General features: G+C 70.3%; 105 protein-coding genes, 2 tRNA genes and 3 pseudogenes (2 of these 110 only partly in view). 60 read left to right on the top strand and 50 right to left on the bottom strand.

Annotated features, from left to right (window positions below; all coding sequences use genetic code 11):
- The 3 genes in view from IPM43_07140 to IPM43_07130 are tightly spaced (at most 13 nt apart) and all read left to right on the top strand, a layout consistent with a single transcriptional unit that may run on beyond the window.
- On the top strand, nt 1–244 hold the 3' portion of the coding sequence (locus IPM43_07140; protein QQS26115.1) for a cytochrome c oxidase subunit 3. The gene continues 392 nt to the left of window position 1, outside the view; only the last 244 of its 636 coding nucleotides appear in the window; the start codon falls outside the window, past its left edge; the stop codon is at nt 242–244.
- 11 nt (nt 245–255) lie between these two features.
- The gene (locus tag IPM43_07135) at nt 256–600 is read left to right on the top strand and encodes a cytochrome C oxidase subunit IV family protein (GenBank protein QQS26114.1); all 345 of its coding nucleotides are present in this window, start codon (nt 256–258) and stop codon (nt 598–600) included.
- A 13-nt stretch (nt 601–613) separates the two neighbouring features.
- Nucleotides 614–1,468, top strand: coding sequence for a cytochrome c oxidase assembly protein (locus IPM43_07130; protein ID QQS26113.1), 855 nt, complete (start codon nt 614–616; stop codon nt 1,466–1,468).
- A 37-nt stretch (nt 1,469–1,505) separates the two neighbouring features.
- Here IPM43_07130 and IPM43_07125 read toward each other — a convergent pair whose 3' ends face one another.
- Entirely contained in the window at nt 1,506–2,231 is a 726-nt protein-coding gene (locus tag IPM43_07125; protein QQS26112.1) for an ABC transporter permease, read from the bottom strand.
- The gene (locus tag IPM43_07120; GenBank protein QQS26111.1) at nt 2,228–3,145 is read right to left on the bottom strand and encodes an ABC transporter ATP-binding protein; all 918 of its coding nucleotides are present in this window, start codon (nt 3,143–3,145) and stop codon (nt 2,228–2,230) included. Before IPM43_07120 ends, IPM43_07125 begins: the two co-directional genes overlap by 4 nt.
- Nucleotides 3,146–3,204: 59 nt before the next feature.
- Here IPM43_07120 and serS point away from each other — a divergent pair, with 59 nt between their 5' ends.
- The 4 genes from serS (at nt 3,205) to IPM43_07100 (ending at nt 9,452) form a co-directional block, all read left to right on the top strand.
- Nucleotides 3,205–4,515 (top strand): serine--tRNA ligase, encoded by a 1,311-nt coding sequence (gene serS, locus IPM43_07115; GenBank protein ID QQS26110.1) that lies wholly within the window; start codon nt 3,205–3,207, stop codon nt 4,513–4,515.
- Nucleotides 4,512–5,156 (top strand): pyridoxamine 5'-phosphate oxidase, encoded by a 645-nt coding sequence (gene pdxH / locus IPM43_07110; GenBank protein ID QQS26109.1) that lies wholly within the window; start codon nt 4,512–4,514, stop codon nt 5,154–5,156. The genes serS and pdxH overlap by 4 nt, the downstream gene beginning before the upstream one ends.
- A 67-nt stretch (nt 5,157–5,223) precedes the next feature.
- Nucleotides 5,224–6,204 carry a hypothetical protein gene (locus IPM43_07105; protein QQS26108.1) on the top strand — a complete coding sequence of 327 codons (981 nt, stop codon included), beginning with the start codon at nt 5,224–5,226 and terminating at the stop codon, nt 6,202–6,204.
- An 8-nt stretch (nt 6,205–6,212) separates the two neighbouring features.
- Nucleotides 6,213–9,452, top strand: a complete 3,240-nt coding sequence (locus tag IPM43_07100; protein QQS26107.1) for a hypothetical protein — start codon at nt 6,213–6,215, stop codon at nt 9,450–9,452.
- Between the two features lie 10 nt (nt 9,453–9,462).
- Here the strand turns inward: IPM43_07100 and IPM43_07095 are convergent, their stop codons facing one another.
- The 4 genes from IPM43_07095 to IPM43_07080 all read right to left on the bottom strand — a co-directional run bounded on the left by IPM43_07095 (nt 9,463) and on the right by IPM43_07080 (nt 11,708).
- Nucleotides 9,463–10,317: a cytochrome c biogenesis protein CcdA gene (locus IPM43_07095; GenBank protein QQS26106.1), complete on the bottom strand. Its 855-nt coding sequence runs from the start codon at nt 10,315–10,317 to the stop codon at nt 9,463–9,465.
- Complete coding sequence (locus tag IPM43_07090) at nt 10,314–10,880, bottom strand: TlpA family protein disulfide reductase (protein ID QQS26105.1); 567 nt, start codon at nt 10,878–10,880, stop codon at nt 10,314–10,316. The genes IPM43_07095 and IPM43_07090 overlap by 4 nt, the downstream gene beginning before the upstream one ends.
- Before the next feature lie 128 nt (nt 10,881–11,008).
- Entirely contained in the window at nt 11,009–11,425 is a 417-nt protein-coding gene (locus tag IPM43_07085; GenBank protein ID QQS26104.1) for a WhiB family transcriptional regulator, read from the bottom strand.
- A 106-nt stretch (nt 11,426–11,531) separates the two neighbouring features.
- Nucleotides 11,532–11,708, bottom strand: coding sequence for a hypothetical protein (locus IPM43_07080; protein ID QQS26103.1), 177 nt, complete (start codon nt 11,706–11,708; stop codon nt 11,532–11,534).
- 294 nt (nt 11,709–12,002) lie between these two features.
- Here IPM43_07080 and IPM43_07075 point away from each other — a divergent pair, with 294 nt between their 5' ends.
- Entirely contained in the window at nt 12,003–12,593 is a 591-nt protein-coding gene (locus tag IPM43_07075) for a hypothetical protein (GenBank protein QQS26102.1), read from the top strand.
- Here IPM43_07075 and IPM43_07070 read toward each other — a convergent pair.
- Nucleotides 12,583–13,668, bottom strand: coding sequence for an MBL fold metallo-hydrolase (locus IPM43_07070; GenBank protein QQS26101.1), 1,086 nt, complete (start codon nt 13,666–13,668; stop codon nt 12,583–12,585). The genes IPM43_07075 and IPM43_07070 overlap by 11 nt on opposite strands.
- Nucleotides 13,669–13,811: 143 nt before the next feature.
- On the opposite strand from IPM43_07070, the gene dut reads away from it, so the two are divergent.
- Nucleotides 13,812–14,798, top strand: coding sequence for a dUTP diphosphatase (gene dut, locus IPM43_07065; protein ID QQS26100.1), 987 nt, complete (start codon nt 13,812–13,814; stop codon nt 14,796–14,798).
- On the opposite strand, the gene IPM43_07060 is transcribed toward dut, so the two are convergent.
- The 7 genes from IPM43_07060 to IPM43_07030 are packed head-to-tail and all read right to left on the bottom strand — an operon-like array spanning nt 14,780 to nt 18,616.
- Complete coding sequence (locus IPM43_07060) at nt 14,780–15,148, bottom strand: STAS domain-containing protein (GenBank protein QQS26099.1); 369 nt, start codon at nt 15,146–15,148, stop codon at nt 14,780–14,782. The two genes, dut and IPM43_07060, sit on opposite strands and share 19 nt — an antisense overlap.
- A gap of 10 nt (nt 15,149–15,158) precedes the next feature.
- Nucleotides 15,159–15,557 carry a pilus assembly protein gene (locus tag IPM43_07055; GenBank protein ID QQS26098.1) on the bottom strand — a complete coding sequence of 133 codons (399 nt, stop codon included), beginning with the start codon at nt 15,555–15,557 and terminating at the stop codon, nt 15,159–15,161.
- A complete protein-coding gene (locus tag IPM43_07050; protein ID QQS26097.1) occupies nt 15,554–15,808 on the bottom strand; it encodes a DUF4244 domain-containing protein in 255 nt (84 codons plus the stop codon). Before IPM43_07050 ends, IPM43_07055 begins: the two co-directional genes overlap by 4 nt.
- 48 nt (nt 15,809–15,856) lie before the next feature.
- Complete coding sequence (locus tag IPM43_07045) at nt 15,857–16,339, bottom strand: type II secretion system F family protein (protein ID QQS26096.1); 483 nt, start codon at nt 16,337–16,339, stop codon at nt 15,857–15,859.
- The gene (locus tag IPM43_07040; protein ID QQS26095.1) at nt 16,336–16,962 is read right to left on the bottom strand and encodes a type II secretion system F family protein; all 627 of its coding nucleotides are present in this window, start codon (nt 16,960–16,962) and stop codon (nt 16,336–16,338) included. Before IPM43_07040 ends, IPM43_07045 begins: the two co-directional genes overlap by 4 nt.
- Nucleotides 16,959–17,948: a CpaF family protein gene (locus IPM43_07035; protein ID QQS26094.1), complete on the bottom strand. Its 990-nt coding sequence runs from the start codon at nt 17,946–17,948 to the stop codon at nt 16,959–16,961. Before IPM43_07035 ends, IPM43_07040 begins: the two co-directional genes overlap by 4 nt.
- On the bottom strand, nt 17,945–18,616 hold the full coding sequence (locus IPM43_07030; protein QQS26093.1) for a hypothetical protein: 672 nt from the start codon (nt 18,614–18,616) through the stop codon (nt 17,945–17,947). Before IPM43_07030 ends, IPM43_07035 begins: the two co-directional genes overlap by 4 nt.
- 654 nt (nt 18,617–19,270) lie before the next feature.
- Here IPM43_07030 and IPM43_07025 point away from each other — a divergent pair.
- Complete coding sequence (locus IPM43_07025) at nt 19,271–20,152, top strand: hypothetical protein (protein ID QQS26092.1); 882 nt, start codon at nt 19,271–19,273, stop codon at nt 20,150–20,152.
- A gap of 29 nt (nt 20,153–20,181) precedes the next feature.
- On the opposite strand, the gene IPM43_07020 is transcribed toward IPM43_07025, so the two are convergent.
- Complete coding sequence (locus IPM43_07020) at nt 20,182–21,135, bottom strand: D-2-hydroxyacid dehydrogenase (GenBank protein ID QQS26091.1); 954 nt, start codon at nt 21,133–21,135, stop codon at nt 20,182–20,184.
- 45 nt (nt 21,136–21,180) lie between these two features.
- On the opposite strand from IPM43_07020, the gene IPM43_07015 reads away from it, so the two are divergent.
- A tRNA-Sec gene (locus IPM43_07015) sits at nt 21,181–21,275 on the top strand.
- A 273-nt stretch (nt 21,276–21,548) separates the two neighbouring features.
- Here the strand turns inward: IPM43_07015 and IPM43_07010 are convergent.
- The 7 genes and pseudogenes from IPM43_07010 to IPM43_06980 form a co-directional block, all read right to left on the bottom strand.
- Entirely contained in the window at nt 21,549–21,827 is a 279-nt protein-coding gene (locus IPM43_07010) for a hypothetical protein (protein QQS26090.1), read from the bottom strand.
- A pseudogene (locus tag IPM43_07005) lies at nt 21,827–22,049 on the bottom strand (hypothetical protein). Before IPM43_07005 ends, IPM43_07010 begins: the two are co-directional and overlap by 1 nt.
- A 537-nt stretch (nt 22,050–22,586) precedes the next feature.
- Complete coding sequence (locus IPM43_07000; protein ID QQS26365.1) at nt 22,587–24,125, bottom strand: M20/M25/M40 family metallo-hydrolase; 1,539 nt, start codon at nt 24,123–24,125, stop codon at nt 22,587–22,589.
- Between the two features lie 465 nt (nt 24,126–24,590).
- The gene (locus IPM43_06995) at nt 24,591–25,379 is read right to left on the bottom strand and encodes a phosphotransferase (GenBank protein QQS26089.1); all 789 of its coding nucleotides are present in this window, start codon (nt 25,377–25,379) and stop codon (nt 24,591–24,593) included.
- 62 nt (nt 25,380–25,441) lie between these two features.
- Nucleotides 25,442–26,674, bottom strand: coding sequence for a GNAT family N-acetyltransferase (locus IPM43_06990; protein QQS26088.1), 1,233 nt, complete (start codon nt 26,672–26,674; stop codon nt 25,442–25,444).
- Nucleotides 26,675–26,686: 12 nt separating this feature from the next.
- Nucleotides 26,687–27,244: a GNAT family N-acetyltransferase gene (locus IPM43_06985; GenBank protein ID QQS26087.1), complete on the bottom strand. Its 558-nt coding sequence runs from the start codon at nt 27,242–27,244 to the stop codon at nt 26,687–26,689.
- An 11-nt stretch (nt 27,245–27,255) separates the two neighbouring features.
- Nucleotides 27,256–28,194, bottom strand: a complete 939-nt coding sequence (locus IPM43_06980; GenBank protein ID QQS26086.1) for a sigma-70 family RNA polymerase sigma factor — start codon at nt 28,192–28,194, stop codon at nt 27,256–27,258.
- A 243-nt stretch (nt 28,195–28,437) separates the two neighbouring features.
- On the opposite strand from IPM43_06980, the gene IPM43_06975 reads away from it, so the two are divergent.
- The 3 genes from IPM43_06975 to IPM43_06965 are packed head-to-tail and all read left to right on the top strand — an operon-like array spanning nt 28,438 to nt 30,712.
- Complete coding sequence (locus IPM43_06975; protein ID QQS26085.1) at nt 28,438–29,262, top strand: Bax inhibitor-1/YccA family protein; 825 nt, start codon at nt 28,438–28,440, stop codon at nt 29,260–29,262.
- 9 nt (nt 29,263–29,271) lie between these two features.
- Nucleotides 29,272–29,958 (top strand): CPBP family intramembrane metalloprotease, encoded by a 687-nt coding sequence (locus IPM43_06970; protein ID QQS26084.1) that lies wholly within the window; start codon nt 29,272–29,274, stop codon nt 29,956–29,958.
- 31 nt (nt 29,959–29,989) lie between these two features.
- Nucleotides 29,990–30,712, top strand: coding sequence for a hypothetical protein (locus IPM43_06965; GenBank protein ID QQS26083.1), 723 nt, complete (start codon nt 29,990–29,992; stop codon nt 30,710–30,712).
- Here the strand turns inward: IPM43_06965 and IPM43_06960 are convergent.
- The 4 genes from IPM43_06960 to IPM43_06945 are packed head-to-tail and all read right to left on the bottom strand — an operon-like array spanning nt 30,675 to nt 33,991.
- The gene (locus IPM43_06960; GenBank protein QQS26364.1) at nt 30,675–31,631 is read right to left on the bottom strand and encodes an alpha/beta hydrolase; all 957 of its coding nucleotides are present in this window, start codon (nt 31,629–31,631) and stop codon (nt 30,675–30,677) included. The genes IPM43_06965 and IPM43_06960 overlap by 38 nt on opposite strands.
- A 20-nt stretch (nt 31,632–31,651) precedes the next feature.
- Nucleotides 31,652–33,067, bottom strand: a complete 1,416-nt coding sequence (locus IPM43_06955; GenBank protein QQS26082.1) for an AarF/ABC1/UbiB kinase family protein — start codon at nt 33,065–33,067, stop codon at nt 31,652–31,654.
- A gap of 7 nt (nt 33,068–33,074) precedes the next feature.
- Entirely contained in the window at nt 33,075–33,341 is a 267-nt protein-coding gene (locus tag IPM43_06950) for a hypothetical protein (GenBank protein ID QQS26081.1), read from the bottom strand.
- 23 nt (nt 33,342–33,364) lie between these two features.
- Nucleotides 33,365–33,991: an alpha/beta hydrolase gene (locus IPM43_06945; GenBank protein ID QQS26080.1), complete on the bottom strand. Its 627-nt coding sequence runs from the start codon at nt 33,989–33,991 to the stop codon at nt 33,365–33,367.
- 394 nt (nt 33,992–34,385) lie between these two features.
- Between IPM43_06945 and IPM43_06940 the strand changes: the two genes are divergently transcribed.
- The 6 genes from IPM43_06940 (at nt 34,386) to IPM43_06915 (ending at nt 40,479) form a co-directional block, all read left to right on the top strand.
- Nucleotides 34,386–35,402 carry an ABC transporter ATP-binding protein gene (locus IPM43_06940; protein ID QQS26079.1) on the top strand — a complete coding sequence of 339 codons (1,017 nt, stop codon included), beginning with the start codon at nt 34,386–34,388 and terminating at the stop codon, nt 35,400–35,402.
- Nucleotides 35,399–36,328 carry a sugar ABC transporter permease gene (locus IPM43_06935; protein QQS26078.1) on the top strand — a complete coding sequence of 310 codons (930 nt, stop codon included), beginning with the start codon at nt 35,399–35,401 and terminating at the stop codon, nt 36,326–36,328. The genes IPM43_06940 and IPM43_06935 overlap by 4 nt, the downstream gene beginning before the upstream one ends.
- Complete coding sequence (locus IPM43_06930) at nt 36,318–37,154, top strand: carbohydrate ABC transporter permease (protein ID QQS26077.1); 837 nt, start codon at nt 36,318–36,320, stop codon at nt 37,152–37,154. The genes IPM43_06935 and IPM43_06930 overlap by 11 nt, the downstream gene beginning before the upstream one ends.
- Complete coding sequence (locus IPM43_06925) at nt 37,154–38,677, top strand: ABC transporter substrate-binding protein (protein ID QQS26076.1); 1,524 nt, start codon at nt 37,154–37,156, stop codon at nt 38,675–38,677. The genes IPM43_06930 and IPM43_06925 overlap by 1 nt, the downstream gene beginning before the upstream one ends.
- 94 nt (nt 38,678–38,771) lie before the next feature.
- The gene (locus tag IPM43_06920) at nt 38,772–39,260 is read left to right on the top strand and encodes a peptidylprolyl isomerase (GenBank protein QQS26363.1); all 489 of its coding nucleotides are present in this window, start codon (nt 38,772–38,774) and stop codon (nt 39,258–39,260) included.
- Entirely contained in the window at nt 39,250–40,479 is a 1,230-nt protein-coding gene (locus tag IPM43_06915) for a YcaQ family DNA glycosylase (GenBank protein ID QQS26075.1), read from the top strand. Before IPM43_06920 ends, IPM43_06915 begins: the two co-directional genes overlap by 11 nt.
- A gap of 13 nt (nt 40,480–40,492) precedes the next feature.
- Here IPM43_06915 and IPM43_06910 read toward each other — a convergent pair whose 3' ends face one another.
- The 3 genes from IPM43_06910 to IPM43_06900 are packed head-to-tail and all read right to left on the bottom strand — an operon-like array spanning nt 40,493 to nt 44,383.
- Complete coding sequence (locus IPM43_06910) at nt 40,493–41,272, bottom strand: META domain-containing protein (protein ID QQS26074.1); 780 nt, start codon at nt 41,270–41,272, stop codon at nt 40,493–40,495.
- Between the two features lie 25 nt (nt 41,273–41,297).
- Complete coding sequence (locus IPM43_06905; protein QQS26073.1) at nt 41,298–43,709, bottom strand: flippase-like domain-containing protein; 2,412 nt, start codon at nt 43,707–43,709, stop codon at nt 41,298–41,300.
- Nucleotides 43,706–44,383 carry a DUF4203 domain-containing protein gene (locus IPM43_06900; GenBank protein ID QQS26072.1) on the bottom strand — a complete coding sequence of 226 codons (678 nt, stop codon included), beginning with the start codon at nt 44,381–44,383 and terminating at the stop codon, nt 43,706–43,708. The genes IPM43_06905 and IPM43_06900 overlap by 4 nt, the downstream gene beginning before the upstream one ends.
- 81 nt (nt 44,384–44,464) lie before the next feature.
- Between IPM43_06900 and IPM43_06895 the strand changes: the two genes are divergently transcribed.
- Genes IPM43_06895 through IPM43_06875 form a run of 5 tightly spaced genes read left to right on the top strand, consistent with a single transcriptional unit; the run spans nt 44,465 to nt 49,105 of the window.
- The gene (locus IPM43_06895; protein QQS26071.1) at nt 44,465–45,316 is read left to right on the top strand and encodes a gamma-glutamyl-gamma-aminobutyrate hydrolase family protein; all 852 of its coding nucleotides are present in this window, start codon (nt 44,465–44,467) and stop codon (nt 45,314–45,316) included.
- Nucleotides 45,317–45,334: 18 nt separating this feature from the next.
- On the top strand, nt 45,335–46,498 hold the full coding sequence (locus IPM43_06890) for an AI-2E family transporter (protein QQS26070.1): 1,164 nt from the start codon (nt 45,335–45,337) through the stop codon (nt 46,496–46,498).
- Nucleotides 46,495–47,454: an asparaginase gene (locus IPM43_06885; GenBank protein QQS26069.1), complete on the top strand. Its 960-nt coding sequence runs from the start codon at nt 46,495–46,497 to the stop codon at nt 47,452–47,454. Before IPM43_06890 ends, IPM43_06885 begins: the two co-directional genes overlap by 4 nt.
- Before the next feature lie 11 nt (nt 47,455–47,465).
- Nucleotides 47,466–48,431, top strand: coding sequence for an MBL fold metallo-hydrolase (locus IPM43_06880; GenBank protein QQS26362.1), 966 nt, complete (start codon nt 47,466–47,468; stop codon nt 48,429–48,431).
- A 32-nt stretch (nt 48,432–48,463) separates the two neighbouring features.
- On the top strand, nt 48,464–49,105 hold the full coding sequence (locus IPM43_06875; GenBank protein QQS26068.1) for a hypothetical protein: 642 nt from the start codon (nt 48,464–48,466) through the stop codon (nt 49,103–49,105).
- 4 nt (nt 49,106–49,109) lie between these two features.
- Here the strand turns inward: IPM43_06875 and IPM43_06870 are convergent, their stop codons facing one another.
- A complete protein-coding gene (locus IPM43_06870) occupies nt 49,110–50,516 on the bottom strand; it encodes a wax ester/triacylglycerol synthase family O-acyltransferase (GenBank protein ID QQS26067.1) in 1,407 nt (468 codons plus the stop codon).
- Between the two features lie 78 nt (nt 50,517–50,594).
- Between IPM43_06870 and IPM43_06865 the strand changes: the two genes are divergently transcribed.
- The 7 genes and pseudogenes from IPM43_06865 (at nt 50,595) to IPM43_06835 (ending at nt 57,120) form a co-directional block, all read left to right on the top strand.
- Nucleotides 50,595–51,803, top strand: coding sequence for an alpha/beta hydrolase (locus IPM43_06865; GenBank protein ID QQS26066.1), 1,209 nt, complete (start codon nt 50,595–50,597; stop codon nt 51,801–51,803).
- A 281-nt stretch (nt 51,804–52,084) separates the two neighbouring features.
- Entirely contained in the window at nt 52,085–53,248 is a 1,164-nt protein-coding gene (locus IPM43_06860) for a 4Fe-4S dicluster domain-containing protein (protein ID QQS26065.1), read from the top strand.
- Nucleotides 53,245–53,703, top strand: coding sequence for a cyclic nucleotide-binding domain-containing protein (locus tag IPM43_06855; GenBank protein ID QQS26064.1), 459 nt, complete (start codon nt 53,245–53,247; stop codon nt 53,701–53,703). The genes IPM43_06860 and IPM43_06855 overlap by 4 nt, the downstream gene beginning before the upstream one ends.
- Nucleotides 53,696–54,510, top strand: a pseudogene (locus tag IPM43_06850) (FAD/NAD(P)-binding protein). The gene IPM43_06855 and the pseudogene IPM43_06850 overlap by 8 nt, the downstream one beginning before the upstream one ends.
- The gene (locus tag IPM43_06845) at nt 54,507–55,280 is read left to right on the top strand and encodes an oxidoreductase (protein QQS26063.1); all 774 of its coding nucleotides are present in this window, start codon (nt 54,507–54,509) and stop codon (nt 55,278–55,280) included. Before IPM43_06850 ends, IPM43_06845 begins: the two are co-directional and overlap by 4 nt.
- Nucleotides 55,277–56,617, top strand: coding sequence for a Ni/Fe hydrogenase subunit alpha (locus IPM43_06840; GenBank protein ID QQS26062.1), 1,341 nt, complete (start codon nt 55,277–55,279; stop codon nt 56,615–56,617). The genes IPM43_06845 and IPM43_06840 overlap by 4 nt, the downstream gene beginning before the upstream one ends.
- Nucleotides 56,614–57,120: a hydrogenase maturation protease gene (locus IPM43_06835; protein QQS26061.1), complete on the top strand. Its 507-nt coding sequence runs from the start codon at nt 56,614–56,616 to the stop codon at nt 57,118–57,120. The genes IPM43_06840 and IPM43_06835 overlap by 4 nt, the downstream gene beginning before the upstream one ends.
- Nucleotides 57,121–57,154: 34 nt before the next feature.
- Here IPM43_06835 and IPM43_06830 read toward each other — a convergent pair whose 3' ends face one another.
- Entirely contained in the window at nt 57,155–60,046 is a 2,892-nt protein-coding gene (locus IPM43_06830; GenBank protein ID QQS26060.1) for an ATP-dependent DNA helicase UvrD2, read from the bottom strand.
- Nucleotides 60,047–60,137: 91 nt separating this feature from the next.
- On the opposite strand from IPM43_06830, the gene IPM43_06825 reads away from it, so the two are divergent.
- Nucleotides 60,138–60,947 carry an META domain-containing protein gene (locus tag IPM43_06825; GenBank protein QQS26059.1) on the top strand — a complete coding sequence of 270 codons (810 nt, stop codon included), beginning with the start codon at nt 60,138–60,140 and terminating at the stop codon, nt 60,945–60,947.
- A gap of 21 nt (nt 60,948–60,968) precedes the next feature.
- On the opposite strand, the gene IPM43_06820 is transcribed toward IPM43_06825, so the two are convergent.
- Nucleotides 60,969–62,450, bottom strand: coding sequence for a sugar transferase (locus IPM43_06820; protein ID QQS26361.1), 1,482 nt, complete (start codon nt 62,448–62,450; stop codon nt 60,969–60,971).
- Nucleotides 62,451–62,656: 206 nt separating this feature from the next.
- Between IPM43_06820 and IPM43_06815 the strand changes: the two genes are divergently transcribed.
- The gene (locus IPM43_06815) at nt 62,657–63,559 is read left to right on the top strand and encodes a mechanosensitive ion channel (GenBank protein QQS26058.1); all 903 of its coding nucleotides are present in this window, start codon (nt 62,657–62,659) and stop codon (nt 63,557–63,559) included.
- 27 nt (nt 63,560–63,586) lie between these two features.
- On the opposite strand, the gene IPM43_06810 is transcribed toward IPM43_06815, so the two are convergent.
- From IPM43_06810 to IPM43_06800, 3 genes are read right to left on the bottom strand one after another with little or no spacing between them, the layout of a single operon-like run.
- Complete coding sequence (locus tag IPM43_06810) at nt 63,587–64,066, bottom strand: VOC family protein (protein ID QQS26057.1); 480 nt, start codon at nt 64,064–64,066, stop codon at nt 63,587–63,589.
- 24 nt (nt 64,067–64,090) lie between these two features.
- On the bottom strand, nt 64,091–64,795 hold the full coding sequence (locus tag IPM43_06805; GenBank protein ID QQS26056.1) for a crotonase/enoyl-CoA hydratase family protein: 705 nt from the start codon (nt 64,793–64,795) through the stop codon (nt 64,091–64,093).
- Nucleotides 64,796–64,824: 29 nt separating this feature from the next.
- The gene (locus IPM43_06800) at nt 64,825–65,859 is read right to left on the bottom strand and encodes a LacI family DNA-binding transcriptional regulator (protein QQS26055.1); all 1,035 of its coding nucleotides are present in this window, start codon (nt 65,857–65,859) and stop codon (nt 64,825–64,827) included.
- A gap of 152 nt (nt 65,860–66,011) precedes the next feature.
- Here IPM43_06800 and IPM43_06795 point away from each other — a divergent pair, with 152 nt between their 5' ends.
- The 5 genes from IPM43_06795 (at nt 66,012) to ugpC (ending at nt 73,182) form a co-directional block, all read left to right on the top strand.
- Nucleotides 66,012–67,355 (top strand): extracellular solute-binding protein, encoded by a 1,344-nt coding sequence (locus IPM43_06795; GenBank protein ID QQS26054.1) that lies wholly within the window; start codon nt 66,012–66,014, stop codon nt 67,353–67,355.
- Nucleotides 67,356–67,502: 147 nt separating this feature from the next.
- Nucleotides 67,503–68,987: an ABC transporter permease subunit gene (locus IPM43_06790; GenBank protein QQS26053.1), complete on the top strand. Its 1,485-nt coding sequence runs from the start codon at nt 67,503–67,505 to the stop codon at nt 68,985–68,987.
- A complete protein-coding gene (locus tag IPM43_06785; GenBank protein QQS26052.1) occupies nt 68,987–69,946 on the top strand; it encodes a sugar ABC transporter permease in 960 nt (319 codons plus the stop codon). Before IPM43_06790 ends, IPM43_06785 begins: the two co-directional genes overlap by 1 nt.
- 33 nt (nt 69,947–69,979) lie before the next feature.
- Nucleotides 69,980–72,001 (top strand): glycoside hydrolase family 13 protein, encoded by a 2,022-nt coding sequence (locus tag IPM43_06780; GenBank protein QQS26051.1) that lies wholly within the window; start codon nt 69,980–69,982, stop codon nt 71,999–72,001.
- Entirely contained in the window at nt 71,989–73,182 is a 1,194-nt protein-coding gene (ugpC, locus tag IPM43_06775) for a sn-glycerol-3-phosphate ABC transporter ATP-binding protein UgpC (GenBank protein ID QQS26050.1), read from the top strand. The genes IPM43_06780 and ugpC overlap by 13 nt, the downstream gene beginning before the upstream one ends.
- A 2-nt stretch (nt 73,183–73,184) precedes the next feature.
- On the opposite strand, the gene IPM43_06770 is transcribed toward ugpC, so the two are convergent.
- The 6 genes from IPM43_06770 to IPM43_06745 all read right to left on the bottom strand — a co-directional run bounded on the left by IPM43_06770 (nt 73,185) and on the right by IPM43_06745 (nt 81,287).
- Nucleotides 73,185–75,392 carry a serine protease gene (locus IPM43_06770; GenBank protein QQS26049.1) on the bottom strand — a complete coding sequence of 736 codons (2,208 nt, stop codon included), beginning with the start codon at nt 75,390–75,392 and terminating at the stop codon, nt 73,185–73,187.
- Nucleotides 75,393–75,511: 119 nt separating this feature from the next.
- Nucleotides 75,512–75,775, bottom strand: coding sequence for a GlsB/YeaQ/YmgE family stress response membrane protein (locus IPM43_06765; protein QQS26048.1), 264 nt, complete (start codon nt 75,773–75,775; stop codon nt 75,512–75,514).
- 28 nt (nt 75,776–75,803) lie between these two features.
- Nucleotides 75,804–77,564, bottom strand: a complete 1,761-nt coding sequence (locus tag IPM43_06760; protein QQS26047.1) for a serine protease — start codon at nt 77,562–77,564, stop codon at nt 75,804–75,806.
- Nucleotides 77,486–78,010 (bottom strand): trypsin-like peptidase domain-containing protein, encoded by a 525-nt coding sequence (locus IPM43_06755; protein QQS26046.1) that lies wholly within the window; start codon nt 78,008–78,010, stop codon nt 77,486–77,488. The genes IPM43_06760 and IPM43_06755 overlap by 79 nt, the downstream gene beginning before the upstream one ends.
- 81 nt (nt 78,011–78,091) lie before the next feature.
- A complete protein-coding gene (locus IPM43_06750) occupies nt 78,092–79,141 on the bottom strand; it encodes a helix-turn-helix transcriptional regulator (GenBank protein QQS26045.1) in 1,050 nt (349 codons plus the stop codon).
- 73 nt (nt 79,142–79,214) lie between these two features.
- On the bottom strand, nt 79,215–81,287 hold the full coding sequence (locus IPM43_06745) for a serine protease (GenBank protein ID QQS26044.1): 2,073 nt from the start codon (nt 81,285–81,287) through the stop codon (nt 79,215–79,217).
- Between the two features lie 229 nt (nt 81,288–81,516).
- Here IPM43_06745 and IPM43_06740 point away from each other — a divergent pair, with 229 nt between their 5' ends.
- Entirely contained in the window at nt 81,517–82,776 is a 1,260-nt protein-coding gene (locus IPM43_06740; protein ID QQS26043.1) for an acyl-CoA dehydrogenase family protein, read from the top strand.
- Between the two features lie 5 nt (nt 82,777–82,781).
- On the opposite strand, the gene IPM43_06735 is transcribed toward IPM43_06740, so the two are convergent.
- On the bottom strand, nt 82,782–84,056 hold the full coding sequence (locus tag IPM43_06735) for a thioredoxin (GenBank protein ID QQS26042.1): 1,275 nt from the start codon (nt 84,054–84,056) through the stop codon (nt 82,782–82,784).
- A 97-nt stretch (nt 84,057–84,153) separates the two neighbouring features.
- Here IPM43_06735 and IPM43_06730 point away from each other — a divergent pair, with 97 nt between their 5' ends.
- Nucleotides 84,154–84,525: a carboxymuconolactone decarboxylase family protein gene (locus IPM43_06730; protein QQS26041.1), complete on the top strand. Its 372-nt coding sequence runs from the start codon at nt 84,154–84,156 to the stop codon at nt 84,523–84,525.
- Here IPM43_06730 and IPM43_06725 read toward each other — a convergent pair.
- Nucleotides 84,486–85,139 (bottom strand): TetR family transcriptional regulator, encoded by a 654-nt coding sequence (locus IPM43_06725; GenBank protein QQS26040.1) that lies wholly within the window; start codon nt 85,137–85,139, stop codon nt 84,486–84,488. The genes IPM43_06730 and IPM43_06725 overlap by 40 nt on opposite strands.
- 55 nt (nt 85,140–85,194) lie before the next feature.
- Between IPM43_06725 and IPM43_06720 the strand changes: the two genes are divergently transcribed.
- From IPM43_06720 to IPM43_06690, 7 genes are all read left to right on the top strand, one after another.
- The gene (locus tag IPM43_06720; protein ID QQS26039.1) at nt 85,195–86,463 is read left to right on the top strand and encodes an acyl-CoA dehydrogenase family protein; all 1,269 of its coding nucleotides are present in this window, start codon (nt 85,195–85,197) and stop codon (nt 86,461–86,463) included.
- A gap of 30 nt (nt 86,464–86,493) precedes the next feature.
- Nucleotides 86,494–88,344: a cell wall-binding repeat-containing protein gene (locus IPM43_06715; protein ID QQS26038.1), complete on the top strand. Its 1,851-nt coding sequence runs from the start codon at nt 86,494–86,496 to the stop codon at nt 88,342–88,344.
- A 309-nt stretch (nt 88,345–88,653) separates the two neighbouring features.
- The gene (locus IPM43_06710) at nt 88,654–91,560 is read left to right on the top strand and encodes a cell wall-binding repeat-containing protein (protein QQS26037.1); all 2,907 of its coding nucleotides are present in this window, start codon (nt 88,654–88,656) and stop codon (nt 91,558–91,560) included.
- Nucleotides 91,561–91,884: 324 nt separating this feature from the next.
- Entirely contained in the window at nt 91,885–93,618 is a 1,734-nt protein-coding gene (locus IPM43_06705; GenBank protein ID QQS26036.1) for an ABC transporter ATP-binding protein, read from the top strand.
- Nucleotides 93,615–94,688: a glycosyltransferase family 2 protein gene (locus IPM43_06700; GenBank protein ID QQS26035.1), complete on the top strand. Its 1,074-nt coding sequence runs from the start codon at nt 93,615–93,617 to the stop codon at nt 94,686–94,688. The genes IPM43_06705 and IPM43_06700 overlap by 4 nt, the downstream gene beginning before the upstream one ends.
- The gene (locus tag IPM43_06695) at nt 94,688–95,626 is read left to right on the top strand and encodes a sulfotransferase (protein QQS26034.1); all 939 of its coding nucleotides are present in this window, start codon (nt 94,688–94,690) and stop codon (nt 95,624–95,626) included. The genes IPM43_06700 and IPM43_06695 overlap by 1 nt, the downstream gene beginning before the upstream one ends.
- Entirely contained in the window at nt 95,611–96,801 is a 1,191-nt protein-coding gene (locus tag IPM43_06690) for a glycosyltransferase family 4 protein (protein QQS26033.1), read from the top strand. Before IPM43_06695 ends, IPM43_06690 begins: the two co-directional genes overlap by 16 nt.
- 124 nt (nt 96,802–96,925) lie before the next feature.
- On the opposite strand, the gene IPM43_06685 is transcribed toward IPM43_06690, so the two are convergent.
- On the bottom strand, nt 96,926–97,576 hold the full coding sequence (locus tag IPM43_06685) for a sulfotransferase family 2 domain-containing protein (GenBank protein ID QQS26032.1): 651 nt from the start codon (nt 97,574–97,576) through the stop codon (nt 96,926–96,928).
- Here IPM43_06685 and IPM43_06680 point away from each other — a divergent pair.
- From IPM43_06680 to IPM43_06670, 3 genes are read left to right on the top strand one after another with little or no spacing between them, the layout of a single operon-like run.
- The gene (locus tag IPM43_06680) at nt 97,575–98,885 is read left to right on the top strand and encodes a hypothetical protein (GenBank protein QQS26031.1); all 1,311 of its coding nucleotides are present in this window, start codon (nt 97,575–97,577) and stop codon (nt 98,883–98,885) included. The two genes, IPM43_06685 and IPM43_06680, sit on opposite strands and share 2 nt — an antisense overlap.
- Before the next feature lie 44 nt (nt 98,886–98,929).
- Entirely contained in the window at nt 98,930–99,547 is a 618-nt protein-coding gene (locus IPM43_06675) for a LytR C-terminal domain-containing protein (GenBank protein QQS26030.1), read from the top strand.
- 36 nt (nt 99,548–99,583) lie between these two features.
- The gene (locus IPM43_06670; GenBank protein ID QQS26029.1) at nt 99,584–101,143 is read left to right on the top strand and encodes a polysaccharide biosynthesis tyrosine autokinase; all 1,560 of its coding nucleotides are present in this window, start codon (nt 99,584–99,586) and stop codon (nt 101,141–101,143) included.
- A 26-nt stretch (nt 101,144–101,169) separates the two neighbouring features.
- Here IPM43_06670 and IPM43_06665 read toward each other — a convergent pair whose 3' ends face one another.
- Complete coding sequence (locus IPM43_06665; GenBank protein QQS26028.1) at nt 101,170–101,865, bottom strand: sugar transferase; 696 nt, start codon at nt 101,863–101,865, stop codon at nt 101,170–101,172.
- Nucleotides 101,866–102,021: 156 nt separating this feature from the next.
- Here IPM43_06665 and IPM43_06660 point away from each other — a divergent pair, with 156 nt between their 5' ends.
- From IPM43_06660 to IPM43_06645, 4 genes are all read left to right on the top strand, one after another.
- Nucleotides 102,022–102,480 carry a hypothetical protein gene (locus tag IPM43_06660; protein QQS26027.1) on the top strand — a complete coding sequence of 153 codons (459 nt, stop codon included), beginning with the start codon at nt 102,022–102,024 and terminating at the stop codon, nt 102,478–102,480.
- 237 nt (nt 102,481–102,717) lie between these two features.
- Nucleotides 102,718–103,176: a hypothetical protein gene (locus tag IPM43_06655; GenBank protein QQS26026.1), complete on the top strand. Its 459-nt coding sequence runs from the start codon at nt 102,718–102,720 to the stop codon at nt 103,174–103,176.
- 277 nt (nt 103,177–103,453) lie between these two features.
- A complete protein-coding gene (locus tag IPM43_06650) occupies nt 103,454–103,909 on the top strand; it encodes a hypothetical protein (GenBank protein QQS26025.1) in 456 nt (151 codons plus the stop codon).
- Nucleotides 103,910–104,018: 109 nt separating this feature from the next.
- Nucleotides 104,019–104,474, top strand: coding sequence for a hypothetical protein (locus IPM43_06645; protein ID QQS26024.1), 456 nt, complete (start codon nt 104,019–104,021; stop codon nt 104,472–104,474).
- Nucleotides 104,475–104,544: 70 nt separating this feature from the next.
- Here the strand turns inward: IPM43_06645 and IPM43_06640 are convergent, their stop codons facing one another.
- A complete protein-coding gene (locus IPM43_06640) occupies nt 104,545–104,991 on the bottom strand; it encodes a hypothetical protein (GenBank protein ID QQS26023.1) in 447 nt (148 codons plus the stop codon).
- A gap of 184 nt (nt 104,992–105,175) precedes the next feature.
- Here IPM43_06640 and IPM43_06635 point away from each other — a divergent pair, with 184 nt between their 5' ends.
- A complete protein-coding gene (locus tag IPM43_06635) occupies nt 105,176–105,709 on the top strand; it encodes a hypothetical protein (GenBank protein QQS26022.1) in 534 nt (177 codons plus the stop codon).
- Between the two features lie 127 nt (nt 105,710–105,836).
- Nucleotides 105,837–105,909, top strand: a tRNA-Lys gene (locus IPM43_06630).
- 21 nt (nt 105,910–105,930) lie between these two features.
- Here IPM43_06630 and IPM43_06625 read toward each other — a convergent pair.
- The gene (locus IPM43_06625) at nt 105,931–106,752 is read right to left on the bottom strand and encodes a 5'/3'-nucleotidase SurE (GenBank protein QQS26021.1); all 822 of its coding nucleotides are present in this window, start codon (nt 106,750–106,752) and stop codon (nt 105,931–105,933) included.
- Between the two features lie 76 nt (nt 106,753–106,828).
- Between IPM43_06625 and IPM43_06620 the strand changes: the two genes are divergently transcribed.
- Both IPM43_06620 and IPM43_06615 read left to right on the top strand, forming a co-directional pair.
- The gene (locus IPM43_06620; protein ID QQS26020.1) at nt 106,829–107,998 is read left to right on the top strand and encodes a cytochrome P450; all 1,170 of its coding nucleotides are present in this window, start codon (nt 106,829–106,831) and stop codon (nt 107,996–107,998) included.
- A gap of 101 nt (nt 107,999–108,099) precedes the next feature.
- Entirely contained in the window at nt 108,100–110,676 is a 2,577-nt protein-coding gene (locus tag IPM43_06615) for a serine protease (protein ID QQS26019.1), read from the top strand.
- Here IPM43_06615 and IPM43_06610 read toward each other — a convergent pair.
- From IPM43_06610 to IPM43_06600, 3 genes are read right to left on the bottom strand one after another with little or no spacing between them, the layout of a single operon-like run.
- Nucleotides 110,651–111,916 (bottom strand): class I SAM-dependent methyltransferase, encoded by a 1,266-nt coding sequence (locus tag IPM43_06610; protein QQS26018.1) that lies wholly within the window; start codon nt 111,914–111,916, stop codon nt 110,651–110,653. The genes IPM43_06615 and IPM43_06610 overlap by 26 nt on opposite strands.
- Nucleotide 111,917: 1 nt before the next feature.
- Nucleotides 111,918–112,325 (bottom strand): MmcQ/YjbR family DNA-binding protein, encoded by a 408-nt coding sequence (locus IPM43_06605; GenBank protein QQS26360.1) that lies wholly within the window; start codon nt 112,323–112,325, stop codon nt 111,918–111,920.
- Nucleotides 112,326–112,345: 20 nt separating this feature from the next.
- The gene (locus IPM43_06600; protein ID QQS26017.1) at nt 112,346–113,623 is read right to left on the bottom strand and encodes an amidohydrolase; all 1,278 of its coding nucleotides are present in this window, start codon (nt 113,621–113,623) and stop codon (nt 112,346–112,348) included.
- Between the two features lie 238 nt (nt 113,624–113,861).
- Between IPM43_06600 and IPM43_06595 the strand changes: the two are divergent.
- Nucleotides 113,862–114,126 (top strand): annotated as a pseudogene (locus IPM43_06595) (IS30 family transposase) (it continues 694 nt past the right edge of the window).

Below are 114,126 nucleotides of genomic sequence, written 5' to 3'. Positions count from 1 at the left end.
CTACCGCGAGGGCCTCGGCTTCACGACCAGCCTCTTCGGCTCCAGCTTCTTCACGCTCACCGGCTTCCACGGGGCCCACGTGACGGTGGGCATCATCATGTTGATGTCGCTCGTCGGGATGATCCGGCGCAACCGGATCCACGGCGACAAGGCCGAGACGGTCGAACTGATCGGGCTCTACTGGCACTTCGTCGACATCGTGTGGATCGTCATCTTCACCCTCGTCTACCTGATCCCGGCCTAGAGGTGACCGCCATGAGCACTACGACCGACACCGTTGCGCCCTCCATCGGCTACGCCACAGTCGATGACGAAGGCCACACGCACGGCGCGACCGACAAGCAGTACCTGGTGATCGCGATCATCCTCGCCGTGCTCACCGCGATCGAGGTCTCCACGTACTACCTCGACTTCGGCGCCGCGTTCTTGCCGGTGCTGCTGGTGCTGATGGCCGCGAAGTTCGTGATCGTCGTCTCCTTCTTCATGCACCTGAGGTTCGACAACAAGATCTTCAGCTTCATGTTCTACGGCGGGCTGTTCCTCGCCCTCGGCGTGTACGTGGGCACGCTCGCCACATTCGAGTTCTTCCTCGGCACCTGATCACGGAGGACCCATGCTGGCCGCCGTGCCGTATCCCGATCCGTGGCGCTTCCAGGCCCACGTCGAGGTGTGGCTGCTCACGATCTTCTTGGTGCTCGCCTACGTGTACGTCGTGAAGGTGCTCGGCCCGCGAGTCGTCGGCCCGGGCGCCACGGTCGTCACCGGGCGTCAGAAGCTCGCGTTCGCGGCCGGCATCTTGACGCTCTGGTTGGCCTCGGACTGGCCGGTGCACGACGTCGCCGAGGAGTACCTGTACTCGGTGCACATGGTGCAGCACATGGCGCTCACGTACTTCATGCCACCTCTCGTCCTGCTCGCCACACCCGAGTGGTTCGCCCGGCTCCTGATCGGCGAGGGCCGCGTGTATCGAGCGGTGATGACGCTCTCCCGCCCGATCGTCGCCGCGGTGCTGTTCAACGTGGGCGTGATGGTCAGCCACGTCCCCGGGGTGGTGAACACATCGGTGTCCAACGGCCCGCTCCACTACATGGTGCACGTCCTGCTGGTGATGACCGCGTTGGCGATGTGGATGCCGGTGTGCGGGCCGCTTCCCGAGGCGCACATCGGGCCGATGGCGAAGATGGTCTATCTGTTCGCGAACAGCGTGGTGGCGATCATCCCGGCGGCGTGGCTCACGTTCGCAGAGGGTGCGGTCTACAGCGAGTACGACCAGCCGGTGAGGGTGTGGGGGCTGAGCATCACCGACGACCAGCAGCTCGCCGGGGCGATCATGAAAGCAGGCGGCTCGATCTTCCTCTGGACGATCATCGTGGTGTTGTTCGTGCGTCGCTTCGGGCGCCCGTTCCGCGAGGAGAACGCCCACTCCCTGCGCCGCGAACCCACCCGCGAGCTCGAACACTCCGCCTGACCCCGACTGCGTACGCGCGCAGCCGGTAGAGCCCGGGTCACGACCAGCGGAACCAGCGTGCAGCTGCAAGCGGGGTGGCGACGGACCAGGCCGCGAGCACTGCTGCCGAAAGGCTGGGCTTGTCGCCGGCCGCGGCGAGCGCCTCGCGGAGCAGGTCGGCGAGGGCACCCGAAGGCAGCACCCGGGCGACGGCAGCGATCGGGCCGGGCAGCTCGTCGAACGGGATCACCATCCCGCCGAGCAGCAACAGCACGACGAACAACGCGTTCTGCACGGCGAGGTTGACCTCGGCGCGCAGCCTCCCGGCCAGCAGCAGCCCGAGGCCGGCGAACGCCGTCGTGCCGGCGACCACCGACGCGATCGCGAGCAGCCAGCGCGGCGCGCTCGGGTCCCAGCCGAGCGCGAACGCAACCGGCACCAGCACCGCGAGCTGCACCAGCTCCACCACCACGATGGCACCGATCTTCGCGGCGAGCCACCTGCCACGACCGAGCGGGGTGGCACCGAGACGCTTCAGCACCGCGTAGCCACGCTCGAAGCCGGTGCCGATGCCGAGGCTCACCATCGCCGTACTCATCACCGCGAGCGCGACGATCCCCGGCGCGAGGAAGTCGACCGCAGGGCCGGAGCCTGTCGGCAGCACGGCGACCAGGCTGAAGAACACGAGCAACAGCACGGGGATGCCGAGGGTCAGGAGCAACTGCTCGGGGTTGCGCGCGACGAGCCTCAGCTCGGCCCGGAGCTGGGCGAGAAACGGCGTCACGGGTTGTCCGACCCGCCACCGACGAGACCGCGGAACACGTCCTCTAGCCGCGCCGACCCCGCGCGGAGCTCGATCACCTCGGCGCCGTTGGCGTCGAGCCAGGCGGTGACACCGGCGACGAGTGTCGCCGCGCCTTCGCTTCCGCCGCCTTCGATCGCGTACTCGTTCGGCGCGACCTGGTGGACTGCGGCACCGACCGAGGCGCTGAGGGCGGCCGCGTCGATCGGCTGGGCGGTGCGCACCCGCACCTCACGGCGAGTGCCGCGCAGCTCGTCGAGCGTGCCGTCGGCCACGATGCGGCCGGCCTCGAACACGAGCACGCGGTCCGACACCCGCTCGGCTTCGTCCAGCTCGTGGGTGGCGAGCACGACGGCGCAACCTTCGCCGGCGAGTCCGCGCAGGATCTCGCGGATCGCTGCTCGGCCTTCGACGTCGACCCCGCTCGTCGGCTCGTCGAGAAAGGCCACCTGCGGTCGGCAGGCGAGCGCGAGGGCGAGCGACAGCCGCTGGCGCTCGCCGCCCGACAGCCTGCGCCACGAGGAGCTCCTGCGTGACGACAGCCCGACCAGCTCGACGAGAGCGTCGGGGTCGGCGCCACGCTGGTAGAGCTGGCAGTAGAGCGCCACGGTGTCGGCCACACGAGCACTCGGGTACACGCCGCCTTCTTGGAGCATCACCCCCATGCGCTCGCTGAGCTTGCGCTGTTCGCGGCCGGGGTCAAGCCCGAGCACCCGCACCGTTCCAGTTGCCGCGCGGCGAAAGCCCTCGCACACCTCGATCGTGCTCGTCTTGCCGGCGCCGTTGCGCCCGAGCACGGTCGTCACCTGGCCGGGCTCGGCCGCGAAGCTGACGGCATCGACGGCCAGCAGCTCTCCGTAGCGCACGGTGAGGTTCTCCACGACCACTGCGCTCACGGCGCCCGACACTAACGGCCGGGTCCGCGAACAGCCCGGGCCGGTAACCTCGCCCACCTGTGATCGACGTTCGCCTGCTCCGCTCCGATCCAGATGCCGTACGAGCCGCTCTCGCCCGGCGCGCCGATCCGGAGATGCTCGACCAGCTGGAGAAGGCGATCGCGCTCGACGCCGAGATCCGCGAGATCACCGGGCGCCGCGACGACGTACGGTCGCAGATCAACGAGCTCTCCCGCGAGGTCGCTCAGCTCCGCCGGCAGGGCGACACCGCGGGCGCGGAGCAATCCCAGGCCCGCAGCCGGGTTCTCGGCGAGGACGAACGGGTGATGGCAGCCGAGTTCGATCTCGTGCAGGCGAAGCTGCGCGAGCTGCTGCTGCGCATTCCCAACCTGCCGCACCCGAGCGCGCCCGACGGCCTCACCGACGCCGACAACCCGGTGGTGAAGGGCCCGGTCGGGCTGCCCGACGAGTTCGCCGCGCACCAGCGGGTGCCGCACTGGGAGATCGGCACCCGGCTGGGCATCCTCGACAACGAGCGGGCGGTGAAGATCGCCGGGTCGATGTTCGCGATGCAACGGGGCGCGGGGGCCGCGATGGTGAGGGCGCTCTGCCAACTCGCGCTCGACCGCAACGCCGACGCGTTCGAGGAGATCCGTCCGCCGACCCTCGTCACCAGCGCCACGCTCACCGCGACCGGCCACCTGCCGAAGTTCGCCGACGACGCCTTCGCCGTGGAGCGTGACGATCTGTGGCTGATCCCCACCGCCGAGGTGCCGCTCACGTCGCTGTACGCGGGCGAGGTGCTCGATGCCGACGCGCTGCCGGTGAGGGTGATGGCCTACACCCCGTGCTACCGCCGCGAGGCGGGCTCGGCCGGACGTGACACGCGCGGCATGCTGCGCACCCACGAGTTCGACAAGGTGGAGATCCTGTCGGTCGCGAGCGCGGAGCAGGCGCCACAGCTGCTCGACGAGCTCGTCGCGCGTGCAGAGGGCACGATCGGCGCGCTCGGGTTGCCGTACCGGGTGGTCGAGATCTGCACCGGAGACATGGGCCAGAGCCACCACCGCAGCTTCGACATCGAGGTGTACGCACCGGGTTGCGACCAGTGGCTAGAGGTCAGCTCGATCAGCTGGTTCGGCGACTACCAGGCGCGCCGTGCCGACATCCGCCTGCGCCGCCCCGGGCAGAAGGGCACCGAGGTGGCCCACACTCTGAACGGGTCTGCGCTCGCGGTGCCGCGGGTCTGGGCGGCCATCCTCGAGAACTACCACCAGCCCGACGGCACGGTCCTCGTACCCGAGGCGCTGCGGCCCTACATGCGCGGCGTGGAGCGCATCGGTGCAGCCGGCCGAGAGGAGAGGCGATGAACCTTCGCGACAGGCGGGTGCAATACGAGACCCCGGGCATCGATCGCGACGATCTCGCCGACGACCCGGTGGTGCAGTGGCACCGCTGGTACGACGAGGCGGTGGAGGCCGGGGCGATCGAGCCCAACGCGATGACGCTGGCCACGGTCGGCCTCGACGGCGTGCCCGACGCGAGGATGCTGCTCGTGCGTGACGTCGACGCGCGCGGGATCACGTTCTTCTCCAACTACACGAGCACGAAGGCCACCCAGCTCGCGGCCGCGCCGTCGGCGGCGGCGGTGTTCGCCTGGCTGGAATTGCACCGCCAGGTGCGGGTGCGCGGCGCGGTGTCGGCGGTGGACGCCACCGAGAGCGACGTCTACTTCGCCAGTCGGCCGAGAGGAAGCCAGATCGGCGCGTGGGCATCTCCGCAGAGCAGCCCGATCGCCGATCGGGCCGAGCTCGAGCGCCTCGTCGTCGAGGCCGAGCAACGCTTCATCGGAGACGTGCCGCGCCCTGCGCATTGGGGTGGGTGGCGACTGGAGCCGCTGTCGTACGAGTTCTGGCAGGGACGCCCGAGCCGGCTGCACGACCGGTTCCGTTACACGCGCACGCTCGACGGCGAGCGGGTCGTGTGGCAAATCGAGCGCCTCGCGCCCTGAGCACTTCTTGACGGACTACTGACTTCGGTCCCTTGCGTTCGCGTGAGGGTGGGGTTACGCACGACAGATGGCGCAGCGGGGAATGCGCGGCCGGGGGTCGGCGACGGTCGCGTTCGCCGTGGCCATCGGCCTCTCGATCACCCCGCTCGCGCGCGCGGTGGTCTCGCCGTCGGCCGCGGCGGTGGGTGATGCGGTCTCTGCGGCATGGATCGATCTGCCTCTCGACCACGCGGCCGTTGCGCCCGGTCCGGTCGCCGTCCTCGCCCATGGCACCGATGCGGCGGGGGTGGCGACGATCGCGATCCTGGTCGACGGCGAGCGCCTCGGCGAGGTGGACGGGCTGTCCGGGACGCTCGCGCAGGCGCGGTTCAGCATCGACATCGTGGAGCCCGGTGAGCACCGGTTGGTCGCGCTCAGCCATGGTGGGTCAGGTGAGGTCGAGTCGCGTCCGGTGGTGATCGTCGTCGATCCCGCCGCACCGGTCACACCGACCACGTCGATGGCGATCACGTCGACCTCGTCGACCACGTCGACGTCCGTACCTCCGGTGACGACAGTGCCGAGAACGACCTCGCCGCGAACGACCGCGCCCCCGGCGACCACCGTCGCCCCGACACCGCCCCCTACGACTCCACCGACTTCGCCGCCTCCGACGCCGCCTCCGACTCCTCCGCCGACGCCGCCTCCGACTCCTCCGCCGACACCGCCTCCGACTCCTCCGCCGACGACGTGCGACCGCCTCGTCGCCCCGACCGCGATCACCCCCGCCGGGTCGGAGGTGGTGAACAGCACCTCGATCGCCTTCGTCTGGCGCTATGCCGGCCCGTGCAACCCGGCGACGTTCGTCGTCCAGGTGTCCTCCGACCGCTCCTTCGACGTCGTCGACGTCCAGGCCAGGCTCGACGGCAGTTCGCGCTCGGTGACGCTCCAGGTGCCGTGCGTCGTCGGCACCTGGAGCTGGCGTGTCGGCCCGTCAAGCGCGCCGAACGGCGCAGATCCGGGTCCGTGGTCCGGGGTGGGCGTGTTCAACCGGACGGACTGCGGGTAGGCGGCGGCGTGGAGCGGGCACGGCAGCGTTGGGTGATCGGCGGCGTCGGCTTCGCTGCCGTCGCCTCGTTGGCGATCGGCGCGGTGCTCGTCCTGCGCGACGACGGCGACGCGAACGAGCCGCCCGGGCGCACCACGCCGCCCGCCGGGGTCACGTCGGACACCGCCGGCGGCGAAGCCGGCGACCGGTCCGCCGATGCGCGGCCGCCGTCGGGGGTCACGGTGGCGCTGACCCGCCTCGTGCCCGGTTCGCCGGGGGTCAACGTCGCCCACGAGACCGAGCTCGTCGTGCAGGCGAGCGCCGTAGCTCCGCTCGATGCGATCGAGCTGTGGGCGAACGGTGAGCTGGTGGCGCGGGAGGCAGGCGTCGGCGGCGACCCGACCTGGCAAGGGGTGCTCCCTTGGCGGCCGGCGGAGCCCGGCGTGACGACCCTCGTCGCCAGGGTGGTCGACGAAGACGGCCGCTCGGCCACGTCGAACGCGGTCCGCCTGGTCGCCGTGGAGCCAGAGGCGCCGCTGCCGCTGCACCCTCACGTCGTGGCCGAAGGCGAGACCCCGGCGGCGATCATCGAGCGCTACGGGCTGGACGACGCCGGTGCCGATCTGTTCGCCGGCCGGCTCCTCGACGAGCCGCTACCCGCGGGCACCGAGCTGGCCGTCCCGGTCGTCGCCGGTATCGGCCGGGTGCCGCCCACCCCCGAAGCGGGCGAGCCTGATACGCCGAGTGGCTCGGCCCCCGGTCCGCATCGCGTGGCTTCTTTCGCCGACGACTCCCCGCCGGCGATGACCCTCGACGAGGACGGCTGCCGGGCGACCATCAGCGCCAGCGGTGCCTCCGCCGGCACCGCCGTGGACGAGTACGCGCTCGTCGAGCTGTTGCCCGACGGCAGGTGGTTCGAGCAGGTCGCGACCTCCGCCGACGGGGTGTTCGCCGACGTGGCGGTGGCCCCCGGCGCAGCCATGTTCGCCGTCGAGTCGGTGGACGGCGCGATCCGTTCCACCTCGCCGCCGGTGGGTGTCACCGGGGCCGACGACTGCGGCGGCGACTGGACGGGCCCGCTGCGCCTGGTGCACGGCGTGCTGCTCGGGGTGCCCGACGACATCGACTCGGTCTACCTGTACGTCGGCACCGCAGGCGCGTGGCAGCGGGTGCCCGCGCAGGACCAGGCGACCATCCCCCGCCGGGGAGGAGCGTTCGGCTTCGGTGCGGAGATGGTCGACCTGAGTGGCTCCGAGCAGGTGGAGATCGAGGGGTGGGGTTGGCGGGGTGGGGAGCTGATCGGCCTCGGCCGTTCGAGGTTCGAGGCCGATCCGGGCTACGACGTGTCCGCCGTGATCGGCGTCGGCGGCGGTGCCCGCCTGTCGATCGTGATGCCCTCCGACGAGCCAGGGTCGCTCGACCGGTTGAGCGCGGAGGAATGGATCGAGCAGCCGGGTGTGCAACGGTTCCGGTGGACCAGCTCGATCGCGGGGACCACTCACGGCATCTGGCAGGTCCTCGCGTTCGACCCGCAGGCCGGTGCGTCGCCGTTCGTCGCCGGCGTGCTCGCCGAGGGGATCGTCGTCGGCTCCGGCGGCGACTTCACGATCCCCCTCGGGGCGATCCCAGGCGTGCAGGCCGAGGCCGAGGTACCCCTCGTGAGCTCGTACGCGGACCTCGCCGGGCCGGCAGCGGCGGAGCTGGTGGCCGCCCTACCGAGCACGCCGCCACCGCCGGGAGGTGTCAGCCTCGCGGGCACGTTGGCGTCGCTGTCACCCGTCGAGGGCGAAGGGCTGGTCATCCCGCCGGTCGACGACCTGTACGTGCGGGTGGTGCCGATGGTCGGCGACCACTGGCCGGGCAAGGCGACGAACGACGTGGTGGTGCACACCGGCCAGCCGGAGATGAACCTCGATCCGGGGGTGATCGACGCCCTCGGCGAGCTGGCCGCAGACCCCGATGCCCTGCCGTTCGAGCTCGACGCCACGCTGAGCACGCCGAAGCCGCCGAACCCGGCGTTCGAGAACTGCTGGACCTTCGTGAAGTGGCGCCCGGATCTGATGGACCCCGCCAAGCACAGCGCCGACTACGCGTTCTGGTACGCGTTCCTGGCCGACATCGGTGCCGGCACACCGATCTGCCCCGGCCAGTGCTACTGGTACTCCGGCGCCGGCGGTCCGATGCCGGGGTGGGTCAGCTTCGGCGGTGCCTCGTGCGGTTCGGGTGGTGGTTTCAACCCGCTCGGGGACCTGTGGGAGGCCACGACATCGGTGTGGGACAACCTGGTCGGGCTGTTCAACCAGTTGAAGGGGGTGATCGTCGACGCGATCGTCCAGCTCTCCGGCTGCGAGGAGATCGGCGGTGAGATCGTCGACGACGACGACGCTGATGCGTTCTGCAAGAAGGTCGCGACCCTCGCCGTCGACGTGGCGCTGATCTACTTCGGCATTCCGCCGAACCTTCCGGAGTCGGCTCAACTGAAGGCGTTGGCCAAGGGTGAGCTGAAAGAGGTGCTGCTCGAGGCGGCCAAGGCCCTCGGCATACCCTGCGACGAGATCGCCGCCGCGGCCGGCACCGCGGACCAGGACGACCTCACCTGCGAGGCGCTCGCCGACGAGCTGCTCGCCGAGGTCGAGGCGCAGCTCGCCAAGATCTACATCCAGGCGGCGGCAGCATCGGGGATCAGCTTCCCGCCAGGAGCCGTGATCGAGCCGTCACCGCAAGGCCAGACCACGCCACCGGTGGTGTCGGTGACGGTACGCCCGACCCCAGGGGCTCCGATCGCGGGCGGCAAGGAGTGCAGTGTGATCCTCTCGGTGGGCGCCGAGTGGTGGCCTGGCCTCAGCCCGGTCCAGCCCGCCCATGCCGCAGTGACCGCCGCCCATGGCCTCTCCGGCGCATACCTGCCGAGCTACTTCGGGGTGGTGTTGCACGGGTTGGCGTGGTTCGCCAAGTACACGGGGCCGGTCACCGCGCTCGCCGTGCGCGAGCTGCCCACGGAGGGGCTCGTCCACCAACCGAGCGGGCCGCAACCGAGCGCGGCGCGTACGTACGTGCTCAACCCGCTGCCCCGCGACCCGGTGTTCGCGAAGAGCTTCTTGTTCCAGACGAACCCGACCGGGGTGATGGTGCCGTACCACGCGCTGCAGCTCCACTCGGGCTCGACGGTGCGGGCCGAGATCTACTCCCCGTGCACCGGCCTCTACCGGGCCACGACGACGCTCGGCCCGTTCGTCGACTCGGTGCCCTTCACCGCGGTCGGTGGCTGAGCCGGCAGGATCACGACGACGGAGTGGGCCGGTCGCTGCGGTCGCGGCGTACGACCACGAAGACGACGGCAGCGACGACGATCGCGGCGAACACCGCCGCCAGCACGCCGCGGTGGGCCTGGATCCAGCGTTCGAGCTCGCCCTGCCAACCGAGCAACTCGCCGGTGACGTCGTCGGACTGCTGGCGAATGTCGTTGTACCAGTACCAAGTCAGGTACAGCCCGGACAGGATCATGATCGCCGCCGAGGCGAGCTCGACGTAGCGCATCCCCGACCGCAGAACGTGCACCAGCCAGCTCTGCGCGAGGGCCAGCGACACGGTCAGCGCCGTCACCAGCAGGGCCATCGCCAGGCCGTAGAGAGCGATGGCGACGAGTCCCTTGGCGAAGCCTTCGGCCGAGATCGTGCCGAGCACCACGGCGCTGAACGGGCCGATGGTGCAGCCGATGGAGGCCACCGCGTACGCCACGCCGAACAGGTACATCGACACCACGGTGCGGTCGCGGCCTCCTGCTTCGAGCTTCGGGGTGGACAGCGGCAGCCGGTAGCCGAACAGCATCGCCACGCCGAGGCAGACCAGGCCGATGCCCACCAGAAGGGCGACGTACTTCGCGTTCTGGTTGATCCAGTCGGTGAACAACCGGCTGATCGTGCCGACGACGAGGAAGACACTGAAGAAGCCGAGCGACAGCGCGGCGCTCACGACGAGCGCCCGCTGCACCGAGGCCCGCTGGGTGCCGGGCCGGCCGCTCAAGCCGAGGAAGAACATCAAGTAGGTGGGCAAGAGCACGAAACCGCACGGGTTGACCGCAGCCAGCAACCCGGCCGCGAACGCCGTCGACAGGCGGCTGTCGAGTGCGATCACGAGAGCAGCTCCTCGATGAACTCGGTCAGCTCGGCCTCGCTCAGCTCACCTGCACGCTGGCGGGTGATCGTGCCGTCGGGGGCGACGAACAGCGTCGTCGGGAACGCGGCGACACGATTGGCGGAGATGAACTCGCCGTTCGGGTCGCGAACCAGCTCGTACTCCACCCCGTAGTCGGCGGCGAACGACCTGGTGGTCTCCGCGTCGTCGAAGGTGTTCACGCCGACGAAGCGCACCCGGTCGCCGTAGGTGCTGTGCGCAGCGGCGAACGCCGGCAGCTCGCGTTTGCACGGCGGGCACGTGGAGTACCAGACGTTGATCACCATCGGCTGTCCGACGAGGGAGGAGATCTGCAGCTCGGCGCCGTCGAGGTCGACGACGGTCGCGTCGGTGAGCGTGGTGCCGGTGAGCGGTGCGTTCGTGCCGATGCCGGGCTGCTGGTACTCGCCGGGTTCGTCGAGTACGAGCGTGTCGCCGTCGTCGCCGCTCGTGATGGCGACCACACCGACAGCGATGCCGACGATCCCGAGCGCGACGAGCGGAGCGATCAGGCGACGGTCCACGCCTCGGAGGCTAACGGCGTGGCCGGTCGGCCCGGCCGCGAGCGGGGGGCTCTCGCGGCCGGGCGCCGGTGGGCAGTCGGAGGCTCGCCGAGGGCGTCACCTCCGACCGGCGACGTATGGAACGGCGCTCAGGCGACGCGGACGGCGACCTCGGTGTCGACGTCGATCTCGTCGATCGAGGCCACCTCGCGCACGTGGCGGTCCTCGTCGACGACGATCACCGGCCGGGGGTGCTTGGGCGGTCGGCCGCGGGGTCGCTTGGTGGCGACGATGCGGCCGGTGTCGACCAGCTCGCCACCCCACACCCCCCACGGCTCGACCCGCGCGAGGGCGCCCTCGAGGCACGGCTCACGCAGCGGGCAGCGGGCACAGATCGCCTTAGCCCTCGCGATGTCCACCAGGTCGTCGCTGAAGAACAGGTGGGTGAGCGTGCCGTTTCCGTCTGCGCAGCGGGCGGCGGGGCGCGGCGCGGTGTCGAGCAGCGCCGCCGCGGCGAGCTCGATCTCGAGCTCCAGTTCCAGTTCGGTGATCTCGATGGTGATCATGTGCTTGGTCTTTCGGTGTCTGCGGGGAGGGAACTTGTCCGGGAAACGAAGAAGGCCGCCGGTGTGATCCGGCGGCCTCGGTGCGTATCCCTGACGTTGGGTACTTCTACGTCAGTTGTGCTCCGAGCCGTCGGGGGCGCTTGGTGTTCGGCATCGCGGCCCCGATCGGGGCGGTGGTGGTGACCACGTCGACGAGCCACTGGAACCCATGACCGGACAGGCCGCGCGGGCGCGCTGCACCGGGCACGGGGGCCAGGTAGCAAGCGAACGTCGTGCAATCCATCGAAGGTCCTGTTCGGTCGTGCGGCGCGGCAGGGGCGCCGCGTCGTGGGTGCAACAAAACCACGACCAGGCGGGTGCCGTCAACCGGTTTAATCGGAATCGGGTCAAGTAACGTCGCCGTCCGTGTCGTTCGCCGCGGGCCGGGAGCTGGTCGAACCCTTGCCCGGCGCCAGGATCGTCGAGACCGCGCGGCGGGTGCGCCTCGGCGACGTCAGCCCCTCCGGTCGGCTGCGCCTCGACGCCGCGGTGCGTTACCTGCAAGACGTCTCCGACGACGACACGAGGGATGCCTACGTTGACGACGCGGGGGTGGGTGGTGCGGCGCACGGTGCTCGACGTGCACTCCTTCCCCGCCTACGGGCAGATGCTCGAGCTGCGCACGTGGTGCGCCGGGCTAGGTGGCCGATGGGCCGAGCGGAGGGTGTCGATCACGGGCGCCGACTCGAGGATCGAGGCCTCGACCCTTTGGGTGCACGTCGACCCCGAGACCGGCCGCGCGGTTCCGTTGACCAAGTCGTTCCTCGATCTCTACGCGCCGTCCGCGGGCGGTCGGACGATCTCGGCACGGCTGCACATCGGCGAACCACCCGCTGATGCCCGAGTACAGCCGTGGCCGGTGCGGTTCACCGACTTCGACGCCCTCGGCCACGTCAACAACGCCGCGGCGTGGGCCGCGGTCGAAGAGCACCTATCCCCCCGGCGTGATCTGCGCGGGGCGATCGCGGCGACGCTGGAGCACCGCCATCCCCTCGAGCGCTCTGACCTCGACGGCAGTGGTGCCGTGCAGTGCACCGTCGACGAATCCGACGCGCGCCTCGCCGTGTGGCTGCGCGGCGTCGGCGGCAAGGTGGCGGTGGCCGCCGAGGTGCGCCGGCTCAGCCCGTGAGCACGTAGTGGTATGCGCCATCGCTGTCGTGGCGCTCCATGTCGCCCGCCAGGCGGAGGTGCTCCAGATGCGCGAACGTCTCGCTGTCGGCCATCGCGCCCTGCGCCCGGGGGGAGAACAGGTGCGTCGACATCTCCATCACCGTGGCCGGTCGGCCGATCTCCGTCGCCGCGTCGCGCAACCGCTGCAGCCGGGAGTCGTGGTGCTCCTTGATGGCGAGTGCCCTGCCGGCGAGGTCTTCGAAGGGGTGCCCGTGGGCGGGCAGTGCCAGGCGCACCTGCGGTCCGAACGCAGCGACCTTGTCGAGTGAGGCGAAGAACTGCTGCAGCGGGTCGGCCACGCCGATCAGGCCGCTGATGTGGGGGGTGATCGTCGGCAGCACGTGATCGCCGCACAGCATCAGGGCACCCTCGGGGTCGTAGAGGCACAGGTGGTCCTCGGTGTGACCGGGCGTGTGCACGGCTACCCATTCCCGCCCGGCGAGGCGGATGGTGGCCGCGTCGTCTAGCCGGACCGTCGGCGTGGGCAGCCTCATCATCTGCGGGAAGGCCCTCGCCACGGTGATGCCCAGCCTGCGCTTCCACGACAACGAGATGCCCTGGCCGCCCCATGGGGTGGGGTCCCACGGCTTGCGGTGACGGGGGGCGTCTTCCGGCCGGTCCGGCGAGGCGAGATCCGCCGCGTCCTCGACGTCGTGGTCGGCGGGCTCGCTCGGATCCCACAACACCCGGAAGCGGCGGTGCGTCACGATCTCGGCGCCCGTCTCGGCACGCAGCCGGGCCGCGCCGCCGAAGTGGTCGGGATGGCTGTGGGTGACGATCACCGTGTGCACCCGTGACAGCGGAATCGACGCGTCGCGGAGCCGATCGTTGATGGCGGACCAGCTCCGCTTGCCCGGCAGCCCGGGGTCGACGACGGCCACACCCCGCTCGTCCTCCAGCACGTACATGTTGACGTGGCCGAGCCCGGGCATGTTGATCGGAAGCTGGGCGCGAAGCACGCCGGGGGCGATCTCGGTGACTACCTCGCTCGCCGGCTGCTGTTCCTCGCGCTGAGGCTTGGGGCCGTCCACCATCGGGCGATCGTACTTGCCGTCTGCAATCACCCGACAGGCGGAGGCGGGGTAGGCGCCTGCTCGGCCTGCGCTGCGGGGACGAACACCTGCTCGCGGTAGAAGCGCAGCTCACGGATGCTCTCGCGGATGTCGTCGAGGGCGCGATGCGCGTTCTGCTTCGTCGGGCGGGAGCCGTTGAGCGCCGGGTACCAGCGCCGGACGAGCTCCTTCACGCTCGACACGTCGACGCTGCGGTAGTGCAGCCAGGCCTCGATCTCGGGGAGGTACGCGGCGAGGAAGCGGCGGTCCGTGCCGATCGAGTTGCCACAGAGCGGCACCTTGCCCGGCTCGGGCACGTGCTGCTTCAAGAAGTCGAGGGTCAAGAGACCCGCGGCCTCGAGCGAGACCGTCGACGCCTTGATCGCGTCGAGCAGACCCGAGCGGGTGTGCATGTCGACGACGAAGGGGTCCATCACCGCCAGCACGTCGTCGGGCTGGTGAACGACCAGGTCAGGGCCCTCGGCGATGATCTCCAGCTCGTCGTCGGTGACCAGGGTCGCGATCTCGACGATGACATCCTTGCCGGGATCGAGGCCGGTCATCTCCAGATCCATCCACACGAGCACGCTGGCGAGACTAACTGCGGCTCCGCTCGGGTCGAGGCGGGGGCGGGTTCGGGCCGCGCCGAGGCCGCGTTGGCTAGCGTGCCCGCCGTGCTGGAAGTGCCCATCGTGCAGCTGGACGACGGCCTGGCGCTGCCCGCGTACGCGCATCCCGGCGACGCAGGGCTCGACCTGCGTGCACGCCACGGCGCGGTGCTGGGCGCCGGTGGTGGGCGAGCGCTCGTGCCGACGGGCATCGCGGTGGCGATCCCTCCGGGTCACGCCGGCCTGGTGCTGCCGCGCAGCGGGCTCGCGCTGGAGCATGGCGTCACGGTCGTGAACGCTCCCGGGCTGATCGACTCGGCGTACCGGGGTGAGATCAAGGTGGTGCTGTTGAACACCGATCCCGACCATCCCTACGAGGTGCATCGCGGCGACCGCGTCGCCCAGCTCGTGGTGCTCGCCGTCGACGAGGTCGGGTGGTGCGTGGTGGACGACCTCGCCGGTGAGAACCGCGGCGGCGGGTTCGGTCACACCGGTCGATCGTGACCCTGCGGGGCGCTACCGGAGGCAACCTCGTGCAGGTTCGCGCCGACGCGCACCGCACGATCGGCGCCGGTCAGCATGAGCCGCTCACGTAGCGGCCCCTCTGAGCAAACGGCCACGAGGTCGCCTCCCCTGCGGCGCGCGTGGCCGGCGGCGCCGAGCACTATGCCGAGGCCGGTGTCGTCGAGCACGGTCACGCCGTCGAGGTCGACCGCCACCGTGGTCCCCGGCGCGTCGTCGACGAGCCTCGCCAGCGAGTCGCGCAGGCGTGGCAAGGTGGCGAGGTCGATCTCGCCGGAGAGCGCCAGCACCTCGACGACGCCGACGGTGTGTCGGCGCAGGCTCAGCTCCACGCAGCGGACGCTACCCGCCCCCCGGTGGAGGGTCGCGGGCCATCGTGACCGCGGCGCGCAGCGTCACCGTCGGCAGCAAGGGCCCGATGAGCGGTACGTCGGTCGGGGCGTCGTAGGTGACGGTGACGGTGACCAAGCCGTCGTGCACCGCCGTCGACACCGCGAGCGGTGCGATCTCGGTGGCGCGTGTGGCCGCGGCTCTCGCCGCGCCTGGCGCGTCGGCGTCGACTGCTGCTGCCCGCGCGGCCTCGCGGGCAGCATGCAAGATGCCGAGTTGCTGGGCGGCGACGACCGCGACCTGCACGACGCCGAGGGTCACCATGACGAGCAGCGGCAGCACCAGCGCCACCTCGACGGTCGCCTGCCCGCCGTCGGGGCGTCGCCCGGCCGGCGCGGCGGAGGTGCTCATGGCACGCGCGACAAGATGCCGTCGATGACGCCGTCGAACAGCTGGCCGATCTTGCCCGATCCGCCGCCGCTCGTCGCCCACGCAACCACGAGCAGGGCGACGAGCGCCGCGGCGAGCATCACCAGCGCGTACTCGGTGGTGGCCTGACCTCGGTCTCGTGTGGACGCGACGAGGGCGGAGTCGGGTGCGTCGCGAACGCAGCCGGATTCGGGGGGCGCGGCCGGGTCCGGCCGCAGTTCGGTCTCGTGCATTTGGATGTGGGGTCCTTCCGGGAGTTGTCAGCAGGTGGTCGCGCGGGGTCAAGGTGACGTGGCCGACAACGACGAGAGGGCCCCGGCCAGGACCGGGACGATGGCGAGCAGCACGAACGAGGGCAGGGTGCAGACGACGAGTGGCAGCCCTAGCCGCACGGGCAGCTCTCGCGCGCGCTGGTCGGCATCGCGGCGCCGTGCCGCCCTGGCATCGGCAGCGAGCTGGTCGAGCAGCGGTGCAAGAGGCAGGCCATAGCGCTCGGCGGTGGCGAGAGCCTCGGCCATCGGCGTGGCGGCCGGGCCGAGATGGTGAGGGAGGGCGTCGAGCGCGTCTGCCAGGCGGTCGCCGGTGTCGAGCCGGTCGACGACCGCGGCGAAGGCCACACCCGCATGACCGGGGGCGTGGCGGGCGGCGCAACGCACGGCGAGCACCGGGGTGAGACCGGCGCGGATGAGGGCCACGAGCAGCTCCATCGCATCGGGCACCTCGGCGGACCGCCGGCGCTCGAGACGTTGCCGGCGTCTTGTCATCGCGCCTGCTCCACGATGCGACGCGTCCAGCGCCGTCCGGCGAGGTTGAGCAAGGTCCCGACGACCAGGCACGTCCAGCCGAACGGTGTACGCAACAGCACTTGGCGGACGTCGGCACTGGTGAGGACCGACCAGGTCGCGACCAGCACGGGCAGCCAGGTGAGCATCCGGGCCGACAGCACCGCCGCCGCGGCCTGCACCTTGCGCTCCTCCCGAAGCGCGGCACGCTCGCGCAACGTGGATGCCACACGGTCGAGTGGCTCGGCCGCGGGCCCGCCGTTCTCGGCGAGCGTGGCGAGCACGGCTCGGGCCAGTGCCCAATCGGGGTCTGTGTCGTCGGTGGCGGCGATCGCGCGTGTCAAGGAGCTGCCGGTGCGCACCTCACGCGCGACGGCGCCGAGTTGGTCGGCGAGCACGATGGTCTGATCGAGTCGGCGCCCACGACGTCGCCACCCGGCAGCGGCACCGCGCGCAGGCTCGGCTTCGTCGTGGCCGGGCGCGACGTCGGTGCGTAGGCGGCGGCGGGTGCTGCGTGAGTTGAGGGCGCGTGCGGTGGAGTGGATGGCGGCGAGCGCCAGAACGCCCGTGCCGGCACCACCGACGGGCATCGCCGCGGGGTTCATCGCCGAGACCGCCGCGGTGTGTCGACGATGTCGTCCGCACGGGCCAGCAGGCGCAGGCGCTCGCCACCAGCGGCAGTGAGCGTCGCGTCGTCGGCGACGACCTCGGCCACCTCGACCACCTGGCGGCGCCCGTCGGCACCGCGCCCGACGAGCACGACGTGGTCGACCGCGGCGTGCACCTGTTCACGAATCGCGGACAGCGGCCACGCGGGCGCGGCGAGCAGTGACAACACCTCGACCCGGCGCAGCGCATCGACGGTGCTCGACGCGTGAAGGGTGGCCATCGAGCCGTCGTGACCGGTGCTCATCGCCTGCACGAGGGTGAACGCCTCGTCGCCGCGAATCTCGCCGAGCACGAGCCGATCCGGGCGTAGACGCAACGCGGCGCGCAGCAGCGCACCGACGTCGATGGCCGCGAGACCGTCGGCGGTGGCGTCGCGGCTCTCGAGGCGCAGCACATGGCTGGTGTGCAGCGCCAGCTCGGCGGTGTCTTCGAGCGTGATGATCCGCTCGTGGTCGGGCAGGTGGCCGGCGAGCGCGTTGAGCAGGGTGGTCTTGCCCGACGAGGTGGCGCCGGCGACGAGCACGTTGCAACGTGACTCGACGAGGCGCACCAGCAGCTCACACACCTGTGGCGGCGCGAACGCCTCGAGCCCGAGGGTGGCGGTGGTGAACCGGCGGATGGCCAGACAGCGCCCGTCGACGGCGACCGGAGGGATCGCCGCGCAGACCCGTGAGCCGTCGGCGAGCCTGGCGTCGACCACCGGGCAGAGGCGGTCGAGCCGCCTGCCGGTGGGGGCCAGGATGCGTTCGAGCAGAACGTCGAGACGGCCGTCGGGCAGCGTGGCCGCGCGCTCGAGGCGCCCGTTGCGCTCGACCCACACCTCGTGCTCGCCGTTGACGAGCACCTCGGTGACATCGGGATCGTGCAACCACACGTCGAGCGGGGCGAGCTCGTGCTCGGGGACGAGTGATCGGCCGCTCATCGAAACCACCACGGCCGCGGTGACGAGAAGCTGAGCCGGGCGAACAGGTGGTCCATCGCGAGCACCGACGGCATGCGGGTGTTGAACAGCCCGGAGTCGACGGCGCGGCCGACGGCCCCAACGACGGGCACCTCGGCCACGACTGGGGCGCCGACGATGTGCTCGGCGTCGATGCGCCCAAGCGCGCGGCCCTGTTCGGAGACGAGGACGATCCCACTCGGTCGCACGGGAAGCGAGGCGGCGCGGCGCAGCGCGAGGTAGCAGGTCCGCACGACTAGCAAGGATGCGTCGCAACCCCCGAGCAGCTCGGGGCTGACCGGCCAGGTGCCTGCATCTACGACGACGTTGCGACCGTCGTCGTCGAGAGCGTCGACCAGCTCACCCCAGCGGTCGGCACGGGGCTGGCCCCTTCCACAGGGGATGAGCCCGAGCGTGGATGAGGCGGCGGCCTCGATGCGATGGAGTGCATCGGCGCCGACATCGCTCGAAGCGGCGAGCCAGTCGAGCACCCCCGCGCCGGCGGGCTCGGGGATGCCGAGCACGGTGGGCAGGTCGCCGCCCAGGTCGACGGCCAGGGCGTCTTCCTGGGCCGAAGCGGCGATGGCGAGGGCGGCGGCGATGACAGTGACACCGCTGCCGCCCTTCAGCGACCAACAGCAGATGAGCACGATTCCCCCGGATCGACAGGCCCGCGGGGCGGGCCGGGATTCACGTGGGGGAAGCGATGACGAAGCTAGCGCGGGGGTGTGGCACGGACAACGTGGCCGGCGAGAGTGGGCGCCGACGCGTCGGCTCGGAGCGACTCGAATTCGTCGCTGCCTTGAACGAGGTTGGCGGAGCGCCTCGATCAACATCGCGGCGGGGAACACTCCTGCCGTTGGCGACACTTACTAGTGAAGGTCCACACAGACCGACACCAAAGGAGGACTCGTGACGAAGATGAAGACGATGAATCGGGTACTCGCAGTCGCGCTCGTTACGACGAGCCTTGGTATTGGGGTGACGTCGTCGTCCGCTTCTGCTGCAGGGCAGAACAGCTGCCTTTCCGGCGATGCCTGCGTGTCGGACTGGCACAGCGGGTCCACCACCTACGGCTGGACCGGGAGTGTGAACAACCACAACTCGTACTCGTTCAGTAACGGGCACACAGTGGGCAACGACGTTGGATACGGTCGCAACCGCGATTCTGTTTACACCCTGATCTGCTTCTTCGAGAACACAGGTCGAACTGGCCCAAGTGCGGGGTCGGTGCCATACGCCGGCGCCACCTGGGTCTTGATCGAGAAGACGGCCGAGTCTCACACCACGACGACTGCTTCGACGTGCTAGTTCGCGTGCTGGCGGTTGTTGCCTGCCTGTGTCTCGTCGGTTGCTCCGACAAGGACCAGGCATCCTCCGCGTCGAATCGCGACCTGGTGGGCGCATCATTTGATTCAGCCGTCGCGTCGGTGGTCGATACGCCTTCGGCGTTTCCTGTTGGACGAGAATGGCGCGAGCAGCTCGGCGCTTCAGCGGTCTACGAGCTGGACGCCCTTCGTTACAACGAGTACCAGCGTCGAGTCGCGAGCTGCATGGAGCAGCGCGGCTTCGACTATCTGCCCGCGACCTTTCGCGAGGCCTCGGTGATATTCAATCGCCTCATCAATCCACTCAATGCGCAAGCCGCAGCGCGATATGGCTACCACCGTCCAGATGCTGCAAGTGCTGAGGTCCGCCAGCAAGATTCGTCGGCTGCTTTCGACCTCGCGCTGAACGGCCCTGAGGATGATGACGCCAAAGGGTGCGCCGCGCCGGCGTTTGGGCTTGTGCAATCGAAGGTGAGCGCGGCGTTCACTGCTGTGCAGGCGATGTTCGATTCGCTGGACGAGGCGACGGACGGATACTTCGAGTCTGCAGGTGGGATGGACAGGCTGGCGCTGTGGTCGACGTGCATGAACGATCGCGGGTTCGGGTTCCGCACTCAACACGACGGAATCGACCGATACACAGACACGCCGGCGATTACGGACGACGAGCTCCGGGCGAGGTCGTCCGATCTCGACTGTGATCGTCAGACGCAGCTCACTGCCTCGAGGTCGAGATGGGAGCGAGCCGCCTTCGGGGTCTGGATTGCGCAGAACGGGCCGGGATGGGACGAGGTCCTGATCGAAGTCGATGGGGCGGCGCGTGCCGTGCGAGCTCTCGTTGATGAGCAGCTGGGCTGATCGGTCCTCGGAAGAAGTGTCGGCTCGGCTCAGGCGAAGATCTCGTTGCGCAGTTCGTCGCCCCGGTGCCAGCGCTCGAGGTTGTCGACGAAGATGTCCGTGGCGCGCTCGAGCGACAGATCGCTGGCACCGGAGCTGTGCGGGGTGACTATGACGTTCGCCATGTCCCACAGCGCGCTGTCGGCGGGCAATGGCTCGGTGGCAAACACGTCGAGGCCGGCCCCGCCTAACTGGCCCGACACCAGCGCCGAAACGAGCGCCTCCTCGTCGACCAGTTCGCCCCGCCCGACGTTCACCAGCCGTGCGCCGGGGCGCATGAGGGCGAACTGCTCGGCGCCGATCAGGCCGCGCGTGCCGTCGGCAAGCGGCAGCGCGAGCACGATCCAGTCGGCCTCCGCGAGCAGATCGTCGAGACGGTGGAGGGGCCAGGTCTCGCAAACCTCGTCGCCCGACGGGGTGCGCCGGCACCCGATCACCCGCATGCGCAGGGCGATGCCGAGCCGTGCGATCTCGCACCCGATCGGCCCCATGCCGACGACGGCGAGGGTGGTGCCTTCCAGCTCGGCGAAGCGGTGCGGCGCCCAACGGTGCTCGCGCTGGGCGACGCCCCACGCGGGCAGGTCGCGGCTGAGGGCGAGCATCATCATCACCGCCGTCTGCGCGATGGGTGGCGCCGCCGAGCCCGACGAGTTGGTGAGCCGTACCCCCGCCTCGAGGAAGCGGGCGAACACCGGGCTGTCGACTCCTGCGGAGAAGGTGTGCAGCCAGCGCAGGTTCGGGGCGCGCAGGCAGGCACCGATGAACCGTCCGGCGCGCGCTGGCCATGCGTCGCCGGAGAAGTAGGCCACCTCGATCCGGCTGAGGTCGGCGTCGGCTACGTCTTCGTCCCCGGCGAGCAGCACCGGGCGCAGGCCCGGGGCGGCAGCGAGCAGGCGGTCGCCGTGGCGCGTCCACATGGTGTCGGTGCAGAAGAAGACGGTCATCGGTTGCCCTCCCGCACCGTAGCCCGGCCCGTTAGGGTGGCCGGCGGAGGTGTCCGGGCACCTGGTGGGCTCCACCGCCTTCAAAGCGGCTGGGACGAGCGACCCTCGTCCGGCGGGTTCGATTCCCGTCCACCTCCGCGTCAATCGGACCCTGGTCAGCACCTGCCGTGACCTGCTGCGATGCCGGCCAGGGTTCGATGCATCTCACCTGGTGAAGGATCTCCTCGATCTGGATCTGCTGAACGAAGCCGCAGTACACGCGTGTCGGAGGCGTCGGCTATCCCGCCGATCTCGGAGCTCATAGCTCTCAACTTCGCTCTCAAGGCGTGACGTGGCCCAGTTCGCTCTAGCCGGCGACCGGCTCGTCCTCGTTCGGGTTGGTGCGGGTCGGTCGCGGGGCGGCCAGCGCCGGTTCACGCGGTCTCGGTGAGCGTGGCGTAGCGTTGCTGCGCTGCTTGCGCCGAGGTGCCGAGGATGGCGCCGATCGCTGCCCAGCTGAGCCCAGCGCCACGGGCGGCGGTGACGGCATCGATGACGTCGCGCTCGCTACGGGCCCGGGCGAGCACAGCGCGGCGTAGCAGGACAGTCTCCACGGTAAGTTCGTCGCTGTCGGCGGGTTCGTAGTCCTCGAAGCGCTTCGCGAGCTCGTCGGCGTGGTCGAGGATCTCTTGGATCGATCGAGGCATCAGCATCACCTGACGTACTTGGATCGTGCGGGCATGGCATGGACGATGAAGTCGATTCCATCGGCGTTGGCAACGCCGATCTCGAGCGGTCGTCCCGCCGCGGTCGGGGCCGACGAGCATCACGAGGTCATCGACGGCGAAGGCTCGGATCGGGTTGCGGTAGGCGTGAAGCATGTCGTCGTCGGTGACCCCGTGCTTGCGGGCGCTCCGCAGGACGACGGGATCCATCCCGTCAAGTTACCTTGGGTGGGCGCGGTGCGTCGATGGTCCCCGCCGGCTGGTGCCGCCGGCGTACGAGCCTGTTCGCTCGCACGAGGTGCGACTCCCTCCCTGGGCCAGGAAGTTCCCCCGAGGTCCGCACTGCCGCGAACGCTGGGGAACACCGATCCACCGGTCCGATTGCGGCCCGTGTGCCTCAGTGATTGTCTCAGGGCGATCCGCTCGTACTCGGTTGTCTCGGCGACGCGTGCGCCAGTTCCTCGCATGGCAAGACCGCGACATCGCGTGGCCCTGGGCCGGCATGCAGGCTGAGGCGTCTCGGCACCGAGCGTCACCTACCGGCACTTCGGTGACGATGCATCACGTCGTTCTGGCTGCGCGTTCGGGGATGCCCCGGGCTCGCCTTTGCGCGCCCAAGCCGTAGATAGGTACGCCGGTGCCGGTCAGCGCGCCGGCGAGCGACAGCAGACGGCGATGAGGGCCTGACGAGCGATGAGCGCGATGCCGGCGCTCATCGCTCACGGCTTGCGGTGTTGCGTCAGCCTCCTACAGTTTGCAGGGAACCGTCGGGCCGGAGGGGCAAGTCCCTGCGGGGCCGGCCGGCGTCGGCAGCGGCCCGCTGCTGGGCACCTTCTTGCCGACGACGCCGTTCACCGTCTCGGTCGAGTAGGCGAAGGTCAGCACGGCGAAGGCAACGGCGTCGCTGTTGACGTCGAGGGCGTGGCCAGAGGTGTTGGCGAAGGTGTCGCACGCCAGGTGGTAGCACGGATCGAACTGAGCGCCGGCCGTGCCACCCCAGATCCCTGCCTGCTCGGCGGTCTTCGGCACCTCGGCGCCGGTGAATAGGCCGCTCGACGGGATACCGGCAAGGATGAACGCCTGGTAGTCGCTGCGACCACTGAACTCGGTGTCGTCGTAGGGCTCACCGACCATCGTGTAATACGACTCGAAGACGTCCTCGATCTGCACCGATCCGGCAGGAATCGGCACCCCGACCGGTGCGTTGTACGACGACTGATCAGCGTCGTAGACGCCGATGAAGTAGTTCGGCGAGCCGATCATGTCGAAGTTGAGATACAGGGCGATGCGGTCACGCTCCGACGGCGAAAGCCCAGCGACATAATTCGTCGACCCGATCAGTCCGCCTTCCTCGGAGGCCCACCAGGCGAAGCGCAGCGTGTTGACCGGCTTGTGGTTGCCGAGATTCTGGGCGATCTCGAGCAAGGCCGCCGAGCCGCTGCCGTTGTCGTTGATGCCAGGCCCGGCCCCGACCGAGTCGAGGTGGGCGCCGGCCATGACCACATTGTCGTCCCGCGCACCTCGCTTCTCGGCGATCACGTTGAGGTCGGTCCGTGTCTCGGCCGGGATGACACGTACGCGGGCCGTCGACCCTGCCTGTGCGAGGGCAGACCCGTCCGCGAACGAGGCGCCGACGACCGGGATCGTGACGGCTGCGCCGTCAGGCAGCAAAGTTCCGACGATCAGGCCCTCACGCGTCGGGTCGTTGCCCTGGTTGAAGAGGATCACCGCTTCGGCCCCGGCGTTCTGTGCGTTCAGTGCCTTGATCCCGAAGCTGCAGGTACCGCGCTGGACCAGAGCGATGTCGCTGGCGCCGCCGAAGTTCAGGCCGGCGAAGTCTCCCGGCTCGCATGCGCTCGTGCTCGCACGCGGGGGCACCAAGTTGATGTCGACCGGGATCACGTTCCCGGTGAAGTCGCCGTCGCCGCTGCCGGTGAACGTCCCGGTCGCGTACGTGGCGCTGACGGGCGTCAGCTGCTGCAACAGCGCCGGGAACACGAACTGAAACTCGACCTCATCGAAGGTCACCTCCCAGCCGGCGTTCTCCAGCACGCTGGCGACGTACTCGACGCTCTCGGAGTATCCCTCGGTGCCGGCGCGTCGCGACCCCGGATAGAACTCGTCGACATTGGCGTCAGCGATCGCCTGGAACGCCGCTTGATGCTCCCGAACGCCAGCCAGCGTCACGCACTCGAGCAGCTTGTCGTACTGGTTGTTGTTGCGTCGCTCGCAGCCGGTCGCCGAGACCCTCGCTTCGGCTGTCGTGGTGACGAATAGTCCGGCCAGCGTGGCGACGGCGACGAAGCCAGCGCGCCCGCGGCGACAAGTACCTGAATCTCTATTGAACACGATTGTCGTTCCCCCCTGCCCTACGGCGTTGCCCTGATGTCCGCTCCGAGCGCGGCACCGTAGCGCACCGTTTGGGCGGTTCGTTCCAACTCGGCTTCGAGCAGTAGTACCTCGATCAGCGGGCGAACCCAAACAGACCGCGCGACCGAGAGTCCCGGGTCAGATCCCCGAGAACGACGCCGACAACGTCGCGTCTACTGCGTTCCCGGGCGAGCACCGTACGGCGCAGCAGAACTGCCTCGACGGACGTACGCGGTCGTAGATTCCGGCGACCTCATTGAACGAGAGCCGGATGTCCTCTGGCCATTTCACGCCTCCACGTGCAGCGTGGTGGTCCGCGACACCCCGGCGCTGCAGCGTGAATTCGAGATCGGGTTGGTCGAGCGTGGCTTCAGTTGGGGTTCAGCTCATGGAGTGCTGGAACTCGGTCCGCTCTTGCGCCCACCAGCGTCGGCGCCGGTCGAACCGCTCGTTGCCGCCGACTTCCCGCCAGAGCTCCGCGAACCCGAGATGACCGGCCTCGACCTGACGACGCAAGAACTCCCCGCCGCGTTGGATCGTGCGGTCCAAGATCTCCAGCAGCTCGGCTCGCTCCGGGCCGGTGAGGTCATACGTATCGGCCACAAGGCGAAGTCGGGCGGGCAGGTCGGCCGGCGCCCAGCCGAGCCGAGCGGCATTCACGTCGTCGTCGATCGGCACGCACATCCGTGCGAACGAGGCCAGGTCGAACACCCGACGGCCCGGAGCCGCGAACTCGAAGTCGATCAGTCCGACCGCTCGCCCGTCGCGGAACACGACGTTCTCGAGACACACGTCGTTGTGGCACAGCACCGGACCGCCATGCCCGTCGGCCATCTCGTCGCTCCAGTGCCCCGTCGACAAGTCGATCCCCGTCGACGCGTCGTGCATGGTCTTCATCAGCAGTGCGATCGAGACCAGCGCCACCTGCGACTGCGCCCAGTCGGGATACGGCGGCGTCGGGACGAGACCCTCGATGAACACGAGGCGCTCACGCCCGTCCTCGTCGATCCCGACGGGTTCGGGTGCCCCGCTGAAGCCGGCGGCGCGCAGTGCATGCAACGCACGATGGATGGTCTGTGTATTCGGCTTCGCCGGCCGCAACACGTGATCCCCAACCCGCACCACAGCCCCCACATTGGCGAAGCCGCCGTGCAAGACCTGCTCGTCCACCGAGCCGACGGTAACCCCGGATCGTCAGGTTCGTGAGCTCCCGGCCCGAGGAGCGCTCGCGCTCAGAAGAAGCTGCCGCAGAACGGGGAAGGGTGGGTGGCGAACGACGCTTCGGCCCTGCCGAGTGCGCCCGACGTGCGCTCCTCCACCGCGCCGGCCGCAGCGAGCTCGTGCCAACTCGGCCCGCCGAGGTAGAGCGCGCTGAGGGTCGCGATGTCGACGCTCAAGTCGGCGGCATCGGCCGCGCAGGACGTGCGCGTTGCTCCGTCGGCTGACACCTGCCAGGTGCCGTTGTTGTCGGCGAAAAGCGGATCTGTCACTGCGATGGTCACCGCCTGGCCGGCGCCGTAGGTGCGCGCGCGGAGCGCCGCGTCGACGTCGAGCAGCCGTAGCCACTGCTCGTCCCAACGCAGTCCCACGTGAACGCCCCGGTAGTCACGGACGGCGAAGCGGATGGGGTCGTCGATGGGCCGTTCGGTGGCACGGACGCGCCGGATGAGATCGATCGACAGCACATGGCGCCAAAGGGCGAGCTCCACCGAGGGGGTCGACCCCCACAGGTCGTGCACCTCGAGCGCGCCGCGGGCCATCTTGCCGAAGTCGTCCAACCACGACGTCTCGTAGTCGACGACGCCGTCCACCTCGCCCGCGGGTGACTCGTGCACCACCACGGATCGGCTGCCCTTCGAGTTGATCGGCTCCTCGAGATAGCGCCGCCACATCCACTCCGGGCGTCGGATGGCACCGGCGTGCAGCGCGGCGACGCGCTCGTAGCACTCGATGAACGTGGGCAGCACCTCGTCGGCGCGGAGCAGTCGCATCTTGCCCGGAGCGGCACCGCGCACGACCACCGCACGCAGCGGGTCGAGCTCCAGCTCGGCTGCTTCACCTGCCAGACCGAATCCGAATCGGCCATAGATCACCGCCTCGCTCGCGCGCAGGCTGGCCAGGACCCGGCCCCGGTCGCGGCTTTCGACGAGCAGTCGCCGCATCATCTGGGTGAGCAGGCCGCGACGGGTGTGCGTGGGCATCACGCCGACACGCGTGACGCCCGCGGTCGCGAGCCAGTTCCCGCCCGGGACCACCGTGTCGAACCTGAACGCGCCGACGTGCGCAACGCAGAGGTCGCCGTCCCAGGCGGCGAGGCTGTCGCATTGCTCCCACGACGGCAGCGACTTCTCGAAGTCCTCGTCGTTGACCGGTCCGTGAAGCAGCGCCATCCGGAACGCGTCGGCTGCGGCGCGGTACTCGTCGGGCCGCGGCACGCGTACGTCGATGTCGCGGTCGGTGTGCATCGCTCCAGCCTGTCAGGGCGCGCCTGGCGGCGTCGTGGGATTTCCGCTCCCCTCGAGCACCCGGGAGTACTCGACCAAGGCGATGAGATGCCCGGCGACCTGCTCGAACCACGACGTCGCGCCGGTCCACCGCCAGCCGATGCGTTCGTAGAACGCTCGGCCCCGAGGGTTCTCGGCGAGCACCCACAGCACGCCCACCGCGTAGCCGCGAGTGAGCAGGCGACGCTCCGCCTCTTGCATCAACACCGTCGCGGCCGGCGATCCCCAGTGCAGCGGGTGCACGTAGAAGGCGTGCACCTCGCCTCTCGGTGGGCCGATCACGTCGTCGGGCTCGCGTTCGGGCCCGATCGACGCGAAGCCGATCGGTTGGCCGTCGCCTTCGGTGACGACGAGCACTTCCGTGTCGGGCGGGAGCCGCCAGGCCCTCCACCGCGCGCGCCGTTCCTCGTCGAACGAATCGGCGTCGAGCATCTCGTCGGGGAAGATGCCGCGGTACCCGGCACGCCAACCGGCCACCTGAACGTCGCAGATCGCGTCAGCGTCGCCGGCGACGGCGGTGCGGGCGCGCAAGACCGGGTTTGCTACACCGCGAGGAGGTCGCGGGCGCCGGTGTCACTCGACGGGTGACGCAGCTTCGACATCGCCCGCGCCTCGATCTGACGGATGCGCTCACGGGTGAGGTTGAAGTGCTCGCCGACCTCTTCCAGCGTGCGCGGCTCGCCGCGGTCGAGCCCGAAGCGCAGCTTCAGGATCTCGCGCTCGCGGTCGTCGAGCGGGGCGAGCAGGCGGCTGATCTCTTCGGGCAGCAGCGACGTGGCCGCGGCCTCGAAGGGGCTTTCGGCGGAGCGGTCCTCGACCACGTCGCCGAGCTCGGCGTCGCCGTCTTCGCGCAACGGTTCGCTGAGCGACAGCGGCTCGGCGGCGAAGCGCAACGCCTCGGTCACCTTGTCCTCGGGCATCTCGACCTCACGGGACAGCTCGGCCAACGTCGCCGGGCGCCCGAGCTTCAGCTCCAGCCGGGCACGGGCCTTCTGCAGCCGCGCGAGGGTGTCGCCGGCGTGGACGGGCAGGCGGATGGTGCGCCCGGTGTTGGCGATGCCGCGCGTGATCGCCTGGCGGATCCACCACGTGGCGTACGTGGAGAACTTGAACCCCTTGCGCCAGTCGAACTTCTCGACGGCGTGCATCAGGCCGAGGTTGCCCTCTTGGATCAGGTCGAGCAGGGGCAGCCCCGAGGCCTGGTACTTCTTCGCGATCGACACCACGAGGCGCAGGTTCGACTGCACGAATGCGCGTTCGGCCTCTTCGCCCTCACGGGCCACGCGGCGCAGCTCGCGCTTTCGCGCCGCGGTCAGCTCCTTGCCTCCGGCGTCGAGCTCTTCGATGGCTGCCTTGCCGCCTTCGATCGCCTTCGCCAGGCGGACCTCGTCGTCCTTGGTCAGCAGCGTGTACTGGCCGATGTCGGTGAGATAAAGCCGGACCAGATCCTCTTCGTCTCTCTCGACACGGTCTTTCGCCACGAAGTACTCCTTGGGGGTCGAGTTCGGAGACGTCAACTGCTTGGGTCCACCCATCCGGCATGGACGCGTGCTTACGATACCGACGCGGTCAAGCCCCGCCTACTGAGCGCGCCCTTCCGACCTGGGCAATATCTGAGATCGCGATGACTCCTGGTCTTTGCATCTACACGCACCCAACCTGCAACCTGTTCTACAACTTCAGTCGGCAACTTCACCCGGCCCTGACCAGGTAGGTTGACGCCCATGGCGAATCCGTTCCTCAACGACAAGCGCCTCCAGCAGGCTGCCACCGCTACGGCGGGTGCCGAGGGAGGCGGGTGGGCCGCGCCCGACCCCGGCGCGATCGTCAACCCGCCGATCAACGACGGCCCGATCAGCTCGTGGACGGCGCGCACGATGACCGTCGCCGGCACGGCGAGCGCGACCGCGATTCTCTTGCTGATCCTGCTCGCCGCGGCCGCCGTCGGCTGGCTCGCGGTCGACGAAGCCCCGTCCGGCGAGGTCCAGTTCCCGGCGCTCGCCATCGTCGGTCTGCTCGTCGGGCTCGGGGTAGCGATCGTGCTCGCGTTCAAGCCGTTGTGGGCCAGGTTCTTGGCCCCGGTGTACGCCATCGCGCAGGGCTTCTTGGTGGGCGCCATCTCCCGGGCTTTCAACGAGGCCTATGACGGCATCGTGGTGCAGGCCGCAGGCGCCACCATCGCCGTGTTCGCAGTGATGCTGTTCTTGTACCGCACCCGCATCATCAAGGTCACCGACCGGATGCGGCGCATCGTCATCGGCGCCACTCTCGGCATCGCCGTGTTCTACGGGATCTCGCTGCTGCTCAACCTGTTCGGTGTCAACGTCACCTTCCTCTCCAGCGCGAGTCCGCTCAGCATCGCGTTCAGCTTCCTCGTCGCCGGCCTGGCGGCGTTCAACCTGGCCCTCGACTTCGACTTCATCGAGCGCGGGGCGAACCAGGGGATGCCGAAGCAGATCGAGTGGTACGCCGCGTTCGGCGTGCTGGTGACACTCGTGTGGCTGTACCTCGAGGTGCTGCGGCTGCTCGCCAAGCTGCGCGAGAACTGACCGTCGCGGGTGCTCTCGCGCGTCCTGCCCGACGAGGCAGACCGGCGTGGCGCGGTGGTGCTGCTGACCGGCGCGGTCTGCTTGTGGGGGGCATGGTTCGGCCAGGAGCTCGCTCCCGAGTCGTGGAGCCGTCTCGCCGAGCTCTGCTGGTGGGCGGCCACCCAGATCGTGTTCTTCCTCGTGGTGCCGCTCACGGTGGCCTGGTTCGCCCTACGTGTCTCGCCGCGCGACCTCGGCTGGCGACTACGCGGCACTTCTGGCCACGCCCGCGCGTACGTCGGGCTCTTCGCGATCGCGGTGCCGTTCGTGCTGCTCGCGTCTTCGACCACGGTGTTCCAGGACAAGTACCCCCTCTACGAGGTGTACCGCGGCCAGACGGGCATCTACGACGAACTCGTCGTGTGGTGGGCGTTCTACGCGGCGCAGTTCGTGGCCGTCGAGACCTTCTTCCGTGGCTTCTTGCTGCACGGGCTGGTGCCGCGCCTCGGCCCGCTCGCCGTCGTCGTGCCGGTGGTGCCGTACACGATGCTCCACTTCGTGAAGCCGCCGGCCGAGGCCCTCGTCGCCATCGTCGGTGGGCTCGTGATGGGCACGCTGTCGTATCGCACCCGCACCATCTGGTGGGGTGTCGGGCTGCACGTCGCCGTGGCTGCTTTGATGGACGTGTCCTCCCTCGCCCAGAAGGGTCTGCTCTGAAGCGGGCGGAAGAACGAGGAGCTGACTGACCATGGTGATGCCCGGGCCCGCAGGAGGCGAGTCGATGCTGGCCACGCTCGCCGGGGGAGCGCTTGGCGGGCTGGCGCTGACCCCGTTCGGCCTGGCGCCGGTCGGTGTCGTCATCGGCGGGCTGAACGGAGCGGTCACCGGCTGGCGCCAGGTGTACGAGTGGCGCCACCGCCGCGGGGTGGCCGCGTTCGTGCTGGACAGCACCTGGTCGCTCCCCAACACGGCGGCCGGCCTCGTCGTGCTGGCGGTCGGCGCGTTCGGTTCGCCCGGGTACGAGCCGTCGCTGTCACGGCGCCAGAACCGCCAGGTGCACCGCGGCGGGTTCGTGGTCCGGCGCGGGTTCGCGATGACCTGGGGTCACGTCGTCAACGGCGCGGCCGGGCGCGACGGCGTGCTCAGCGCGCGCCGCGTGCGCCTCGTCACCGACCACGAGGATGTCCACGTCTGGCAGGCCCGCTGGCTCGGCCCGCTGTACCCGGTCGGCTACGTGGCGTGGGCTTTGGTGGGTGGGTCGGCGGCGATCGTGCGCTGGCTGGCGCACCGCGACGTTCCGCTGCGCAAGGCGCTCGACGCCTGGGCCTACTACGCCAACCCCTTCGAGTGGTGGGCCTACAGCCGCGACGGCAACTGGCCGCCGTCCCACGTCGAGGCCCGCATCGTGTGGAAGCGACCTCTCGTCCGCTCGCTCAGCGCGAAGCGAGAAACGCGAGCAGAGCCTCGTTGAACTCCTCCGGCGCCTCCTGCTGGGTCCAGTGGCCGGCACCGGGGATGATGACCTTGCCCCTGTAGTCCGCCAGGACCGCGTTGGAGATGTCGACCTGCTCGGGCCGCCCGGCGATGACGGCGTCACGCTCACCGCCGATGAAGAAGGCCGGCATCGACACGCGCGACGGGGGCAGGTCCTTCAGCACCTCGTAGTTGGCGTCGAGGTTGCGGTACCAACTCACCGGGCCGAAGAAGCCGCTCGCCGTGAAGCGCTCCACGAACTCGTCCAGATCGTCGCCGGAGAGCCAGCTCGGCAGGCCCGCGGGGACGTCGGTGAACATGTCGAGGAACCCGGTGCCCTCCATCGGCGGCGGGTCGGAGGGAACGCCCCGATACATCGCGCCCGAGCCACCCCACAAGATGGTGCGCATGCTGTGGGCTACGTCGGCTTCGAGCTCGCGCTCGGCCGGGCCGACCTCTTGGAAGTACAGCATGTAGAAGAAGCGATCCCCGAACATCGCCTTGAACAGCTCGGTCGGCTTCATCGGCCAGCTCGTGAACGGCACGCTCACCCCCACCACGGCGTTGACGCGCTCGGGATGCAGGCGGGCGGTCTCCCACGCGACGATCGAGCCCCAGTCGTGGCCGACGACGATCGCGGTCTGGTGGCCGGTCTCGTCGATCAGGCCGACGAGGTCACCGGCGAGATGCGCGATGCCGTAGTCCTCCACCTGTGCCGGCCGCGACGAGTGGCCGTAGCCGCGCTGGTCGGGGGCGATCACGTGGTAGCCGGCGGCCGCGAGCGCGGGGAGCTGGTGGCGCCACGACCAAGCGCACTCCGGAAAGCCGTGAGCGAGGATCACCGGCGGCGCGGTCGGATCGCCGCATTCGAGGAGCTGCAGCTCGACCCCGTTCACGTGGGTGGTGCGGCGGCGGATCTGGGCGTGGGCGTCGACGGTCACGGAGCCGAGTCTCTCGGACGGTCGTGTCCGGCGGCGAGGCGGGAGCGCCACCACCGCTGCTCGGCTTCGCCGAGGTCGCTCGCCGGTGGGCTGTCGGGCACGCGGTACTCGAGCAGCATCGCCCTCCACGGGCCGCTCGCATCGAGCCGGCCGAGCAGCGCGGTGACCCCCCAGACGACGCGGTTCAGGATCACGAAGCTCGCCGGCAGGTTCAGCCGTTCGATGACCGGCGCGTACGGGCCCTTCACGTCGGCGATCCGCGCCAACGTGTCGCGCATGAAGTCGCGGGTGAACGTGAACGTGTCGACCAGGTACGGGCGGTATGGCGCGCTGACGTACTCGAAGACGTCCGGTGCCTGCAGGCCGTGGCCAGGGGTGAGGAATCCCGCGGCCTCCATCGTCTCCACGGTCAGATCGGGGTCGCGGTGCACGATGATCGCGTCGAGGCAGGGGGAAAGGCGCGCCCACTCGTCGGCGTCCCAGCGCTTGACCATCCCGAAGTCGAGGAACGTCACCGAGCCGTCGCCGTGGAAGCGGTAGTTGCCCGGGTGTGGGTCACCGTTGAACGCACCGATCCGGTGCACCGAGTGCTGGACGAAGCGCCAGATCACCTCACCGCAGCGGCGCCGGGTGGCGTCGTCGGCCTGCGCGACCAGCTCGTTCCACGTCCAACCCGCGGCCCACTCCGTGGTGAGGACGCGACCCGTCGACAGCTCTTGCACCACCGACGGCACGATGATCGCCGGGTGACCGGCGAACGCTCGCGCGAACTCGCTCTGCCGTGACGCCTCACGGCGGTAGTCGAGCTCTTCGGTCATGCGGTCACGGAGCTCGGCCACGAGCGCCTTCGCGTCGAGGCTCTTCAACGCGAAGGCGGTGACCACCCGGTACAGCGCGTCGGCGTTGTCGAGGTCGGCTCCCATCGCCTCGGCGAGGCCGGGGTACTGCACCTTCACGGCCACTTCCCGGCCGTCGTGCAGCACCGCACGGTGCACTTGGCCGATCGAAGCGGCAGCGACGGGGTCCTGCGACCAGTCGAGGAACACCCGCTGCGGATCGCGGCCGAGCTCTTCGCGCACGACACCCGCGGCGAGCGATGGCGCCATCGGCGGAGCGTCGGCCTGCAGCGTGGCGAGAGCCGCCTGCGCCTCGTCGGGCAGCGTCTCCGCGATCACGCTCGCGAGCTGGGCGGCCTTCATCACCACGCCCTTCATGTGGCCGAGCTCGGCGGCGACGTCTTGTGCCGTGCGGATCACGTACTGCTCGTCACGCGCGGCTCGGGCCGCGGCGTCGTCGCGCGAACGCAGGCCGCGCAGCTTGTGGAGCAAGTAGCGAGCGCCGTTGCGCAGCGTCAGGCGCCAGACGCGGGCGCTGCGCTGCAGCCGCACCCGCCGGGGTGACGGGCCGGCCACCGGAGCCTCACCGCCCTGGCAGGCGGCGTGCCGTCGGGTCGGCGGCGAGGAGGTCGTCGGGCAGGTCGCTGCCGGTGACCTCGCACTTCCAGTACTCGCCGGAATCGAGGCGGGCGAGCGCTACCTCGACATCGGCCAGGCGCTGCTCGACGGCACCGAGGTCGAGCCCGGCCTCGGCGCCCGGCTGCGCCGCGGGCTCGGACGAGGCGGGCGAGACGGGCGAGGTTGGCGAGGCGGGCGAGACCGACGTTGGCTGATCGGCGGACGGCGTCATGAGAGGCCGAGCGTACCGTCGGGTCATGACGACAGGAATGCCCTCACCGCGGCTTGTGAAGCCGGCTCACGCCTGAGCATCAGGTGACCCCCGCTGTCGAAGCTCACGAGCTCGGCCTGCGGGATGCGCGACGCCGCTGCCTCGGCCGGCTGGAACCTGGCCAGCGTGTCGTCGCGGGAGTGGACGACGAGCGTGGGCACGGTGACGTCTTCGAGCGGGTAGGTGTCGACGTCGGGGTTCCCGACGAAGGCGTCGAAGATGACACCGGGGGAGCGCTCGCGGACGGGGAACACGCTGTCGACCAGAGCGCGGACCTTGGCCTCGTCCTCGCCGGCGAGGGGGAAGTCCTTCGGAAGACCGGCGGCGAGGCGGAAGAACGCGGAACCGGCCAGCCGCGTGACCAGCCACATGAGCAGGTCGCTCTTGTACGCCAGCTTCTCGACCGGCAGCGGAGCCTTGGAGAACGCGCCGGGCCAGGCCCCACTCATCACGACGAGGTGGCGGACCCGGGCGGGATGCCGCAAGGCGAGCTGGAGGGCCGAGGGCGTGCCCGCGGAGAACGCGACGACGTCGAGCTGATCGATGCCGAGCGCGTCGAGCAGCTTGGCGAAGGCGTCGGCCTGCATCGCCGGCGTCGCGTGGTCGGGCAACGCCGAGCCGAGGTAGCCAAAGCGCGACGGTGCCAGGACCCGCCGGTCGGGGACGAGTTTGCCGAACGACCACAGCCCGCGTCGCGCCCGCCGAAGATGCCGTGCACGGCGAGGAGCGGCTCGCCGTCCCCGACGTCCGCGTACTCGAGGTCGCCGAAGTCGGTGGTCGCGACGCTGCGCGGGACTGCGCCGAGGCGAGCACGGGCCTCGGCATCGTCGCGGGCGAAGCGGCGGGCGGTGACCACCGCCAGCGCCGCGGCGCCGCCGAGGAGCAAGGGCGCGGTCCTTCTCATGCACGACGAGCGTAGGGCGGCCTGGTGATCGTCGGTGCCGGTCGTCTGCCCCCGCTCGGTGGGTCGCCGTTCCGCACGAACCGCTCGCGTAACGTGCGGCCGTGGCGCTGGTGCGGCTCGACAACGTGACGAAGCGCTTCGGCAAGGGTGACGACGAGGTGGTGGCCGTCGACCGGGTCTCGCTCGAGGTGGTCGACCGCGACTTCATGATCCTGCTCGGTCCCTCCGGCTGCGGTAAGTCGACGTTGCTGCGGACGATCTCGGGCCTGGAGGACCCCGACGACGGCCTGGTGTGGATCGGCGACCGCATCGTCAACGCGATCGAGCCGAAGGATCGCGACGTGGCGATGGTCTTCCAGAGCTACGCGCTGTACCCCCACAAGACCGTGCAGGCCAACATCGAGTTCCCGCTGAAGGTGCGCAAGATCGGCAAGGACGAACGCGCGGCCGCGGCCCGCGATGCGGCGGCTGTGCTCGGCCTCGGTGACTACCTTGGGCGCAAGCCCGGCCAGCTCTCCGGCGGCCAGCGCCAGCGCGTCGCCCTCGCGAGGGCGATCGTGCGCCATCCGGCGGTGTTCTGCATGGACGAACCGCTCTCCAACCTCGACGCGAAGCTGCGCGCCGAGACCCGGGCCGAGCTGGTCTCGCTCCACGACCGCCTGGCGACCACGTTCATCTACGTCACCCACGATCAGGTCGAGGCGATGACGATGGGGACGAGGGTGGCCGTGATGAACGCCGGTGTGCTTCAGCAGGTGGACGAGCCCCAAGCGGTGTACGACCGCCCGGCGACGGTGTTCGTCGCCCAGTTCATCGGTACCCCTCCGATGAACATCTTCCCCGCCGGTTCGCTGGAGCCCGGCGCGGAGCTGGTCGGTGTGCGCCCCGAGCACCTGCGCATCGAGCGTGAGGGGTGGGTCGGGGCGACGGTCACGCTGGTCGAACACCTCGGTCACGAGGTGCTCGTCGCGTGCGAGCTTGCCGACGCGCGGCGCGTGACGGTGCGCCTGGGGTCCGACGAGCCGGCACCGTCGGTCGGCGAGCAGGTGCGCCTCGACGCCGATCCCGTCCACCGGCACCGCTTCGACCCTGTCACCGAGCGCAGGATCGACGCGTGAGCACGACCAGCCCACATCCGCGACGACGGACCCGTCGTCGCGACACCCCACTCGCGGCGCTGATGCTCGCACCCTCGGCGATCATCCTCGGTCTCTTCGTGATCTACCCGCTCGGGCGGGCGGTGTGGCTCGGCCGCCAGCGCTGCGACGCCCAGGCGAACTGCTATCAGACGAACGGCTTTCGCCAGTACGTCGACGTGGCCCGAAGCGACGAGTTCCGCCATTCGCTCTGGGTTTCGGTCAAGTTCGCGCTCTTGACGGTGCCCGCGGGCGTCGCCTTCGGCATCGGGCTCGCCGTGCTCGCCGACCGCCACTTGCGCGGCATCGGCTTCTTCCGCACCGTGTTCTCCAGCACGGTCGCCACGTCGGTAGCCGTGGCCTCGCTGATGTGGCTCTTCTTGCTCCAGCCGTCGCGCGGCGTGATCGCCAACATCGACTGGGTGCGCGACCTGTTCCCGGTGGTGAAGAACCCCGGCCTGCTGAACGACCCCGGTACGGCGCTCACCTCGGTCGCGGTGTCTAGCGTGTGGGCCAACCTCGGCTTCACGTTCATCGTCGTCACGGCCGGCCTGCAGGGCATCCCGCGCGAGCTGTACGAGAGCGCCTACGTGGACGGGGCCGGCGCCTGGCGCAGGTTCACGAACGTCACGCTGCCGATGCTCTCGCCGACGCTCGTGTTCGTGAGCGTGGTGCTCGTCAGCCGCGCCTTCCAGGCGTACGGCGAGATCGACCTGCTGACCAACGGCGGGCCACGGCCCCAGGCCAGCACGACCACGTTGACGTATCTGATCTACGGCAGCTCCTCGATCACCCGCAGCGACGCCGGTCTGCAGTCGACGGTGGCCGTGCTGCTGTTCCTGGTGCTGCTCGTCGTGTCCGTGGTCCAGCTGCGCGGCCTCGAGCGCAGGGTGCACTATGGCAATTGACCGCACGAGGGGAGGCTGGCGGCTCGGCGGGCGGTACTTGATGCTCGCCGTGGTCGCGTTCTTGGTGCTCTTCCCCGTCTACACCACGCTCGTCGCCGCCCTGAAGCCGGGGCCGAAGGTGCTCGACCGCCCGCTCGTGCCCGGTCCCTTCACCTTCGAGGTGTTCCGCGACGCGTGGACCGAAGGCCGCATGGGCCGATACCTCGTCAACTCCGCGATCGTGGCCACCGTCGTCACCTCCGCGCAGATGGTGACGTCGCTCATCTCCGCGTATGCGTTCGCGTTCTTGCGCTTCCCGTTCAAGACGTTCTTCTTCGGGCTGTTCCTCGCGACCCTGCTGGTGCCGTTCGAGACCACGCTCGTCGTGAACCGCCGCACGATCGACTCGCTCGGCTGGCTCAACACGTATCAGGGCCTCGCCGTGCCCTTCCTCGCCACCGCGTTCGGCACGTTCCTCATGCGCCAGGCCTTCTTGCAGATCCCCGGCGAGATGCACGAGGCGGCCCAGATGGACGGCCTCGGCCACTGGGGGTTCCTGCGCGAGGTCGCCGCTCCCCTCGTACGCCCGACGCTCGGTGCCCTCGGGCTGTTCGCGTTCCTGGCCAATTGGAACCAGTACCTGTGGCCTAACCTCATCACGACCGAGGAGGACATGAACACAGTGCAGACCGGCCTCCGCTTGCTCAACTCGAGCGTGCCCGACATCGAGCGGTTCAACGTGCCCATCGCCGGCACGATCATCGCTGCGCTGCCGATCGCGATCGTGCTCGCCATCTTCCAGCGCCAGCTCGTGCGCGGGCTCACCGCCGGGGCGGTGAAGGGCTGATGCGCCGCGCTGCGTGGCCGGTGCTCGCCGCGCTGGTGCTTGCCGCGGGCTGCAGCGGCGACGGCGGGTCCATCCAGGAGGCGGGCAACACCACCACCACCGCCGCCGTTCCCGACACCTCGGCCCCCGACGACACCGGCGATCCCGGAGCCACCGACGCGCCCGACACCACGGTGGCGCCGGCAACCACCACGACCACCCCACTCGCCGACCTCCCCGAATGCCCCGTCGGCGCTCTCGAATCGGTCACCGCGCCGGTGGAGATCACGTTCTGGCACGGGATGACGTCGAACCTCGAGCAGGCCCTGACGGCGCTCACCGACGAGTACAACGCGAGCCAGGACAAGGTGCGCGTCACGCTGCAGAACCAGGGCAGCTACGAGGCCAACCTCGACAAGTACCTGCAGTCCGGCCAGGGCAGCCGCCCGGAGATGATCCAGGCGCCGGAGTACTCGCTGAAGGTGCTGCGCGACACCGAGTCGTTCATCCCCGTACAGGCATGCATGGAGGCGGAGGGCTTCGACACCTCGGTCATGTTGCCGACGGCGCTCCGCGCGTACTCGACAGAGGGCGTGCAGTGGTCGATGCCGTTCAACGTGTCCAACCCCGTCCTGTACTACAACAGGGCGGCGTTTGCCGCGGCAGGTCTCGATCCGGACAGCCCGCCGCAGTCCCTGGAAGAGCTCCGCTCCGCATCTCAGGCTCTGGTGGATTCCGGCGCGGTCACCTACGGCCTCGCGGTCGACACCAACTTCGACTCCGGCGGCGGTTGGTTCATCGAGCAGTGGTTCGCGAAGGCAGGCGAGTTCTACGCCGACAACGAGAACGGCCGTGCCGCGCCGGCGACGAAGGTGCTCTTCGACAACCCCACCGGCGTCGAGCTGTACACGTTCGTCCAGGAGCTCGTGCAGGACGGGTTGGCGTACAACGTCGGCGAGAACGCGAGCGGCCAGGACGCCTTCTTGAAGATCGCCGACGAGGCCGAGCCGGCGGGGATGACGATCGGCACTTCGGCCGCGCTCGGCACCGTGTTGGCAGCCGTCGAGGGCGGGCTGGCACCTGGCATCGGCGTGGAGGACATCGGCATCGGCCAGATGCCCGGCCCGGGTGGCTCACCGGCGGTGCTCGTCGGTGGTGCCTCGCTGTGGATCGTCGCCGACAAGGGCGACGCGCAAGCGGCCGCGGTGTGGGACTTCGTCAAGTTCCTCGTCCAAGCCGAGTCGCAGTCGCAGTGGGCCGCCGACACCGGCTACGTGCCGGTCAACTCCGATGCGCCCGAGGCCGAGCCGCTCGCGACCACGTACGCGGACGACCCCCGGTTCCGGGTCGCGTACGACAGCCTCGTCAACACGCCCGACGAGCCCACCTCCGTCGGCCCGCTGCTCGGGCCCCAGCGCGAGATCCGTGTGCTCACCTCGAATGCTCTTGCCGCTGTGCTGCAAGGCGCCGACGTGGCCGCCGAGCTCACCAACGCCGCGACGCAGGCCAACTCGCTGATCGCGCAGTACGCCGCCCGGGGCTGAGCCGCCCCGGGTAGCGTGCCGCCCCATGGCAACCCCCTTTCCGCCCTTCGACGGCACCGCGCAGAAGCAGCAGCAGTTCTCCGGACCGCCCGAGATGGGCATCGACCCCGACAAGCGCTACACGGCGACGATGGAGACGTCGATGGGGACCATCGTCGTCGCGCTCGACGCGGTGAAGGCACCGAAGACCGTGAACAACTTCGTGTTCCTCGCCCTCAACCACTACTACGACGGCGTCGTCTTCCACCGCATCATCAACGGGTTCATGTGCCAAGGCGGAGACCCGACGGGCACCGGGCGCGGCGGCCCCGGCTACCGCTTCGACGACGAGCTGCCCAAGCAGGGCCAGTACCAGATCGGCTCGATCGCCATGGCCAATGCCGGGCCGAACACGAACGGCTCCCAGTTCTTCTTGATCAGCGGCTCCGACGGCGTGCGGCTGCCGCCCGCCTACTCGCTGTTCGGGCAGGTGGTGAAGGGGCTCGAGGTGGTCGACGAGATGCAGCGGGTGGCGACCGGCCACGGCGACCGCCCGAAGACCGACGTCGTCATCGAGTCGGTGACGATCACGGTTGCCGACTGAGCGGCTCTCGGCGGCCGCGGCCCGACGCATCGCGATCGCCGCGCAGGGTCTGGCCGAACCCCGCCCCGGCGGGCGCGTCGACCGCCGGCACCTGCGCCGCGTCCTCGACCGGGTCGGGTTGGTCCAGATCGACTCCGTCAACGTCGTCGCGCGCAGCCAGGAGCTGGTGCTCTTCGCCCGGCTCGGCCCCCACCCCCGGTCGCTGATCCCCGACGCGACGGCAGCCGGAGAGCTGTTCGAGTACTGGGGCCACGAGGCCTCGCACATTCCGAGCCGCGATCACCGGCTGTACCGGTGGAAGATGCAGGCCGCGCGCGACGGGGCGGCGTGGCCGGGGGTGTTGACGATGCAGCGCGAGCGCCCCCACTACGTCGAAGACGTCTACCGGCGGGTGGCCGACGGCGGCCCGGTGATGGCCGGCGAGCTGTCCGAGCGCGTCGGCCCGAAGGGGCCGTGGTGGGACTGGGACCACGCCAAGCTCGCGCTCGAGTACCTGTTCTGGGTCGGCCGGCTGACCGCCACCCGCCGCAGCGGCGATTTCGCCCGGGTGTACGACCTGCCCGAAAGGGTGGTCCCGGCCCAGCACCTCGATGCCCCGACCCCCGACGAGCACGCTGCCCGCAAGGAGCTGCTGGTGAGGGCGGCCGCCTCGCTGGGGGTGGGCACCGATGCCGACCTCGCCGACTACCACCGCCAGAAGGTGACGAGGTGCCGGGCGCTGCTGGGCGAACTCGTCGCGGAGGGCCGCCTGCTGCCGGTGAGCGTCGAGGGCTGGAGCTCGCCGGCGTACGCCCACCCCGACGCCCGCGTACCCCGGCGCGTCGACGGCGCGAGAGCGCTGCTGTCGCCGTTCGACCCACTCGTCTGGTACCGCGCGCGGGCCGAGCGGCTGTTCGACTTCCACTACCGCATCGAGCTGTACACGCCGCGACCCAAGCGCCGCTTCGGCTATTACGTGATGCCGTTCCTGTTGGGAGAGTCGATCGTCGCCCGGGTCGACGTGAAGGCCGACCGGGCGGGCGGCGCGCTGGTGGTACCGGGGGCGTTCACCGAGGCTCACGCCGATCCAGCCGCAGTCGCCGGCCCCCTGGCCGAAGAGCTGTCGCAGATGGCCGCGTGGCTGGGTCTCGGCCGCGTCGCCGTCGGCGATGCCGGCGACAACGGGGACAACGGCGACCTGTGCGCCCCGCTGCGCGCTGCGCTGCGCGGCGCGCGGTAGGGCGGCTTCCGGCTCAGTCCGCGGGAATGGCCTCGAGCGTCAGGGTGGTCGCGTCGTTGGTGAGCGTCAGCTCGTCGTCGTCGACCTCGTAAGAAAGCTCGCCCTGGAGCAGCCCGAACACAGCCGCCTCCCATGCCTGCAGCTCGCCTTCGCACGCCATCATCGTCGACGCGATCGCACCGATGGTGACCACGCCGTCGCCGACTTCGAGCGTGCCGCTGCCCCTGTTGCAGCCGGTCGAGACGAAGATGCTGTCCGAGGTGATCGTGACGTATGCGCCCTCCGGGGCGCTGAGGGGGCCGCCCTGGCCGTCGAGGGACTCCATCGCCCAGGTACCGCCGTCGAGCGAATGCGCGGTGGCGATCCTCTCGCGGCTACCGAAGGTGATCGTCGTGGTCTCGCCCGTCACCACCACGTCGTCGCCGACCGCCGCGATCGTCGGCCGAGAGGTGAAGAGCTCCTGCAGCCACGCGTCCTGGGCGCTCAGCGCTTCGTCGCACAACATCTGGGTCGACGCGAGCTGCTCGGCGACGAGCAGCTCGCCGTCGATCTCGTACCCGCCGACCATCGTGTTGCATCCGGCGACGACCGCCAGGTTGTCGTCCTCGAACGAGAGGCTCACGTTGGTGCCTTCGACGAGCGTCTGGCCCTCGACGGCAGTGGACAGCAGCGTCGTGTCGTCGAGGTCGAGCCCGTCTCCCGAAGCGGAGTCGTCGTCGCCACCGCAGCCGGCAGCTAGGAGGAGAGCAATGGTCGCGGTTGCCGCGCCGAGGCGGCGGGTGCTGACGATCATGGCCGACATTCTGCCAGATCGGGGCTCAGAGGTACCTTCGCTTCTCGAGCCAGCGCATGGCGAAGAAGCCCCAGATCGGCGGCAGGTAGAACGAGGACATGCGGTAGAGCATCACTGCGGCGAAGGCCACCTCTTCGGGCATGCCGGCGCGCACCAGCCCGAACGTCAGCCCACCTTCGGCCACACCGATCCCTCCCGGGATGGGCAGCAGCCCCGAGAGCAGCGCCACGCTGATGTTGATGAGCAGCAGCTCGTCGAAGCCGACCTGGTAGCCGAGGGCCCGGGTGAAGATGCCGAGCGCGTTGGCGAACAGCAGCTCGGTGGCCAGGTTGCCTCCGAAGAGCATCGACAGCCTGCGCCAGGACCGCAGCCCGCGAACTGTGTGGAGCGCCTCGGTCGCGAGGCGCTTGACCCAGCCGACCACGAACCGCCGGAGCTTCGGGACGACGAGCACCACCCCGACGGCGACCACCGCGAGCACCGCGATCAGCACGACGATCCCGCTCACGCCGCCCGAGCTCGCTCCTACCTGCAGGTCGAGGCTGGCCGGGGTGAGAATGAGCAGGCCGAGCAGCAGGCCGGCCTGGACGATCAAGCCGCTGAACCCGTCGAGTGCTCCTGCAGCCACGGCCGCGCCGGGAGCGACGCCTTGGCGCTGGAAGAAGCGGATGTTCAAGGCCACCCGCGCGGCCGTGGAGGGGATCGCGAGGTTGATGTAGGACGTCGCGAGCTGCAGCGCGTAGACCGGCCCGAGAGCGAGGGGCACCGGAGACGCTCCGAGCGTGGACATCGCCTGAGCGAGCCGGGGGATCTGCGTCGCGACGAAACCGGCGGCGATGAGCCAGTACTTCGCGTCGCGCAACATGTCCCAGAAGCCGTCGAGATCGAGTCCGGCGATGCCGCTGATGAGGGCGATCAGCGCGACGGCGGGCAGCAGCACGCGCAGCAGGGAGCCGAGCGTGATCCTGTGCAGGCGCTGGATCTGCGGCGCTTCGTGTCCGGTCAGCTGCGATGCCTGGGAGCGGAGCTCGTCCAAGTCGATGCCGGCCGTGCGCAGCTCCCGCCGTTGCTCACGCGTGAGAGCCGGTGATTGCACGTACGGCAGGACTTCGGCGAGCGCTTCTCGGCCCAGCTCGTCGACCGCGACGTTCAGCGCAGCGTCGGTGCCGAGCGCCAAGACCGTCGTGGTGAGCGTCTGGGCGCGATCCGTCAGCACCTGCGCGGTGGTCGGCCCGACGCCGGCCGCGGACAGGCCGACGATGCGGATCTCGCCGTCGGCCCTCGCCAGGCTCCTCGCGTCGATCTGGCCGTGCGTGATGTTCGCCCGGTGCAGCTTGGCGATCGCCCGCCAGAGCGAGCGCGCCTCGTCGACGTCCATCACCTTGGCGTCGGCGAGCAGCGGCCCTCGACGGTGCAACACCAGCAGCGCGTCGTCGGTCGACGTGACACCGGCGGTCACCACGGAGTCGGTGGCGATGCCGTGGTGCGCGGCGAGAAGCGTCATGAACGCCTCGTGCTCGACCTGTTGGCGGCGACCCAACCGGATCGGTGCCCGCGCGTCGCGGTACCAGACGGTCCGCCACAGCGTGGACAGCAGCGCCGCGTCGTGGGCGTCGCGCCCGTACCACCGCACCGTCAGCGGTTCGCCGTCGGCTCCGCTGGCGTCGACGTCGAATGCTCCTGCCGACTGGCGATCTGCGGCGCCGAGTCCGGTCGTCGGGACGCCGAGCTCGTCGAGCGCGCGCCGCACTTCGATCAGGCCCGGCCGCCCGCCGCTCGAACCGAACACCAGGTGCACCACGGCGGCGGCGACGAACGCGACGAGCAGCCCGGAAGCGGCACCGATCGGGGTGGCCGCGCCGAGCATGGCTACCGAAAGCGCGCCGAACCCGACGAGCCAGCGCCCGACGCGTCGCAACGGGAGCACCAGGTGGGGCGAGGCGGTGATGACGATCGCCGAAGGGACGGCGGCCCGCAGCGAGGGATACCACGGCGGCGGGCCCGCGCTGCGCAAGGCGTCCCACAGGTCGACCCACCCGCCCGTGACGATCCGCGCGAGGACGGCGCCGATTCCGAGGGCGAGCAGGCCCGCGAGGACGAGGTCACGCATGATCGTCATCCGGCGGCGGACGCCGGACAGCACGACGAGCACCACTGCGAGCACGGCCAGCACGTCGAGAGTGACCTGCCAGACACCGTCGAAGAAGCTCGGGATCTCCTCGAGCAGGGCTGCCAGCGCTCGGACGATGCCCGGCAGCGGGATGGCGGCCAGGCTCAGCGAGATGAGACCGACCACACCGACGATCAACAGGCTGACGTCTGACGCGCGACGAGCGCGGGGCTCGTCGGCAGGGGTCGCGAAGAGCCGCGGCCTGCGCCCGAGCTCGATCAGTCCCTCCCCGAGCGAGAGGCTGGGATCGTTGGCGGGAATGGTCATGCAGGCCGCGGCGACGCCGAGTCGGAACGCAGCGAGTGGCCACCGGCTTCGGCCCATGAGTCACGCAACGATTGACGCAGCGTCTGCAGGGAGCGCATCTGGGTGACGACACCGGCGAGGGCGAGCGCGCCGTAGATCAGGTACCACCACCAGTCGTCGTTGATCGCCTTGGTCGCGATCACGGACTCGAAGTCGGCAGTCTCGACGACCCCGGTCAAGAGCATCACCCCGAAGACAATCGCGCTGGCTCCGGCGAGCGCGGTGAGCACCGTCAGCAGCACCATCGGCATGTCGGCGACGATTGCGAACAGCGCGAGGAGCGTGCCCGCGGCGAGGCCGGCGAGCACGATCAGCCAAGTCCAGCTCACGCCGATGGCGACCATCACGGTCGTACCGAGGGCGAAGCCGATCGCCGCCATGGCGATGAGCACCGACACCTCGTAGTAGGTGTAGGCGAGCAGAGCGAAGACGACGGCGACCACCACCCCGACGATCCACCCGAGCACGCTGCGCAGGAACCCGTCGCTACCGAACGAGGACACCAGGCCGGCGCCGAACATGAAGCCGGCGAGGGCTCCCCAGATCGGCACCACCACGCGCATGGTGAGGTAGCCGCGGAAGCAGAACACCACGCCGGCCACGATCGCCAGTAAACCGACGACTACGTCTTCCACAGGCCCTCCCCCGTTGGCCGCGCTGTGCGGCTCTGACCATCCATCATGGCCGATTCCGCGCTCAGGAGTCAGAATGGTGCGGTGCCCGATCGTCGTCGCCGTGACGTCGCGGACGCCGAGGTTCCCCTCGTCGCCGTAGCAGGTCGCATCGCCGCGCCCGGCCGCGTCTCCCGCAGCGCGATCTCGTTCGCCGGGCGGGTCTACCTCGACGCGGTGATGCGTTCCGGCGGTGAACCGCTCACGCTCAGTCCTCGCGAGGTGCGCCACGACGAGGCCGTCCACCTGCTGTCGCGCTTCGACGGGCTGGTGCTGATGGGCGGCAGCGACGTCGACCCCTCTCTGTACGGTGAGCACCGCGCCCCCCACGTGTACGGGGTGGTGCCCGAGCAGGACCACTTCGAGATGGCGCTCGTGTATGCGGCGATCGAGCTACGCCTGCCCACGCTTGCCGTGTGCCGTGGCATCCAGGTGGTGAACGTGGCCCTCGGGGGCACGCTGATCCAGCACATCGCCGACCTGCCCGACGTCATCGAGCACGCCCCACCGAAGTTCCCCCTCGGCCACGACCACGTGCTCCACCACGTCGACATCGACCCCGGCAGCCGGCTCGCGGCTGCGATGGGCGCTACCGAGGCCCGGGTGGCGTCGTTCCACCACCAGGGCATCGACGACCTCGGCGAGACGCTCACCGTCGTATCGCGCTCACCCGATGGCTTGATCGAAGGGCTCGAGCACGACGGCGACGACCAGTGGCTGGTCGGTGTCCAGTGGCATCCGGAGGACACCGCCACCGTCGACGCGCACCAGCAAGCCCTCTACGACGGCTTCGTCGGCGAGGCTCGCCGCTACGGCGCGGCGAGGACCGGGCACAGCAGGCACCGCCCTCGCCAGGCGGCCGAGCTGGCAGAGGTCCGGGCAGTGCCCGGCACCTGACCGGTACGCTCGCCGGCGATGGCCGACCTGCCGGAGGAGCCGCTCCCGGCCACCCGGGACGAGCGAATGCCACGCTGGGTGTGGCGCGCGGTGGTGCTGTTCTGGATCGGGTACCTGGTCACCCTCGCCGGGCGTCATGTCTTCTCGCGGCTGCACACGTTGTTCGTGCTGCTGCTCGTGGCGCTGTTCTTGTCGCTCGCGATCGAGCCTGGGGTCGACCGGCTGGCACGGCGTGGCTGGAGGCGCGGCCGCGCCACGGCAGTGATCCTGCTCGCCTTCTTCGCCGCCACGGCCGTCTTCGTCGGCGCCATCGGCACACTCGTCGCCACCCAGACCGCCGACCTGCTGCAGAACTCGGAGCGCTACGTCAATCGCACCGTCGACTTCTTGAACGACACCTTCAACGCGAACATCGACCCCGCCGAAGTGAACGAAGCGATCCAGGATCCAGACGGCCCGGTGCAGCAGTTCATCAAGAGCCAGCAGGACGAGGCGCTGCAGCTCTCCGTCGCTGCGCTGGGCGGGCTGCTCCAGGCGTTCTCCGTGCTGCTGTTCACGTTCTACCTGGTCGCCGACGGACCACGTCTACGAAGAGCGATCTGCTCACGCCTGCCGCCCGATCGACAACGGCGCGTGCTCGACACGTGGGACCTCGCGATCACGAAGACCGGTGGGTATCTGTTCTCCCGCGCCCTGCTCGCCTTGCTGTCGGCGTTCTTCCACTGGATCGCGTTCCAGGCGCTCGGCACGCCCGCACCGGTAGCTCTCGCCCTGTGGGTGGGGATCGTGTCCCAGTTCCTCCCCGTCGTCGGCACGTATCTGGCCGGCATCCTGCCGGCGCTGCTGACGTTCATCGACTCGCCCTTCCGGGCGTTGCTCGTCGTCGTGGTGGTCGTCGTCTACCAGCAGATGGAGAACTACCTGTTCGCGCCGCGCATCACGGCGCGCACGATGGAGCTGCACCCCGCGGTGGCATTCGGGTCGGCCATCGCCGGCGCGGCCGTGCTCGGTCCGGTGGGCGCCGTCCTCGCCCTGCCGGCAGCGGCGATGGGCTCCGCGCTGGCCTCGGCCGGCGGGATGCGCCACGACGTGATCACCGACCGCCTGACCGAAGTGCAACGGCGCCGAACTCGACGCTGGCTCGGCGCCCGGCGAGCACCACCTCCAGAGGCTGACCGATGACGCGCACCGATCAGTACGCGCCGCTCGCGGTTACGACGCGCAACGGACACGACGAATCCCTCCACCACGGCGCCCTCGTGGCCCTGGACGCTGACGGCTCTGTGGCGTTCGCGGTCGGCGACCCCTCGGTCGAGATCTACCCGCGCTCAACGATCAAGCCGCTACAGGCGGCCGTGATGGTGGACGCCGGCCTCGACCTGACCCCCGAGCTGCTCGCCCTGGTGTGCGCCAGCCACGACGGGGCGGCCGAGCACCTCGCCGGGGTGCGGCGCATCCTCGCCGTCGCCGGCCTCGACGAGGGTTCACTCGCCAACACCGCCGACCTGCCGTTCGACGCGGCGACTGCGCGCAAGGCGTTGATGCGCGGCGAAGGCGCGTCGCGGCTGGCGCAGACGTGTTCAGGAAAGCACGCCGGCATGCTGGTGACCTCGGTGATCAACGGCTGGCCGGCGGACGCCTCGTACCTCGATTCCGAGCACCCCCTCCAGCAGCGCATCCTCGCGGCGTTCGCGTCGACGGCCGGTGAGGAGCCGGCGCACGTCGGTGTCGACGGTTGCGGCTCACCCGCGCCGGTGATCACCCTCGTCGGCACGGCGCGGATGCTGCGCTCGATCACGACCGGCGCCGCCGGCCCCGGCGGGCTGCGCGTCGCCGACGCGATGCGCAACCATCCCGACATGGTCGGCGGCCCGGCGCGCCCTGTCTCCTTGCTCATGTCGGGGATCTCCGGGCTGATCGCGAAGGACGGCGCCGAGGGTGTTTGCGTGGCGGGTCTGCCCGACGGGCGCACGGTGGCGCTGAAGGTGGCCGACGGTGCGCCGCGGCCGTTCGCGCCGGTGCTGTTCTCCGCGCTCGACAGGCTCGGGATAGACGTTTCGGGGGTGGCGGCAAGCGGCCGTCACTCATTCGTGCGAGGCCATGGCGCCGTCGTCGGCGAGGTGCTCTCGCTGCTGTGAGCGCGTCCGCGATCCCGTTCGTCGCGCCGCTCGACGACCCCCGCTACGGCGAGGAGGTCGGGGTGAGCCCGCTCGTGCGTCGGGTCATCGCGCGGAATCCGTCCAAGTACACGTACTGCGGCACCGGCACCTACGTGGTCGGTCGCGGTGAGGTGGCGGTGATCGATCCCGGGCCGCTGCTCGACACCCATCGCGACGCGCTCGCGGCGGCGCTCGCGGGCGAGCGCGTCGTGGCGATCGTCGTCACCCACTGCCATTCCGACCACTCGCCGCTCGCCGCGTGGCTGCGCGACGAGACAGGTGCGCCGACGATCGCCTTCGGCCCGCACGGCGCGCTGGCTGACGACGATCCGGCCGAGTGGAGCGACTGGCCCGAGCCAGCCGACGAGGCCCCAGCAGGCGGCGAGGCCGCGACGGAGGAGCCGCGCGAGTCCGTCGACGCGTCGTTCGTCCCCGACGTCGTCGTCGCCGACGGCGACCTGGTCGCGAGCGGTGCGGGCTGGACCCTGTCGGCGGTCCACACCCCTGGGCACACTTCGAACCACCTCTGCGTGGCGCTCGCCGAAGAGTCGACTCTGTTCACCGGCGACCACGTGATGGGCTGGAGCACCACCGTCGTGTCGCCCCCCGACGGCGACATGCGCGCCTACGTCGAGTCGCTGCGCAAGGTGCAGGGCCGCAGCGACGCCGTGCTGCGGCCCACCCACGGCAACGCGGTCACCGATCCGGCGCCGTTCCTCGCCGCCTACCTCGCGCACCGTCTCGAACGCGAGAGGCAGGTGCTCGAAGCCGTGCAGGGCGGTGCCGGACGCGTCCGGCCGATGGTCGAGTCGCTGTACGCCGACGTCGTGCCCGCGCTGCACCGCCCGGCGGCGCGCAGCGTGCTCGCGCACCTGGTCAAGCTCGTCGACGACGGCCTGGTCGCCGTCGACGCGGGAGGCCAGCCGCGGCTCTCGTCTACGTACCGCCCGGTGTGAGGGGCCCCGCCGGTGGTTGACTGTTGGCCGCCATGCCAAGCCTTACTTTCACCCGCTCGTGCCTCGTGTTCGCCGGAACCGCCGCGCTGGCCGCCCTGCCGGCCTGCGGGGGCGACGACGCCGGTGATGCCGACACCGCCCCGACCTCGACGCAGCCCGGCCTGCTCGTGCCGGGCGAGGAGGGTCCCGCCGAGGTCGACCTCGCCGTGCTCGCCGTCTTCGAAGAGGACTACGACGAGCTGCTCGGCGCCGTTCCCGCCGACGCGGGCAACTGCGCGGCGACTGCCGCCGAAGCACTCGGGGTGCCGCTCGCGCCCGCGGGCGACGAGATCACGGCCGCGGTGGAAGGGGACGTGGTGCGGATTCAGGCCGCCAGCGGCCTGACGTGGCTCGTCACCCCGCCTGCCGGCCCGGAGCCCGGTGCGCAGGAGCCGTATGCGCTCGTCTCGGTGATCGGCGGCAGCGTCGTCGTCGCGTTCGAGCGTGACGACGGCAACCGGGTGGTGGCCCGCCTCGATGCAGAGGGCCTCGACCAGGCGGTGCTGCTGGCGCCCGCCGACGGCGAGCTCGACCCGGCGTGCCCGGACGTCGCCGCCGGCGCCGAGGGGATCCTCGCGGTGGTGCCCGGCGACGAAGGCGTCGCTCAGCTCGCCAGGTGGGACTGGTCCACCTGAGCGCCTAGCCGGGTTCGATTCCGAGGGCCAGCGCGAGCTCGTCGAGAGCGGTAGTCATCCCTTGCGCGATGCGGTCCGGCTCCTGGACGAGGTCGGGGCAGGTGAGGCAGCCGATGTCCACCTGGTCGCCATGGCTGAACACGCTGATGTTGAGGCCCATCCCGAGCAGCAGCGGCCCCAGGGGGAACATCCCGACCAGCGCCGCTCCGGCCATGTAGAGCGGGATCGGCGGGCCGGGCACGTTGGAGACGACCAGGTTGACCGAGGCCGGCGTGCGCTCCATGTGCAGTGAGGTGAACAGGTGGGCGACGAACCCGAGCATGCCGGGGCTCATCGTCTCGGTGACGCCCATCTGTCGGTGCTCGGCGAACATCTTCTGCATCTCCTTGCCGGCACGGGTGCTCTCGACGATCGCTTCCACCCGCTCGATGGGGTCGTCGAGGTGCGTCGGCAGGTGCGCGAACATCGAGCCCACCTTGGAGCCGACGTCGAGATCGCCCTTCACCCGCAACGACACCGGCACCTGCACGACGAGCGGGACGTCGGGCAGCGCATCGGCCGCTGCCAGGTACTCACGCAGCGAGCCGGCGACGATGCCGAGCACCACGTCGTTCATCTTGACGCCGTCGAGGCGTTCGCCGAGCGCCCGCTTCACCTGCTGGATGGTCTGCATCGACACCGTCACCCGCCCGAGCTGGCGCCGCGCGGTGAACTCGCCGTTCAGCGGGGTGGCCGGCGCCGAGTAGGGCAGCGCCGGCCGCGCGCCCTGTCGCAACCGCTCGACAGCACCGACCATCTGGCGGATCGTCTGTGCCGAGAAGCGGGCGATGCGCACCGGCGTGGCGAGCGTGGTGCGCACGAGTCCTTCGGCGAAGAGCGCCGTCTGGTTCGGCACCTCCGCGCTGATCAGGTCGAGCTCGACCTCCGGTGCCGGGCGGGGCACGGCGTCCATGTCGAGCAGCACCTCTGTCAAGCCCGACCCGGACACCCCGTCGATGAGGGAGTGGTGCATCTTCGTGACCACCCCGGCCATGCCGCTGGCCAGGCCGTCGATGACGTGGATCTCCCAGAGCGGCCGGCTGCGGTCGAGCTTGGTCGACAAGATGTCCGCGACGAGTTGGTCGAACGCGGCCTCGTCGCCCGGCGGGGGAACGGTGGCCCGGCGGATGTGGTATTCGGGGTCGATGTCGCCGGCCTCGATCCAGCCCGGGCGGTCGATGCCGAGCGGCACGTCGACGAGCTTCCAGCGGAACTGGGGGATCGACGGCAAGCGCTCGATGGTGAGCTCACGCAGCAGCTCGAAGGAGAACTTGCCGTCGCCGGCCGAGGGATCGACCACGGAGAGTGCGCCGACGTGCATGTGCCACGTCGGCGTCTCGGCGTAGAGGAAGGCCGCGTCCTGGCTTGACATTCGTCTCATGCAGATCCCCCATGCACTTCCCTAGGGTGATAACCGTACGTCCTCTGAATCGGCCCCCGGGAGGGACCAATGGCATTGCTGCTCGCGATCCTCGGCATAGCGGCGCTCGTGGCGACGGTGCTCGGGCTGACGAGCCCCAGGCACCCGTATCCGTTGATGCCGCTCACGTTCATGGTCGCCTGGCTCACCGGCGACCTCGCCGTGTTCCACCTGGTGCTACAGGTGGGCGTCACGGCGTTGCTCGTCGCGCTGGGTGCCCTCGACGCCACGGCGGGGATCGTCGGGCTGGTGGCGATGGTGCTGTCGTGGGTGGGGCTGGTGGTGCTCGCGCGCCGTCAGCGTGCCGCGGGGCCGGCGTTCGACGCCGCGCTCGCCGGTGTGGGCATCGGCACCGGGCGGGCGTCCGTCGCCGCGGCGCCGATCCCGCTGCGTTCCCTGGTCAACCCGTTCGTGCCGAGCCGGGCGGGGGTCGAGATCGTGGAGAACATCGCGTACGGCGACGAGAAGCGGCACCGCCTCGACGTGCTGAAGCCCGCCGACGGCCGCACTGGCTGCCCCGTGCTTCTGCAGATCCACGGCGGAGGTTGGATGATCGGCAACAAGCACCAGCAGGGCCAGCCGCTGATGCGCCACCTCGCGCGGAACGGGTGGGTGTGCGTCGCCCCCAACTACCGGCTGTCGCCGCGGGCGACCTTCCCTGACCACCTGGTGGACGTGAAGCGCGCCCTCGCCTGGGTGCGTGAGCACATCGCCGAGCACGGCGGCGACGCTTCGTTCGTCGTCGTCACCGGCGGCTCGGCGGGAGGCCACCTGGCGGCGCTCGTCGGGCTCACCGCCAACAACCCGCGCTTCCAGCCGGGCTTCGAGCACGCCGACACCGCGGTGCAGGCCTGCGTGCCGGTCTACGGCGTGTACGACTTCCTCGACCGTTACGGTCTGCGCCTCGGCCAGTACGAGCGCATGCTGAACAAGTACGTGATGAAGACCACCCGCCTCGACGACGAGGACGGCTGGAGCGCGGCCTCGCCGCTGTCCCATGTGTGCATCGACGCGCCGCCGTTCTTCGTCATCCAAGGGAGCCAGGACACCCTCGTCTGGGTCGAGGAGGCCCGTCGGTTCGTGGAGGACCTGCGTGCACTGTCGACCTCGACCGTGGCCTATGCCGAGGTGCCCTACGCACAGCACGCGTTCGACGTGCTGGTGACCCGCCGCAGCCTGGTCATGGTGCGCGCGGTCGAGGCCTTCCTCGAGGCCGTGCGCGCCGCTCGCGTCTCCTGACCCGACGTCGCCCCGGCGGCGAGCCACGTGTGCGGTCGCCGGAAGTGCGATATGTGGTGACACCCGTCTGTCTCGAGATATCGCACTTCCGGGTCAGGGCCGCTCGGGACGCGCGAAGTGCGATATGTCAGAGCACCCGTCTGTCTTGAGATATCGCACTTCGCGGGGAGGGCGCTCGATTCGGCGCGGCGGGGACTCGTCGCGGCCGGCGCCCATCGACCCGCCGGCGAGGGGGATTTCGCCCCTGCCCAGGGATCCCTCGTTCCTGCATGATCGGGTCCATGGGGGTCGCAGTGACGCTTGGTCCTGCCGCCGTCGGAGACGCCGTGCGGTGGCTACGTGCAGAGGGCTACCGCGCGCTCGGACCCGTGGTCGAAGACGACGCGGTCCGCTACCGCGACCTCGACGACACCTGGGACGCGCCCCGGGGTTGGCAGCTGGAGCAGTCTCCCGGCCGGGCGCGCCTCGTCCGCCGTGACGACGACGCCGCCTTCGCCTGGGTACCCGGTGCCGACTCGTGGAAGCAGTTCCTCTACCCGTCCTCGGACGAGGTCTTTCGGGCGACGCTCACCGCTGAGGGCTGGACGGTCGCGCCGCCGCGCGCGCACGAGCGCCCGCTCGCCATCGTCGGTGCCCGCGCATGCGAGCTGCAGGCCATCCACGTGCTCGACCTCGTCTTCCTCGACGCCGATCATCCCGACCCCCGCTACGCCGCCCGGCGCAACGGGCTGTTCGTGCTCGCCGTCGACTGCGCCGAACCGGGCGGCACCTGCGCGTGCGTGTCGGCCGGCGGCGGGCCGCGTCCCGAGCACGGTTACGACGCCCGCTTCTCCGAGCTCGCCGGCGGTCGAGGCTTCGTCGCCGTGGCCGGCACAGACCGCGGCGCCGCGCTGCTCGGCGCGCTCGGCGGGCAACCGTCGTCGCCCGCGGAGGTCGCCGACACCGACCGCCGGGCCGCCGAGGCCGCCGGCCGGATGGGCCGCGCGTTCCCGGACGCCCACCTGCCGACCGTGCTCGCGGCCGCGCTGGAGCACCCCCGGTGGGACGACGTCGCCCAGCGCTGCCTGGCGTGTGGCAACTGCACCCTCGTCTGCCCGACCTGCTTCTGCGGTTCCCATGCAGACCACACCGCTCCCGGAGGGGGCGTGGCTCCCCACGAGGTGGTGCGCACACACGAGTGGGCGTCGTGCTTCCAGGCGGATCATTCCAAGCTCGGCGAGGGCGTCGTCCACGCCGGAACGCGTTCGCGCTACCGGCAGTGGCTAACCCACAAGCTCGGCACGTGGTGGGACCAGTTCGGGGTGAGCGGCTGCGTCGGGTGTGGGCGCTGCATCACCTGGTGCCCCGTCGGGATCGACATCACGATCGAGGCTGGCGCCCTCGCCGAACCGGCACCGAGCCGTGCGCCGTCCGGGGCGGCCGACGTCGAAGGAGGCCGGCGATGATCCGCGACCAGATCAAGTCCCATCCCTTCTTCGCCGGCCTGCACGTCGACGCGGTCGACGCGCTCGCCGCGATGAGCGAGATCGAGCGCTTCCCGGCCGGCACGTGGATCGCGCGTGAGGGCCACGTCGCGGAGCACATGTTCGCTCTCGTGCGCGGCCGGGCGATGGTCGAGGCCGCCCGACCCGGAGGCCGCACGACCGTGCTCAACACGGTCGACGCGGGTGAGGTGATCGGCTGGTCGTGGCTGTTCGCGCCACATCGCTGGCACTTCGACGTGCTGGCGGTGGAAGAGGTCGAGGCGCTCGCGGTGCGGGCCGAGGACCTGCGCGAGATGCTCGACCGCGAGCCCGTCGTCGGCAACCTGCTGACGCGTCGCCTCGCCCAGGTGATGGCCGCGCGACTCACCGCCGCCCGCCTGCAGTTGCTCGACGTCTACGGGAGCACCGATGCATGAGCCGCTGCTGCCCCTGCCGTACAGGGTCGTGCGGCGCACGGTCGCGGCGCCGGCGACGGCCACCCTGCGTGTGGAGCCCGTCGGTACACCGCTCATGCCCGTGCGCATGGGGCAGTTCCTGATGGCCTGGGTACCAGGGGTCGGCGAGGTTCCGATCTCGGTCAGCTCCGTCGACCCGGTGGAGCTCACCGTGCGAGCAGCCGGGGCGACCACGACCTCGCTCGCGGGCACCGAGGCGGGCGGGGTGATCGGCGTGCGGGGACCCTTCGGCACCGCGTGGGAGCTGCCGAGCTCCGCGGCTGGCATGACCGCCGACGGATCGGTGGTGGTGATGGGCGGCGGCCTCGGCCTGGCCCCGCTGCGGCCGGCGGTGCTGGCCGCGCTCGACGCCGGGCTGCCCCTGGTCGTGCTGATCGGGGGCGTAACGCGCAGCAACTGCTCTTCGCCGCGGAGATCGGCGGGTGGCGAGAGCGGGGCGCCGAGGTGCATGCATCGGTCGACACCGCCGACCGCAGCTGGCCCGGCGTCGTCGGCCCGGTGACCCTGCTGCTCGACCGCGCCCACGTGCACTGGCCCGCGTCGATCGCCCTCGTATGTGGCCCGGAGGTGATGATGCGCTTCTCTGCTCGCGCGCTCGTCGACCGCGGCATACCGGCGGAGCGCGTTCAGGTCTCGCTGGAGCGGAACATGCACTGCGGCATCGCCCACTGCGGGCGCTGCCAGCTCGGCGAGCTGCTCGTGTGCCGCGACGGCCCGATCGTCACCTGGGACCGTGCCGCGCCGCTCGTAGAGGTGAGGGAGAGATGAGCCGCCCGTCGGTAGCTGTCTGGAAGTTCGCCTCGTGCGACGGCTGCCAGCTCACCTTGCTCGACTGCGAGGACGAGCTGCTGCAGCTTGCAGAGGCACTGGAGATCGCGATGTTCCTCGAGGCCGGCCCCTCCGAGGAGCGCACGCACTACGACATCAGCCTCGTCGAGGGCTCGATCACCACCGCACACGACGCCGACCGCATCCGCGACATCCGCAACCGGTCCGGCCTGCTCGTCACGATCGGTGCATGTGCAACAAGTGGCGGCATCCAGGCATTGCGCAACCAGGCGGACGTCGACGACTATCTCCACGTCGTGTATCCGCGCGCGGAGTGGATCGAGACGCTCGCCACCTCGACGCCGATCGCCGACCATGTGAAGGTCGACTTCGAGCTGCGCGGCTGCCCGATCTCCAAGCACCAACTGCTCGCGGCGCTGTCGGCACTGCTCGCCGGGCGTCGCCTGCCGGTCAGCTCGCACTCGGTGTGCGTCGAGTGCAAGGCGGTCGGCAACAACTGCGTGCTCGTCGCCCACGGCACACCGTGCCTCGGCCCGGTCACCCATGCCGGATGCGGCGCACTCTGCCCGGCGTTCCGGCGCGGCTGCTACGGCTGCTTCGGCCCGAGCGAGCAGGCGAACGTCGACGGGCTGCTCCGCTGGTTCGAGCTGACCGGGATGCCCAGCGACGGCGCGCGGCGCGCGTTGGCGAGCTTCAACGTGAACGCTCCCCAGTTCGCCTCGGTCGACCGGGAGGAGGTGTCACCGTGAGCCACTCCCAGCGCCGCCTGGCCGTCGGCCAGCTCGCCCGCGTAGAAGGCGAGGGCGGCATCGACGTGCGGATCGTCGGCGGCGAGGTGCACGAGGTGCGCCTCGACATCTTCGAGCCGCCCCGCTTCTTCGAAGGCTTCCTGCGCGGCCGCGCCTACACCGAGCCGCCCGACATCACCGCGCGCATCTGTGGGATCTGCCCGGTCGCATACCAGATGAGCGCCGTGCAGGCGATCGAGTCACTGTGCGGCGTGTCGCTGCCCGCGCCACTTCGCGCGCTGCGCAGCGCGCTGTACTGCGGCGAGTGGATCGAGAGCCACACCCTGCACGTGCACCTGTTGCACGCGCCGGACTTCCTCGGTTACGAGAGCGCCATCGCGATGGCCGCCGACCACCGGCCCGAGGTGGAAAGGGGCCTCGCGCTGAAGCAGCTCGGCAACGACCTGGTGGAGGTGATCGGCGGCCGCGCCGTGCACCCGGTGAACGTGCGCCTCGGCGGGTTCTACAAGGCGCCGTCGAAAGCGGGCATGCGGGCACTCGGCGAGCGGCTGAGGATCGCGCTCGACGACGCGGAAGACATCGTGCGCTGGGTGGCCTCGCTGCCGATGCCCGACCACGAGCTTCCCGACGAGTTCGCGCTCGTCGCTCTCCGCCACCCGGTCGAGTACCCGATGCTCGGCGACCGTGTCGTGTCCACTGGCGGCCCGGTGCCGGCTCTCGACATCGGCCCCGACGAGTACGAGGCGCACTTCGCCGAACATCAGGCGCCCCACTCCACCGCGCTGCACGGCCAGATGCTGGCCGGCGGCGACTACGTGGTCGGCCCGATGGCCCGCTTCGCCCTCAACCACGACCACCTCTCGCCGCGTGCGCGCGCGGTGGCGGCCGAGGTCGGCGCCCAACCGGGCGACCGGAATCCGTTCCGCACGATCGTCACCCGCTCGATCGAGGTCGTGCATGCGTGCGAGACGGCCCTCGACGTGTGCGCCGGGTACGAGCAGCCCGAAGCTGCCGCCGTCGAGGTGGCGCCGCGGGCCGGCGTCGGGTGCGGGTGGAGCGAGGCTCCGCGGGGGCTGCTCTGGCATCGCTACGAGCTCGACCCGGAGGGCACGATCCTGTCTGCGCGCATCGTGCCGCCGACGTCCCAGCACCAGCCGGCGATCGAGCACGACCTCCACCACCTGGTCGAGGAGCACCTGCACCTCGACGACGCCGAGCTGGAGCGTCTCTGCGGGCAGGCGGTGCGCAACTTCGATCCGTGCATCTCGTGCGCGACGCACGCGCTCGACATCCGGATCGACCGGAGAAGTGACCTACGAGGAGGGGAGGGGGAATGAGTGGACCGGTGTCGCAAGGCATCGTGGTGATCGGCGTCGGCACGCCGTACAGGCGTGACGACGGTGTCGGCCCACTCGTGGTGGAGCTGTTGCGCCGGCGGTTGGGCGAGGTGTGCCCGGTGACGCTGGTGGAGCTCGACGGCGAACCGGTACGGCTGTTACAGGCGTTCCGCGACCAGACCTACCTGGTCGACGCGGTGCGCTCTGGTGCTGCCGCCGGCACGATCCACCGCTTCGAGATCGACCACGTCGAGGCTGCCCAGCAGGCGTGGGCGCGCGACGTCCAGCTCGGCGGCGGTCACCTGATGGGCGTGCCGGAGGCGATCGCGATGGGGAGCACCCTCGATCGGCTGCCGTCGAGGCTCGTCGTGCTGGGTGTGGAAGGCGCCACCTTCGACGCCGGGGTCGGTGTGACCCCGGTTGTCGCCGAGGGTTGCCGACGCTTGGTGGACGAGCTGGTCGTCGAGCTGGCGCCGGCCGCGCCCGCGAGCTCACTCGCCTGACGCCGACCGCCGGGCGTCGCCACCCGGTCGGTGCTCACGCGCGCTCGTCGTCGGCGTCTGCGAGGTGGTCTTCGATCAGCACCAGGATCTCGTCGCCGAAGCGCTCCAGCCGCTTCGGCCCCATGCCCGGCACCCGGGCCAGCTCGGCGAGCGTCGCCGGACGGCGCTCGACGAGGTGCTCGAGCGTCGTGTCGTCGAACACGGTGTAGGCGGGCTTTCCGGCGGCGAGGTCGCGCCGCCTCGACTTGAGCGCCGCGCGCAGGCGCTCGGCCGCTGCACCACCGGCCGGCGCAGCTTTCACCGCGCGTGCGGTCCGGGTGCGCGCGGCCGCGGCCGCCGCCCGTGCGGTCGGCTCCGGCTTCGGCGTCGGCGGCGGCGGGCGGCCCTCGGTGGTGAGCTCGGCGACGAACGGCGAAGGGGGGTCTGGCGCGACGATCGTCACGTGGCGCGCCGCACGGGTGAGCGCCACGTGGAACACCCGCCGCTCCTCCTCGAGGTCGTCGGCGAGCCGGTGGGGGAACTGGGTGTCGCTGGCCGAGTGGACCACCACGAACGGCCACTCCTGGCCCTTCACCCGGTGCACCGTGGCCAGGGTGAGCGCCGCGCCGCCCTCGAACCCGTCGTGGCCACCTCGACGGCCGGTCTCGGCGAGCACGCGCGTGAGCCACGCGGGAAAGCCCGCCGCATCGGGCTGCAGGGACGCGAGCTGTTGCAGCGCGGCGAGGTCGTCGTCCTGCGCGCTGCGGTTGGTCCCCACCCGGTTGGCGTCGAGCGAGGCGATCGATCCGGCCAGCCCGACGGTGTGGAAGAGACGCTCGAGCACTTCGGCGGTGGGGCGGCGTCGCTCGACGAGGGTGCGCATGCCGGCGATGTCGGCGGCGAAGGCCTCGACGCGCTCCGCGTCACGCGGCGTGCGCAGCCTGGTGGAGAGGCGCCACAGCGCGTCGGCGTCGCGGGCTTCGCCCACCCAGTCGGCGACGCGCGGGTGGAGCGGGCGCGACGGCCGCTTCAGCGCCTCACGCAGGTCGTCGGCGCGCCACGAGCCGGCGGCGAGGCGCAGCCAGGCGAGGGTCGCCCGCACCGCGGTGCGCTCGACGAACTCGACGCCGACGCCCCCCTGCGTGTGCACGCCGGCCGCGGCCAGACCCACCTGCACCGGCACGAGCAGCGAGTTGACCCGCGTGAGCACGGCCACGTCGCTCGGTTGGTGCCCTGCGGCCAGCACGGCGCGCACCGCGTCGACCGCGGCGGCGAGCGTCTCGGCCGGGCCGGTGGTGAGCACCACGTCGAATCCCTCCGCATCCGGGTGAGCACTGCGGATCGTCTTCGGGACACGACGGCTGTTGCGGCGCAGCATCCGATCGACGCCCGCCGTCACCCCGCCTGGACAGCGGTAGTTGACCTCGAGTGGGTGGTCGCCGGCGCCCGGGAAGAGCTCGGCGAAGTCGAGCAACCACGACGGATCGGCGCCGTTGTAGCCGTAGATCGTCTGGTCGTCGTCACCCACCCCGAACACGTTCGCGTCGGGCCCGGCGAGCAGGCGCACGAGCAGCACGTGGGCCGGGGTCAGGTCTTGGAACTCGTCCACCAGCAGCACCCGGCAGGCGCGTTGGGCGCCGGCGCGCGCCACGGGATCGGTGAGCAGCGTCTCGATCGCTCGCACGATCTGTTCGTCGAAGTCGACGAGCCCGTCGCGCGAGAGCGCTTCGCGGTAGCTGGGCAGGATCTCCGCGAACCCGGCCACGTCGCCCTGGTACATCGCCTCGACCTCGCCCGGGTCACGCAGGCCGAGTCTGCAGAGAGACAACGCCTCTATCCACGGGGCGAGCGGGTCGGTGTTGCGGCGTCGCTGGGGGGCGACGAAGCGGTCCAGCAAGCGGCGCACCTGGCCCTCGTCGATCGTCTGGTAGCGCCGGTCACGGGGGGCGTAGGGCGGCGTGCCGTTGACGACGGCGAGCGCGATCGAGTTGAGCGTGCGCACCTGCAGTTCGGGCAGGTCGCGGGTGCGGTCGCGCATCTCGGCCTGGGCACGGGTGTTGAACGCGACGAGGCACACCGCGGCTGCAGGTAGCTGCCAGCCGCCCACCAGCAGCCGGGCGCGTTCGGTGAGGACTCGCGTCTTGCCGGAGCCCGCGGGAGCGATGATCCGCGCCGGGCCTCCGGGATGGGTGACGGCCGCGCGCTGATCGGGGGCCAGCTCGGCACCGGCGCCGACGGGCTCGTTCGTGGCGAAGGGGGCGAGGGAGCCGTGTTCGACGGCGATGCGGTGCACCACGGGCACGCCGTCGATCGGGAGGAAGAAGGTGAGCGGGCCGCCGTCCACCCACGCCGCCGCGGAGTCCTCCCCCGCCCAGCTGGCTGCGTCGGGATCGCGACCGTCGACCGAGTTGGACCAGACGAGGTGGTGCACCACGTCGAGGGTGAGCTCGCCCCGGGGGCCGATCTCGTGCAGCGGGCGTACATCGACCGTGCCCGGAGAGCGCTCCGGGTCGGCGAGGAGTGCACTGGCGTCGCCGAGGCGGATGACGGTGCGGGTGCGCGAGCGCCACCGCGCCCCGAGCACGCCGACCAGCGCGGCCATCGCCTCGCCCGAAGCGAGCGTCTGCTCGTCGACCAGCACCTCCTCGGCCGGCCGCGCGCACCCCGCCCACGGTTCGGGCACATCGGCGCCGGGCAGGAGCACGATCGAGCGGCCGAGCGCGTCGGGCCCGGCGAGCTGCTCGGCGGGGCCGACGGTCGCCGATGTTGCCGGACGTGCCGCTAGGGCAGCGGGTGGTCGCGGCGCGGGTGGTCGCGGCGCGGCCGGTGCCGGGGCGCTCTCCTCGGGTGCGTCGTCGGCCGGTGAACCGCCGGTGCGCTCCCAGCACGCGCGAACCTCACCGGGGGTGGCGTGGGAGCCGCCGCAGTACGAGCAAGAGATGGCCATCGCCGCCCCATCCTGGCGTAAGGGTGTGCTATCGGGCGCGAGCGACCGTTACCTGCGGGAACCAGACGCCGGCACCCGTCGTCAGAGAGACATGAAGCGAACCTCCAAGTCCATCGCCGCGCTTGTTCCGCTGGTCGCCCTCCTCGCCGCTGCGTGCGGTGACGAGGCCGAGCCGAGCGCCAGCTCGGCAGTTCCGGTGCTCGACGGCCGTACGTTCCTCCTCAGCGAGACGGCCGGTTCGGTCGAGGGTGATCACACGCTCGTCGCCGGCAGCGTGGTGCGCCTCGCCTTCGCGGACGGAGCCGTGTCGGCCCAGGCCGGCTGCAACTCGATGGGTGGCGGCTACGCGCTTGACGGCGACGTGCTGCGCGTCGAGCAGCTCGCCCAGACGCAGATGGCCTGTGACGAGGCGCTGATGGACCAGGACGCCTGGCTCGCCGAGTTCTTGAGCGCGGCGCCGACGATCGGTGTGTCGGGCGACGAGCTGACGCTCACCGGCGAGGCCGACACGCTCGTGCTGGTCGACCGTGTGGTGGCCGATCCCGATCGCGCTCTGGAAGGCACGACGTGGACCGTCGACGGCCTCGTCTCCGCCGACGCGGTGTCGAGCGTGCCGACCGGCGTGGTCGCCACGATCCTGATCGAGGAAGGCAAGGTGCACGTCGTCGCCGGCTGCAACACCGGCAACGGCACGGTGGAGATCGACGAGGCCGCCGGCGTGCTCACCTTCGGGCCGATCGCGACCACGAAGATGATGTGCGACGAGGACCAGATGCTGGTCGAGCAGGCGGTGCTGGCGACGCTCGTCGGCGAGGTGGCTTACAAGATCGAGGCGGCCTCGCTGACGCTGACCAACGGTGACGCCGGGCTGAACCTGCGCACCGAGGAAGCGGCCTCCTGAAGCGCTGTTACCAGCGCGGCGCTAGTGGGCGCCGCGCTGGAAGGCGACGACGACGGCGGTCTTGGCCACGATGCGCAGATCGTGGAGCAGTGACCAGTTGTCGACGTAGTACAGGTCGAGGCGCTTGTACTCCTCGAACGTCGTCGCCGAGCGGCCCGACACCTGCCACATCCCGGTGATCCCGGGCAGCACCCGCAACCGGTCGAGGAGCTCGGGTGGCCACTCGGCCATCTCCGCGGGCAGTGCCGGACGCGGCCCGACGATGCTCATCTCGCCCTTCAGCACGTTCCAGAACTGGGGCAGTTCGTCGATCGACAGCTTGCGCAGCAGTCGGCCGACGCGGGTGATCCGGGGGTCGTTGGCCATCTTGAACAGCGGCCCGTCGAGCTCGTTCTGCTCCAGCAGGTCCTGCTTGCGCGCCTCGGCGTCGGCCACCATCGTGCGCAGCTTCAAGATGTCGAACGCCTCGCCGTCGCGTCCGACCCGCCGTTGGCGGAACAGCACCGGGCCACGCGAGTCGAGCTTGATCGCGATCGTCGCCACGGCCAGCACGGGTGAGGCGATGAGCAGGGCCACGCTCGAGACCGCCAAGTCGAACGCGCGCTTGGCGACGGCCCGCCAGCCGGAACGGATGGTCGGCTCGATGTACATGAGCGTGCGGCCGTCCACCGCCTGGGGCCGGAACCTGGTGATGTCGATGTCGCGCAGGCTGGACGACAGCGCCACGTGGAACCCCGCGTCGGTGAGCCGGCGGGTGAGCATGTTGAGCGTGTGCGGAGGCACCGACGCCGGCGAGATCAGCGCCCCGCTGGCATTGACCTCGGTCATCACCTCTTCGGCGTGCTCCAGCGCGCCGAGCACCATCACCCCGCCGCGCTGGCCGAAGTCCTGGTCGCCGACGAAGCCGACCACCTCGTAGCCGAGACCGGAATCACGCTGCAGGGTGTGCAGCAGCCCGATCGCGTTCGCGTCGGTGCCGATGATCACCACTCGGCGGCTGATGCGCCGCTGGCGGCGCAACCGGGTGAAGACCGCGCGAGCGATCTCGCGCTCGATGGCCAGCGCGACCACCCCGACGAGCAATACGGCGAGCACCCAGCCACGCGACAGGTTCGAGTACTGCAGAACGAACGCGATCGTCACCATCACGGCTACCGCGACCGCAGTCGACACGGTGAGCCGGCGGAACTCCTCACCGCGCCGATCGATCACGCGCGCGCGGTAGAGCTTGTTCGTGCCCAGCGCGACGAGCCACACCGGCACACCGATCATGGCGAGCGCGAGGTGCTCCATGCGCACATGACGAGGGACGGGCCGGAAGACGTCCTGCAGCACGAACGCAACTGCGAACACACCGACGATCGTCACCGCGTCGGCCAGCACGAGGCGTCGCTTCAGCGCCTTCGGAGACAGACGCCGGGATGCCGGGACCGACTCTTGGCGCGCGCGGACGGCCGCCGGTGCCGATTCCTTGTCACTCGTCGACGTCGGCGCAGCGGCCACCGCCGGCCCGGCCTTGTCTTCGGATTCCGTCAACTTCACGGCCCACCGCCCGTTCGTTTACTGGTGTAGCACGGGTATCGGCTGCGACGCCCAGTTCTTGAGGCGTTCTTGACGCTTGTCACACCTCAGGAGATATCGTCATCGAACCGTAAGAAATGACGCGACCGCGCCACATTGGGCCGGCCCGGTGTCCATACTGGGAAGCCATGCGCCTGCAACCGATGACAGCTGCTCCCCCCGGGGGAGACGAGGCGCTCAGCGCCGCCCAGGCCATGTCCCGGCCGCTCCTCGTCTTCCTCGTCGTGCTCGGCGGCTTCGTGCTGACCAGGCTGACGAGGGTCGGGCTGCGGCGCGTGATGCGCCACGTCGCCGACCGCAGCCTCGTGGCGCCCACTCGGTGGTGGCGTGTCCGCGTGCGCCGCGACGGCGGTGAGCCTGCCGACGTCGTCGAGCAGCGCCGGCGCCAGCGCGTCGATGCGGCGAGCCGCATGCTCAACCACCTGTTCTCGCTCGTCGTCTGGGTGGTGGTCTCGATCGCCGTCTTCCACGTGCTCGACCTCGACGCGGCCTTCTTCATCTCGAGCGCCGGGTTCCTCGGCGCCGGGCTGGCGATCGGCGGCCAGCACAAGGTCAACGACTACCTCACCGGGCTCTCCGTGCTGCTCGAGGACCGCTACGGCGTCGGCGACGAGATCGAGGTGGAGCTCGGCTGGCGCGAACCGGTGCGGGGTGTGGTCGAGCACATCGGCGCGGTCACGACGAGGCTGCGCGACGCGCGGAGCACCGTGCACATGCCCAACGCCACGCTTGCCAACGTCCGCAACCTCAGCCAGGAGCCGGCGCAGGCCCGACTCGAGGTGAAGCTGCCCGGCGAGGCCGAGTCGAACCTGAGAGCCGGTGCCGCGGCCGACGCGATGCGTGACGTCGCCGGCACCAAGCACCTCACCGGCGTGGTGTTCGTCGACGACATCGAGGCGATGGCGATGCAGGCCGGACAGGACGGGGGCCGAGTGGAGCTGAACGTGCGCACCGCACGACCGCTGAGCGACGACGAGCGCCAGCTGCTGGTGCGGCGTACCGAAGACCTGCTCGCCGCGCGCGACGCCTGACCGGGCGAGATCCGCGGCGGTGAGCTGCTAGCCGAGGTCGTTGCCGTACATGTGGCCGAGCGGGTCGCTGATCAGCTCCAGGCGCTCACCGTCGGGCCCGCGGAAGTACAGCGACGAGTCGTCGACGTGGGCGTACTCGACGCCGGCCTCGTCGAGGCGGGCCTTGGCTGCCTCCCACTGACCGCGCTCGATCGAGATCGCGAGGTGATGGTGGCCGCCGAGCACCTCTTGGTAAGGGCCGAGGTCGAGCCCGGGGAAGTCGAAGAAGGCGAGGCAGTTGCCGACGCCCAGGTCGAAGAAGAAGTGCGTCGAGCCGGCGTAGTCGCGGTTCTCGAACAGCTCGATCAGCGGGAAGCCGAGCAGGTCCTGGTAGAAGCGGATCGTCCGCTCTACGTCGCTCGACAGCAACGCCACGTGGTGCACGCCGCGGGCGCTCGATGCCGCCCGCTCCCCACGCGGCACCAGGTATCGGTTGCGCAGCTCGTCCCATTCGGCGGTTCGGTCCACAGTCTCTCCTTTCCGCCGATCCGGTCAGCCGACGACCGGGGGCACCATGTTGGCCATGTCGGCGTCGAGCCCGGCGAGCACGCGCTCGATGGTGGCCGCGCGCAGCTGGGTCTTGGTGGTGCTGTAGGCGCCGGAGCGGTACGAGCCGAGGTGGCGGGCCTCGCCGATCGAGTAGTCGACCAGCTCGTCGACGGGCACCACCTCGTCGAGGTAGCCGGCCTCGACCGCGCCGGCAGGCCCGTAGATCTCGGCCATCAGGGTCGCCCGGGCGAGGTGTTCGGGTGACAGCCGGTCGCGGGCGAGCTCCACCGCGTACACCGGCAAGGCCATCCCGATCGCGGTCTCGTTGAGCCCGATCTTGGCCGGCACGTCGGCGCCGATGCGCAGATCGCAGGCGAGCACGAAGAGGGCTCCGGCGGCAAGAGCGTGACCGGTGACGGCGACGACGGTCGGCTGGGGGTGGCCGTAGATGCGCATCAGCAGCTCGCCGCCGGCGTGCACGAGCCCGCGCGTCGCCTCTGCCCCGGCGGTCATCACCGAGAGGTCGAACCCTGCGCAGAGCTTGCCCTCGCGCCCGACGAAGCAGACCGCCGACGCCTCGCTCGCCGCGGTGTCCAACGCGGCGTGCAGGCGCAAGATGACGTCGTGGGACAGCGCGTTCGCCTTCTGGTCGTCGATTCGGACGACAGCCACGCCGTCGTCGATGCTCACCTGCACCGGCTCGCTCATGACTGCGAACCTAGTGGAGCATCGGTGCCTCAGCGGCCGGAGGCGGCGAGTGCCCCAGCCGGCGCGCTCGAGCCGCGCACGACGAGCTCGGGTCGGAAGAGGTACTCGCGCTGGGGCGTATGCGGGCCGGCGGCGCGCACCTGGTCGATCAAGAGGCGCGCCGCGAGCTCGGCCATCGCGCGCACCGGCTGGCGCACGGTGGTGAGCGGCGGATCGGTGAACGCCATCAGTGCCGTGTCGTCGAAGCCGACCACCGAGATGTCGGCGGGCACCGCCAGGCCGGTTTCGTTTGCCGCGCGCACGACGCCGAGCGCGATCAGGTCGCTCGCCGCCACCACCGCCGTCGCGCCGCTCCCGAGGAGCTGGGGCGCCACGGCGTGCCCGCCCTCCACCGAGAACACCGCGTCGACGGAGACGAGCGAGGGATCGACGCTCAGGCCGGCGTCGGACATCGCGGCGTGGAAGCCTTCGAGCTTGCGCTGCACGACGACGTAGCGCTGGGGCCCGGAGACGAAACCGATCCGCTCGTGGCCGAGGCTCGCCAGGTGCGCCACCGCCAGCCTCGACGCGTGGCGGTCGTCGCACGACACCGACGGGGCGTCGATGCCGGGATGGTGACCGTTCACGAGCACGATCGGCATGCCTCGCGCGAGCAGCTCGTGGTAGGAGCGCTGGTCGGCCGACATGTCGGCGTGCCGGCCGGAGACGAAGACGATTCCGGAAACGCCGCGTTCGGCGAGCATCTCCACGTAGTCGTCCTCGTCGACGCCTTCTTGGGTCGCGCAACCGAGCACCGCGGTGAAGCCGGCCGCCGCGAGGCGGTTCTCGATCGCCTGCGCGAGGGCGGGGAAGATCGGGTTGTCGAGCTCGGGCACGATCAGCCCGACCAGGCCTTCGGTATGGCGGACGCGATCGGGAGCCGCGAGCCCGAGCGCGCGCATCGCGTCGCCGACGGCCGAACGTGTGGGCGCCGAGACGCCGGGGCGGTCGTTCAGCACTCGGCTGACGGTGGCCTCGCTGACACCCGCGCGCTCCGCGATGTCGCGTAGCCGGATCCGTGCCATCGCCTGGACAAGGTAGGGGGTTTGCAGTCGGTTCTGCAAGAAGAGCCCGCAAATTTTCATCCGCTGCAAATTCCTTGCTACTGTGCGCTCATCTAACCGACCGTGGCGAGCCGCCCTCGCGCCTCGCCCGACAACCCTCACAGGGGGAGTACATGCGCACGCGCAAGACGGCGCTGGCGTTGCTAGCCGGGATCGCACTGATCGGTGCGGCCTGCGGCGGTGACGACAGCTCTACCGATACCGACGCTCCGAGCACCGACGCTCCGAGCACCGACGCCCCGAGCACCGATGCCCCGAGCACCGACGCTCCGAGCACCGACGCCCCGACCACGACCGAAGCTCCGCTGCCCGAGCGCGGCGACGCCGATCTCGTGATCTGGGCCGACGACACCCGAGTGCCGATCCTCACCCCGATCGCCGAGGAGTTCGGCGCGGCCGAGGGCCTGAAGGTGGTCGTGCAGGAAGTGCCGAGCCAGCGGATCCGCGACAACGTGTCCACCGCCGGGCCCGCCGGTGAAGGCCCCGACATCTACGTCGGCGCCCACGACTGGCTGGGCGAGCTCGTCGCGAACGGCGCAGTCGCGCCGCTCGAGCTCGGCGCTGCCGCCGACGAGTACCTCGACGTGGCGATCAACGCATTCACGTACGAAGGCCAGATCTACGGCCTGCCGTACGCGATCGAGAACATCGCCCTCATCCGCAACACAGACCTCGTTCCCGAGGCACCGGCCACGTGGGCCGAGCTCGAGGAGATCGCGCTCGGTCTCGTCGAGAGCGGCGACGCCGACATCCCCCTCGCCGTGCAGGGCACTCCTGACGCCAGCCCGTACCACTTCATGCCGCTCTTCACCGGCAGCGGTGGCTACCTGTTCGGCACGACGGACGCAGGCTTCGACACGAGCGACGTCGGACTCGACAGCGAGGGCGGGATCACCGCCGCGCAGAACATCGCCGGCTGGTTCGAGTCCGGGCTGCTGTCCAAGGACATCGACTACGGCGTGATGATCGACTCCTTCGGCTCCGGCCGGGCGCCGTTCGCGCTCACCGGCCCGTGGGCAGTCGCCCAGGCCGACAACGGCTTCGAGGCGATGGGCGTGCCCTTCGTGGTCGAGCCCGTTCCGCCGATCGAAGAGGGCATCACCCCGCAGGTGTTCGTCGGTGTGCAGGGCTTCATGCTGTCGCCGTACTCGGAGAACGCAGACCTCGCGAAGACGTTCGTCCTCGACTACCTGAACTCCGAAGAACTGCAGCTCGCGCTGTACGAGGTCGGGGCTCGCCCGCCGGCAATGGCCAGCGCGTTCGAGCAGGTTGCCGACGATCCGATCGTCGCCGGCTTCGGAGCTGCCGGCGAGGCCGGCATGCCGATGCCCGCCTTCCCGGTGATGTCGTTCGTGTTCACCACCTGGGGCGACGCTTACCAGCTCATCGCGAGCGGTACCGACCCCGAGCAGGCGATGACCGACGCCGCCACGGCGATCCGCGCCGAGATCGGCTGAACCGAGATGAGCGTGCAGGCGGATTCCCCGACGACCGACATGTCGTCGGGAGGCGCCAGCACGCCAGGATCCAGCGACCGGGGCCGGGGGGCATTCGCCCCCCGGCCCCGCTCGCATGGGAGCACGACCGGGCTCATCGTCAAAGTCGTGCTGCTGGCGCTGGCGAACGCACTCGTCATCTGGGCGTTGCCGACGATGCTCGACAAGCCCGACTACCCCTTTGCCGTGGCGTCGATCATCGCCATCGTCGTCATCGACATCGTCTACTTGAGCCCGCGCCGGTTCCTGCCGGCGAAGTACCTCGTACCGGGCACCATCTTCTTGCTGATCTTCGTCGTGTACCCGGTGCTGTACACGATCTACATCTCCACCACGAACTACGGCACCGGCAACAACATCTCGAAGGACCAGGCGATCGAGCAGATCGAGACGAAGTCGATCACCTCCGCCGAGGACGCAGTCCGCTACGAGCTGCAGATCCTCGCCGAGGGCTCCCCGACCGGCGAGATCGCCTTCTTGCTCACCGATCCCGACGGCAACTTCTTCCTCGGCACGCCAGAGGGCCTCACCCCCGTCGCCGCCGGCGACATCGTCGACGACGGCCGCAGGCTCACGATCGACGGTTACGTGGCTCTGAACCTCGGCCAGGCCCAGGATCGCGCCGCCGACATCACGGCGCTGCGCGTGCCCGCCGATGGCGGCGAGATCGACAACGACGGGTTCACGACCGCCTTCGTGAAGCTTCAGCGTCACGTCTACGACAGCGCGACCAACACCGTCACCGACACCGTCGACGGCACGGTGTACTCCGAGGACGCCGGCTACTTCGTGTCCGAGGAGGGCCGCCAACTCCTGCCCGGCTGGCGCACGTCGGTCGGCCTCGAGAACTACACCCGCTTGTTCACCGATCCCGACGTGCGCGGTCCGTTCGTGCGGGTCTTCGCCTGGACGGTGGTGTTCGCCGTGCTCTCGGTGCTCACCACGTTCGCGGTGGGGATGCTCCTGGCGATGGTGTTCCACAGCCCGCGGATGAAGGGCAAGCGCTTCTACCGGTCGCTGATCATCGTCCCCTACGCCCTGCCCAGCTTCATGACCGCGCTCGTCTGGCGCGGCATGTTCAACGAGCAGTTCGGGGTGATCAACCGCTGGCTCGGCACCAGCATCCCGTGGCTCACGGGCGACTGGATGCCGTACATCTCGATCCTCGTCGTGAACCTGTGGCTCGGCTACCCGTACATGTTCCTCGTCTGCACCGGTGCGCTCCAGGGCATCCCCACCGACTTGAACGAGGCCGCCTACGTCGACGGCGCGACCGGGGTCACCGCGTTCCGTCGGGTGACCTTCCCGCTGCTGCTCACCGCCGTCTCGCCGCTGCTCATCGCGAGCTTCGCCTTCAACTTCAACAACTTCAACCTGATCTACCTGCTGACCGAGGGCAAGCCGCCGATCTCGGGCCAGGTCGCGGGACGCACCGACATCCTCATCAGCTACACCTACAAGCTGGCGTTCGCCGGGGGGCGCGGTGCCGATTACGGCTTCGCGTCCGCAGTGTCGTTCGTGATCTTCCTGCTCGTCGCCGCGATCTCGGCATTCAGCTTCAGGTACACCAAGGCTCTCGAGGAGGTGCGCTGATGGCCACGCCGACCACGCCGATCACGCCTACGACGGCAACCACGACCGGCACGCCGGCCAAGACGCCGGGGCGCACTCCAGGGGCCAGCGGCACGCATCGCAGCCGCGCCCAGAACTTCGCCGACACGGGGTGGCGTCACCTGGTGGCGTGGCTCGCAGTCGCGTTCGCGCTGTTCCCGGTGCTCTGGGTGCTCTCGGCCGCGTTCGGGCCCGGCAACCTGAACAGCCAGCGGCTGATCCCGAACGAGATCAACCTCGACAACTTCCGCACGCTGATGACCGAGCCCGGCCACCCGCCGTTCTGGCGCTGGTTCCGCAACTCGATGGTGGTCGGCGTCATCACGGCGCTGGCGACGGTGTTCTTGTGCGCGCTCGCGGCATTCGCGTTTTCGCGCATGCGGTTCAAGGGACGCCGCCCGGGTCTGCTCGCGCTGCTGCTCGTGCAGATGTTCCCCAACCTGCTCGCCATCGTCGCCCTGTTCTTGTTCATGACCAGGGTGAAGACGATGTTCCCGGCGATCGGGCTCGGCACCACTTGGGGTTTGATCTTCATCTACCTGGGCGGCGCGCTCGGGGTGAACACGTTCTTGATGAAGGGCTTCTTCGACACCGTTCCCCAAGAGCTCGACGAGTCGGCCAAGGTCGACGGCGCGACGCACGCGCAGATCTTCTTCCGCATCGTGTTGCCGCTCGCCACTCCGGTGCTCGCGGTCATCGGTCTGCTCTCGTTCATCACCAGCCAGGCCGAGTTCCTGATCGCGGACGTGATCCTCGGGCAGCAGGAGGACCAGCGCACGCTCGCTGTCGGCCTGTCGCGGTACGTCCTCGCCGGCTTCGACAACCGCTGGGGTCCGTTCGCGGCCGGCGCGCTGATCGGCGCCATCCCCGTGGTGGTGTTGTTCTTGTTCCTGCAGCGCTTCATCGTGTCCGGCCTCACCGCGGGCGCGGTCAAGGGCTAGCGCACGGCGAGGCAGGGCAGGCAAGGACGCGCCATGGCGACGAAGCTGCTCGACGAGCCCCACCACGACGGGTCCTCCCGGTACGTCGGCACGCGCTCGCCCGCCTTGGGCGAGCGCGTGCCGGTGCGCCTGGTGGTGCCCGCCGCGAGCGAGGCCGAGCAGGTGCTGGTGCGCACCGTCGTCGACGGCGAGCCGGTCTGGGTGCGCGCCGAGCGCGTGCAAGGGTGGTCAGCAGGCGTCGGGCAGGTGCCTGGTCGGCAGGCCGAGCAGTGGTGGCAGGCCGAGGTGACGATGGCTCACCCGGTGATGCGCTACCGCTTCCTGTTGGTCGGCGGCCACGCCGTCTATCGCTTCGTCAATGCGGCGGGGGTGTGGGACCGCGATGTTCCCGACCGCGAGGACTTCGTGCTGAGCACCGCTTCACCGCCGCCGCAGTGGCTGGCCGGGACCGTGGCGTACCAGGTCTTCCCCGACCGCTTCGCGCGCCGTCGCGAGGACGCGCCGGGCGAGCCGTCGGCCGCGCCGGTGCCGTCGTGGGCGACGGCCACCGCATGGGACGAGCCGGTGCAGATCGAAGAGCAGCGCGCCGTGCACCAGCTCTACCGGGGCGACCTCGACGGCGTGCGTGAGCACCTCGACCACCTCGCCGACCTCGGCGTGAACCTGCTCTACCTCACCCCGTTCTTCCCCGCGCTCTCCAGCCATCGCTACAACGCCACCACCTTCGATCACGTCGACCCGCTGCTCGGCGGCGACGAGGCCCTGGCGCGCCTCGTCGCCGAGGCGCATGAGCGGGGGATCAAGGTGATCGGCGACCTGACCACCAACCACAGCGGCAGCCACCACGCCTGGTTCGAGGCCGCAGTCGCCGACGCGTCGTCGGCCGAGGCGGGCTTCTACTTCTTCGACGAGCACCCGCAGCGCTACGTGGCCTGGCAGGGCGTCGCCAGCCTGCCCAAGTTCGACCTGACGTCGACCGAGTTGCGTGAGCGCCTGGTGCGCGGGTCGCGCTCAGTGGTGCACCGCTGGCTCGACGAGCCGGTCGGGCTCGACGGTTGGCGGATCGACGTCGCGAACATGACCGGACGCCACGGCACCGTCGACGTGAACGCCGAGATCGCCGGCGAGATCCGAGCGACGATGCGCGCGGTGCGCCCCGACGCCTGGTTGCTCGCCGAGCACTGCCACGACGCGTCGGCCGACCTCGGCGGCGAGGGCTGGCACGGCACGATGGCGTACCAGTGGTTCACTCGGCCCGTGTGGTCGTGGCTGCAAGGGGCGCGGGGGATCCCGATGTTCCACGAGCCGCGTCCGCTGCCGCACATCACGGGTCGCACCATGGTCGACACGATGCGCTCGCTCGCCGCTGCGGTTCCATGGCCGGCCCGGGTGGCCAGCATGACCCTGCTCGACAGCCACGACACGGCCCGCTTCCGCACCGTCGCCGGATCGCGCGAGCGCCAGATCGTCGGCGTGGCGCTGCTCGCCACGATGCCCGGCGTGCCGATGGTGTTCGCCGGCGACGAGGTGGGGGTGGAGGGCTGCTGCATGAACGCCGCCCGCCAGCCGTTCCCCTGGGACGAGAACCGGTGGGACCGCCGGCTCCACGACGCCTATCGCCGGCTCCTCCATCTGCGTGCCGGCAGCCCGGCCCTGCAAGACGGCGGCCTGCGGTGGGTCGCCGCCACCGACGACGCGGTCACCTTCGTACGCGAACACCTCGACGAGCGCGTGCTCGTGCACGCTGCGCGCTCCGCGCACGAGCCCGTCGTGCTCGACGCCGGCGCGCTCGGCGTAGGCACATCGCCCGTCGACGCGCTGTTCGGCGACCACCAGCTCGTCGTGGGCGACGACGGCTGCGTCACCCTCCCCGCCGACGGCCCCGCCGCCCACGTCTGGCGCCTCCCCGCCCCATCTCCCCCCAAGTTCTCGGTCGGATTTGTGACACATAGCGCGACTCATCCGACCGAGAACGCGATCACGACCGACGACATGACCGACGACACGACCATCATTGACTCCACCGAAGGGGACTCTTCGCCATGGCAGACGTAGAACTGGAACAGCTGACCAAGGTCTACGAGAACGGCTTTCGCGCCGTCGACTCGCTCGATCTCCAAATCGCCGACGGCGAGTTCCTCGTGCTGGTCGGACCGTCGGGGTGCGGTAAGTCGACGGCGCTGCGGATGGTCGCCGGGTTGGAGGACATCTCCGAGGGCGAGCTACGCATCGGTGGCCAGCGGATGAACGAGCGCCCGTCGCGCGACCGTGACGTGGCGATGGTGTTCCAGAGCTACGCCCTGTATCCGCACATGACGGTGTACGACAACATCGCCTTCGGGCTCACGCTGCGCAAGATGCCCAAGCAGGAGATCGCCGAGCGGGTCGGGCGGGCGAGCCGCATGCTCGGTCTCGACGAGATGCTCGATCGCCGCCCGAAGGCGCTCTCGGGAGGTCAGCGCCAGCGTGTCGCGATGGGTCGGGCGATCGTGCGCAACCCGCAGGTGTTCTTGATGGACGAGCCGCTGTCGAACCTCGACGCCAAGCTGCGCGTGCAGATGCGTTCTGAGATCGCGAAGCTGCAGCAGGACATGGCGACGACCACCATCTACGTCACCCACGACCAGGTCGAGGCGATGACGATGGGCACTCGGGTGGCGGTGATGCGCAAGGGCGTGTTGCAGCAGGTGGCGCCCCCGCAGGTGCTGTACGACCATCCCGACAACCTCTTCGTGGCCGGCTTCATCGGCTCGCCGCCGATGAACCTCGTCACCGCCACCCTCGTGCGCGACGGCGACGGTCTGGCCGTGGCCGTCGGCGACCAGCAGTTGCGCATCGGTGAGCAGGTGATGGCTGCCCGCCCCAGCCTGGCCGGCTACGTCGATCGCCTGGTAGCGCTCGGCATCAGGCCCGAGGACATGGAGGACTCGGCGCTGGTCCCCACCCATCCGGCGGATCGGCGCCTGCGCACCAGGGTGCAGCTCACCGAGGCACTCGGGTCGTCACTCGTCGTGCACTTCAACATCGAGGCGCCGCGCGTCGAGTCGGAGGACTTGCGCGAGCTGACCACCGAAGACCTCGAGGCGTCGTTGCGGGCCCTCGAGGACTCCGGGACGGTCGGCATCGCCAGCCTCGGCCCGCGCAGCCAGGTGCGCGGCGGCGACCTGATCGAGCTCGCGGTCGACACCGAGCGCCTCCACCTGTTCGACCTGGAGACCGGTCTCGCGATCGTCTGAGTTCAGCGGGGGATCGCGCTGGCGTCGAGCACCTGGAACGTGGCCATGATCCGATCGAGCGCGTCGAGGTCGTAGGTGGTGACGGCGTTCACCTCGACGAAGAGCCCGAACTCGCCGCTCGGCGGGCCGGCCGCGATCCACACGTAGACGTTCCCGGTGTCGCTGCAGTCCGAGAAGTACTGGATCCGGCCCTGGTACCAGCCGTCGTCGTAGTCCTCGCGGCCGTCGTCGACGCAATCGCCGACGAAGCTCAGCACTCCGCCCGCATAGTCGTCGAGCCATTGATCGGGGTCCGCGAGCGGTTGGGGATCGGCCAGGAGCACGATCCCGGGCGTCTCCCACTCGTCGAAGAACCCTTGCAGGCTCGGTGCAGCAGCCAGACCCGTGCCCACCTCACTGCCGTCGTCCCGAGTGAGGGGGAAGTACGAGTCGACTTCGCTCCACTCCACCGGCACCTCCACCTGGATCGCGCCGTAGTCGTCGGTGACCGTCATGTACTCGGTGTAGGACTCGTACTCGCCGGGGTCGCCGATGAGCCCAGGCACGTCGCCGGTCACCTGGAAGGTCTGGATGACGCGGTCGAGGGCGTCCAAGTCCGCTGAGGTGACGATCTGCAAGTTCACGAGGATCTCGAACAGGCCGTCCACCTGCCCTGCGGCGATCGTGACGAACTCGGTCTCGGTGTCACCGCAGGCGCTGAACGTCTGGTACAGCCCGGTGTACAGCCCGTCGTCGTAGTCCTGGCGCTCACCCTCGGTGCACGCGTCGAGGAAGCCGAGGTTCTCCCTGTTCCAATCGAGCAGCAGCTCCGGGTCGAAGCTGCTGCCGTTCAACGCCCTGGCCGAGATCGCCATCCCCGGGGTGCCCCAGGTGTCGTTGAAGTCCACCAGGTTCGGTGCGGCCATGATCCCGGTGCCGTCCTCGTTGCCGTCGGCGTCGTTGAACGGGACGAAGGAATCGACGTCGCTCCAGTCGGCCGGCACTTCCACCTGCAAGACGCCGTAGTCGTCGGTGAGCAGCACGTAGTCGGTCTCGAACGACGACGATCCCGCCGCGCTCGGTTCGGCTCCGCCGGCGTCGTCGGGTGCGTCTGCGATCTCGTCGCCGAGGTCGTCGGCGACTTGGTCGGCGAAGGAGTACTGCAGCCCGAGTTCGTCGCCGTTGAACTCGCCGGTGAGGTACTCCTCGGTGGCGAAGCGCAGCACCTGCACGCTCAGCGGGTCGCTGGGTTGGTGCGACTGCAAGATGTCGCAGTAGTCCTTCATCGTGCCGTCGGTGCCCAAGGTGAGCCCTTCGATCTTGGTGATGATGTCGCCGCCCTCCAGACCGAGCTCACCCGCCGGCGAGCCGGTCTCCGCGGACTGCACCCACACCCCGTAGATGCCGTTGTCGGGATCGGCGACGGCAACGCCGTTGACACCGAGCGACAACACGTCTTCGCCCGCCGACAGCGCGTCGATGATCGGCAGCGCCACTTGTTCGGAGATCGCGAACTGCTGCTCGGAGGCACCCTCTATCGGTTCGTTGTAGGCGTAGTTGATGCCGACGACCTTGCCGTCTTGCGTGACCAGGGGCCCGCCGGAGCTGCCCGGGCGGATCCCGGCGTCGTGTTCGATCACCGAGTCCACCGACGCCCAGGTCATCTCCCCGCTGGCCCTGGTGTTGGCCACGATCCCGCTCGTCAACGCGTAGATCGTCTCCGGCGTGGGGTAGCCCGCCGCGTACACGTCGAGCCCGGCGCGGATCTCGCCGTCGTACCACTCGAGGTAGGGGAAGCCGTCGCCTTCGACGTCGATCACGGCCAGGTCGGAGCACTCCGACACGCCGAGCACCTGCGCGTTGCGGGGCTCGTCTTCTTCGCCGACGAACACCTCCAACGCGGCGACGCCGGTGACGACGTGGTTGTTGGTGACCGCGATCCCTGACGGGTCGACGAAGAACCCCGACCCGCCGCCCGAGTACTCGTATGCGCCGAACTCGGGATGCACCAGCCCGCCGCGGGTGTCGATGCGCACCATCGCCGACACCACGTCGTCCAGGCTCGACACCACCTCACCACCGCCGCCGCCATCTGTGGTGTCAGGGGTCGAATCGACGACAGCCACAGTCGTCGACGCACCGATCACACCACCGTCGTCACCACCACAACCCGTCGCCAACAACACCCCCACCGCCGCCAAACCCATACCGACGCAATGCCGCCCAGCCATCGCCGTCCTCCCCGATTCAGCTCCCGGCGTCGATCATGCACCGACCGATAGACGTTGTCGAGGGAGGTTCCCCGATCGAGGAACGTGCCGAGCCCGGTCGGGGTTCGAGCTGCGCGTGGTCAGCGTGCGGCGCGGCGGTTCGCGACGGCGATCCAGACGGCGGTCACGATCAGCGCGCCGACCAGCGATCCGATCAGCCCGCTCGGGCGGAGCGCGAGCCCGTCGCCGGCGAGCAGGCTGGCGAGCAGGCCACCGACGAACGAGCCACCGATGCCGGCGACGAGGGCCATCGTCCAGTCGACCTCTCGTCCTTGGCGTCCGAGGACGAGTTGGGCGAGCCAGCCGATGACCATGCCGGCGACGATGATCCCGAGAATGAGCATGGCCGCCGATGGTACCGGGGCAAGTCGCTCACTGAGGGATCGCGCTCAGGTCGAGCACCTGGAAGGTGGCGATGATCCGATCGAGCGCGTCGAGGTCGGAGGCGGCGACGGTGTTCACGCGCACGAAGAGGCTGAACTCCTGGCCGGACGGCTCGGCGACGATCCACACCACTCCGGCGTCGGTGCCTCCGCAGTTGGTGTAGGTCTGCGTCTTGCCCTGGTACCAGCCGTCGTCGTAGTCGGAACGGCCCGCGTCGTCGCAAGCGTCGACGTATGTGAGGTTCGCCGCCAGATCGTCGAGCCACAGGTCGGCGTCACCCATTGGCAAGGCCGAGGCGAGGAACGTCATCCCCGGCGCCTCCCACCCGTTCAAGAACGAGTCCAGGTTCGGTGAGGCGGCGACGCCCGTGCCCACGTCGCTGCCGTCGGGCCCAACGAGGGTGAGGCGGGAGTCGACGTCGCTCCATTCCACCGGCACCTCCACTTGAACCGCGCCGTAGTCGTCGGTGATCGTCACGTACTCGGTGTACGGGCCGTAGGCGTCGCCGGCGTCGCCGACAAGCCCGGGAACCTCGCCGACCACCTGGAAGGTCTGGATGACGCGGTCGAGGGCGTCGAGGTCGGCGGAGGTGACGATCTGCATCTGTACGAACACCTCGAACAGGGCGTCCGGCGGAGCCGCGGCGATCATCACGTACTCGGTCTCGGTGTCGCCGCACGCGCTGAACGTCTGGTACAGCCCGGTGTACAGCCCGTCGTCGTAGTCCTGGCGCTCACCCTCGGTGCACGCGTCGAGGAAGCTGTGCCTGTTCACATCGAGCGTCTCGGCCGGGTCGAAGTCGCGCCCGCTCATCGCCCAGGCCGCGATCTGTACCCCCGGCGTACCCCAGGTGTTGGTGAAGTCCTCCAGGTTCGGCGCCGCCGCGATCCCGGTGCCGTCCTCGTTGCCGTCGGCGTCGAGGAACGGGGCGAAGGTGTCGACGTCGTCCCATTCGGCGGGGGTCTCCACCTGCAGCGCGCCGGTGTCGTCGGTGAGCAGCACGTAGTCGGTGTAGGTCCCGACCGGATCTCCGGGATCCTCCCCACCGGTGTCGTCGGTGACGGTGTCGTCGGGTGCCTCTTCGATCTCGTCGCCGAGGTCTTCTTCGACTTGGTCGGCGAAGGAGTACTGCAGTTCGAGGGGGTCGCCGTTGAATTCGCCGGTGAGGTATTCCTCGGTGGCGAAGCGCAGGATCTGCACGCTGAGCGGGTCGCTTGGTTGGTGGGACTGCAAGATGTCGCAGTAGTCCTTCATCGTGCCGTCGGTGCCCAAGGTGAGCCCTTCGATCTTGGTGATGATGTCGCCGCCCTCGAGACCGAGCTCACCCGCGGGGGAGCCGGTTTCGGTGGACTGCACCCACACCCCGTAGATGCCGTTGTCGGGATCGGCGACGGCGACACCGTTGACACCGAGCGACAACACGTCTTCGCCCGCTGACAGCGCGTCGATGATCGGTAGTGCTTCTGTCTCGGAGATCGCGAACTGCTGCTCGGAGGCCCCTTCGACGGTTTCACCGCCGGCGTAGTTGATGCCCACGACCTTGCCGTCTTCGGTGACGAGGGGCCCGCCGGAGCTGCCCGGGCGGATCCCGGCGTCGTGTTCGATCACCGAGTCCACCGACGCCCAGGTCATCTCCCCGCTGGCTTTGGTGTTGGCCACGATCCCACTGGTCAACGCGTAGATGTTCTCCGGGTCGGGGTACCCGCGGCGTACACGTCGAGCCCGGCGCGGATCTCGCCGTCGTACCACTCCAGGTAGGGGAAGCCGTCGCCTTCGACGTCGATCACGGCCAGGTCGGAGCATTCCGACACGCCGAGCACCTGCGTGCGGGGCTCGTCTTCTTCGCCGACGTACACCTCCAACGCGGCGACGCCGGTGACGACGTGGTTGTTGGTGACCGCGATCCCTGACGGGTCGATGAAGAACCCCGACCCACCGCCGCCGGAGAACTCGAACGCGCCGATCTCGGGGTCGACGAGCGCGCCGCGGGTGTCGATGCGCACCGTGGCCGACAACACGTCGTCCAAGCTCGACACCGCCGCCCCACCACCGCCGCCGGTGGTGTCAGGAGCCGAATCGTCGACAGCCACAGTCGTCGACGCACCGATCACACCACCGTCGTCACCACCACAACCCCCCGCCAACAACACCCCCACCGCCACCAAACCCACGACCACACCACGCCGCTCCGCCATCGCCGTCCTCCCCGATCAGCAGATCCCGGGATCCATCATCCACCGGGGGGTATCGGTTGTCGAGAGCTGAGTCCCCTCGGATCAGGATTCGTCGCCGTTCGGCGGCACCGGCGGCAGGCCGACCGCGACCACTCGTTCTTCGGGGTCGGGCGCCTTCCACTCGCCGTCATGGTCGGGTGGCACCGGTGGCAGGCCGACCGCGACCTCGCGTTCGCCTTCGCCGTCTCCCCGCACTGGCTGGGCCTCTGCATCGGGCGTCTCGGCCACCTGGAGTCCGGCCGGCTCCTCGGCGTCGTTCTGCGCCGAGTTGGCGCCGGAAAGCTCGCCATCCTCTGCCGCAACGGGCGCCGTCGCGGCGGGCACTTCGGGCACGGCGGGCACAGGCTCCTCGGCCGGCGCGGTCGCGACGACTACCGGGGCGCGGCTCGAGTCGTGTACCTCGGCCGTGGTCGCACTGGTCGCGTTGCCCGCGCTGGTCTGGAGCGGAGCCGACAGCGGAGTCGACAGCGGAGTCGACAGCGGCGCCCGGCCCGGACGCAAGGGTGGCACGCCCGCGCGCGAAGGCGAGGCCGAGGCCGAGAGCGACGCCCCGCCGACGAGACCGATCACCGCGGCTCCGGCGACGAACATCGCGATCATCGTCCGGCGGTGCTGCTGGGTGACGCCCATCAATGCGCAGAGCTGCTCCACCACCTCCTCGCCCGGCAGGCACAAGAACGCGGCGAGCGCTTCCACGTCGTCGCGGCGCAGGGCCACCACCGGGTCGTGCTGCTGGCGGCGCACCTCACGCACCAGGCGCAGATAGGCGGTGAGCAGGGACACGTCGTCGATCGGGTCGAACCTCGTGCAGGAGGGGCCGACGGAGATGACGCCGGTGATGTCCACGTCCACGGCGCGCCGTCCGGACACCAACCCGTCGAGGTCCGCCTGGTAGACCGCGGCGAGCTCACGCACCAGGTCCTCGCCGAGGGGCAGCGCGCCGTGCTCTGCCGCCTTCAGCTCGTGCCGGCTGAGCGTGCTGCGCCGGGAAAGGGTGGAAAGGCTCAGTCCGCGGGCGCGTCGGGTGGCGGCGAGCAGCACCCCGAGGCGCGCCGCGAACGTCTCGTCGATCCAGCCCACCGCCGTCGCCATCGCGTCCGTTCCTTCCCGCCCTCAGGCCTGCACCGTGTCATCGGCACGGCCAGGGGTCGGGTTGAGCGGCTGCTCAGGCGGGGATCGCGGCGGCGTCGACCACCTGGAACGTGGCGATGATGCGCTCGAGGGCGTCCTCGTCTGCCGAGGTGATGGTCTGCACCTGCACCAGGATCGCGAACTCACCGCTCGACGGGCCGGCAGCGATCATGGCGAACCCCGCGCTGCCTCCGCAGTCGGAGTACCTCTGCATCCGGCCTTGGTACAAGCCGTCGTCGTAGTCCTCGCGCCCGTCGTCGGTGCAGGCTTCGGACCACCCGGACGCGATCGCGTCCAGCCAGGCGTCGGCGTCTGCCAGCTCGAACGCCTCGACGCTGATCTTCATGCCGGGCGTCTCCCACGTGTTGAAGTAGTCGTCCAGGTTCGGTGCAGCGGCGAGTCCGGTGCCGATGTCCTGGCCCTCTGCCCCCGTGAAGGGATAGAAGTCGTCGACGTCGGTCCAGCTCGCGGGCACCTCCACCTGCAGCGCACCTTCGGCGTCGGTGAGCATCACGTAGCCGGAGTCGTCGCTGGCCGTGTCGGTCGTGTCGTCGGTCGTGTCGCCGTCTCCGCCGCCACCTCCGCCGGCGACGTCGCCGACCACCTGGAACGTCTGCACGATGCGGTCGAGCGCGTCGAGGTCGGCGTCTGTCACCAGTTGCACGCGCACGAGCATCTCGAACTCGCCACCGGGCTGACCGGCTGAGATCAGCGCGTTCTGCGTGTCGGTTCCCGCGCAGCCGCTGAACAGCTGGTAGATGCCCGTGTACAGCCCGTCGTCGTAGTCCTGGCGGCCTTCGTCGACGCAGTTGTCGGTGATGAACGAGTAGTAGTCGGCGTTCGCGTCGAGCAGCGCCTCGGCGTCGAACTCGCGCCCGTCGAGCGGGCCGACCGAGATCGTCATGCCGGGGGCGTCCCAGGTGCCGACGAAGTCGTCCAAGTCGGGCGCGGCCCTGATCCCGGTGCCGACCTCGTTGCCGTTCGCGTCGTTCATCGGCCAGTAGGTGTCGACGTCGCTCCACTCGGTGGGGACCTCCACCTGCAGCGCGCCGGTGTCGTCGGTGAGCAGCACGTAGTCGGTGTACGCCGTGCCTTCGTCGACGGCGCCGTCGCCGAGGTCTTCTTCGACTTGGTCGGCGAAGGAGTACTGCAGTTCGAGGGGGTCGCCGTTGAATTCGCCGGTGAGGTATTCCTCGGTGGCAAAGCGCAGGATCTGCACGCTGAGCGGGTCGCTTGGTTGGTGGGACTGCAAGATGTCGCAGTAGTCCTTCATCGTGCCGTCGGTGCCCAAGGTGAGCCCTTCGATCTTGGTGATGATGTCGCCGCCCTCGAGACCGAGCTCACCCGCGGGGGAGCCGGTTTCGGTGGACTGCACCCACACCCCGTAGATGCCGTTGTCGGGATCGGCGACGGCGACACCGTTGACACCGAGCGACAACACGTCTTCGCCCGCTGACAGCGCGTCGATGATCGGTAGTGCTTCTGTCTCGGAGATCGCGAACTGCTGCTCGGAGGCGCCTTCGACGGTTTCACCGCCGGCGTAGTTGATGCCCACGACCTTGCCGTCTTCTGTGACCAGGGGCCCGCCGGAGCTGCCCGGGCGGATCCCGGCGTCGTGTTCGATCACCGAGTCCACCGACGCCCAGGTCATCTCCCCGCTGGCTTTGGTGTTGGCCACGATCCCACTGGTCAACGCGTAGATGTTCTCCGGGTCTGGGTACCCCGCGGCGTACACGTCGAGCCCGGCGCGGATCTCGCCGTCGTACCACTCCAGGTAGGGGAAGCCGTCGCCTTCGACGTCGATCACGGCCAGGTCGGAGCATTCCGACACGCCGAGCACCTGCGCGTTGCGGGGCTCGTCTTCTTCGCCGACGTACACCTCCAACGCGGCGACGCCGGTGACGACGTGGTTGTTGGTGACCGCGATCCCTGACGGGTCGATGAAGAACCCCGACCCGCCGCCGCCGGAGAACTCGAACGCGCCGATCTCGGGGTCGACGAGCGCGCCGCGGGTGTCGATGCGCACCGTGGCCGACAACACGTCGTCCAAGCTCGACACCGCCGCCCCACCACCGCCGCCGGTGGTGTCAGGGGTCGAATCGTCCACAGCCACAGTCGTCGACGCACCGATCACACCACCGTCGTCACCACCACAACCCCCCGCCAACAACACCCCCACCGCCACCAAACCCACGACCACACCACGCCGCCGCAACCCGCCCATCGCCGTCCTCCCCGATCTGTCGATAACCGCGCGCCAATGTTCGTCGCCGCCCTGCGCGTTGTCCAGCACTTGCGCCGCGGCGTCGGCGGGCGGCGCCAGGTACGGTCGCCCCGTGGAGCGCCCGAGCGTGACCGAGCTGGGTGACCAGCTACGCGCCTGGCTGAGCCGGGCGTGGGACCCGGAGCTGGCGTTGGTCGAGTGGCGCGAACGCCTTGTGGACGCGGGCTGGGGCGTGCCGTCGTGGCCCCGCCACCGCTACGGCCAAGAGCTGCCCGCCTGGGCCGACACGGTGGTTGCCGAAGCGCTGCGCGCGGCCGGTGTCGTCGGCATGCCGGTGAGCTCGGGCATGGGCCTCGCCGCGCCGACGATGCTCGCCCACGGCAGCGACGAACTGCTCGACCGGTTGCTGCGCCCGACGCTGACCGGCGCGGTCACCTGGTGCCAGCTGTTCAGCGAGCCCGGTGCCGGGTCGGACCTGGCCGGGCTCACCACGACGGCGGTCCGCGACGGCGACACCTGGGTGGTCAACGGGCAGAAGGTGTGGAACACCAGCGCCCACCACGCCGACTTCGGCCTGCTGCTCGCGCGCACCGACTGGGACGCGCGCAAGCACCGCGGCCTCGCCTACTTCGTGCTGCCGATGCAGCAGGCCGGTGTCGAGGTACGCCCTCTACGTCAGATGAACGGTTACTCCTCGTTCAACGAGGTGTTCCTCGCCGACGCGCACGTTCCGGCCGAGCTGATCATCGGTGCTCCCGGCGAGGGTTGGGCCGTGGCGCAGACGACGCTGATGCACGAGCGCGGCTTCGCGACGATGCGCCGCGAGCCGGACCGTCAGCTCGGCACTCGTGCCGGGCGGGCGTGGCGCGAAGCCGACGCCGAGGCCGCGGAGCAGTTCGCCGTCTACTCCTGGTACCCCCAGCGCGCCGGGCGCGCCGACCTGGCCCCGACGCGCGCCCGGGTGCACGGGCGCTCCGGCGACGCGGTCGTGCGCCAGCACCTGGCCGAGCTGTACACGCTCGCCCGTGTCGGCCAGTTCACCGCCGAGCGGGCGCGCGTCGCGCGAGCACTCGGTCGGCCGCCCGGGCCGGAGGGCTCGATCGGCAAGCTGGCGGCCAGCGCGTTGGCCCGGCGCGCGGCGGCGGTGCACGCCGAGATCGCCGGCGCGCACGCGATGTTGGCCGGGCCCGACTCGCCCGAGGGCGGCGTGGTCGCCGAGGTGCTCGTGTCGGTACCGGGCCAGTCGATCGCCGGCGGCACCGACGAGGTGCAGCGCAACATCCTCGGTGAGCGCGTGCTCGGGCTGCCCCACGAACCCTCGCCCGAGCGTGAGCTGCCCTTCCGCGACGTCCCCCGCAACCCGACGCGCTGAGCGCCTCAGACCGTTCGCGCGGGAGGCTCTGGCCGGGTCCGGCGGGTGAGCACCGCCTCGGCGGTGAGCACCGCTACCACCGCCAGAGCCGTCAGCGCGAAGAGCGTCAGGGTTCCGGCCAGCGACTCGAGCAGGCGAGGCTTCACGAGCATCGTGATCGCGAGGGCCACCATCAGCGAGCCGCTGACGAGCTGGAGCACCTGGCCGTGGCGCTCCTGCAGCTTGGTCGCCCGCAGCGTGACCACGGCGACCGAGAACACGATCAGCTCGTCCAGAAGGAAGACCGTCAAGTAGAGGGTGAAGGCCAGCGCGACCGCTGCGGGCGCCAGGTCTCGCGCGGCCACGAGGTCGGCCCAGAGCAGCGGCAGCCCGGCGGTGCATGGCGTCTCCAGCAACGACACCCCCACGGCGAGGGCCACCGTGGCGCCGAGCACCGCCGGCAGCGAGCGGTCGGTGCGGGCGAGCGATCGCATGCGCTGGTACAGCCCCGGCTTCCGCGCGGAGGGGATCGTCACCGACGGCCCGCGGTGGGTGAGGTGCTCCTTCAGGTGCAGCACGCCGAAGACGAGCGCGATCGCGGCCACACCGAGGCGCACCCAACCCAGCTCGCCGGCATGGTCGAGCACGGTGTAGGCGCCGAACATGTACAGCCCGTAGAGCGCGGATGTGACGAGCAGGAACACCGTGCCGACGGCCAGCACCCGCTGGCGAGACCCGCCGTGGAGCACGAGCGCGAGCAACATCGTCAGCACCCACAGCGAGCACGGGTTCACGCCGTCGACGAAGCCGATCAGCGCGGTGGCGAGCACCAGGGACCTGTCGCCGACGTCCACCGACCCGATGCCGGGCACGTCGACGGTGGTACGTGCTTCCTGCACGGGTTCTCGACCGGCCGTCAGTGCAGCGACGGCCGCCTCGATCTGGGCGGCGACGGTGGAGTCGAAGCCCACCCACACCAGGTCGCCGAGCACGGTCGTCGGCACCGAGCGGGCCTCGAAGTTGTGGGCGGCTGCCACCGAGCGGAACAGCTCGAGGTTGGTGTCGTCGTTCCACACCTCGTAAGCGGCCACCTCCAGCAGCGGCTCCCGTGCCTGGAGCTCGCCCAAGAACGTGAGCTCACGCGCGCAGTACGGGCAGCCCTCCCCGTAGAACACCACCAACTCCACCGTCGCCGGCTCGGGCTCGGGCTCGGCGCCGGTGGCGAGGACGGGGGAGAGCACGCCGAGCAAGGCGGCAAGGGCCATCGACACCGACATCTGGCGGCCTCCGTCAACGAGCATCGCCGATCGGCGTCGGGCGGGGCAGGGCCATCGGTCCTGGCGCAATGCTGACCGCCGACCGCGGTCGCGGCGGGTGCCGCGGAGCACAATGAGAGCCATGACGGACAACACCCAGAGCTACGGCAAGGGGGTGCAGGACCAGCTCGTGCCCCTCGCCCGTGAGCTGCGTCACGCCATCCCCGACGTGATGAAGTCCTTCGCCGACCTCCACGGCTCGGTGCTTGCCGACGGTGCGCTGTCGACGAAGGAGAAGGAGCTGATCGCGCTCGCGATCTCGGTGAGCCAGCGCTGCGACGGTTGCATCGCCTCACACGCCCGCGGCGCGGCGCGCCGGGGAGCGACCGAGGCCGAGGTGTCCGAGGCGATCGGGGTGGCGATCCTGATGACCGGCGGACCGGCCACGGTGTACGGCCCGCGGGCCCTCGCCGCCTACCGCGACTTCGCCGAAGCGGCGGCGGCGCCGGCCTGAGCGCCCCGCCCGCCCGCGATCGAGCGGGCGAATCCCTGGTACACCGCGATCAGGTCGAGCATCGACATCCGGTTCGCCACGTTCGGCTCCCACAGGGTCATCGCCAGGGTGGTGATCGCCCATGCCGCCTCGCCCACGTCGGCGACGGCGAACTCACCCGTCGCCCGGCCGTCTTCGATGACGCCTTCCACGAGGCCGCGCAGCTCAGCGCGCTTCTCTTCGATCAGTTTCCTGTCTGGCGGCGCGAGGCGCGTGTACTCGCGCCAGGCGACGGTGCTGGCGAGCTGCGCGAACTCGTCGTGCAGGGTCGACGCGATGAGCGTGCCGACGATCTCGTCGAGGCGCTCGGGCGGCGTCGGCCCTGCATCGGCCAGGCGCCGGTCGATGCGGGCGAGGATGACGTCGTAGGACTCCTCGATGAACTCACGCAGCAGGTCGAGCTTGGAGGGGAAGTGGTGGTACAGCGCCGCGGCGCTCACCCCGGCGCGCGCTGCCATGTCGCGGGTGGACGCGCCCTCGTAGCCGTTCTCGCCGATCACCACCACCGCGGCGCGCATGATGGCCGCCTTGCCCGGTCGTTCACGCCGAGGCCCGGGCTCCTCGGCGGTGGTCACCGGGCGACTGTAGCCCCCGTACGCATCTGAACGATCGCTCAGTTAGTGTCCGGCGGTGGACTTCGAGCTGCCTGCCGACCTGGTCGCCTACCTGTCCGAGCTGGACGAGTTCATCGAGCGGGAGATCCGCCCGCTCGAGCGACAAGACGACAACATCCGCTTCTTCGACCACCGTCGCGAGGACGCCCGCACCGACTGGGAGCGCGGTGGACTGCCGAACGAGGAGTGGGAGCTGTTGCTGTACGAGGCCCGCCGCCGGGCCGACGCCGCCGGGCACTACCGGTACCCGTTCCCGAAGGAGTACGGCGGGCGCGAGGGCACCAACCTCGGCATGGCGGTGATCCGCGAGCACCTCGCGCGGAAGGGCCTCGGCCTGCACAACGACTTGCAGAACGAGCACTCGATCGTCGGCAACAACGTCGGCCTGCTGCTGATGCTGCACTACGGCACCGACCAGCAGAAGGCCGACTGGGTCGACGACCTGGCCGAGGGCCGCCGCGGGTTCGCGTTCGGCATCACCGAGCCGCGCCACGGCTCCGACGCCACCCACATGGAGACCGTCGCCGTGCGTGACGGCGACGAGTGGGTGATCAACGGCGAGAAGACGTGGAACACCGGCATCCATCGCGCGCAGTACGACATGATCATGGCCCGCACCGCCGGCGAAGCCGGCGACGCCATGGGCATCACCGCGTTCCTCGTGCCGACGGACGCCCCGGGTTTCGAGGTGCTCGAGTACCTGTGGACGTTCAACATGCCGACCGACCACGCCCACATCCGCCTCACCGACGTGCGCGTGCCGCACTCGGCGATCTTCGGCGGCGAGGGCACCGGGCTCCAGGTGGTGCAGCACTTCTTCAACGAGAACCGCATCCGCCAGGCGGCGTCCAGCCTCGGCGCAGCGCAGTTCTGCATCGACCGCTCGGTGGAGTACGCGAAGGAGCGCAAGCCGTTCGGCAAGGCGCTGTCGACGAACCAGGCGATCCAGTTCCCCCTCGTCGAGCTGCACACCCAGGCCGAGATGCTGCGCGCTCTCGTCCACAAGACGGCGTGGTCGATGGACCGCTACGGCGCGTTCTCGCAGTCCGACCGGGTGTCGATGTGCAACTACTTCGCGAACCGGTTGTGCTGCGACGCCGCCGACCGGGCGATGCAGGTGCACGGCGGCCTCGGCTACTCGCGCCACATGCCCTTCGAGCACATCTACCGCCACCATCGCCGCTACCGGATCACGGAAGGCTCCGAGGAGATCCAGATGCGCCGGGTGGCCGGCTACATGTTCGGCTTCATGAGCCAGCGCGCGCCGAAGGGCGTCACCGCGTAGCCGGCCCACCGGCAGCTACCGTCGGCGGCGGTGTCAGCTCGACGGGCAGGTCGCAGTGGCTGGGTGATGGCCCGCGCGGTCGTCTGCACGGTCGTGTTCGCGGTCGTGTTCGCGGTCGTGTTCGCTGTCGTGTTCGCGACGGCCGCCCCGGTCTCGCCGGCGCTCGCCGCGGCCGGCGGCGACCCGGTGAAGCCGGAGGCTCCCGGCACCAACGACCGGGCCGGGGGTGACCCGGGCGCCTTCCCCGCAGCCGGCTCTGGCGGTGGCGGTGGCGGTGTCACCTCTTACATCGTCGGCGGTTCGCCGACACCGGGCGCGATGGGCGACGTCGTGGTGCGCATCGTCGCCGGCGACTTCGAGTGCAGCGGCACGCTCGTGGCCGCCCGCTACGTGCTGACCGCGGCCCACTGCATAGACGACCGCGCCGTCGTCTTCGCCGGTTCCACCCAGGTGAGCGGCCAGCGCAGCCTCGGCCTGGCGAGCGGCACCGCTCATCCGCTGTTCGACGGCGAGTCCTCGCTGCGCTACGACGTCGGGCTCTACCGCCTGGACGCACCGCACCCCTACGCCGGGCGGGAGATCCCCCTCGCCGGGTACGGCGACACCTGGGCCAGCGCGCCGGGCGCCGAGGTGACCGTGCTCGGGTGGGGCTACACCACCCCGGGCGACCGCTTCTCGGCGTCGAGCATCCTGCTGCAGGGCACCGCCACCGTGCTGGCCACTCCCGAGTGCACCGCGCTCGACCTTGACGACGGCTGGTTCTTCGATGCGCCGTCCACGCTCTGCACCCACTCCGAGACGATGTCGCCCTGCCACGGTGATTCGGGCGGGCCGCTGCTCGCCACGCAGGGAACGGTCACGGTGCAGGTCGGCGTCGTCAGCTACGGGCCTTCCAAGGGGAGCTGCGAGTCGTACTCGGCCGCGGCGTCGGTGCCGGCGGTGCTCGCCTGGCTGCGGGCGGCGATGTCCGAGCCGCGCCCGGACGTCACCCCGTTGCGCGTCTACGGCCGGGACCGCTACGAGACCGCAGCCGCGGTGGCGGGCACCTGGCCGCGCAGTGCCGAGGTGTTCGTCGCCACCGGGGCCGACTTCCCCGACTCGCTCGCCGCGGGCGCCGCCGCCGCCAGCGCGAATGCTCCGCTGCTGCTCGTCAAGGCCGGCGGCCTGCCGCTGGCCACCCGCATCGCGCTGGCGCGGCTCGGCCCCCGCACCGTGTACCTGGCCGGAGGCACGGCCGCGGTGAGTGACGCGGTGGCCGAGCAGATCCGGGGGCTGACCGGGGCCGAGGTAGTGCGCCTCGGCGGGGCCAGCCGCTACGAGACCGCCGCCGCGCTCACCGGTTTCGCCTGGCCGGGGTCCTCCGGCACCAGGGTGTGGGTGGCAGGTGGCGACACGTTCGCCGACGCGCTCGTCGCCAGCACCGCCGCCGCGGTGTACGGCGAGCCGTTCGTGCTCGTCGACACGTCAGGGGGATCGCTCGGTGCAGCCACTGCCGCAGCGCTGGCGCGCCTCGACCCGGCCGAGATCGCCCTCGTCGGCGCGCCGGGCACGGTCGACGACCAGGTCGCGGCTGCCCTCGCCGGGTTCGCCCCCGTCGTGGCCTTCGACGCGCCCGACGTCACCCAGCGCTCGGTGGACGTGTGGGCGGGCCTTCGCGCCTCGGCCATCGTCGGCCTGGCGACGGTGGCGAACTTCCCCGACGCGCTGGCCGCCGGGCCGTGGTCGGCGTTGCGGCCGAGGTCGCCACTGGTGCTCGTGCCGCCTGCGTGCGTGCCGCCGGGCGCGGCCGCCCTGGTGGAGCGCCTCGGTTCGACCCTCGCGGTGCTGTTCGGCGGCCCCGCCGCGCTCCATCCGGTGCTCGACACCTTGGCGGACTGCTGAGATCCGTGCCTCCCGACGCGCCACTTGTGGCCGCTTCGCCACGGAGCGTGTGTGCGCTGACGTGCGTCGATGTTTGATCCGGGACCCGCCAGACCGTAAAGTCTCCCGCGACTTGGCGCTGCCGTGTCACAAAACGCGTGTCACTGCAGTTCCTAGCCAACGAGGTGTGTTGTCGGCCCCGCCGGTCCGCACGCTCAGAACACGGTGTCCGGGGGTAACCGGGCTCCGGACATCACCGAACATGAGCACAGGAGGCTCTCAACCTTGATGAACCGACGTAAGACAAAGGGGGTTCGCTTCGGAGCCGGCTTGATCGCCGTCGCTCTGGCAGCGGGCCTCCCCGTAGCCGCCAACAACGCGGGCGCCATCAGCCGGGTCGAAGTCGACTTCACCACGGCTGCCGGCATCAACCGTTACGACACCGCTGCCAAGCTGGCTCTCGCCACCTTCGCGGCGGGCAGCCGTGACGCGATCGTGCTCGCTCGCGGCGACGACTTCGCCGACGCTCTCGCCGGCAACGCGCTGGCCGGTGCGGTAGACGGCCCCGTGGTGTTGACCCGCCCCGACGCACTGCCTGAGCAGACGATCGCGGCGATCAACGCGCTGAAGAAGGCCGACGGCAGCACCAAGGTGTACATCCTCGGTGGCCTCGGCGCGATCAGCCAGGGCGTGCGTGATGCAGTTGCGGCCCTCGGCGTCACTGTCAGCGACGTCGACGACTTCAACGGTCGTGACCGCTACCTGACGGCGATCAAGATCGCCGACTACATGGATGCCAACCTCACCATCGGCACCACGCCGACCGGCACCAAGACGATCTTCCTCACCACCGGCCAGAACTTCGCCGATGCCGTGGCCATTGGCCCCGGCGCCTACCACGGCAAGTTCCCGGTGCTGTTGACCCCGTCTGACCCGCCCGCGAACGACCCCCTCACCGACGAGTTGATCGACACCATCCGTGCGCTCGACATCGACTCGGTGATCATCCTCGGTGGCGAGAACGCGGTTTCGGCCGCGATCCAGACCGAGCTCGAAGAAGAGTTCGAGCCGGCCACCAAGGTCGACCGCATCGGTGGTGAGCGTCGTGAGAACACCGCGGCGATGATCGCCGATTGGGAAGCCGACGTGCTCGCGTTCAACCTGCAGACCGTCCTGCTCTCGCGCAAGGACGATTTCGCAGACGCGCTGGCCGGTGGCCCGTTCGGTGGCGAGATGAAGGCCCCGATCCTGCTCACCGACACCAACGTGCTGTCGGAAGCGACCGAGGACTGGCTCGACGAGAACGACAACGTGATCCGCAAGATCATCCGCCTCGGCGGTGACGCGGCCATCACGCGGGCGACTCTCGACGCGGCCCAGGCTGCCGCGCAGACCGACGACTCCCACGAGTTGGGTGCCGAGACCGATGCCCCCGAGCTGCAGTACGTGCGTCTCGTAGCAGATCCCGCCGAGGTCGACTCGTCGAACCTGCTCGAGTTCGTGTTCGACCAGCCGGTCGAGGGCACCGACATCTTCGCCAATGCGTTCGGTAGCTTCCGGGCTTACTGGAACACCTGCAGCGGAACCCGTTACGTCGACGTCGACGAAGACGGCGTCCCCGGCAACGACGACGACGACGACGGTGTCGACGGTCCTGACCCGCAGATTCCCGTCCCCACCGGCGGCGTCAGCGACTGGGACGGCCCGTTGGCCGTCGCCATCCGCGGCAACGGCAACGTCGTGCGGGCCCGCTTCCCGCAGTCGGTCGAGGGCTACACCCGGGCCACGGTGCGCTTCGGCGTGGTGCAGAACGAGTTCGGCGTCGACAACATCGAAGGCGCCTACCCGATCCGTCCCACCCAGTGCCCGCCGGTTGTGGTGCAGCCCGAGACGGCGCTGCCGCGCCTGATCGACACCTCCAACTGGTCTGACGCAGGTACCTACCTGGGCCAGAACCGGGTCTCGGTGGACTTCACGTTCGAGGTCCCCGGTGTCGTCCAGGCTGTCGACTCCGACTACCCGACGTGGCTGCTCGGCACCATCTTGCCGATCGCTGATCCGCTCGATGCCAACTCCTTTGCGAACTCTGCCGACCTGGCCTCGCAGTTCTGGCTGGTAGGCGAGCAGAGCTCGATGTGGCAGGGCACGAGCATCTCGATCATCGGTACCGGCCCGGCCGTTTGGCCAGGGGTCGACTCGGTGAACCTGCCTGACGGGACCGACGATGTCTACACGGTGCGGATCTTCTTCACCGGCGACACCGTCGAAGTGAGCGAGCCGGCACTGCGCCGGGGCGTGGTCTTCGACCGCAACCGCCTCGACACCACCGGCGTGTTCACGCCTCCTGGGCTCCTGCTGGTGCAGGCTGCCGACTACACGCAGGCCGCCGGGATCACCGTTGACCCCGACCTGCAGAGGGTCACCTACATGGGCAAGCTCGGCGCCACCATCGTCGACGTGGTCAGGTTCGAGTTCGACGAGGCAGTCAGCTCGGCGTTCTTGGTCCCGTCCCGCTTCGCGGTGTACGACGAGTTCCTCCGCATCAACCGGCCGAGCTCGGTGCTGATCGTTTCCGGCACCGGCAGCCGCGTGGTGGAGGCCCGTTACAACCTCAGCCTCAGCGGTGTCGACCAGATCGACTCCGTCCCGCTGCTCGGCCGCTTGGCCGGTGGCTTCGTAGACGACGACGCCGTTCGTGGCACCGACACCTTCGGTGGCGTGAACGACGGCTACAACCGTCGTGACGAGGTCGGCATCTCGTTCTCCCTGGTCCAGGGCGGAACGTCACCCGGCGCCGTCATCCCGGCCGGCTACACCTGGTTCCCCGACCTGCTCTACGTCGCACGTACGCAGGACTCGGTGACGGGCAACTACCGCATCTCCTACATCTTCGATGCAGGTGTGTGCAACGTTGGCCGGGTGTGGTTCGACTTGTATGACCACAACGGGACGCGGACCGAGCGCAACGTCGCCACCGGTCTGCTGCCTGCCTTCAACCCGAACATCCCCGGACATTCGGGCTGCAACGGCAACATCATCACCTTCGACGGTGGTTTCGGTGGCATCTTCAACAACGACTCGATCGTCAACGCCAAGGTTGGCGGCGTCGAGACCGTTGATTGGTTCCGCCCGAACATCGCCCAGTACTCGGTCACCGAGGGCTCGGCCATCGTCAATAGCCTCGACCCGCGGTTCCCCGAGGGTTGGGAAGTCGTCGAAGCCCAGCCTGGGCTCTGACCTGAACTACTAACGCCCTCTCGTTCGAGGGTGTGCATCCGGGGCCCCGATCCTGTCCGCAGGATCGGGGCCCCGCCGCGTCTCCACCCCCACCGCGGCTTTCAAACCGCGGCTTTCAAACCGCGGCTTTCGCGCCAATGTGTCAACCAAGCCGCGTAGCCGCAGGTTCGTTGACACATTGGCGCGATACCTGCGGTTCTTGAGGCGGTTTCGAAGGGTCGGTCGCCTCGGGGGGTCCGCTCGTCTGGGGGGACCGCTCGCTTGGGGGTCGGCTCGGCCTTGGGGGTCGGCTCGGCCTTGGGGCGGCATCGGTAGGCTCGCCGGGTGCTTCGCACGTGGCGCTTGCTGCGCACCTACCTCGACAACGGCACGCGCCGGCTGACCACGCTCGGGGTGGTCAGCCTCGTCGCCGGGGTGTTCGAGGCGCTGGCGTTGGTGCTGGCGGTGCAGGTGGCCGTCGGCCTCGCCCGTGACGGCGCCGACAGCGAGGTCGACCTGCCGCTCGGGCTCGGCGCGCTTAGCGGCGGTGGCGCCCTTGCCGTGGCCCTCGGCGCCACCGTCGTCGTGATCGGGCTCCACTCCGTGGCCGCCGCGCAGGCCGCCCGCATGACCGCCGACGTGCTGCGGGCGGCGCGCTCACGCATCCTCGTCGCCTATGCCGGCGCCTCGTGGTCACGCCAGGCGGCCGAACGCGAGGGCACGCTGCAAGAGTCCGCCAGCGCGCTTGCGCAGAAGTCGGCCAACCTCGTCAACTGGCTCAGCTCGGCGATCGCCGCGCTCGTCGGGGTGGTCGCGCTGCTCGCCGTCGCGTTCTTGGTCGACCCGGTGGCCGCGGCGGTCGTGGTGGGCATCGGCGTCGTCATCGCCCTCGCCCTGCGCCCCCTCGCCCGGGCCACGAGGCGGCGGGCAGCGCAGTTCGTCGACGGGTCGGCCGCGTTCTCAGAAGAGGTCAGCCAGCTCGGCTCGACGGCGATGGAGCTGAAGGTGTTCGGCGTGCTCGACACCGAGATCGACCGGCTCGAGGTGCTGAACGAGCGTTCCAGCCGGCTGCTCGAACGCCTCCGGCGCGCCGGGCGCACCAACGCGTTCATCTTCAAGGACCTGGCCATCTTGTTGCTCGTCGCCTGCGTGGGGCTGCTCTACCTGGCGGGGGCCGACGAGCTGTCCGGCATCGGCACCGTCGCGGTGCTGGTCATCCGTGCCGTCGCCTACGCGCAGCAGGGCCAGAGCGCGCTACAGGGCGTGGTCGAAGAGGGACCCAACCTCGACCTGCTCACCGAACGCATCGAGTCGTTGATCGGTTCCGGCGAGCGCTTCGGCAACGTCGCCGTCGAGGCGGTCCACGAGATCGAGCTGGCCCACGTCACGTACCGCTACGCCGACGGCCCACCGGCTGTGCACGACATCACCTTGACCGTCGGGCGGGGCGAGGCGCTCGGCATCATCGGCCCCTCGGGCGGCGGCAAGTCGACGCTCGTGCAGCTGCTGCTGCGGCTGCGCACGCCCGGCGACGGCACGATCACGGTTTCCGGCGTACCCATCTCCGAGATCAGCCAGGAATCGTGGCACCGCCTGGTGGCGCTCGTGCCCCAGGATCCGCACCTGTCCGAGGGCACCATCGCCGACAACGTCCGCTTCCACCGCCCGTGGATCACCGACGCCGCCGTCCACGAAGCGGCCGCGGCGGCCCACGTGGCCGACGACATCGACCAGCTGCCGCTCGGCTTCGCCACCCGCCTCGGTCCGCGGGGCAGCGGGCTCTCCGGTGGGCAGCGCCAGCGTGTGGCCATCGCCCGCGCGCTGGCCGGCGAGCCGCAACTGCTCGTGCTCGACGAGCCGACCAGCGCGCTCGACCCACGCTCGGAGGCCGAGCTGCAGCGCACCATCGCCGAGCTGAAGGGCCGAGTGACGATGGTGATCGTCGCCCACCGCATGTCGACGCTCGCTTCGTGCGACAGGGTGCTCGCGCTCTCCGGCGGGCAAGTGCGCGCGCTCGGCAGCCTCGACGAGGCGGTGCGCACCGTCGACTTCGTGCAGGCGGAGGGGCTCACCGGGTGACGCCCACTGACGTCGCCCGGGCGGCGGTGGTGATCCCCACCCTCGACGAAGCCGCCCACCTGCCTGCGCTGCTGGCCGAGTTGCGCGCCGACGACGGCGGTCGGGTGGGCTCGATCTGGGTCGCCGACGGGGGCAGCACCGACGCCACCGTCGCCCTGGCGCACGAGGCTGCCCGCGCCGACGAGCGGGTGCGGGTGCTCGCCAATCCGGGGCGCACCCAGGCCCGGGCGATGAACCTGGCCGCGGCCCACATCCGGGCGATGCCCGAGCCTCCGGAGTACTTGGTGCGGATGGACGCCCACAGCACCTACCCCGCCGGCTACGCGAGTCGGGTGGTAGAGGCGCTCGAGCGCACCGGCGCGGCGAGCGTGGTGGTGCCGATGACCACCCTCGGCGGCGGGCCGTGGCAGGAGGCCGGCCGGGTGATCTTCAACTCGTTCGTCGGCACCGGCGGCAGCCCGCACCGCACGGGCGGCGACGGCTGGGTCGACCACGGCCACCACGCCGGCTTCCGGCGGACGGTGTTCGACGAGCTCGGGGGCTACGACGAGTCCTTCCGCGCGAACGAGGACGCCGAGTACGACGCGCGGGTGGTGGCGAGCGGGGGTCGCATCTACCTGGCCGGCGAGCTGGCCGTCGGCTACCGCCCCCGCCCGACGCTCGCCGCGTCGTGGCGCCAGTTCCGTGGCTACGGCACGGGGCGGGCGCAGACCCTGCTCAAACACCGTCGCCGGATTCAGGCGCGCCAGCTCGCACCGGTGCTCGTCACCGCCGTAGTCGCCTTGTCGACGGCGATCGCCGTGCTTCGCCGAAGCGCCCGGTGGCTGGCCGTGCCCGCTGCATACGTGGCGGCAGTCGCCGGAGCGGTCGCCACGGTGGCCGTGCGCCCCGGGGAGACGGGATCATCCGACGGCGCGAAGCGGCGCGAATCGCCCGGCGCGCTCGCGCGGGCGGTGGTGCTCGCCGTCACCGTGCACATCGCGTACGGGCTCGGGTACTTGCACGAGCTCGTCCGCCGCGGGCTCGGCCAGCGGCGTAGCGCCCGTAGCGGGCCGGGCGGTAGCTCCTGATGCACCGGCGGGCGAACCTGTTCCTCGCCGCCGCGCCGCGCAGCGGTTCCACCCAGCTCGTGAGTTGGATCGGCCAGCACCCCGACGTCGGCGTGCCGGCGATCAAGGAGCCGAACCACTTCTCCGCGCAGGACTTCGACCCCGGCTACGTCGCCGCCACCCACCTGAACGACGTCGACCCCGCTGAGTACGCGGCCCGCGGTCGCACCACCTCCCATCAGTTCGCCGTCTTCCGCGACGCGGCCGACTACGACTACCTGTACACCTCGCTAGGCCAGCGATGGCTCGTCGACGCGTCTACCAGCTACCTCGCCAGCCCAGGCGCCCCGGCGCGGATCGAGGCCGAGGTGGTCGGCCCGCGGCGCGCGGTGGTGGTGCTGCGCGAGCCGGTGGGGCGGGCGATCTCGCACCACGGTCTCGCGCTGCGCACGGGGCGCAGCCGCGGCACCCTCGCCGACGAGTTGGCCCGCGAACAGGCGGGCCTCGTCCCGCCCGAGGCTCGCTACCTGCTCACCCCGAGCCGCTACGCGGACGCGCTGGAGCGATGGTGGTCGGTGATCGGGCGCGACGACGTTCGTGTGCTCACGTTCGAGCGCCTCGTCGCGGAGCCCGCAGTGGTGCTGGCCGAGCTGTTCGACTGGCTCGGGCTGGAACCCGTCGACGTCGAGCTGCACCGCCCCGAAGCCCGCAACCAGTCGGTGCGCCCACGGTTCGGACGGTTGAACGAAGTGATGCTGCGCAGCGGGACGAAGACGGCGCTGCGCCGGGTGGTGCCGGTCGGGCTGAAGCGCCGGTTGAAGCGCGTCTACTTCGCCCCCCGCCCCGAGCCGATCGCGACGCCGGCCGAGCGCGATCTGCTCGACGAGCTGTTGCGCGACGACCGCGAGGCCACGATGCAACTCGTGCCCGAGGCGAGGCAGTGGTGGACTCCCAGTTGAACGCCGACGCGCCGCGGGAGAGCCGGCGGCCGGCCCTCGCCGTGGTCCACGGCGACCTCGCCGCGGGCGGCGGGGCCGAGCTGTACGCGCGGCGCATCGTCGACGCATGCGGGGCGAACGGGTTCGACGTGCGCGTGGTCGACATCGACACCGTCGTCGACAGCTGGGCATCGTCGGCACGGGCGCGCCGGATGCTGCGCCGGATGCTGGCGCCGTTGCGGCGCCTCGAGGTGCTCACGTACGCGCTGGTGCTGCGCCACGTACGGCGCCACGGCGTGCCCGGCGAGGTGGCCGTGTTCAGCTACGGCGAGTGCGGCGAGGTGCCCGTGGCGCACATGCGGGTGATGCACGCGCCGGCGATGTTCGACACGTCGGCCGCGGCGCTCTCGTTCCTCGGCGTCGACGTCGAGCACAGTGGGCGCCTCGCCGTGCGACGGGCGTACGTGCGGCTGGCGTCGTGGTTGGCCGGCGGGGAGCCGAGCCGGGTCGGCGCGCGTTGCGTGCTGACCGTCGTCAATTCGGCCTGGACAGCGGCCGAGCTGGCTCAACTGACGGCCGGGGGCACGTTCGACGCCCCCGTGATGGTGGTCCACCCGCCGGTCGAGCCGATCACGCCGGTCACGACCGTCGACGAGTGCCCTCGCGACCCTCACCTGGTGGTGGCCATCGGCCGGCTGGTGCCGAACAAGCGCTTCGCCGAGGCGATCGACGTCGTCCAGCGCGTGCGCGCCGACGGGCACGACCTGCGCCTCGTCGTCGCCGGGCGAGGCGGCACTCGCCACACCCGCGAGCTGCTGCGCCTCGCCTCACGCACGGATGGCGTCGAAGTGCGTCCCGACCTCGACGCGGCCGAGCTCGCCGCGCTCGTGAGCCGGGCGAGCATCGGGCTGCACATGTACCGGATGGAGCACTTCGGCATCGCGGTCGCCGAGATGATCCTGGCGGGTGTCGTCCCCCTCGTCTACGACGGCGGCGGTGTGCGTGAGCTCGTCACCGCCCCCGACTGCCGCTTCGTCGACCGCGACGACGCGGTGCGCCGTCTCGGCGCGCTGGTCGAGATGTCGCCCGAGGAGCGCTCGATGCTGGTCCGCCAGCTGCAGGTCGGCCCGGCGTTGCAGGCCGCGCTGCACTTCGATGCCGAGTTCGCCGCCGCGCTCGCCCACCTCCCCCGCTGAACGCCGGGCGCGCTGCCCGGGCGGCGGCGGCCCGGGCGCCCAACCGGAAGTGCGATATCTGGTGACACACGGGTGTCCTGACATATCGCACTTCCAGGCCCCGGCGCGCCCGGCGACAGGGGGGTCAGAACTCGTAGCCGAAGCGCTCGATGTCGGCGCGATAGCGCTCGGCCACCAGGTTGCGCCCGGTGGCGGTGTAGTACTCGCGGTAGTCGGCGTGGGCGCGGGTGTTCTTCTTCGGCAGCGCGGCGGCGAGCTCGATGCCGAGGCGCTCGCCGAGCCGGGGCAGCTCGCCGGCCAGGTCTTCGAGGCGGATCACCTCGTCGACCAGCTCGTGGCCGTTGCCGTCGCCGACGAACGCGCCGACGCTGTAGCTGCCGTACATCCGGTAGCGGTTGCCCTTGGTGCCCGCGCCGGGGCCGTCGGGCTGCGTGCTCGCCACCCAGCGCTCGAAATCGCGCGGAGTGCGGCCGAGTCGGCGCTCCCAGCGGAACCGCCGCGACAGCAGCAGGTGCTCGTACAGCGACACCAGCCGCGCCCACGGGTTGCGGGTGACCGCGAAGCGGTAGTACTGCTCGAACGGCCAGCCGCGCTCGACGAACAGGGCACGGGCCTCGACCGGGCGCATGTGGTCGTAGAACGGCTGCTCAGCGGTGGTCTTGTTGAAGTGGACGGTCGGCACCTCGGAGTAGGGGTGCAGCAGCGTCCGCATGCTGTTGGAGCCCGTCTTCGGCATCGCGAAGAACGCGAAGCGACGCTCGTGCGAGATCTCCATGACCGGCGAGGCTAGCGACGCCGGGTTACCATGCCCCGTCGCTTCCCTCGTCCTTTCCCCGGTCCAGGCCGCCGCGCGGCCGCCGACGCTCGGCGCGCGATCAGAACGCCTACTCGTGCCGCTCGTCGCGCTTTCCCTCTGGATGCCGGCGCTGTCGCTGCCGGTCAGCCGGCGATTCGTGCAGCTGAGCGACGTCGTCGGGCTCATCGCCGCGTTCGTGCTGATCCCCCGACTGGCGAACCTGCGCACCTGGCAGCTCGCCCCCGTCTGGCTGATGTACCTGTCGTGGGCGTGGGCGCTGCTCGCCGGCCCGGGCGGTGAACGCAGCCTCGACGTGGCGATCTTCTACGCCACGTTGCTGGGGCCGTTCCTGCTGCTCTTCGCCCTCGGCCTCGGCACGAGTGAGGGGATCACCGGCTTCATGCGCTGGTTCGCGATCGGCGGGCTGTTGAACTGCGCCGTCGCCGCGGTGCAGGGGGTGCTCGGCAGCGCCGCGCTCGACCTGCGCAACAACACCAACTTCAGCCTCCCGCCCCAGCTCCAGCGGGTCTACGGGCTGTTCCCGGAGGCGTCGGGGCTCTCGATCATGCTGCAGGTGCTCGTCGCCTTGCTGATCGCGAACGAGCTCACCGCGAACCCGGCCCGCCTCGCGCCGCTGCTGCGCCGGCCACTGATCGTGGCCGCCGTCGTCTGCCTCGGGCTCACCCGGTCGTCGTCGGTGTTCGTCACGTTGCCCCTGCTCGTCGTCCTCGCCGTGGTCAAAGCGCCGACCAGGCCGAGCCGCAAGCTGCTGGCGACGGTGGTCGCGCTCGCCGTGGTGCCGCTCCTCGCCGCGGTCTACGTGTCCGGCGCCTACGGGCAGCGGATCGAGCAGGGGTCGGGCTTCCGCAGCGCCGCCGGGCGGTATTCGACGGTGTCGGCGGCGGTCGACGCGGCCCTGCGTGACCCGATCGCCGGGGTCGGCCTGGGCGAGAACACCCAGGTCACTGCGGCTGCCGCGCTGCGCGCCCAGGGGCTTGGCACCGGCGCGATCCAGGTGTCGGACGGGATCAACTCGGTGACCGCCACCCGGCTGTACGAGGAGGGCATCTTCGCCTTCGCCGGCACCGCGCTGGCGCTCTACGGTCTGGCGCGTCTGCTGGCCAGGCGCCTTGGCCCCCTCGACCACCTGATGTTCGTCGTGCTCGCCGGCTCGTTCCTGGCCGCCACGGTGGTGTCTGGCTACCGGGGCTTCTATTTCACCTGGTTGTGGTACCTGACGCCGGTCGCCGTCGGATGGGTGGCGCGCCGGCCCGCCGTTGCCGCTTGAGCGTCCCTCTGCTGCGCCGAGCAGCCCGGTAGCGTGGCGGCCCGATGAGACGTGCATCGGCGCTGGCCCTCCCGATCGTGGTCGTCGTGGCGGGTGTGGCCGGAGCCGCCGCCGCGGGCCGGCCCGCCTCGCCGTCGCCGGCGCGCGTCGATCTCACCGTGGCCCCCGTGGCCACCGACCAGCCCGCCGAGACGACCTCGCCGGAGTCCACGACGCCGTCGACGGACAGCTCCGCTCCGACGGACAGCTCCGATCCGACGGACTCGTCGGACCCACCGGCCACCGACGCGCCCGATTCCACCGCCGCGCCCACCACCGAGACGCCGACCACCGTCGTCACCACCACCACCGCGCCCACCGTCGACCGCGCCCTCGTGCGCCTCGTGGTCGCCAACGGCACTCGCCAGGGTGGCCTCGCCAACGACACCGCGGCCTTGCTGCGGGCGGTCGGCTTCGTCGACACCATCGCCGTCGACGCCCTCGCCGACCGGCCCGTGTCGTCCATCTACTTCGCCCCCGGCTTCGAGGAAGCGGGGCTGCTCCTTGCCGACGACCTCGGCATCCGCCTCTCCCGGGTGGAGCCGCTGCCCTTCGAACCCCTCGTCGCCCCGCCCACCACGGGCGACGTGATCGTCGTGCTCGGCACCGATTGGGTGCCCTGAGCCATGCGCTCGACGACGACTAGGGTCCCCCGGGCGATGACGGCGACCGAGGGCACCGAGCGCGAGCGAACGCTGCGCGACTACTGGTACGAGGTGTTGCGGCGCAAGTGGCTGGTCGTCGCCGCAGTGCTCGCCGCCCTGCTCGGCGCCGGTGTGCTCGTGTTCTTGCAGGACCCGATCTATCGCGCAGAGGCCCAGATGCTGGTGCGGGCGATGCCGTCGGACACCGTGTTCAACAACCAGACGATCTCCGCCCAGAGTGCCGAGCGTCTGCTGCAGACCGAGATCCAGGTGCTGGAGAGCGACCTCGTGCGCGATCGGGTGCGCGAAGACCTCTCGCTCACCGTCTCCCCGCCCCGGGTGCGCGGCCGTGCGGTATCGGGCACCGACGTGGTCGAGGTGGTGGTGCGCAGCGGCGACCCGGAGACCGCCCGCGTCGTCGCCGACGCCTACGTGCAGGCCTACATCGACGTGCGCCGCGAGCAGAACGTGTCGAGCATGCTCGACGCCAGTGCCGAGGTGCAGCGCAAGATCACCGAGCTGCAGGGCCAGATCGACCAGATCGACGCCGACATCGCCGCCGCGGGCACCGAGGACATCTCCGCCCTCGAGGAGCAGCGCCGGGTGCTGATCGACCAGCAGGCGCTCTTCGCCCAGCGCCTCGACCAGCTGCAAGTCGACGCGTCGCTGCAGACCGGCAGCGCGCAGCTGGTCAAACGGGCCGAGCTGCCCAAGGACCCGGTCGAGCCCCAGCCCTGGCGCACCCTCGCCATCGCCGGGTTCCTCGGGCTGCTGATCGGTGTCGCCGCCGCGCTGATCGTCGGCCTGATCGACGACTCGCTCGACACGTCAGAAGAGCTCGAGGAGCAGACCGGTCTGCCGGTGCTCGCCGTCGTGCCCGTCGACACCCCGCCCGACAACCGCCCCGTCGCCGTCAGCCGCCCCGGCGACCTCGCCGTCGAGAGCTACCGCACGCTGCGCACCAACGTGAAGTTCATGGGCGTCGACAGGCCGCTGCGGGTGCTGCAGGTGACAAGCGCGCTGCCCGCCGAGGGCAAGACCACCACCGCGTCCAACCTGGCTGTTGTGCTCGCCCAGATGGGCCAGTCGGTGCTGCTGATCGACGCCGACCTGCGCCGGCCGCGCCTGCACGAGGTGTTCGGCGTGCCGCGCTCGCCGGGGCTGACCAACGTGTTGCTCGGCGAGCCGTTCGAGATGGTCCCGAACCTGATCGCCGAGGATCTGACGCTCGTCACCTCCGGCGCCGTGCCCCCGAACCCGAGCGAACTGCTGAGCGGGGCGCGCATCGCCGAACTGCTCGCCACCGTCGCCGACAAGTACGACGTGGTGGTGCTCGACTCCGCCCCCGTACTGCCGGTCTCCGACGCGCTGGCGCTGTCGGCGACCGTCGACGGCGTGCTGGTGGTCACCGAGGCCGGGCGGACGACGAAGAAGAACGTGGCCGGCGCGCTCGAGCAGCTGCAACGGGTCGAGGCGCCGGTGATCGGGCTGGTGCTGAACCGGGCGGTCAGCTCCAAGCGCGAGCAGCGTGGTTATCCGTACGGCTACGCGTACACCGCGTCGGCCGGCGACTGACTCCTCCCGGCTGGGGAGGCCGGCGGTCAGTGCGTGTGGTGGATCCGCAGCACCGCGAACGGGGTGCGCAGCACCAGCACCAGGTCACGCCAGAACGACCACGTCTCCACGTACTGGCGGTCGAGGGCGAGGCGGCTCTCGTAATCGTTCTTGGAGCGGCCCTGCACCTGCCACAGCCCCGTGATCCCCGGCTTCATCTCGGTGTAGACGTCGCGGTCGAGCGGGCGGCGGTGCTCGAACTCGAGCTCTTCGATCGGGCGTACTCCGACCAGGCTCATGTTGCCGCGGATGACGTTCAAGAGCTGCGGTAGCTCGTCGAGGCTGGTCTTGCGCAGCATCCGCCCGATCGGGGTGATCCGCGGATCGTCGGCGGGCAGCTTGAAGCCGTGGGTGGTGTAGCGGGCGCAGGACGCCGCGTCGGCGAGCACCTCTTCAGCCGTGCCGTCGCGCATCGTGCGGAACTTGAGCAGCACGAACGTCTGGCCGCCGCGGCCGACCCGCACGTGGCGGAACAGCACCGGGCCGGGGCTGGAGAGCTTGACCAGCACTGCGATCAGGATCCAGAGCGGGCTGGTGAGGATCACCGTCAGCAGCCCGACGACGATGTCGAACGCCCGCTTGGCGGCGAGATGCGATGCCGGGGCCGGCTGAACCCGGACCGCGGTGGTGGAGACGTAGCTCATGTCGGGGGTGAGGGGAGTGGTGCTCGCAGGCGCTGCCATTGAACCACATCATCGGCACAAACCCCCTGCTTCCTCACCCCTTGTAATGAATCGGCTACCGAGAGTGCTGCATCGCTGCCGATGGTGCTTGCCAGCAGGTGCATAATGCGATTGCCGAGGGACTTCCCCTCGGGCTCGACGGAAAGGCGTGGCGAGATGAAGAAGTTCTTGGCGGCGCTGGTGGTGGTAGCCACCATCGGCATGTTCAGCGCAGGCACGGCAACGGCGGCACCGGTGACCCTCAAGTACCGCGACGCTGCCTACATGGACGACTTCGGCGGTCAGCGCACCCAGACGCGGGGGTCGGAGCTGGGCGGCGCCGTGTCCGGTGAGTGGCAGTGGGTAGTGAACGGGGTTATGCCGGGCAATCCGCTGATGACGCTGACGTGGCTGAGCGCAATCGACTACGGCAACGGCGACGCTATGGTGCTGTCTGGCACCGGCACGATCAACATGAACACGCTCGTGTTCACCGGCACCGAGACGGTGATCTTCGGGATCGGCCGATACGCGGGGGCGACGGGCACGTTGAACCTGCGTGGCCGGTACTTGTTCTCCAGCTTGAGGTTCACGTCCTCGGGCGACATCACCATCGACGACGGCACCGGCCCCTGACGCGGCCTGAAAAGCGCAGCTTGCGCGCCAATCTGTCAACGAAACGACGCCTGCCGCAGGTTCCGCACCAGATTGGCGCGGAACCTGCGGTTCTGGGCCGGAGGGCGGCCTGAACCTTCGGTTTGCGGCCTGGCGGACGGGCTGGACGGGGCGAGCGGGCTGTGCCGTCGGGGCCAGGGGGACCTGCAATACTGCCCCTTGCCGAGGGCGACTCGGTATGGCAGAAGGGGATACGAGATGCGCAGACTTCTGGCGGCAGTGATGGTGGTGCTCACCATCGGCATGTTCAGCGCAGGCACGGCCACGGCGGCACCGGTGACCCTCAAGTACCGCGATGTTGCCTACATCGACATGTCCGGCGGTGAGCGCACCCAGACGCGCGGGTCTGAGCTGGGCGGCGCCTTGTCCGGTGACTGGCAGTGGGGAGTGAACGGGGCTACCGGGGGCGCTCCGGTGCTGACGCTGACGTGGATGAGCGAGATCGACTACGGCAACGGCGACGCTCTGCTGCTGTCTGGCACCGGCACGATCAACACGAACACGCTCGTGTTCACCGGCACCGAGACGGTGGTCGACGGGATCGGCCGGTACGCGGGGGCGACGGGCACGTTGAACGTGCGTGGCCGGTACTTGTTCACCAGCTTGAGGTTCACGTCCTCGGGCGACATCACCATCGACGACGGCACCGGCCCCTGACGGGGCCCGAAAACCGCGGCTTGAAAGCGCGGCTTGCGCGCCAATCTGTCAACGAAACGACGCCTGCCGCAGGTTCCGCACCAGATTGGCGCGGAACCTGCGGTTCTTGGGGCTGGCGGACGAGCCGAGCAGGCGGGCCGAGCGGACGGGCCGCGCGGATGGGCTGGCGGTCTTGGGGCCGAGCCGACGGGCGGATGAGCCCCGCCGTCGGGGCCAGGGAGACCTGCAATACTGCTCGTCGCCGAGGGGGACTCGGGATGGCAAGAGGGGATACGTGATGCGCAGACTTCTGGCGGCGGTGATGGTGGTGCTCACCATCGGCATGTTCAACGCAGGTACGGCCACGGCTGCGCCGGTCACCCTGCAGTACCGCGATGCGGGCGTCGTCGACGCGTTCACGCTCGCCGGCACCCGTGTGCAGACGCGGGGCTCCGAGGTTGGCGGCAACTTGTCGGGCAAGTTGATCTTCCAGGCGATCGGAAGCGGCGGCAATCCGCTCGTCCAGCTGCAGTGGCTCGCCGTCATCGACTACGGCAACGGCGACGTCTTGGAGCTCGAAGGCGTCGGCACGCTCAACCTGAACACCGGCAGGCTCAACGGCACCGAGACGGTGGTCGGTGGATCCGGCCGCTACGCCGGAGCGACGGGGGAGTTGAACGTGCGCGGTCGCCTCATCGACTTCGAGCTGCGCACGGCCTCCACCGGCAACCTCACCTACGGCGCTTCAGGCTGAATCTGACTGGTTAGCGATCCCGCTCACAGGGGTAACTCACGTCGACAACGCAGGCCGTAGATGACCTGTGCCGGTGGCAGTCGCCGCCGTCGATGAGAGGGAGAGTTGGATGCGCAAGTACTTGGTGTTGCTCGCGGCGGTCTTCGCCGTCGGTCTGTTCCAGGTGGCCCCGGCCAATGCCGCACATGTGGTGCTCCAGTACCGCGACACGGGCTACATCGTGGCCTCCGAAGACGACGGTACGCGCACACAGACGCGCTCCGAGGTCGGCGGCAACAGAACGGCCGAGTGGGACTTCGACCGGACGATCACGATAACGGGGTCGTCGTTGAGCCTCACCTGGACGAGCGTGGTCGACTACGGCAACGGCGACGTGCTGGTGCTCGACGGCGAGGCCACCGGCAACGCGATGACCGGCGTGTTCACCGGCACCGAGACGATCGTCAGCGGCACCGGACGCTTCGAGGGTGTCACCGGCGTGCTCGGAGTACGGGGCCGGTACAACGGCTTCGACATCCGGATGACCACCGCCGGCAAGATCACCTATCCCCACGCTCCGATCTGAGCCGCCGGCCGCCTACCGCCTGCCGACCCGTCGTCGGGCCAGGCGTCGGGGCGGTCAGCGGGCGGCGCTGTCAGCGGGGCGGGAGGACGGCGTCGACCAGCGCCAGCTCGATCTTGTCGAGGCGCTTGGAGATCTCGCGCTGAACCTTCCACCGCTGCTTGGTAGGTAGCGGACCGGCCACCGCGACGGCCCGGCGCAGGTCGGCCTCGGCCTGCGCGAGCTCGGCGGCAAGCGTCGGGTTGGTGGTGGCCAGCTCAGGGATCACCGCGGCCAGGGAGTCGAGGCGGCGCAGCATCGCCCGCAACCCGAAGCGCGGGTTGAGCGACAGCCGGGAAGGGCTGGGCAGGCCGACCATCTGGGCCTGGTCACGACGACGCTGCGCCCAGCGGCGTACGGTCGAGGACGCCTCGCCGAGCTGGCGACGCACGTCCTCGTTCTGCAACAGCTTGAACAGGCCGATCCCGATCGCCCCGACCGCTTTCGCCGAGCCGAACGGGCGGATGAATCGCATCGCCACGGCCCCAACGGTAGAGCCTCTACACCCCCGATCGGACCGTTCGAGGGCTGCCGTATCCCCTCGGGCCACCGCGTTTGCCGCTTGCGCATCATGCCCGATCACCAGGCGAGGCTCTGTGTCCGGCCAGATCTCCTCGAGCTGACTACCCTCGTGTGCGAGTTCGACGGACACATGAGGGCGGGACATGTCTGATCTTCCTCCACCGGAACCGAAACCACTAGCGCCACCGGCGCCGCCTGAGTATCTGCGCGTGGGAGCGCCGTGGCAGACCGAGTCGGCGTCGCCTCCCTCGGCCGCGACCGAGTTGCTGTACGCGGTCATCGCTGGCGCCGCCGCTGCGCTGGGGGTGGTGCTGCCGTGGGTGAAGGTCACTGCTCCCTTCCTCGGGTCCGTATCGATTGCCGGGCTGGACACCGACGACGGGAAGCTCGTCGGTCTGCTCGCAGTGATAGCGACTGCTCTGTTCGCTGATGTGCGATGGAGGAATCAGCGCAAGCGCGGTCAGGTGCTCGGTGCATGGATCACTGCCGGGGCCGGCGCCGCTATCGCGATATACGACTGGGCGACAGTGAACGACGCTGTGTCTGGTGTGAACGACGACGGGGTCGGTCTCGCCACCGTCGGCGTTGGCCTCTACCTGTCAGCGGGTGGTCTAGTCGTGGCTGCGGTGGCCGGGTTCTTCGCGTGGCGGAAGATGAAGAGGCCGGCAGCCGCCTGATCAGATGTCGCGCTGGCGGGCGACGGCGATGATGATGGTGAGCTTGTCGGCGAGCTGCTTGGCCATTTCGAGGGCTACCGTTTCGCCTCGGGCCGCCGCGTTTGCCGCTTGCGCATCGGCCCGCGACGCCCCTCTAGCTCAACTGGCAGAGCAGCGGACTTTTAATCCGTTGGTTCAGGGTTCGAGCCCCTGGGGGGGCACCGCCGTTCCAGCACCGCGGGTCAGCGGGCGAGCAGCTCGTCGAGAGCGAGCTCGGCCGGCGTGGGTTCGTCGGTGTCGATCCCGGCGCCGTCGAGGCGACCGAGGAACGTGATCGCCACCTCGCCGGCCTCGACCGCGCCGCCGTCGGTGTCGATCGGCAGGTCGACGGCGTCGCCCCACGACATCTTCACGTTGTAGCGGCCCTCGTAGCCCGCCATCGGCTCGCGCTCCGCCGACGCCATCGTGCGCGGCGGGACGGTGCCGACCTCGGCCCGGCGCCAGCCCTTCATCTCCTCGATCGCCAGGTTGGGGACGTTGACGTTGACGACGACGGCCTCGGCGGGCAGGTCGGCGACGAGCCCGCCGACCACCGCCGCGGCGACGGTGGCGGCCGAATCCCACTTCTGGTTGGCGATCATCTCGTCCCACCCCTGGCCCTCGACGCCGAACCCCTCCACCGCTTGGCTGATCGCCACGCCGCTGATCCCGCTGTTGCGGGCGGTGAGCGCGGCGCCGACCGTGCCGGAGTGGTACACGCTGCGCCCGACGTTGGCCCCGGGGTTGATGCCGGACACGACGAGGTCGAACCTCGGCCCGAACAGCCCGAGCCGGGCGAACATCACGCACAGCGCGGGTGGCCCGGTGACGGCCCACGACTCGTCGATCCCCTCGACGGTGGCCTCGTGCAGTTCCGGGTGGATCAGGTGCAGCGCGCCGAACGCGGCGCTGGCCCCCGAGTACTCCCGATCGGGGGCGACCACCACCACCTCGCCGTAGGGCCGCATCGCCAGGGCGAGCTTGTGCAGCCCGATCGAGTCGATGCCGTCGTCGTTCGTCACCATGATGCGCACCCCTTCTTCATACCGCCTCCGGACGGCGGTGCAGTGCCTGCCGGCCGATCGGGCATGATGCGCACCAGTGAGCGCACACCTCGCCTACCGCCCGTTCGGCGCCGCCACCTGGCGGGAACCGTGGCCGCTGTACGCCGAGCTGCGCGACCACGACCCGGTGCACCGCGCGCCGGGGGGCTACTTCGTGCTTACCCGCTTCGACGACGTGTGGGCCGCGGCGAGGGACACGGCCACGTTCTCGTCCGCGCAGGGGCTGACGTTCCGCAACGAGCGTGAGGCGCTCGACCTCGCGCCGACGATCGTTATGATGGACCCGCCCGAGCACACCAAGTACCGCCGTTTGGTGGCCAGAGGGTTCGTGCCCCGCCAGGTGGCCACGATCGAGCCGGCGCTGCGCGACCACGTGCGTTCCTGCATCGAAGGGCTGCGTGCCGACGGCGGTGGCGACCTGATCGAGGCTCTCGCCCGCCCGGTGCCGTGCTGGGTGGTGGCCCACTACCTCGGCGTGCCCGAGGCCGACCGCTCCCGCTTCGCGGCGTGGACGAACGCGCTGGTGTCGGCGCAGGCGAGCGAGGCGTACGCCTCGGCGGCCGACGCGCTCGGTGAGCTGTACGGGTACTTCGCTGATCTCGTCGAGCGGCGTCGCCGCGAACCCGGCGACGACATCGTCACCGACCTGCTGGCCGCGCGCCCCGACGACACCGAGCTGTCCGTGGCCGAGATCCTCGGCTACGCGTTCGTGATGGTGGCCGGCGGCAACGACACCGCGATCGGGCTGATCGGCGGCTCGGCCGAGCTGCTCACCGAGTGCCCCGCCGAGCGCCGGCGCCTGATCGACGACCCCGGTTTGCTGCCGAACGCCGTCGAGGAGCTGCTGCGCCTCACGTCGCCGGTGCAGGGCCTCTGCCGTGTGGCCACCGGCGACACCGAGGTGCGCGGGACGACGATCGCCGAAGGGGAACGGGTGTTGCTCTGCTACGGCGCGGCGAACCGCGATCCGCGCGAGTTCGGGCCGACGGCCGAGCAGCTCGACGTCGCCCGCCCCGTGCCGCGCATGCTCACGTTCTCGTCAGGCCCGCACTTCTGCCTCGGCGCCGCCGCCGCCCGGCTGCAGGGCCGCGTCGTGCTGGAGGAGCTGCTCGCCGCCTGTCCGGACTTCACGGTCGACGCCGAGCGGGCCAGGTTCGCCGAAGGGGCGTTCACCCGCCGCTACGAGTACCTGCCGTTCACCGCGTAGCCGTGGGCGCCGGCCCCACCGGCGACGCGAGGCACGTGCGATGATGTCGGCGACGGGGCAGGGAGGCGGGTGTGCAGAGCTCATCGAGGCGGCGGTCGGTGGTGGCCTGGGCAGCAGTGGTGGCGATCGTCGCCGCGGTGGCACCTGCCACGGGGATGCAGGCGACGGCATCGAGCGGTGCCGGCGCCGAGCCGGTGCCGGAGCCGGAGCCGAAGTCGGCGGACCTGGCCGCGCTTCGGGCTCTGGTCGTGCCCGGTGGCGGCGCCGATACCGGCGCCGTCGACGTGCCGGCGGGCGAGGGGGTCGTCGCGCTGGCCTCTCTGGCAGTGACCGATGCTGCCGGCGACGTGGGGCTGCCGGGTGGCGACTTGCTGCGCGTCGAGGCCGCAGCCGGCGCCGGCACGGTGACCATGCGCGCCAGCACCGCCGGCTTCGCCGACCCGAGCACCGCACCCGACTGGGTCAACGGCAACTCCGGCATCCTGTGGTACGTCGACAACGACGCCGATGGCGAGTTCGACTTCTATGCCGGGCTCGTGAGCAGCGCCTTCGGGGTCGGGGCAATCGTGCTCGACGCCGAATACGAGCTCGCCTGCGAGGCGACGCCAAGCTGGAACGCGTCGACGAAGACCTACACCGTGCAGTTCCCGGCGTCGTGCATCACCAACCCGGGCAGCTTCCGGTTCAGGGTGTCGATGTTGTTCGAGGACTGGCCGGCGGGCGGCGAGACGATCGACCGTGCGCCGGACACGGGATGGTCGGGCTCCGTACGCAACGACGGGGTAGCCCCGCCGCCTCCGAGCGGCGGCGCCGTGTTCACCGCGGTCACGCCGGTGAGGGTGTTCGACACGCGCACGGGGGCTGGCGGCGTTCAGGCCGGTCTGCGGCCCGCGGGCTCGACGTTGAAGGTGAAGGTGACCGGTCGCCACGGGGTGCCCTCGAGCGGCGTCGGCGCGGTGGCGCTGAACGTCACCGCCACCGGGACAGTCGCGACGGGGTTCGTCACCGTGTTCCCGTGCGGGTCGCGCCCGGACACGTCGAACGTCAACTTCGTCGTCGGCGAGACGGCACCGAACGCGGTGATCGCGCCGGTGTCGGCCGACGGTCAGGTGTGCTTCTACGTCGAGGCCGGCACCCACTTGCTGGCCGACGTCTCCGGCTGGTTCCGCAGCGGAACGGCCGGGTTCACCTCGCTCACCCCGAAGCGCGTGTTCGATACCCGCACGGGTGCCGGTGGGGTGCCGGCGGGATTGCGGCCGGCAGGCTCGACGCTGAAGGTGAAGGTGACCGGGCGCAACGGCGTGCCCGCGAGCGGGGTCGGCGCGGTGGCGCTGAACGTCACCGTCACCTTGCCCTCCGCCGTCGGCTTCGTCACCGTGTTCCCGTGCGGGTCACGCCCCAACACCTCGAACGTGAACCACGTCGCCGGCCAGACGGTGCCGAACGCGGTGATCGCCCCCGTGTCGGGCGACGGTCACGTCTGCTTCTACACCGACGCGCCGACACACCTGCTGGCCGACGTCTCGGCCTGGTTCTCCACCGCCTCGGACACCTTCCGGGGCATGACACCGGCCAGGGCGCACGACAGCCGACTCGGCGCGCAGGGCACGATCGTGGAGATGAGCGGGGCTCCGGCCGCGCCCGAGGCCGTCGAGCCCTTGATCACCGGTGGTTCGGGGACCACCATCGAGGCCGTGCCGTGGCAGGTGCGCCTGGCGATCGGCCCGTACCTGTGCGGCGGCTCGCTGGTCGCGAGCAACTGGGTGCTCACCGCGGCCCACTGCACGGAGGGCTTCTCGGCTTCCAGCATCTCGGTGCACTCCGGGATCACCTACCAGTCGGACATGACGACGGCCAACGCGATCCGCGTGCGCCGGGTGATCGAGCACCCCGACTATGAGTACACGGTGGCGTCGCCGAACGATCTCGCCCTGCTCGAGCTGGCCTCGCCGGCGACGGGTGGAGAACCGATCGCCCTGTACGAGTCGTCCGACGGCCCGGCCCGCGACACCCCGGGCATGGTCAGCGGCTGGGGCGAGATGTACCACGGTTCGGAGAACTCCGACCGACTGCGGTCGGCATCGGTGGTCGTGCGCGCCGGGCCTGGGGAGGACTGCGGCGTCGGGTCCGAGTACATCCCGTCGCTCATGCTCTGCGCTTCGGGCGGCGTCAACTCGGGCGTCTGCCGCGGCGACAGCGGTGGACCGCTCGCGATCCAGTCGGGCGGGCGTTGGCGACTCGCCGGTGTCACCTCGTTCGGATCGGTCGGCTGCCCCAATTCGCCGACCGACCCGGCCGTGTTCACCCGGGTGTCTGCCTTTGTCGGCTGGATCCGGTCGTACGTGCCTGGTGGGGGGGAGCCACCTCCCGCGACCGGCGGCAAGATCGGCGGCCCACGGGTGCTGCAGCTGCAGCTCACGGGGCGCCACGGGGTGCCGGCGAGCGGGGTGTCGGCGGTGTCGCTGAACCTCACGGTCACCCAGCCCGAGGCCGCGGGCTTTGCCACCGTCTACCCGTGCGGGTCGATCCCGGACACGTCGACGATCAACTACGCGGCGGGTCAGACCCGTGCTGCGGCAGCGATCGCCCCGGTGTCGTCCACCGGCAAGATCTGCGTCTACTCCTACGCCCGCACCCACGTCATCGTCGACGTCAACGGGTGGCTGCCGTCCCCCTGACCTCCAGGTAGAGCGCCTTCAGGTACGCACCTTCGGGGAAGCCGATCGGGTGGTCGAGCGGGTGCCCGGTGCGGGTGATCTCGCGGACGTTGACGCCGTTGGCGGCGGCGGTGGTGTTCACCGCGCGGGCGAGGTCGTCGACGGTGATCCGGCTGCTGCACGACGCCTGCACCAGCAGCCCGCCGGGGCGCACCAGGCGCAGGGCGAGCCTGGCGAGGTGCGCGTACGCGGTCAGTGCCTTCGGTACGCCGGCCGCGTTCGACGCGAACGACGGCGGGTCGACGACGACGATGTCGTAGGTGGTGTGCTGGCTACCCCTGCCGAGGCGATCCATCACCTCGAAGGCGTCGCCGACGGTGGTCTCGTGGCGGCAGGCGGCGACAGCGGCACGGTCTGCGTTGGCGGCCATGTTGCGTCGGGCAGCGTCGATCGCGGCAGCGCTGGCGTCGATGCTGTGCACCTCGGTCGCACCGCCGGCGGCCGCGTACACCGAGAACCCGCCCGTGCACGAGAACACGTCGAGCACGCGCTTGGCGCCCGCCAAGGCGCCGACTTTGGCGCGGTTCTCACGCTGGTCGAGGAAGTGGCCCGTCTTCTGGCCGTGCACGACGTCGGCCTCGAACGCGAGCCCGTGCTCTTGGAACCGCACCGGCTCGGTGACGGGCGTACCGGCGATCGTCATCCCGTCCTCGTAGCCGTGCGTCGGCCCCGATTGCACCGCGCGGGACAGCCGCAGCACGATCGCCCGCGGGTGCAGCAGGTCTTCGAGCACCTTGATGAGCTCGCGGAGGTGTGGGATCCAGGCCGCGCTGTACAGCTTGAGCACGTAGGTGGTGTCGTAGCGGTCGACGACGAGGCCGGGCAGTCCGTCGTTCTCACCGTGCACGCAGCGGTAGGCGGTGGTCGCGTCCGATCCGCCGGCGGTGTCGCGCAGCGGGGCGCGACGATCGAGCGCAGCCGCGATCCGCTGGCGCCAGAAGCCGGCGTCGATCGTCGTCGGACGTCCGCGGTGCAGCACCTTCAGCCGGATCGGCGACGCCGGGTCCCACAGGCCGATCGCTGCGAACTTGCGGTCGGCATCGAACACCACCGCGAGGTCGCCCGGCGCGCCGCCGGCGGTGACGGATCGAATCGACGCGTCGTACACCCACGGGTGACCGCCGCGCACCTGGCGCAACGCGTCGGGGGTGAGCCGCACCGCGAGTCGTTTCGGCGCCGGGCCGGGCGAGTCTGCCGCCACGTCAGCGCGCCGTGTCGTCGTTCGGGTCGTCGTTCGAGCCGTCGTTCGAGCCGTCGAGCTGGGCGGCGTCGAGCTGGGCGACGAGCTTCTTCGGGGCGACCTGGCGGTAGGCCTCCACACAGATCGCCGCCATCTCCTCCCAGTCGGGGTCCACGTCGAGGCGCACGCCGAGCCAGCCGCGATGGCCGACGTAGGGCGGGCGGAAGAAGCGCTCCGGCTCGGCCTCGACGAGCTGCTCTTGCACCCCGGGCGGGGCCGCGCACCAGATGCCCATGATCCCGTCGCCGTGGTGGTGGTCGACGAAGGTCACGAACGTCTTCTTGTCACGGATGAAGAACGTCGGCGAGCCGTGGCTCAGCCGCTCGTTCACTTCCGGCAGGGCGAGGCACGCGGCGCGTAGGTGCGCCAACGCATGAGGGGCGCCGGGGCTCACTTGCCGTCCTCCCCTGTTGACGCCGCCGCCGAAGCGGCGGCGAGCAGCCGGTGGGCGGAGGCGACGAGCAGCCGCACACCGATCGGGATCGCCCGCTCGTCCACGTCGAAGCGCCCCGAGTGGATGTCGAGGCGCGGACCGTCGCCGGAGGGGTCGTGCGTGCCGAGGCGCACGTACGTGCCGGGCACGAGCTGGGTGTACCAGGCGAAGTCGTCGCCGCCCCAGCTCTGTGGCGCCTCCACCACCTGGTGGCCGGCGAGCTCGCCGGCGATCGCGGCCGCGACGGCGTCGGTGACCGCCGGGTCGTTGCGCACCGGCGGGATGCCGTGCACGTACTCGATCTCCACGTCGGCGCCGGTGTCCGCCAGGACCTCGTGGATCGAGCGCTCGACGATGCCCGGCAGCAGCGTCCACCCCTCTACCGACGGCGTGCGCACGGAGGCCCGCAGCTCGGCGTGGGAGGGGATGACGTTGCCCGCGTCGCCGCTGTGCACCGAGCCGAAGACCACCTTGACCGCAGCGACGTCGGCGACCGCGGCGGCGACGAGCGGCGGCAGCTCGGCAATCAGCTTGGCGAGCACCTGCACGAGGTCGACGGTGAGCTCGGGGCGGGCGGTGTGCCCGCCGGGCCCGCGCAGGGTGATGCGCACTCGATCGGCGGCCGAGGTGATCTCGCCCCGCCGCAGCCCGATGCTGCCGACGTCGATCTTCGGCTCGCAGTGCACGCCGACGATCGCGTCGACACCGTCGAGCCCGGCCTCGGCGATCACGTCACGGGCACCGCCGGGGACCACCTCTTCGGCGTGCTGGAAGATCAGCCGCACCCGGCCCGGTAGGTGGTGCTGCACGTGGGCCAGGTACAGCCCGGCGCCGAGGACGACTGTCGTGTGCACGTCGTGGCCGCACGCGTGCGCGACGCCGGCGACGGTGCTGCGGTGGCCGGTGTCGGTCTCGTCGTTCATCGCCAGCGCGTCGATGTCGCCGCGCAGCGCAACGGTCGGCGTGTGATCAGGCCCGGCACCTGGCGCCGGCCCGACGTCGCACACCACGCCCGTCCCCCCGCTCAACACCCTCGGCCGCAAACCCGCGGCGACGAGGCGCTGCACGATGAACGCCGTCGTCGCGTGTTCCTGCCGGCTGAGCTCGGGGTTGGCGTGCAGGTACCGACGCACGGCGACGAGCTCGTCGTGGTGATCCTCCAGCCACTGGCGCAGCCGCGGTCCGAGCACGTGCACCGCCCCTGCATCCCCGCCCTCAGTCGTCCCGGTCCCCATAGTCCGTCGATTCTCTCGCGTTCTCGGTCGGATGAGTCGCGCTATGTGTCGGCGAGTTCAAGGGGTGAGCGCGACAGCTCCTGATTGAGGAGGTGTCGCATGGCTCAGATTGGCCGGCCGAGGTTGCGGTTGTCGGTGGTGTTCCCAGGGTTGAGGGCTCTGGCTCGGGGTGCGACCTGGGTTGAAGCTGCTGCGATCGCCGGTGTCGCCAAGAGCTGGGCTGCGTGCCGAGGAAGCTGTGACGGTGTTACGTGATCGCAAGCTCCGCGACGATGCCTTGACGTTGGAGGAACGTGAGGAGATCCGGGTCGGGATCGAACGCAACGAGACCAACAGCGCGATCGCTATCCGGTTGGGTCGTCATCGGGGAACGATCGGTCGGAGATCGCGCGGTCGCCATCACTATCGGGCGTTCGTCGCCCAGGAGCATGCCGATCAGGCCGCATTACGTCCGAAGCCATCATGGACCGAGCAACGACCGTGGCTGTGGCTCGAGGTGCAGG

This window comes from Actinomycetota bacterium, from assembly GCA_016700055.1.
Taxonomy (GTDB): Bacteria; Actinomycetota; Acidimicrobiia; order Acidimicrobiales; family Ilumatobacteraceae; genus Kalu-18.
This window is presented reverse-complemented; position numbering and strand designations above follow the sequence as displayed.

What these genes read in the sequence shown, in the direction of transcription:
- IPM43_07135 (QQS26114.1), top strand. Translation starts at nt 256, where the DNA reads ATGAGCACTACGACCGACACCGTTGCGCCCTCCATCGGCTACGCCACA.
- IPM43_07130 (QQS26113.1), top strand. Translation starts at nt 614, where the DNA reads ATGCTGGCCGCCGTGCCGTATCCCGATCCGTGGCGCTTCCAGGCCCAC.
- pdxH (QQS26109.1), top strand. Translation starts at nt 4,512, where the DNA reads ATGAACCTTCGCGACAGGCGGGTGCAATACGAGACCCCGGGCATCGAT.
- IPM43_07105 (QQS26108.1), top strand. Translation starts at nt 5,224, where the DNA reads ATGGCGCAGCGGGGAATGCGCGGCCGGGGGTCGGCGACGGTCGCGTTC.
- IPM43_07085 (QQS26104.1), bottom strand. Translation starts at nt 11,425, where the DNA reads ATGATCACCATCGAGATCACCGAACTGGAACTGGAGCTCGAGATCGAG.
- IPM43_07080 (QQS26103.1), bottom strand. Translation starts at nt 11,708, where the DNA reads ATGGATTGCACGACGTTCGCTTGCTACCTGGCCCCCGTGCCCGGTGCA.
- IPM43_07070 (QQS26101.1), bottom strand. Translation starts at nt 13,668, where the DNA reads ATGGTGGACGGCCCCAAGCCTCAGCGCGAGGAACAGCAGCCGGCGAGC.
- dut (QQS26100.1), top strand. Translation starts at nt 13,812, where the DNA reads ATGCGCGTTCTGCTTCGTCGGGCGGGAGCCGTTGAGCGCCGGGTACCA.
- IPM43_07055 (QQS26098.1), bottom strand. Translation starts at nt 15,557, where the DNA reads ATGAGCACCTCCGCCGCGCCGGCCGGGCGACGCCCCGACGGCGGGCAG.
- IPM43_07050 (QQS26097.1), bottom strand. Translation starts at nt 15,808, where the DNA reads ATGCACGAGACCGAACTGCGGCCGGACCCGGCCGCGCCCCCCGAATCC.
- IPM43_07045 (QQS26096.1), bottom strand. Translation starts at nt 16,339, where the DNA reads ATGACAAGACGCCGGCAACGTCTCGAGCGCCGGCGGTCCGCCGAGGTG.
- IPM43_07040 (QQS26095.1), bottom strand. Translation starts at nt 16,962, where the DNA reads ATGAACCCCGCGGCGATGCCCGTCGGTGGTGCCGGCACGGGCGTTCTG.
- IPM43_07035 (QQS26094.1), bottom strand. Translation starts at nt 17,948, where the DNA reads ATGAGCGGCCGATCACTCGTCCCCGAGCACGAGCTCGCCCCGCTCGAC.
- IPM43_07020 (QQS26091.1), bottom strand. Translation starts at nt 21,135, where the DNA reads ATGACCGTCTTCTTCTGCACCGACACCATGTGGACGCGCCACGGCGAC.
- IPM43_07010 (QQS26090.1), bottom strand. Translation starts at nt 21,827, where the DNA reads ATGCTGATGCCTCGATCGATCCAAGAGATCCTCGACCACGCCGACGAG.
- IPM43_06990 (QQS26088.1), bottom strand. Translation starts at nt 26,674, where the DNA reads ATGCACACCGACCGCGACATCGACGTACGCGTGCCGCGGCCCGACGAG.
- IPM43_06975 (QQS26085.1), top strand. Translation starts at nt 28,438, where the DNA reads ATGGCGAATCCGTTCCTCAACGACAAGCGCCTCCAGCAGGCTGCCACC.
- IPM43_06965 (QQS26083.1), top strand. Translation starts at nt 29,990, where the DNA reads ATGGTGATGCCCGGGCCCGCAGGAGGCGAGTCGATGCTGGCCACGCTC.
- IPM43_06950 (QQS26081.1), bottom strand. Translation starts at nt 33,341, where the DNA reads ATGACGCCGTCCGCCGATCAGCCAACGTCGGTCTCGCCCGCCTCGCCA.
- IPM43_06930 (QQS26077.1), top strand. Translation starts at nt 36,318, where the DNA reads ATGGCAATTGACCGCACGAGGGGAGGCTGGCGGCTCGGCGGGCGGTAC.
- IPM43_06925 (QQS26076.1), top strand. Translation starts at nt 37,154, where the DNA reads ATGCGCCGCGCTGCGTGGCCGGTGCTCGCCGCGCTGGTGCTTGCCGCG.
- IPM43_06920 (QQS26363.1), top strand. Translation starts at nt 38,772, where the DNA reads ATGGGCATCGACCCCGACAAGCGCTACACGGCGACGATGGAGACGTCG.
- IPM43_06910 (QQS26074.1), bottom strand. Translation starts at nt 41,272, where the DNA reads ATGATCGTCAGCACCCGCCGCCTCGGCGCGGCAACCGCGACCATTGCT.
- IPM43_06905 (QQS26073.1), bottom strand. Translation starts at nt 43,709, where the DNA reads ATGACCATTCCCGCCAACGATCCCAGCCTCTCGCTCGGGGAGGGACTG.
- IPM43_06890 (QQS26070.1), top strand. Translation starts at nt 45,335, where the DNA reads ATGGCCGACCTGCCGGAGGAGCCGCTCCCGGCCACCCGGGACGAGCGA.
- IPM43_06885 (QQS26069.1), top strand. Translation starts at nt 46,495, where the DNA reads ATGACGCGCACCGATCAGTACGCGCCGCTCGCGGTTACGACGCGCAAC.
- IPM43_06875 (QQS26068.1), top strand. Translation starts at nt 48,464, where the DNA reads ATGCCAAGCCTTACTTTCACCCGCTCGTGCCTCGTGTTCGCCGGAACC.
- IPM43_06870 (QQS26067.1), bottom strand. Translation starts at nt 50,516, where the DNA reads ATGTCAAGCCAGGACGCGGCCTTCCTCTACGCCGAGACGCCGACGTGG.
- IPM43_06865 (QQS26066.1), top strand. Translation starts at nt 50,595, where the DNA reads ATGGCATTGCTGCTCGCGATCCTCGGCATAGCGGCGCTCGTGGCGACG.
- IPM43_06860 (QQS26065.1), top strand. Translation starts at nt 52,085, where the DNA reads ATGGGGGTCGCAGTGACGCTTGGTCCTGCCGCCGTCGGAGACGCCGTG.
- IPM43_06855 (QQS26064.1), top strand. Translation starts at nt 53,245, where the DNA reads ATGATCCGCGACCAGATCAAGTCCCATCCCTTCTTCGCCGGCCTGCAC.
- IPM43_06845 (QQS26063.1), top strand. Translation starts at nt 54,507, where the DNA reads ATGAGCCGCCCGTCGGTAGCTGTCTGGAAGTTCGCCTCGTGCGACGGC.
- IPM43_06835 (QQS26061.1), top strand. Translation starts at nt 56,614, where the DNA reads ATGAGTGGACCGGTGTCGCAAGGCATCGTGGTGATCGGCGTCGGCACG.
- IPM43_06830 (QQS26060.1), bottom strand. Translation starts at nt 60,046, where the DNA reads ATGGCCATCTCTTGCTCGTACTGCGGCGGCTCCCACGCCACCCCCGGT.
- IPM43_06825 (QQS26059.1), top strand. Translation starts at nt 60,138, where the DNA reads ATGAAGCGAACCTCCAAGTCCATCGCCGCGCTTGTTCCGCTGGTCGCC.
- IPM43_06815 (QQS26058.1), top strand. Translation starts at nt 62,657, where the DNA reads ATGCGCCTGCAACCGATGACAGCTGCTCCCCCCGGGGGAGACGAGGCG.
- IPM43_06805 (QQS26056.1), bottom strand. Translation starts at nt 64,795, where the DNA reads ATGAGCGAGCCGGTGCAGGTGAGCATCGACGACGGCGTGGCTGTCGTC.
- IPM43_06800 (QQS26055.1), bottom strand. Translation starts at nt 65,859, where the DNA reads ATGGCACGGATCCGGCTACGCGACATCGCGGAGCGCGCGGGTGTCAGC.
- IPM43_06795 (QQS26054.1), top strand. Translation starts at nt 66,012, where the DNA reads ATGCGCACGCGCAAGACGGCGCTGGCGTTGCTAGCCGGGATCGCACTG.
- IPM43_06785 (QQS26052.1), top strand. Translation starts at nt 68,987, where the DNA reads ATGGCCACGCCGACCACGCCGATCACGCCTACGACGGCAACCACGACC.
- IPM43_06780 (QQS26051.1), top strand. Translation starts at nt 69,980, where the DNA reads ATGGCGACGAAGCTGCTCGACGAGCCCCACCACGACGGGTCCTCCCGG.
- ugpC (QQS26050.1), top strand. Translation starts at nt 71,989, where the DNA reads ATGGCAGACGTAGAACTGGAACAGCTGACCAAGGTCTACGAGAACGGC.
- IPM43_06770 (QQS26049.1), bottom strand. Translation starts at nt 75,392, where the DNA reads ATGGCTGGGCGGCATTGCGTCGGTATGGGTTTGGCGGCGGTGGGGGTG.
- IPM43_06765 (QQS26048.1), bottom strand. Translation starts at nt 75,775, where the DNA reads ATGCTCATTCTCGGGATCATCGTCGCCGGCATGGTCATCGGCTGGCTC.
- IPM43_06755 (QQS26046.1), bottom strand. Translation starts at nt 78,010, where the DNA reads ATGGCGGAGCGGCGTGGTGTGGTCGTGGGTTTGGTGGCGGTGGGGGTG.
- IPM43_06750 (QQS26045.1), bottom strand. Translation starts at nt 79,141, where the DNA reads ATGGCGACGGCGGTGGGCTGGATCGACGAGACGTTCGCGGCGCGCCTC.
- IPM43_06735 (QQS26042.1), bottom strand. Translation starts at nt 84,056, where the DNA reads ATGCTCGTTGACGGAGGCCGCCAGATGTCGGTGTCGATGGCCCTTGCC.
- IPM43_06730 (QQS26041.1), top strand. Translation starts at nt 84,154, where the DNA reads ATGACGGACAACACCCAGAGCTACGGCAAGGGGGTGCAGGACCAGCTC.
- IPM43_06695 (QQS26034.1), top strand. Translation starts at nt 94,688, where the DNA reads ATGCACCGGCGGGCGAACCTGTTCCTCGCCGCCGCGCCGCGCAGCGGT.
- IPM43_06680 (QQS26031.1), top strand. Translation starts at nt 97,575, where the DNA reads ATGACCGGCGAGGCTAGCGACGCCGGGTTACCATGCCCCGTCGCTTCC.
- IPM43_06685 (QQS26032.1), bottom strand. Translation starts at nt 97,576, where the DNA reads ATGGAGATCTCGCACGAGCGTCGCTTCGCGTTCTTCGCGATGCCGAAG.
- IPM43_06675 (QQS26030.1), top strand. Translation starts at nt 98,930, where the DNA reads ATGAGACGTGCATCGGCGCTGGCCCTCCCGATCGTGGTCGTCGTGGCG.
- IPM43_06670 (QQS26029.1), top strand. Translation starts at nt 99,584, where the DNA reads ATGACGGCGACCGAGGGCACCGAGCGCGAGCGAACGCTGCGCGACTAC.
- IPM43_06665 (QQS26028.1), bottom strand. Translation starts at nt 101,865, where the DNA reads ATGGCAGCGCCTGCGAGCACCACTCCCCTCACCCCCGACATGAGCTAC.
- IPM43_06660 (QQS26027.1), top strand. Translation starts at nt 102,022, where the DNA reads ATGAAGAAGTTCTTGGCGGCGCTGGTGGTGGTAGCCACCATCGGCATG.
- IPM43_06655 (QQS26026.1), top strand. Translation starts at nt 102,718, where the DNA reads ATGCGCAGACTTCTGGCGGCAGTGATGGTGGTGCTCACCATCGGCATG.
- IPM43_06650 (QQS26025.1), top strand. Translation starts at nt 103,454, where the DNA reads ATGCGCAGACTTCTGGCGGCGGTGATGGTGGTGCTCACCATCGGCATG.
- IPM43_06645 (QQS26024.1), top strand. Translation starts at nt 104,019, where the DNA reads ATGCGCAAGTACTTGGTGTTGCTCGCGGCGGTCTTCGCCGTCGGTCTG.
- IPM43_06635 (QQS26022.1), top strand. Translation starts at nt 105,176, where the DNA reads ATGTCTGATCTTCCTCCACCGGAACCGAAACCACTAGCGCCACCGGCG.
- IPM43_06625 (QQS26021.1), bottom strand. Translation starts at nt 106,752, where the DNA reads ATGGTGACGAACGACGACGGCATCGACTCGATCGGGCTGCACAAGCTC.
- IPM43_06600 (QQS26017.1), bottom strand. Translation starts at nt 113,623, where the DNA reads ATGGGGACCGGGACGACTGAGGGCGGGGATGCAGGGGCGGTGCACGTG.